Origin of the sequence: Flavobacterium luteum (assembly GCF_008806775.1) — a bacterium.
Lineage (GTDB): Bacteria > Bacteroidota > Bacteroidia > Flavobacteriales > Flavobacteriaceae > Flavobacterium > Flavobacterium luteum.
The window spans coordinates 230,686-344,638 of the sequence record NZ_WAEM01000001.1; the positions used below are offsets into that span (position 1 = coordinate 230,686).

The window sequence follows — 113,953 nt, forward strand, 5'->3', positions numbered from 1 at the left end:
CGTGAGTGTTTCATAATTTTCTTTCGGAAAAGGAAATCGTTTGTTAAAAAGAAATTCGGTATCCGTTAAAGTCTTTAAAAAAGCAACCAAATCAACACGATCATTATCAGATAAATTCATAGGTTTTGATAGTTGTTTGGATACATTTTTACTGTTTCCCAATGAATTATAATGTTTGATAACTTCTGTCAATGTTTTGAATCTACCATCGTGCATGTATGGAAAAGTAAATTGAACATTTCGTAATGTTGGCACTTTAAATCGTAAATAATCTTCTGGTTTTTTTGTTATTTTCATTCTTCCAATGTCGTTTAAGGTTGTGTCAATTGTTAATCCATTATTTTCAAATTTTTCGCTTGTGAAAAGCGGTTCGTTATGACAGGAAGAACAATTGTTTTTAAATAAATGATACCCTTTTTGTTCTTGTTCTGTAAACTTTTCTTCATTTCTAATCACTTTGTCATATTTTGAATTGGAAGAAACCAATAACAATTCAAATTGAGATAAGGCTTTTAAAAGTCTTTGCCCTGTAATTTTTGTAGTGCCAAATGCTTTTTTAAATAGGATTTGATATTTTTCACTTTTTTGAAGTTTTTCCACAACATTTTCTAAGGTTTCATCCATTTCTACTTCGCTTGTAATAGGAGCAATGGGCTGCACATCTAAATGATTGACACCTCCATCCCACATAAAACTTTTAGACCACGCTAAATTCATTAGAGTCATGGAATTTCTTGTGCCTATTTTACCATCAATTCCATGACTTAAAGCATGGTCCACGTGAGTAAAACCAGTAGTTTGCAAATGACAACTCGCACATGAAATTGTGTTGTCACGAGATAAAATGGGATCGTAAAATAAGTTTCTGCCTAATAGAAAGCCTTCTTCAGTTAAAGGATTGTCTTTAAAATTATAATGAGGTTTTGGCCAACTTTTAGGTACTTCAAAATAGAGCGGTTCTGTTAATTTCTTAACAAAAGACAATGAAATAAATACTAGCAATCCGATGAATAATGTATTTCTTAAATTGAATCTCATTCTGTTTTAAACATTTTTATACTATAATCGGCCAGTTCCATGGCTTCTTTACCTGGAATCATGATGGAATTTATTTTGGAAAGTTTTATTGCTGAAAAGAATTCAGAAACATCAATACTTACATCTATTTCTTGATTTTTTGCTTCTAATTGAACCTTTCTTATGGCGTAACTAGGTTTCATATAACCACCAATATGAAACTGAAATTCATTCTTTCTTGTTTTACAACTGGAACTTTTGCCTTCAATCTTCATATTAATATAACCACTTTGCCAAGCCCAATACATTCCTTTTGTAGGATCTAAATCACCCTCTAAAGCTCCAGAAACACTTGCCGTACTGTCAATGCCAATATTAAAAAAAACATTTTTAATGGCTAAATTATTTTTATAGCCAATAGGAATTCGCAAGGAATTTGAGTTTTCAATATCAATCAAATGATAACTATTTGTTGGGTTGTATACTTTTTTATCTGAATATTGAATTTCAATATTCGATATGTAAAATTTAAATACATCAATCTGTAAAGTATCTTTTTTTGTGGAAACGTATTTTTTTCCGAGTTCTAAATCGTCTTTTCCAAATTTTAAATGAAGCTTTAGTATTAAAGAATCGGCTGCTTTTTGGGCAAATGAGGCTTGAAAGAAAAAGAAGTTAAAAACGAAACCAATCAGTAGTGTTTTATACATTGTTATCTTGGTGGTTTCCGTGGATGAGAAAATATTTTAGACAGATCTTCTGTTAAATAAGTGAAGTCTGCTAATTGTTCTTTTCGACATATTTTTTTAATATCCTGAAAATGTTTGAAATGAGTAGACTCTATTTGTTTTTGATAGTTTGCCAAAGCATTTATTAAACTATCTTTAGTTGTATTAGAAATGGTATCTTTATTTAGCTGCAAACACAATTCGTTTTTAGTACTCCTGATTTCATCCTCAATTCGTCTAATTTCACTTCGGTGCCAATCAATACGTTTTTCATATTCAGTAACTTGTACAGCATCAAAATTTAATTTGTGGATAATGATTTCTTTTGGTTCAGGTTTTTCTTGTGGTCCACTTAAATTAAATAATTGCCGTTCTTTAGAACCATTAAAAAATAAAAACCCTAATGTTCCTAAATTCAATAGCAACAAAGCAAGTATTGCAATCGTTAATAGTTTTGTTTTATCCATAATTAGTATTAATATAATTGATTACTTTTATCTAAAGTAATTGATAATGAGTATTCTATTTTGTTTTCCGTTTTCGATTGACTTTTTACAATAGCACTAATATTTAAAGCTAATAAAATAGCAATTGATGCAGCGACTAACCAAAGAGTTTTACTTGAAACGCTGTTTTTAAGTTGCATTCTATTTTGAATTTTAGAAAACAACGAGTCATTAGGCTCAACTTTCATCATTCCGTTCGTGCTGTTTAAAACTTCGTTTATCCAATTTTCAGTTTCCATATTTATTTAGACGATATTAATTATTTTTTCTTGCGGTATTCTATAAATTTTTGTGCTAATTTTTCTTTTAAGGTTGTTTTTGCTCTAAAAATTAATGATTCTATTGATGAAATGCTTAGTTGCATAATCTCAGAAATTTCAGGATTACTCAAACCGTCCATTTTAGATAAAATAAAAGCCGTTTTTTGATTTCCTATCAACTCATTAATAATACTAAACAAAATTTCAGATTTTTCCTTATTTTCCATCAAAACTCCTGGATGTTCAAAAGAAGAGATGTTTAGAATTTCAAAATCAGATTTCGACTTTTTTCCAAAGATAAAAAAGCGTTTCTGACTGTTTTTATGCTTGATATAATCCAAACATTTATTGATGGTTATTCTGTAAATCCATGTCTTTATAGAAGATTTCTCATTGAATCTATCCAATGATTCGTATAGTTGAATAAAAACATCTTGAGTGATTTCTTCAGCATCTTCTATATTTTGCAAATAATTAAGTGATACGTTATAGACCAATACTTTGTACTGTTCGTATAGTTGTATAAAATCACTTTGGTTATTTTTCATTTGGGAAAAGTAGCAAACTTTTTGGACTTAATAATTTTTTAAAGGTTTAATTGAACTTCTCATTTTTTTTAAATCCGTATTTATTATATATTTGACAGGTGTAAATTAGCCCTGATAGAAGTGGAAATCCTTTTATGTTTTTACTGCCAAAAACATAAAAGATTGTAACGGATAGCAGGAAACAGCTCCAAATAAAAATTAAATTAATTATAGTATATGAAATTACTGGAAGGAAAAGTAGCCATTATTACTGGCGCAAGTCGTGGAATTGGGAAAGGAATTGCCGAAGTTTTTGCAAAACATGGTGCAAATGTTGCTTTTACATATAGTTCCTCTGTAGAATCGGCAATGGCTCTTGAAAATGAGTTGAACGCAATGGGAATTAAAGCCAAAGGATACCAAAGCAATGCTGCCGATTTTAATGAAGCACAAACTTTTGTAGATGCTGTTTTAGCTGAGTTTGGAACGGTTGATATTTTAATTAACAATGCCGGAATTACTAAAGACAACTTACTGATGCGTATGTCTGAAGAAGATTTCGATAACGTAATTGATGTAAATTTGAAATCGGTTTTTAATATGACTAAAGCCATTCAGAAAACATTTTTAAAGAAACGTTCAGGATCTATCATAAATATGAGCTCAGTAGTAGGAGTGAAGGGAAATGCTGGGCAAACCAATTATGCGGCTTCTAAAGCTGGCGTTATTGGGTTTTCAAAATCGGTAGCTCTTGAATTGGGTTCAAGAAATATTCGTTGTAATGTTATTGCTCCTGGTTTTATAGAAACCGAAATGACGGCTAAATTAAGTGATGAAGTGGTGCAAGGATGGAGAGACGGAATTCCTTTAAAACGAGGCGGAACAACAGAGGATGTTGCTAACGCTTGTTTGTTTTTTGCTTCAGATATGAGCGGGTACATTTCAGGTCAGGTTTTAAATGTTTGTGGTGGAATGTTAACATAAATTAAAAAATTTATGAATTTAAGAATTTAAGGATTTTTATAATAATTACAATTTATAATTTTTTAATAATTAAATCTTTTAATCTTTAAATTAAAAAAATGACAACAACCACCATTCTATTGCTATTACTATCGCTAATTATAGCTGGTGGTCTGTCGTTTTATAATTATTTGTATAAAGTCAAAAGCAGGTCTAATGTAACTTTGCTTTTGGCTTTATTGCGTTTTATGACCATTTTTGGTATTTTATTATTACTAATTAACCCAATAATTTCCAGAAAAACTTTCGAAATCTTAAAATCTCCATTGCCCATTGTTGTAGATAATTCAGGGTCAATATTGGATTTAAAAGCTAATGAAGTTTCACTAGAATTGTATAAAAAACTTTCAGAAAATAAAGCGTTACAAGATAAATTTGATGTGCAATCGTATGGTTTTGATTCTGAGTTTGAAAACAAAACGCTATTTGATTTTAAAGGAACTCAAACCAATCTTGATGAAGTGGCGCAGAATTTAAAAAGTATTCATAAAAACGCCAGTTATCCAACGATTTTAATTACTGATGGGAACCAAACTTCTGGAAACGATTATGTGTACAGTTTTGATTCAAATAATAAAGTATTTTCAATAGTAGTTGGTGATACCACCAATTTTTTAGATTTAAAAGTGAATCAACTCAATGTCAATAAATATGCTTTTCACAAGAATAAGTTTCCAGTAGAAGTATTTTTGAATTATTCTGGAAACAAAATGTTGAACGCTGATTTTAGTATATCTCAAGGAAATTCAATACTACATAAACAAACTATTTCTTTCTCGGCATCAAAAAAATCGGCAATTATAAATGTATTGCTTCCAGCAGATAAAATTGGATTAAAAATTTTTAAAGCAACTATTTCTTCTAAAGAGCAAGAAAAAAATAGCTATAACAACACTAAAAATTTCGCTGTTGAAGTTATTGATCAAAAATCTAACATTGCTATAATTTCTGCAATAAGCCATCCTGATATAGGTGCGCTAAAAAGGGCTATTGTAACTAATGTACAACGAAAAGTAACTATAGTTAAGCCAAAGGATATTAAATCATTACAAGATTATAATATTTTAATATTATACCAACCAACTCCTGACTTTAAGTCGGTTTTCGAAACCAATAAATTAGCAGGATTAAACACTTTTATTATCACTGGAATTAATACCGATTATGCTTTTTTGAACCAACAACAGAACAGTTTGGTTTTTAAAATGAGCAACCAAAAAGAAGATTATTTGGCCAATTTTAATGAACAATTTAATCTTTTTGCATTAGATGATATAGGTTTTGAACAGTTTCCGCCGTTACAAAGTGCCTTTGGAACTGTTACTTCAAACAATAATGTTTCGGTTTTACTTTCTTCAAAAATTAGAAATATCTCAACAAATGCCCCATTGTTAGCATATTCAGAGAATGAAGGTAAACGTTCGGCTTTTTTATTGGGAGAAGATATTTGGAAATGGCGTTTACAAACTCATTTAGACACTAAATCATTTGAGAAATTCGATTTGTTTATAGATAAAACTATTCAATATTTAGCCTCTACTAATTCTAAAAAATCATTGGTAGTGAATCATGAAAGTTTTTATAATTCAGGTGATGCCATAGAAATTACGGCTCAATATTTTAATAAAAATTATGAGTTTGATGAAAAGGCACGTTTAACTATTTCGGTTACGAATAAGATTACAAAGCAAATAAAAAGATACGATTTACTTAAAACCAATACGTCTTTTAAAGTTAATTTAGATGGACTCGCTGCTGGTCAATACACATTTTCTGTAAAGGAACTTAAATCAAATACCACTTACAATGGCTACTTTGAGATAATTGACTTTGATATTGAGAAACAATTTGTAAATCCAGATGTTTCAAAGCTAACTCAATTGGCAGAACGAACTCAAGGAAAAGTATATTATCCTGAGCAAGTAGGGGAACTTATAAAATTACTTCTAGACGATGAGAATTATAAAGCCATTCAAAAAGTAATTATAAAGAAAACCCCTTTAATTGATTGGATTTGGTTGCTAATTCTAATTACAATTACACTTTCTTCAGAATGGTTTATTAGGAAATATAATGGGATGTTATAAAAACAGAAAATTAATTTTGATACTGTTTCTTTTTCAAAATATCTGAAGCAGTTTGATAATAGGAAATGGTTTCATTTATTAAATCTTTGCGTTCTTTTTGTAAGGGCTTTTCTTCGTAAAATAACTGAAAATTAGAGCCTAGTTTAGGGTTTTGTAAAACCGTTAACTGCAATTGTTTTACCTTTTGCTTAGGTGAGAGGATTGTTAAAACATTATCTTTTATCAAACCTAAATTTTGATAGGTCGCAATTAAAGCTCTTGGTTTATAGTCTTCTTTTAAAACATCTTGTCCAAAAAATTTACTTTGATAATTGAAATTCAATAAACCAAACAACGTAGGCATTAAATCTATTTGTGACATAAGTTGATTCACTTGTTTAGGGGGAATAAAACTTTGGCTGTAAATCATGGCTGGAATGCGATATTTATCCAACGGTAATTCTGTTTTTCCGGCACTCGAAGCACAATGATCTGCCACAATAACAAAAACAGTGTTGTTGAACCAGGACTGCTTACTTGCATTTTTAAAGAATTCTTTCATTGCAAAATCAGTATATTTTACGCCACCTTCACGTGATTTTGCACTTCCGGAAATATCAATTTTATGGTCAGGAAAAGTAAATGGGCGATGGTTACTAACGGTCATAATATGATTAAAAAAAGGCTTATTTTGTTTGGCTTCATAGTTCATTACTTTAATGGCTTTGTTATACATGTCTTCGTCACAAACTCCCCAAATATTTTGAAAAGTAATTTCGTTAGGTTGGAATGTTTTTTTATCTACAATATTATATCCGTTTCCAGTAAAAAAATCTTGCATATTATCAAAAAATGCATCACCACCATACATATATTTTACATTATATCCTTTCTGTTTAAAGACACTTCCCGTAGAAAATTTGTTTTTATTGTCTTCTCTTTTCACTACGCTTTCTCCAGCCGTTGGAGGTAGAGAAAGGGTTACAGCTTCTAAACCACGAACAGTTCTATTTCCTACAGCATATAAATTTGTAAACAATAAACTTTTTGTGGCTAAACTATCTAAAAAAGGAGTAAGGTTTTGGTCATTTCCATACATTTTTAAAAACTCGGCACTATAACTCTCAATTGTTATTAAAACTACATTTTTATGGTTTTCGGCAGCAACACTTTTTATATTTCGTAGAGTAGACTGCCCAAAAATATTTGGTATTTGATTGCTTAATAAATTGTAAGCCTGCTTTTCTGGCAAGGTTTTATAAAATTTGAAATAGTCTAATTCGCTATTTATGAATGCCAAATAAAATTTATAAATTCCATTAGCTTGCAACTCATTAGCAAAAATATTCTGAGAATTTTCTTTGATTGATAAAAACGGAATTGAAACTAATGAAACTCCTAATAATCCTAAATAAATCCCTGATAATTGTAGTTTTTCATTAAAAGTAGGAATATTTTCAATATAGTTTTTAGATTTTTTAACAATCAAATATGTTATTAATCCAGCCACAATAAAAAGTCCTGTAAATATGGGTACAACAGGATAGGATTGCATAATGTTTCCTATTACTTCATTGGTATAAACCAAATAATCAACGGCAATGAAATTATATTTTACTCCAAATTCATTCCAAAAAAAGTATTCGCTAATTGCATTTTGAAGAAATAGCACCACAAATAAGAAGATAACAAAGCTAAAAAGCCAAAATCTAATCGTACTTCTATATTTTGGCAAAAAAAGCAATAATCCAAATAAAACGGTTTTTATAGTAATGAAACTAATACCGATTTCAGGTAAAGCACCACCGTATTCATTAAGAATTGTATTAAAAAAAGTAACGTATCCTAATAAAGTAATTAATAACCCAAAAATTATATAACCGTAAGGTTTTAAGTACTTTGTATTAGATATAAAAATCAAATAAAGCCATAAAAAACAGCTTACAACAATGAAAATAAAAAAGTCTGATAACAAACCGAAAGTAAAAATTTTAAAAATATCTGTTGCAACAAAAGTCGATTGAGTTATAGGATGAAAAAGTAAAAATATTCTTAAAACTAAACTTATAGAAAGATATAAAATGGCAAGATTATAGAAAGGAGAAAATTTTTTAAGTAGTGTCATTTAATTTTTTTTGCAAAAATAAGGAATTTAAGATGAAAAATAGATATTAGCCCTTGAATCTAATTCTTAATTTTCTCCTAAATGTTTAAATTTCATCAATATAAATATTTTCACATAGTTATTGATTAAGTTGCTTATATGTCTCATTATCATGTGGTATAAAAATACTTAGTATTGTATATTATGTATATCAAATAAATTAAAGAAAGTATATTTAAATCTACTCCCAAGACGGATAGGATATTTAATAAACCAAATGTTTAATAGCCAATTTAAATCACCAAATATAAATTATCTAATCTAATACTCAATAGTAATGAAGAGAAGCTAAAGTTGTTAAATGAATGGTATGACTTCTACGTAATTATAAAAAAGAAACTATTTTTTTCTATTTTTTAAAATTCAATGTTCTTTAACAATTATTCTGTGATAATTTTTGAAATATTATAAAAAACCATCACAACTTTATAATTAAATAATTATTTTTTGAAAACTATCACAGTTTCATAAGAAAAAAATATCCATTAACAAAAAGCTAATGGATATTAAAATAAGTTTACCAATTTAAACCTCAATGGGTTTCTCTGCATTAAAAACAAAATACAAACCAACCAATATAAAAGGAATACTCAACCATTGTCCAGTGGAGAGTAATCCCAATGCTTCCTCAAAGCCTCCCTGACTTTCTTTTACATATTCCACCACAAAACGAACGGACCATAACAAAACTAAAAACATTCCAAAAAGAAATCCTGATTTTTCTTTAACGTTGGTTTTCCAATACAAGAAAAACAAGATAGCAAACACAAAAATATAGCAAAACGATTCATATAATTGTGCAGGATGTTTGGCAGGAACTTGATCTAAAAGTGCCGAAAATTGAGGGTCAGTTGCTATGGCATGAAAAGCTTCTTTTGGATTGGAAAGTTGTGTTTGGGCAACCGCATCTCTAGCACTAAAATGATCTCTAACAAATTTAATCCCGAAAGCCGATTTAGTTTCATGACCAACAATTTCTGAATTGAAAAAATTCCCGATTCGAACAAAAATAGCACCACTAGCAACAGGTATAACTACTCGGTCTAAAACCCATAATAAGGATCTTTTCATGATATTTTTACTAAAAAAATACATGGCAACAATAATGGCAATGGCAGCACCATGACTAGCCAATCCCTGAAAACCAGTAAATTCGAAAGCAGGGTCAAAACGAAACGGCAATAGGATTTCTGATAAGTGATTGCTATAATATTCCCAATCGTAAAAGAAAACATGGCCTAAGCGTGCGCCTAGTAATGTAGATAGAACTGTCCAAATAAATAAAGAATCTAATTTTTCTAAAGATTCATTTTCGTTTTCGAATATTTTTTTCATGATGTACCAGCCTAGTCCAAAAGCTATTACAAACATTAAGCTGTAATATCTAATTACAAAAAAGCCTAAATCTATTCCCTCAGAAGGATTCCATACTATGCTTAAAGGTGGTGTCATTTATTTTTTGTTTTAATTAGTTGGTGTAAAAATAAAGATTTAAAATAAATTTAAACCTAAAATTTACTAATGTTTATGATTACAGTTCATTTTACTCCTTCTCTTTTGGGGTACAGGGTCATAACCGCTTTTCCCCCAAGGATGGCAACTTAAAATCCTTTTTACGGCTAAATAACCTCCGTAAAATAAGCCATGAGTTTTTAAAGCTTCGATTGTATAATTGGAACAAGTGGGTTCAAATCGGCAGGTTGCAGGTGTAAACGGAGATATAGCAACTTGATAGAATCGTACTAAATAGAGAAAGGGCAATATGAGTACTCTTTTAACAGTCAATTTATAAAGTAAAAGTGGTACCGTCTTTTCCGTCTTTCAATTGAATTCCTAATGCAATTAATTGATCGCGAATATGATCTGATAGTGCAAAATCTTTATTGGCTCTGGCATCATTACGCATTCTTATTAGCATTTCTATTACTCCTTCTAATCTGGCATTTGAATCACTAGAAGATTTTCCGTCTTCTAAAGCCAATACATCAAATACAAAGGCTTGCATCGTTTTTGTAAAAATGCCTAAATCTTCAGAAGTTAAAGTAGCTGAATTGTCTTTTAGTATATTTACAAAACGTACCCCTTCAAATAGTTGAGCAATAAGAATAGGAGAATTAAAGTCGTCATTCATTGCTTCATAACACTCTTTTTTCCAAGTAGGAATGTCTATTGTAGAACTATTTTTTGGCACAATTTCTTTTAGGTTTTGCATGGCTTCCATCAATCGGTTGTAGCCTTTCTCGGCAGCAACAATGGCATCATCAGAAAAATCAAGAATACTTCTGTAATGGGCTTGCATCATAAAAAACCGAGTAACACTCGGGGAAAAGGCTTTACTAAGAAATTCACTTCCGCCAGTTAAGATTTCTCTAGGAAGGATATTATTTCCAGTAGATTTTGCCATTTTCTTGCCATTTAGCGTAAGCATATTGGCATGCATCCAGTAATTAACAGGAGTTTGTCCTGTACAGGCTTCATTTTGAGCTATTTCACATTCGTGATGCGGAAACTTTAAATCCATTCCACCTCCGTGAATGTCAAAATGGTTGCCTAAATATTTGGTGCTCATTGCGGTACATTCTAAATGCCAGCCCGGAAATCCATCGCTCCAAGGTGAAGGCCATCGCATGATGTGTTGCGGTTCTGCTTTTTTCCAAAGAGCAAAATCCTGCGGATTTCTCTTGTCGGATTGTCCGTCAAGGTCTCTTGTATTGGCTAACATATCTTCGATGTTTCTGCCGCTTAGTTTTCCGTAATGATTGGTTTCATTGAATTTGACAACATCAAAATATACAGAACCATTGGCTTCATACCCAATTCCGTTCGCAATAATTTTTTTGATAATTTCTATTTGCTCAATGATATGCCCTGTTGCAGTGGGTTCTATACTTGGAGGCAGAAAATTAAACTCCTTTAAAATTTCATGAAAATCTACTGTATAGCGCTGCACCACTTCCATTGGTTCTAATTGTTCCAATCGTGCTTTTTTAGCAATTTTATCTTCGCCTTCATCTACATCATCAACAATATGCCCAACATCAGTAATATTTCGTACATAACGCACTTTATAACCTAAATGCAATAAATACCTGAAAATCATATCAAAAGACATAAAAGTCCTTACATTTCCTAAATGTACATTGCTGTAAACAGTTGGTCCACATACATACATGCCCACATTTCCTTCATGGATAGGAACAAAGGTTTCTTTTTCTCCAGAAAGAGAATTGTATATTTTAAGTATATTGGTTTTGTGTAAAGGCATTATTTCGGTAGTTTTCAGCTCCCTCTCCTTTGGAGAGGGTCGGGGTGAGAATTAAAACTTAGTTTCCAACTTAATATAATCAAGAAATTCTCTTCGTGTTTGTTCTTCTTTGAATTTTCCTCCAAACTCAGAAGTTACAGTACTGCTTTCTATATCGCAAATTCCTCTTGAATTTACACACAAATGTTTGGCATCGATTACACAAGCAACGTCTTGCGTATTCAATGCTTTTTGTAATTCCTGGACGATTTGCATAGTCAGTCGTTCCTGAACCTGTGGTCTTTTTGCATAATAATCGACGATGCGATTCATTTTAGATAAACCAATGACTCTACCGCTAGAAATGTAAGCAACATGCGCTCTACCCACAATAGGTAAAAGGTGATGCTCACAAGTAGAATAAAGTGTGATGTTTTTTTCGACCAACATCTCTCCGTATTTGTAATTGTTTTCAAATGTAGAAGAGTTTGGTTTTTTGGATGGATTTAGCCCACCAAAGATTTCTTTAACAAACATTTTAGCCACACGATTTGGAGTTCCTTTTAAACTATCATCAGTCAAATCCATTCCTAATGTTTTTAGAATGTTTTCGACGTCTTTTTTTATTGATTCAATTTTTTGATCATCTGCCATGTCAAAAGCATCATTTCTCAAGGGATTTGTTGCAGTTGTTGCTATATGGTTGTCTCCAATTTCGTCCTGAAAATCTTCGTTGTTAGTCATTAATAGTTATTATTTTTTGTAGTAATTTATTTAATGAGCCAAAGATAATTAATTAAAATTAAAGTATTTCTATAGACGTTTAATTTTGATATTTTTAACTACTTCGTATAAGTAATAATTTAAAAAAATAGAGGTTTCTCCTTATGAAAAACCTCTATTTTTTTGAAATTAATAGGTAACTATTTAGAATTATAAACTGTAATCGCTTCTTTTAAAATTTGTACAGAACGAATCAAGTCTGCTTTATTCAAAACATAGGCAATTCGAACTTGATTTAACCCAACGCTAGGAGTAGAATAAAATCCTCCAGCAGGAGCAACCATTACGGTTTCATTGTTGGAATGGTAACTTTCAAGAAGCCATTGTGCAAAATCATCAGTGTTTTCAACGGGTAATTGAGCAATGCAATAAAAAGCAGCTTTTGGAGTAGTTACTACAACTCCTTCTATTTTATTTAATTCTGATATTAAAGTGTCTCTACGTTCCTTATATTCTGAAATAACTTCGTCAAAATAACTTTGTGGAGTTTCTATTGCTGCCTCGCAAGCAATTTGTTCGATTGTTGGCGGACATAAACGCGCTTGCGCAAATTTCATTGCAGCAGCAATAACTTCTCTGTTTTTAGTTACCATACAGCCAATACGTGCGCCACACATACTGTATCTTTTAGAAACAGAATCAATCATTATAACGTTTTGTTCAATTCCTTTTAAGTTCATTACTGAAAAGTGTTGGTCTTTTTCGTCATAAATAAATTCACGGTACACTTCGTCTGCAATTAAAAATAAATCGTGTTTTTTTACCAATTCTCCCAATTGATTGATTTCTGATTCAGAGTATAAATATCCTGTAGGATTATTTGGATTACAAATTAAAATGGCTTTGGTTTTGGGTGTAATGGCTTTTTCAAATTCTGCTATGGTTGGAAGTGTAAATCCACTTTCGATATTCGAAATTACAGGAACAACTTTAGCACTTGATTCTTCCGCAAAGGCACTATAATTGGCATAAAAAGGTTCAGGAATGATAACTTCATCACCCGGATCCATAATACTGCCAAGGGCAAATAGTAGCGCTTCAGAACCTCCGGTAGTAATCATGATGTCTTCAAAAGCAACTTTTACATCCTGATTGGTATAAAATTGAGCCAGCTTTCTTCGGTAACTTTCATAACCGGCTGATGGACCATATTCAATAATATCTAAGTCGATGTTTTTTATCGCTTTTATCGCAATTTCAGGGCTTTTTATATCAGGCTGTCCAATGTTTAAATGATAAACTTTTAAACCCTTTTTTTTAGCCCTTTCTGCATAAGGAGCCAATTTCCGAATGGGTGATTCTGGCATTCTTCGTCCTCTAATTGAAATTTCAGGCATTTTTGTAAAATTTGATGCAAATTTGCAATTTTTTTTCGAATCTTATGAAGTAATTCCTCTTAATTTGTAATCAATAGGTTATTATTAGCAACTATTTTGCTAACTTTATACAAACAATTCTTATGAGAAAAGCAATCGTTTTGTGTTTCATGTTAGTATATATATTACCCACTTTTAGCCAAGAAGGGTTTCAATTAGATGCTAATAAAAAGAAAGTTATAATTCCTTTTAAACTTATTAATAATTTAATTTTTATCCCTATAAACATAAATGGTATCGACTTAAATTTTTTATTAGATACAGGTGTCGAAGAGACTATTTTATTAAGTCTGGAAGATAAAAATGAACTCAATTTAAATAATGTTGAAAAGGTTAATCTCAAAGGTTTAGGCAAAGAAGAGTCTATAGAAGGCTTAAAGTCAAAGAACAATACTTTGTCAGTAAACGGCTATTCCGACACTAGTCATAGCTTGTATATTGTTTTAGATCAGAGTTTTAATTTTTCTACACATATAGGAATTCCTGTAAATGGAATAATTGGGTATTCTTTTTTTAAAAATAATTTGGTTAAACTAGATTATGATAAACGAAAAATTACAATTTATAGAGATAGTAAGACTATTCGAAAAAAAATTGATAAAAGATTCACTTCAATACCCATTTCTATTGAGCGAAGTAAGCCTTATGTTCAAGCTCATGTAACTATGGCTAAAGAAGAAATCCCAGCTAAATTACTTTTAGATATAGGAAACAGTGATGCTGTTTGGATATTTCAAGACATTAATAAGTATTTTCAAGTACCAGCTATAAATTTCGAGGATTTTTTAGGAAAAGGATTTAGTGGTGATGTTTTAGGTAAAAGAACTCGCATAGCAAAATTTCGCTTAGATAAGTTTGAGTTTTCTAATCCTATTATTGCAATGCCTGATTCAAGTTCCATAAAAAATGTAATGATGGTCGAAGATAGAGTAGGGTCTATTGGTGGAGATATATTTAAAAGATTTACGGTTGTTTTTGATTATAAAAACTATAAAATGTATTTAAGTAAAAACAGTCATTTTGAAGCTCCATTTCAATACAATATGAGTGGTATCGAATTGCAAAATGAAGGAATGCAGTGGGTTCAAGAAACGGTTCAACTACAAACCGTTAATATCAATGCTGCAGAATTTGATAAAAATGGAGAACGAGTAAATTCTAATTTTAAGTATAAATTTTCTTTAAAACCAATTTATTCAATCGCTACTATCAGAAAAAATTCTCCAGCGGAATTATGTGGTTTAAAAAAGGGAGATATAATAATTTCTATTAATGGTGTTTTAGGATATAAATATTCATTACAAGAAATAAATGAAATTTTAAAATCGGAAGACGGAAAATGGCTAAATTTTGAAATTGAAAGAGATAGCAAAATACTAAAATTTAAGTTTCAACTTAAAAGTATTTTATAAAAACATTATGTTTGATTCTTTTTTAATTTTCAAAACCAGGCAATGCTTTCTTTTTTTCCATGTAGTTTATAATTTCTTTTTCATAAACTTCGCCTTTTATTTTTAGAGCAATTCTTCCGTCTTCATAATTAGTAGCATTCGATTCAACTGTAATCGTTTTTCTAATAGGACCAATACTCATGTTGTATTTTACTTCAATTTTACCTGTTTTTCCTGGCATAATTGGTTCTTTAGGTTTAGTAGGAATTGTACAACCACAAGTAGATTGAACCTCAGTAATAATTAGAGGAGCATCTCCAGTATTAGTAAATTCAAAGGCACGAATGCCATTATCGCTATTCTTTTCAATCCTACCATAATCAATAGTATTATCTTCGGCTTTAAATTCAATCTTTGCACCTTGAGCAAAAGTAGAACTATTAAAGACTACGATAAGTAATAAAACGATTAGCTTTTTCATGGTATTGAAATTTGGTTTAGTTTTTGTAAAAATACTTTCTTTTATTTAAAGTGCAAATTATTAATTCTTAATTTTTTATACTGTACTATTTCTTTACTTTTGCAAGGATTACAAAAAACATACCAAACTTTATGCATCTTTTTTCTGATAGTATTTCAACAATTAGGAGCAAAGTGTTTGGGTGTTTTTAGAATTGCAATACCTGCTGTACGTTATAAGTCCCGATAAAAAATCGGGAGTTTTCCACTTCCATCAGGGCTAGATAATGAATCATTTGAAGACACATTTATTTTCAAACAATCAAACCAATAAATTAAAGAATCAATAATAAAATGACAATTCCTGCACAATTCGACGCCAAAAACATAGAAGACAAATGGTATGACTACTGGATGAAAAACAATTATTTTCATTCCACACCAGACCATAGAACTCCTTATACCATTGTAATTCCTCCTCCAAATGTAACAGGAGTGCTGCACATGGGGCATATGCTTAACAATACCATTCAGGATGTTTTAATTCGTCGTGCCCGATTAAAAGGATTTAATGCTTGTTGGGTTCCAGGAACCGATCATGCATCTATAGCGACCGAAGCAAAAGTAGTTGCCAAATTAAAAGCTGAAGGAATCAACAAAAACGATTTAACTCGCGAAGAATTTTTAGCTCACGCTTGGGAATGGACCGATAAATATGGTGGTGTCATTCTAGATCAACTTAAAAAGCTTGGAGCTTCCTGTGACTGGGAAAGAACAAAATTTACTATGGATCCTGACATGTCAGCATCGGTAATTCGTTCTTTTGTCGATTTATACAACAAAGGATTGATTTATAGAGGATATCGTATGGTAAACTGGGATCCAGAAGCCAAAACCACTCTATCTGACGAAGAAGTAATTTATGAGGAGCAACAAGGAAAATTGTATTTTCTTAATTATAAAATTCAAGGAAGTGAAGACTTCTTAACTGTTGCAACAACACGTCCTGAAACTATTTTTGGAGATACTGCTATTTGTATCAATCCAAACGATGAACGTTTTTCTCATTTAAAAGGAAAAAAAGCGATTGTTCCGATATGCGGAAGAGTTATCCCAATTATTGAAGACGATTATGTAGATATTGAGTTTGGTACAGGCTGTCTAAAAGTGACTCCTGCACACGATATGAATGACAAAGCACTAGGAGAGAAGCACAATCTGGAAATTATTGATGTTTTTAATGATGACGCAACTTTAAATAGTTTTGGATTACACTATCAAGGTAAAGATCGTTTTGTGGTTCGAGAAGCTATTGCAAAAGAATTAGAATCAACAGGCGCATTAGCCAAAACGGAAATTCATTTAAATAAGGTCGGGACTTCAGAGAGAACTAAGGCTGTAATAGAACCCCGTTTGTCTGATCAATGGTTTCTTAAAATGGAAGACTTGGTAAAACCTGCAATAAAAGCTGTTTTAGAAGATGGCGAAATTAAATTGTATCCTAAAAAATTCGAAAATACCTACAGACATTGGTTAGAAAACATTCGTGATTGGAATATTTCACGTCAATTATGGTGGGGACAACAAATTCCGGCTTATTTCTACGGAGATGGCAAAGAAGATTTCGTAGTGGCCGAAAACATTGAAGATGCTTTGGCGTTAGCTAAAGAAAAAACTTCTAACTTCTCTCTTCTAACCTCTGACCTTAAACAAGATGCCGATGCTTTAGATACCTGGTTTTCTTCATGGCTTTGGCCAATGGCCGTTTTTGGTGGTATTATGAATCCTGAAAGTGAAGATTTTAAATATTATTACCCAACAAATGATTTAGTTACGGGGCCTGATATTTTGTTTTTTTGGGTAGCAAGAATGATAATCGCAGGTTATGAATATACTGGTAAAAAACCATTCACAAATGTCTATTTAACGGGATTGGTTCGTGACAAACAAAGACGCAAGATGTCTAAATCATTAGGAAATTCTCCAGATCCATTAGATTTGATAGATAAGTTCGGAGCAGATGGAGTTCGGGTAGGATTACTTTTAAGTGCTTCTGCTGGAAATGATATTATGTTTGATGAAGAGTTATGCAACCAAGGAAAAGCGTTTTCAAATAAAATTTGGAATGCCTTTAAGTTAATAAAAGGTTGGGAGGTTTCTGATTCTATAACTCAGCCAGAATCCTCTAAAGTGGCCATCGAATGGTATGAAGCCAAGTTGCAACAAACCCTTTTAGAAATTGAAGATAATTTCGAAAAATACAGAATTTCAGATGCTTTAATGGCTATTTATAAACTTGTTTGGGATGATTTCTGTTCGTGGTTTTTAGAAATGATAAAACCAGCATACCAACAGCCTATTGATAGCGTTACTTTTGCGAAAGCAATAGAAATGTTAGAAAGTAATTTGAAGTTGTTGCACCCGTTTATGCCATTCTTGACCGAAGAAATTTGGCAAATAATTGAGGAAAGAAATACTGAGCAAGCATTAATTGTTTCGACTTGGCCAGAAATGAAACCATTCAATGCGCAATTGATTGTAGATTTTGATACTACGATTGAAGTGGTCTCTGGAATAAGAACCATAAGAAAAGATAAGAATATTCCGTTTAAAGAGGCAATTGAATTAAAGGTTTTGAATAATGATAAAGTTTCTACTTATTTTGATTCAGTGGTAACTAAATTAGGAAATATCACTTCATTAGAATATGTTTTAAATACTGTGGATGCCGCTTTATCATTCCGAATTAAATCGAATGAATACTTTATACCAATTTCAGGTTCCATAAATATTGAAGAAGAAATTGCTAAACTTACAGAAGAATTAAAATACACTCAAGGATTTCTAAAATCTGTGGAAGCAAAACTCTCTAACGAAAAATTCGTGGCTGGAGCACCTGAAAAAGTTCTCATTATTGAAAAACAGAAACAAACTGATGCATTAGCTAAAATAGCAACTATAGAGAAAAGTTTGGCAGGTTTAATGTAACTCTTGCGGATATGCATTAATAAAAATCATAAGTGATTTTTATTAATGATAATTTAGTCAAAAATAGTTTAAAAATTTAGTGGTTATAATTATTGCTTTTTTCTATCATAAATTAAACTATTTCTTTATTCCTATAGAAATTTATTTTCATCAAAAATGATTTTATTAATTTTTAATTTTAAAATATGTTATATTATTGATTATGAGTGTAAAATTAACGGTTATATGATGTCTCAATTTAACGTAGTAAATGATTTATTACTACTATAGGAAGTGCCAACTTCATTGGTTGCAAAAGCTCTGACATAGTAGGTTGTGTTTGAATTCAGATTAGTAGGAATGGAGGTGAATTCTCCTATTCCCGCACCTACATTAGATACATTATTTGAAAGGTTAGGATTAATTGCAGTTCCCCAACATGCTCCAGTTCCAGTAACTGTACCGCCACCTTCGTCTGTCACTTTTGTTTTAATTTTTGCACTGCTTGAAGTGATGTCTGTAATACTAACGATTGCAACTGTAGGCAAAAATTTATCTTTTTCTTTTGTACACGCCATTAGGGAGAAAAGAATTAGTGAAATAAATTCTATTAGTCTTATGACTTGAAAGAAACGATTTGAAAAGATTTTTTTAAACGTTGTCATACTTTTTTAAGTAATTAACTATAAGTTTTATTTTTTTAGAATTTCAAAATGAATACCATAAAAAATATCAAATTTCAATATTGTAAGATATAAAGAATTTTATGCATCAAAAATCATCAATGGGAGTTTCATAATAATCATTTTCGTTGTTAAATCCTTCATCTTCAAAATCACTAATATCTGTAGGGAGTTCAAAATCTTCTTCTAAAAGATCCCTGTCTAAATTAGTTTCCTTCGATTTATTCAGTTTACTTATTTTAATCAATGTTTTATCACTAGAGCCATTTTCAGATTTCTTCTGTAGCGGATTAGAAATATCTTTACTAGTCGGTTGTAAAACTGATTTTACCTCTTTCTTTTTAGCAACTTTTTTTGGATTTTGTTTTACTATTTTTGGAGTGTTTGACTTTTTCATTTGGTTGTAATTTATTTAGTATCATTAATCTAAGTTACCAATATCACCCAATAAAAAAATTATATAACTTTTGATTATAATTATATAATTTACAGGATTTGGTACAATTCTTTTATTTTTTCAAGAAATATTCTATTTTTCGGATTCAATTACATGAAATAGTTTTCTTAAATTTGTGTAAAGCTATTGCTATGGAAATTAAAATAGAAGCCATTCAAATTGCCGAATCGTTCAACCTAAAAAAGTTTAGGTCCGAATTTAGAACTGAAATGCATTCAGGCTCAACTACAGAGGTGTTTTATTCATTAAAAGAACCCGACAGATACCTTTATGTTTTTGATTATGGGGTTGTTGTTTTTGCTAATTATGATGCTGCCGCCAAACAGGAGTTTATTAACGTTATAAAAAACTTTGCAAATAATCTGGTGGATTTAGATCTCATGGAAGAATATTTTATTATAACAAATAGCGAACTTCTAAAACCAGTAGTTAAAAATAATTTTGTTAGTGTACACCATATAGACTCCTTCTTGTTGCGCATCATAATGTTAAACATTGGGCAAAGTGTTGCATTGGACTATTATGAAACACTAACAGACGAATTAATCACTTCATCAAAGCATTATATTGAACAATTAGAAACTCTTGGAAAAATCCGTATTTCAAAAACTAATTTACTGAAATACATCGGTAAAGTTTTAAATGTAAAGAACAGTATTGTTGATAATTTATATGTTCTTGATGATCCAAATCTTGTTTGGGAAAACGAAGAGCTTAACCTACTTAATCGCAATTTGAAGATTAATTTTGACATAAATACTAGATTTAAAGATATAGATTACCGACTGCAAATTGTTGAGAATAATTTAAGATTATTCACAGATGTTTTGAACGTAAGAGAGAGCTCTAGACTAGAATGGGTAATTATTATTCTTATCCTTTGTGAGATTTTAATTAGTTTATTTAATCACAACACCTAAATTTAAACTGTCTCTATCTTCTTCTTGAGTTTTCATTTCTTCTTGTACTACTTGGTGGCGTTGTTCTCGTGTTTGGAACATTTGATTTGGAATGTCGTGTTGAAGGAATATTAGATCTTTGCGAACGTGTTGTTGGAACTGTAGTTCTTGTTGATGGGGATACATTTCTATTTATAGGTACTTCATTTTGAGTTCTTGTTCTTGGCGTTTCTGGATTTCTATATACTCTTCCTTCATAGGTTCCGTTAAAAACACCGCTAATTCTATTTTGATTTACAGTTTGGGAGGTTCTTCTTTTGGAATTGTAATAATAATTGTTGAAAAATCTTCTGTCAGGCAATCTGCGATAATAATGATTTGAATAATAATGATGGTGATACCCCCAATAATTGTAATAGTAAACAGGTGCCCATGGAGACCAATACGAAGGATAAAATCCCCAGTACCACGGAGAAAAATAAGCTGTATATAATGGTGAAAATAGATGAACAACAATGGGCCAGTCATTTGCATAATATACTTCATTTTCAACTTCAATATATCCTGGATTTGGGGTTCCAATGACTTCTTTGTGAATGGTTGGTTCGACTATATAATTTTTACCATATAAATCCTCATCTCCAATTATTTGAATCATTATTTTATCTTTCTTATCCTTATGAATTTCAATTAAGGCAACATCTTGATTTTCTTTAGCGTTAATGGCTACTTGTAGTACAATAGAATGGTCATTCCCCTCTTTATAATCAATTACTTTTATGTAATCCACCAGCTTGTCATTATTTAAATCAAGATTATTAACATTAGTATTTTTATTGTTAATTGATTTTTCAAATTCCTCTAAAGTTGGCGATTTTTGAAATATATCCAATACCGCATAAAGATTTAAATTATCGCCCGGTAAACCAAGTGCAACTAAATCTTTTTCATCTTGAGAAAATACGGTAGAACTTATTAAACCGATTGAAATAAATACAAATGATAAAAACTTATTTTTCATAATGCTGTTATTTAGTTTTATTATTTTGGGCTCTATTTAAATAAATGTTAATTGGATTCCTTTATAATATTTCCTAAGATTTGTTCTTTGGTTAGTAATCCAGATTGTCGCCACAGTTGCTTCCCATTTTTGAATAGTATCATTGTAGGAACACCACGGACATTGTATTTAGAGGCTAACTCCTGATTTTTATCGGTATCAATTTTTATTATGGTAATCCGTTCACCCAAGTTATCTTTAACTTGTTTTAAAACAGGTGAAAGCATCTGACAAGGACCACACCAAGTAGCATAGAAATCAACCAAAACAGGTTTGTTGTCATTAATAAGGGTAAAAAACTTATTTTCCATGGGACTACTATTTATTTTTTAAAAATTTCAGAACCGATGCAATTATATTTTTAATTGGATTATTGCTCGGATTGGATCGTATTCTATTGCTTAAGAAATTTGTAGCCAATGCAATTCCAATGTTCATTATATTTTTTTTGGGATTTGTTGTTGCTATTCTTTCTAAAAAGGAGTTTTTCAATAGGTTTATTGGCTGCAAACTTTGCTTTGTATTTTGATATTGCCATTTAATTAATTCCATTTCATAGTTTTTCTTTTTTCTATAAAAAGCAATTTTTTCCAATAGAAGTTCCATTCTACTATTCGATTTCGTGTGAGTCATTGTGATCAGTATTTAAAGTGGCACTAATGATAAAATTACAAACAGGAGTTTTGATTAAAGCATCCTTAAATACCAAAAACAGGAGTGCTATTAGTATATAAAAACCAGCTACAATGAAAAAGCCATAATAAATTTTGTGGAGATATTCACCTAGATAGATGGCAATTCCAATATTTAAAAAAAAGAAGAAAAACAGGAATAGTAAAGCCAAAACAAATTTTACTGAAAGCGAAGAAAGAATGTTTGCAGATTTATAAACGGTAGTATACTTATACAATTTAATTGATGTTTTACTGTAGCTTTCAATTAACGTAAAAAGTTTTTCCAATTCATTCGTATAATTTTTCATCTTTCTGTATTTAATATTAATAAGGAAAAACCCTAATTAAAACAACCAATAAAAAAGCGAGTTTAGTTTAAAAGATTAGAATCCATTAAACCAAAGGTTATAACAAACAGAACAATTATAGGATTTCATTTCATTTAATGATACAAAATCCTATAATGATTCATCCCTATTTAGTTACAAATTCTTTAGCGTCTTCCAATAAGTTCTCATATTTAGTAGACATATCTTCGTACAAATCATCAAGTTTTTCTTTTAAATTTTCAGTATATTCTTTACCGGCATTCAAAATTTTTCTTCTTGTTTTTGAACCTTTATCAGGTGCAAACAAAACTCCTAATGCTGCTCCAACGGCCATTCCGCTTACTACTCCTAATACAACTTTACCTAATTCCATAACGTGTTATTTTAAAGATTAATATTATAATTTATAGTACAAATTTCTCCTCTATTCATTATAATTTATTTATATAATTTTCATTTTTTTTTATATCATTTACATATTATTAAAAGAATTGTTTCTTTCTCTTTAGGTTGTGTTTTTTTTAAAAACGAGCATAGGTATTTTGGTATAAAATGCCATTTCAACGGATATGCTAGATAAAAGCAATCGATTAAACCAGTTTTGATTTTGTCTAGTAAACATAACCACTAAGGAAGGTTTCATTTTTTCGATATCTGCCTGCAAATGTTTTCTTAGAGGTAAAACTGGATTAAGTTTTCTGATATAAAAAGTAACAGCATCTGATTCATGTTCTGCGATAAGTTTATTTATTTTGTTTTTGTTCGCTTTTAAATGCACTTCATAATTATAATGAAACACATTTAATTTTGTCTTTAAAGCATTATTTAGGGACACTACTTTTTTAAACTCTTCATTGAAACTTTTAAAATCAGATTCTATTGCAATAGTTTTAATTGGCTTGCTTCTATAATTTTTAGGAATTACAAATAAAGGTGTTGGAGAAAATGCAATTAATTCAGATGCTACAGTTCCGAGGAGTTGTGTTAATTTGCCTGCACCTATAGTACTGACACAAATATAATTGACATTCAATTCTTTTGCATATTCAATAATTTGATTGCTAACATTCATTCCAACCTGACAGACACATTTATATTTTGATTCTTTATGTTTGCTGTATTGATAAAGTTTATGGACAAAAAGTTCAAGTTCGTCTTGTTTCTTTTTTAATTCACTGGCTTCATATTTATTATAATAGATAACTTCCCAAATAGAAGGTTTAAATATTTCTACTACATTATAAAAAACCAATTCACAATCTATTTGAGAGGCCAATTGAATTGCAAAGAGCATTCCTTTTTTGGAGTTAGCTGAAAAATCAGTAGTAACCAATATTCTTTTCATAGTAACAACTTTTAAGTTAACATATACTTTTAAGGTTAAATTTCGGATACTTTAATCTGATATATCATATAAAATTTTTATGATAATTTATATAATTACTTGTTTTTTATTAGTTATGAGCCAGATAATTAATCCATTGAATATAAAAGGTGTTTTTTAAAAACTCCATCGTCCTCTAATATAAAATTGAGTAATCAAATTACAATAGCCACTAGTTTGTTCTGCAAAATAAGACTGTGCAGTGCCATCTAAATCAAAATTGGTAGCGACATTCCATGTATAAGTAGGAATAAGAATAAGTGTATTTTTTTCGGGTGAATAAATTGTTGAAAAATTGAAGGAAGCTATTGGAGAAATGGTTTTCATCACAGTTGCATGCAAATTATAGCGGTAAGGAAATAGCGATTTTGCAGAGAGTGTTGTACCTGAAAGAACACCATTCAAATTGAATAAATTGGTAGGATTGCTATTGTACAAACCTGATAGGGCTATGTACCAATCATTTTTGAAGGTCTGATCGGCCATCAACGAAAGGCTATAATTTTTTGAGGAATTTAAAGTGCTACTTCTGGGAATAAAATAACTCATTTCTCCTTTGAAACCTGCGTCTTTGATATTGCCAGCCCAACCTCCACCAAAAATATAATCGGTTTTGTATAAGCCACCCAATAGTTGAAAATCATATTTCCATTTATTGAGTTTATAAAGAAATGCCATCACATTTCCGTCCTTTTTTTCGGAAGGTTTATAAGCTAATTCTATCCCAGATGTGTTTTTGAAACTATGTTGTATTCTGATCGCATCACTGCCCGGACGCTCTTCATAATCAAAATCCAAAAAATCATACGCATTGAAAATATCATTAGGATTCCAAATGTTATTAATACCCCAATTAATGCGTTGCCTTCCAATAGTTATATCCCATTTCTTATCGGAATACTGCATTGAAATTCTATCAATAACGGAATGCGCGACAAATGATTTTTCGTCTATCCAAAGACGGGAAAGATGCATTATACCCTCATATTGGTTTATGGTTTTGCCAAAGTTTGGCGTTAATTTAATTTGCTCTCCATAAAAAATGCGATTCCTAATTTCCAAACGGCCTGACCACTTTGAACCGCTATTCAATTTGAAATTCAATCGATTATGTATCAAATTTGCCGATGCGTTGGAATCAATTTTTTGAATAAAATAAGTATTTTGAACCTCTTTAACATAACCGCTAAATGATACTAATGGTCTTTTTAATTCATTAACTTGAGCAATAGTTAACGTGCTGTAAAAACTTAAAAAACAAGCAAGTATGTAATTTTTAAATTTCAAAATAATAAAATTATTTCTCGTAAAGTAAATGCTCAATTTTTGTTGGTGCCGTGTCGGCGACTATTTTTCCATCTTCCAATGTAATGACTCTTCGCGCACGATTAATAACTCTTTGATCGTGGGTTGAGAAAACGAAAGTAATGTTTTCTTCCTTGTTGAGTTTCAACATCACATCCAATAGATTTTCTGCAGCTATTGAATCAAGATTTGCCGTGGGTTCATCTGCAAGAATAAATTGAGGCTTTGGTGCCAAGGCTCGGGCAACTGCTACACGTTGCTGTTGTCCTCCTGAAAGTTCAACTGGTCTTTTATCAACTTTGTCTTCCATACCAATTTGTTTTAGCAATTCAGCCACCCGTTTTTCCCTTTCTTCTTTCGGACGATTTTGCAAAAGCATTATGAATTCGATGTTTTCTTTTGCCGTAAGAACTGGAATTAGATTATAAGATTGGAACACGAACCCAATATTATTCAATCTAAAATCAATCAATCTATTGCCTTTTAGTGCGGTGATGTTGGTGTCATTAATCTCTACAAAACCTCCTGAAGGGTTGTCTAATCCGCCAATCATATTTAACAATGTGGTTTTTCCGGAACCCGAAGGGCCTTTAATTGCCGTGAATTCGCCACGCTGAATATGCAGATGGACGTTGTTCAGTGCATAAACCGGAATGGTTTTTTCATCATATATTTTCGATAAATTATGGGCATCGATTACTGTTTCTTTCATGACTTTTATTTTTTTAAGGATTCAGCCGGATTTATTTTTAAAGCCCGAATAGCTGGGAATATTGCCGAAAAAAGGGCCGTGAACACGACTAATAACATAATAATACCAAATTGTCCCATTGTCAAACTTGGATAAATAACCGATTTATATCCAAAACTGGAATACACTTCAGTATACTTGCTAAAGTCAATACCTCTGTGATTTGTGACCACAATCGTAGTTAAGGCTAATAAAAGGCCTAATGGACATCCAATGAGAATAAGAAAAATAGTTTCCAATACAATCATTACGAATATTTTGAATTTATTCATGCCCAAAGCCAGTAACATTCCGATTTCCCAGGTTCTTTCCAGTACCGACATCATCATAGTATTGATAATTCCGAAAGCTAAGGCCAAAAGAATAATCCCCATTAAAATATAAGCCATTTGGTTGCCTACTGATACAGTTAGACCTAGTTCGGGTGCAATTTCTTTCCAGTTTTTAATCTCAATATTTGGGAAATTTTGTTGTAATTTTTTTTGGTTATTGTCAAGAGTGCTGTTCGATTGCAGTAAAATCGCTATTTCATTCAAGGAATTCGGGATTCCAGCCAGTGAGTCGATAGCGTTTATTTTTACAAATACATTAGCATCGTCATATGGTCCGTTAATCGTTTTATAAATTCCGCAAACTCTAAAAGCAATGGATGCCAAATTGCCTTCCTTGTCCTGAAAAGTGACGATAGCTTTTTTATTCAGATTGATTTTTAGCTTTTTAGAAATCTTCTTGCTGATTAATATTTCATTTGTTTGATGGTTATCAAAATATTTCCCTTCAATTATTTTATCAGGAAGTTTAGTCAATAAGTGCTCCTCTTTTGGCATTACGCCGTTAATGGTAATACCGTTACTTCCTGAAGCAGAAGCAATCATCCCTTTTATGATAATGCGACCCGCTGAGGCTTTAATATCAGGGTCGTTGCTAATCATTTCGAGCATTTTTTTTCCTTCTGGCAGTTCATATTTAATTTCATATTCCTTTCTAAACATCGCATGATGCAATTGGATATGAGATAATTCACTGGTAATGGCGCTATTTATTCGTTGCTCAATCATACCATTGTAAAAAGCAATCATGAAAATGCCAGCCCACAAACCAATGCTCACTGCAATCATGATGATGAGGCTTCGCTTTTTACTTCTCCAAATATTTCTTCTGGCAATTTTTGTTAATACACTCATCTGTTTATATTATTTGTTTTTTATAGGAAGATGGAACGCCTATAATCATTTTCTTGTTTCTCAATAACCACTGTTATGTACGTTTCATTTGATTGTTATTTTTTCATTGCTTTTATTGGATTCAAATTACTCACATGCCAAAGCGGATACATGCCTATAAACATTGCTATTATTAAAACGATAAGAGATTGATTTATGAAAATAGCAGAATCGACCGTTGTTGGAAAAATAGCTTCAAATCCAAATTGCTCGTAGGTTTTTGCAATTTCACCAGTTAATTTCACTGGTTTTTGGTTCAGATAAATTACCAAAGGAAGGCTTAACACAATACCAAATAGAATACCCAAAAAGGTTATCATTATGGTTTCTCCCAAGAGAATGGTAGCCAATTTGCTTTTTTTCATTCCAATGGCAAGGAGCATTCCAAATTCATATTTTCGCTCCGTTGTCATCATTAACAGGGTACCGAAAAGTCCAAAACCAATGATGAGGTAAAGGATTCCTGAGAATACATAAAAGGAATATCCATCAGCTTTGATGTGGTTGGCAATCTCGGGCATCATTTTTTGCCAACTCATAATTTCATAATCTTCACCCATTTTTTTTCTCATGTTTTTTACGATGACATCCATGTTTTTTGGATTATCAATTCCTAGGGAAATAGAAGTCAATTGGTTTTCGGCACTCAGAAATGATTGTGTTGCTTTCAACGGTAAATAGACAAAAGAGTTATTCATAGCAGGTGAAGCCAAACTCAAAATGCCTTTTATTCTGTATTTTCCTGCCGCCATGATGCCATGATAACCTTGCCCAAATAATACAATAGTATCTGATACATTTAAATTCAATCGACTAGATAACCCTTCGGCAACAAGTACTTCATTATCCTTATTTTGAAAATAATTTCCGCTTTTCAACTTGCTTTTTAAATGAGTTAGTTCGTTTTCTTTTTCGGTGTCAGTGCCTACTAGCAGACATCCTTTGGTCGTATTTCCTTTGGAAGCCAGCACGAAAGTCTCCAATCTGGGTATCGCGTTTTTGATTTGAGGATTTTGTTTTATAACATTGCTTAGGGCAGTATTATTGGTGAAACTATTATCCAATACCTGTTCTTCCCAATATCCTTTTTGATGAATTTGGACATATCCAGTGTAATAGCCCACCACATTTTTTATTAAATTATTGAAGACTCCGTCTTGGAATGATTTCATCAAAATGGCAAATAAAACCGCAAAAGCAATAGAAGCCATGGTTATTAGCGTTCGGCGACTATTACGCCAAAGATTTCTCCATATTAATTTTGCAATCATTTTACTTTGGTTATATTTTGTGTCGTGAAAAAGGAATCGTCTATAGGATTGTCAAATAGGAGGGAATTGTATACTAAAACGGTTTTATATCCTTTTTTATCGGCGGGTATCATTTCCATTCTTGCCGGTAATAATCGTCCGCCGAGCAGTTTTATATCTGAACTATGCATTGTATTGATAAGAGTTCCATCTTCATCAAAATAGTCGGCATGAAGCATTAAAAAATCTTTTTTGTCAATACTCATAATTACTTTTCCCCAAACAACTGCCGCTTTTGGTTTGGGAAGTAATTGTATTCTGTAACAATTTCTCTCATCTATGGTAACATCGTTCAAGAAAGTATGATTATAGTCCTCCAGAATCGACGCTTCTTTTACCAAATCGTCATTGGTGAAATCAGTTCCCATCCAGCTTTGGCTCATCATTGAAGGCGGCATTTTAATATTTCTTTCAATAGCAGGAATCCAATTCCAGACTTCTTTATCCCGTTTCAGGTAGACCACTCCTTTTTCCTTTGCTGGCGATAGTACCAAAATTAAGGTAAGAGTGTTACCTTTCGTCCAAGCTTTGACAGTCATTTCTCGCGACCATTTGGGTCTAATGGTTTCAATAGTAATATTAGCAAATGAGGTTTTTCCTTTTGCTTTTTCATCGGCTTTTCGCACTATATCTTTTGCTTCTTGGGAAAAAGTAGCAGTTGAAAATACGAAAAAGCAAAATAATAGATGAATCTTTTTCATACTGAGATAGTATTCTTATAATTAGTAATAATAGAAAAAATTAATACTCGTATACTGTCAATTTTCTCCTGATTTCATTGCAAAATGAGACTGATATTCAATACTGGCTGATGCTATCATAGCTATTCTATATAGAAAACATTATCCTTATTTCTTTTGTGTACTTCTGGTTTTTCATCACCATATCCAATACTAATGGCAAGTTGCACCTTATCTGTAGAAGGTATATTTAGTTTAGAATAACTTTTTGTTTTTGCTACAAATTTTCCAAAACCAATAGGGCAAGTGTCTAATCCTAAAGATCTGGCAGCGAGCATTATGTTTTGTGAGCACATGCCAATATCGAGTGCTGCCCATTCATTTTCTTTTGGTGCCGTTATAAATATCACTAATGGAGCTCCATGAAAAACGGGATCTTTAGAAGTAAGAAAATCAATGCCATGGGAGAGGTGGGTTATCCCAGAAATAACCGTTTTTACCGCTTCTTTTAATCCTATTTTTGGAATAGTTTTTAAGCCTACTTTAGTTATTTCCTTAGAAAATAATATAATATCTTCTTTTGAAGTGACAACATAGAATTTCCAAGGTTGCCTGTTCATAGCAGAGGGAGCCATTCTTCCGGCATCCAATAATTGCTCGATGATTTCCTTGCTAACGGCTTTCTCTTTATATTTTCGTACGGCTCTTCTTTTGAAAATTGTTTCTAGTGTATCATTCATGATTCTTAGATTTTTAGTTTTGCATTACTTTTTTCTACTAAATACTTGGTTAATGAATTTAGTGTTGTAATTTTTCCATAATCACTTTCTGGGATTTCTATTCCCAGTGTATCATTTATTGCGACTATAAATTGCAGTGTATCATAGGAATCAATATTGAGGGTTTCTCTAATATTTTCATCAGGTTTCAACTCTGACGGTTCCATATCAGGAGCAATATGTTTCAATAACTGAAAAAGTGTTTGTATAATTTCGACTTCTGTCATAATAGTTCTGGATTTTGTAATTGGTAGTTTAGTGCGACTAAAAACCTACTACCTGTTAGACCATCTGTCGCACGATGATCACCTGCCAATGTTACGGTTACACACGATTTAATTCCAATCATTCCGTTTTCGGCAATAGGTTGTTCTGTGATGCTTCCAAAGCCAACAATAGCTACTTGTGGTGGATAGATAATTCCAAAAACAGCATCGGCTCCATTATCTCCAATGTTTGTAAGGGTTATTGTGGAGTCGCTTAATTCCGAACTTCTTAATTTTAAGGCTCTCGCTCTCGGAATCAAATCGTTGAGTGTTTCCATGATTTCATCGATGCTTTTTAAATTGACCTGATGTATGGCGGGAACAACAATTCCACCTTTTTTAAGGGAAACCACGAGTCCGATATTGATTTCCTTTTTTTGGATAATGCCATTTTCCCAAACTGCATTTAAATCCGGAAACTCAACAAGTGCTTTAGCCGTGGCTTTTATAAATAAAACTATAGGGAGTAAACGGTTTTTGACTGGTTTATGGCTGTTAATTTCTTTTAACCAATTTAAAGCCTTGCTGATATCGATATTTTTTATCAAATAATAATGCGGAATTTCTTTGTTTGATTTTGACATTGCTGCAGCAACAGCTGAACGAATGGAATCTGAAGGAGAAATTGCTTTTTCTGTTGGTTGCTGATTGGCTATTGCCAATTCCACATCTTCTTTAGAAACAGCGCCTTCGGGTCCAGTTCCTTTTAGGGTAGTAATATCAATTTTGTTTTCTTCGGCAATTCTTCGTGCCAGAGGAGATGCTTTTTGTTTAATTTTCTCTTTTTTTACTATTATTTTTTCTTCGATAGGTTGAATTTCAATGGGTTTACTCTCGGGAGTTTTTTCTTCTTTTGCCTCTAAAGTAACTTCACTTGGATTTATTATTGCCATTACTGTTCCTACGGGAATTTTTGTACCTTCTTTAATTAATAACTCTTGAATCGTTCCTTCATCAAAAACTTCAATTTCGATTAATCCTTTTTGGGTTTCCACCTCGGCAATAATATCCCCACGTTTTACTTTATCGCCTGGTTTTTTTTTCCATTCGACCAAAGTCCCGTCTTCCATATCTGCGCCCAAACTAGGCATTTGAAATTCAATCATGTTGCATCATTTTTTTAATGGCATTTACAATGTCTTTTTTTTGAGGAACACTCGCTTCTTCTAAGTGAGCAGGGTAGGGAATAGGCACTTCAACACCACATAGCCGTTGAACGGGTGCATCCAAATCGTAAAATATTTTTTCCATAATTCGGGAACTTATTTCAGAAGAGATACTTACTGATTTCCAAGCATCTTCGACAATTATCGCACGGTGTGTTTTAGACACCGATTTGAGAAAGGTACTTTCATCCAAAGGACGTAAAACTCGTAAGTCAATAACCTCGGCATCGATTCCCATTGTGGCTAATTCGGAAGCAGCTTCTAGGCTTTTGTATACTCCAGTACCATAAGTAATAATGGAAATATCATTTCCTTCTTTGAGTATTTTAGCTTTGGTGATATCTACTGTATTTGGATGTTCTAAAACCTCTTTTTCCATATTGAGCATAGAAGTATATTCAAAAATAATAATAGGATTGGGGCTTTTCAGCGCTTCGTTTAACATCCCTCTTGCATCTTCATGTGTGCCAACAGACAAGACAATCAGTCCTGGAATGTGTGCATAAAAAGGTTCCCAGCTATGCGAATGTTGCGCCGCTAATTGTCGACCAATACCACAACCCAATCGAATTACAATAGGAACATTTATTTGTCCGCCTGACATATGGAGTAATGTTGCCGCATTGTTTACGATTTGATCCATGGCAAGCAAACTGAAATTGACCGTCATCACTTCGATTATAGGTTTCATTCCAGCAATTGCAGCACCAATACCAGCACCTACAAAACCAGATTCGGAAAGCGGAACATCCATGATACGCTCTTCACCAAATTCCTGTAATAATCCTTTACTGACTGCAAATGCACCACCATATCGCCCCACATCTTCTCCCATTAGAAATACATTTTTGTCATTTTGTAACGCTTCACGAAGGCTTTGTTTTAAAGCCTCTCTATAGGTAATTAATAGTGTAGGGTTTTGATTTTGCATGATAAATCAATAAGAGGATTATTAACTTTTCCAACGTTTTAGTGCCGGTAAAATGTTTATGGCTTTTTGAATTTCGTATTCATGATGTTCTAATCTTTTCATTTGATTTTTGACTTTATTTTGCATTTCCTTCAAAATCATTTTCGGGTCTGTGAATGCTCCGTTTTCATAGCAATATTTGCAATATTCGTTATTTTTGGAACCGTTTTTTTCCGTTCCTTTAACTTCTTCGCTGTCCAGTGGCATACCGCAACTTTGACACAATGTTTTATTTTCCATGATTATATAATTTAGGTTACTGTTTCACTGTATACAAATTTTGTTAATTCAGTCGAAGATTCCCAAGTTCCAGCTTCTGCAAAATCGACTGCTTTTTGAATTTTAGTTTCTATTTTTTTTTCAAAAGCATCAATCTCTGCTTTTGTAATAATTTTTTCTTGCAATAAATAATCTTTATACTGAGGAATCGGGTCCTTTTTTTTCCATTCTTCTACTTCCTTTTTATCACGATACAATTCGGCATCAAACATCGAATGTGCTCTGAAGCGGTAGGTATTGCAAACCAATAAATAAGGTTCTCCTCTTTTCCGTACCTTTTCTATTGCCGTATTGGCGGCTTTTATTATTTCTAACAAATTCATTCCATTTACGGCAGTAGATTCTATGCCATACGCCGCTCCTTTTTTTTCAAGTTCTGTGACTGAATGGGTATATTTTATGGCTGTTCCCATAGCATATAAATTATTTTCGCAGACAAATAATACGGGAACTTTCCAAAGTGACGCCAGATTCATTGCTTCGTGAAATTCCCCTTCGGCAGCAGCACCTTCTCCAAAAAAGCAACAGGTAATATTATTTGTATTCATTTTTTTTGAGGCAAGAGCCATTCCGACTGCTATTGGAAGATGAGAGGCAACAATGGCATTTCCGCCATAGAATTTTTTTGACACATCAAATAAATGCATAGAACCACCACGACCACGACTGCAACCTTCTTGTTTGCCATACATTTCGGCCATGATAAAATCGGCATCAATACCTCTTGCTAATGCTTGGCCATGTTCGCGATAGGTACATAAGATAGTGTCATCGTCATTTAAAGCCTGAATTATCCCTACGGCCACAGCTTCTTCACCAATATATAAATGTAGAAAGCCTCTAATTTTAGCTTTGGTATATTGTTCGGCAGCTTTTTCTTCAAAGCGTCTTATAAGCATCATTTGGTACAAAAAAAGTAATTCTTTTTTGGTGTCAATTTTATCATGTATGGTGGTAGATTGTTCCATTTTAATTTACTTTCCAAAGGCATAATAATAATAAGTATTGTCTCCTGCATATTTCCCCTGAAGCATGATGCCTCCTTTTTGATTTTCTATAGCATCCATGAAATCTTTTATTGAAAAAATGGCTTTATTATTAACCGATGTAATTACAAATCCTTCTCTGATATCAGTAAACTTTTTTAGTTTTCCGTTGTAAAGTTTTGTGACTTTTACTCCGTTTTTTACTTTATATTTTTTTTGATCCTCTTTATCAATTACAACAATTTCTATCCCTAAATCCTTTAATAGAGTTTTACTTCCCATTTGTATTAATTTAGAAGTTTCATCTGGTTTTTTGAGTGTGGCTATCAGCTCTTTTTGTTCATTTCCATTTCTGAGGATTACAATTTTGACGTTATCACCAGGCCGTTTTCTCATAATGATTTCCTGTAATTTTGAGGTAGTCAGAGTTTCAATATTATCAATGCTGATTATAATATCTTTTGCTTTTATTCCTGCTTCTTTTGCAGCACTTTTTGTAGTCACACTATCTACATAAACGCCATTAGCGCGGTCACTTTTAATTTTTTTTGCAAGTTCACTATCCATGTCCCGAATAACGATTCCCAAGACACCTCTTTGTACCGACCCAAAATTCATAAGATCATTGGCTACCTTCTTTACAATATCTACTGGAATGGCAAAAGCATAGCCAGCATAAACTCCTGTAGGTGTTGCAATTGCTGTATTTATTCCAATTAATTTCCCTTCTAATGTTACCAATGCACCACCGCTATTACCAGGATTTACAGCGGCATCGGTTTGTATAAATGATTCTATAGCACCTTGATCGTTCAAAATATTAATGTTACGAGCTTTGGCACTAACAATTCCCACAGTAACTGTAGAAGCCAAATTAAAAGGATTGCCAACGGCAACAACCCATTCTCCCACTTCAATTTTATCGCTATCTCCAAACATGATAAAGGAAAGTTGCTTTTCATCAATTTTTAGCAAGGCAAGGTCAGTCTGGGGATCATTGCCAATAATTTTAGCAGGGTAGGAGTGACCGTCAAATAAGGTAATCACAATTTCATCAGCATTTTTAACGACATGATTGTTGGTAATTATGTAACCATCAGGTGTTAGAATTACCCCAGAAGCACTACCAATATAAGGTTCAGAATTATATTGCTCAGAATGTGGAAGTTGAAATCTAAATTGTCTAAAGAAAGGATCATCTTTAAAAAATTCCTTTAATGGATCGGGCATATTAAAAAAATCCTTTTGATCGTCTTGATATTCTTTCAAAGGGGTTTTGAAAGTACATTTGATATGTACAACGCCAGGTGTTGCAATTTTTGCAGCATATTTAAAATCTACGTTTCCTGTATAGGAAACTCTTTCGTTAGAGGAAACTGCACTTTTTTGAATGCTTTCAATATCCTTTTCATTTTTTTTATCCTGAGCTTGACATCCCTGTACAAGCATCAATAAAACTAAAAAATAAATTCGGTGAAGTTTGAAGTTTATTTTGCTTACTATTTTCATGACTTTATTTGTTTATAAGCATTTAACAATTATTCTAACGTTGATAAATCACCTTCTGGCAATCCAAGCTCTCTTGCTTTTAATAATCGCCGTAAGATTTTCCCGCTTCTTGTTTTGGGAATAGTAGCTACAAATTCAATTTCTTTTGGTGCCACCGCTGGTCCCATTTCTCTTCGGGCAAAAGCCATAATATCCATCTTTGTTTCCTCGTTGGGATTAATGTTAGCTTTCAAGACCAAAAAGGCTTTTACCAATTCTCCAATTGTAGGTTCTGGTTTTCCAATTACTGCCGCTTCAGAAACGGAAGGATGTTTCATTAAAGTGCTTTCCACTTCAAAAGGCCCTACCATATGTCCCGAAGTTTTGATAATATCATCGGCACGACCGACAAACCAAAAATAGCCAGCGGAATCCATTTTAGCCAAATCGCCACTTAAATACCAGTCACCAATAAAACATTTTTTAAACCGTTCTTCATCGTGTAAATACCCTCGAAAAAGAGAGGGAAAACCCTTTTTTAAAACCAAATGACCTTGAGTATTGGGCTCGGTAATTAGTTTTATTTGATTGTCTGTAATCTCAGCAATGGCGACTTCAATTCCAGGCAATGGTTTTCCCATAGATCCGGGTTGTATATTCATAGATGGATAATTGGCAATCATAATACCTCCAGTTTCGGTTTGCCACCAATTGTCAAGTATTGGTATGCCAAAATTTTCCAGACCCCAAATAACTGCTCCCGCATGAAGCGGTTCCCCAACACTAAGAATTAACCTAAGTTTTTCTAGATTGTAAATTTCTATGGGTTTTATGTTCATTCTCATTAATCGTCTAATGGCAGTGGGGGCTGTGTACCAAATTGTTACTTTTTGTTTTTCAAGATTAGAATACCATCTGGTTGCATCAAATTCTTCTTCATCAATTATGGAAGTAATGCCGTGAACTAATGGCGCAATGATACCGTATGAAGTTCCTGTAACCCATCCTGGATCTGCGGTGCACCAAAAGACATCTCCTTGGTGAAAATCGAGTACATATTTGCCCGTAATATAATGGGTATAAACTGCTTTATGAACATGTAAAACACCTTTAGGCATACCTGTAGTTCCGCTGGTAAAATGTAGTAAAGCGGGGTCTTCTGGATTGGTTTCTGGAATTTTAAATTCATCTTTGGCTTTTTCCATAAGTTGGGTAAAAGACAATATTTTGTCAGAGACATGCTCGTTGCTATCAGTGAGAATTATATATCGAAGAGAGGGAAGTCGTTCTAGTAGAGGTTTCACTTTTTTTTCAAATAAAGCTGTAGTAGTTACTAAAACCACCGCATCTCCTTTACTGAGCCTTTGAAAAATAGGTTCGGGTCCAAAAACAGAATACAAGGGACAAAAAACAGCGGTATATTTTAAAGTACCTAAGGCGGTAATGTATAATTCGGGAATTCTTCCTGCCAAAGAAAAAACACATTCCCCTTTTTGAATCCCTAAATTTTGAAGCACGTTGGCAAATTTTGAGGTCTGTACTTTTAATTCGGAATACGTAAAATCCCGAAAATTAGTATCTTTTTTAATAAAGCGAAGGGCTATGGTATTTTTTTGGCTTGTTAGAGCATGTTTGTCAATTGCTTCATGTGCTATGTTTAGCCCTCTTCCTTCAGGCAGACCACTTAATTCCTTAGCAACATTCTCCCATGAAAAGGATGTTTTTATTTTCTCATAATTGGAAAGGTGGTGCTCTATTTTATCTTTAGTTGAAACCATATTTTTTAATATTAGAAATCAATTAAAACTCTAAATCAGCAATTTCAAATAAAATTTAGTATGAATTGCTTACAGGAATTATGTTCTGCTCTACGATTATTTCGGGTTCCAATACTATTTTTACTTTCACCGCATTTGAAATCATACATGCTTTTTTACTCATTTCAATAATTCGTTTTGCTCTGTCTGGTTTTTCAGAATAAGGGATTACAATCTTTGGTTTTAGTATAACTTCAGTTATAAAATAAATGGTTTCTAAATGGTCAACATTACAAATTGCTTTACAATCAAAACTTGTAAAATGTAGTTTGGAATTTCCGGCAATCGTTAAAAAAGTAGTCATCAAACAACTGTTTAAGGAGGCTACAAATAAGTGTTCGGGCGACCATACTCCAACAACTCCTCTTGGAAATTCTGGAGGGATAGCAACCTCAATACCATTTTGCAAATCGGGAGAACTCAATAATCCTTTCGATTTGCTTGTCCATTTTAAATCTACTTCATAGGTGTGCATAAGATTAGGTTTTAAGTTTGAATTAATATTATTTATTTAGCAACAAAACCACCATCAACGGCCATAGCATGACCTGTTACATAAGAAGCTTCATCAGAACACATCCATATAACGGCATTAGCTATTTCTTCGGGAAGTCCGAATCGGCCAACAGGTTCAAGGTCTTTAAATTGCTCTATATTTTCTTTCTCTTTGTGGGTCAAACGATCGATCATAGGAGTTTGTATTACTCCAGGGCAGACTGCATTAACACGAATTCCAAGTTTAGCACATTCCAATGCGGCAGTTTTTGTTAAACCAACAACGCCATGTTTGGATGCTACATAGGCAGGCAATCCAGCAAATCCAATCAGTCCGGCTACTGAAGCACAATTTACGATGACACCTTTACCTTGTTTGATCATTTCGGGTATTTCGTATTTCATACAAAGCCAAATTCCTTTTAAGTCTACATTAATGGTTTTATCCCAATTTTCCTCGGTGCAATCCCATGTATTTGCCTGAATACCTTCTATTCCTGCATTATTGAATGCATAATCTAGTCGGCCAAATTCTATTATTGCTTTTTCTACCATCATTTTAACATCTGACATTTTAGACACATCACATTTGATAAAAATAGCTTCGCTACCTAATTCCTTTATCAGGTTTACGGTTTCATTATTTTCAATCCAATCTACCACGACTACTTTGGCTCCTTTTTTTGCAAAAGCAATGGCTGTCGCTCTGCCAATACCTGATGAACCACCAGTTACAAGTGCCACTTTATTTTTAAATGATATTTCCATGACTCAATAAATTTATAGTGTTAATATGTTTTTCTTTTTTTAAATTTTCTGCTTTCAAAATATTTTCAATTCCTTTCATTAATGCATCGGGATTAAAAGAGATGTTGTTAATTCCTTCTTTAACTAAGAATTGAGTAAATTCAGGAATATCGCTTGGTGCTTGTCCGCACAAACCCACTTTAATTTTATTGCGTTTGGCAGCTATAATGGTTTTAGTTATTAATTGCGTAACAGCAGGATTTTGCTCCGAAAATAAATAACTCACAAGAGTGGAATCTCTATCAAGGCCCAATGTTAATTGAGTTAAATCGTTGGAACCAATGGAAAAACCATCAAAGAGTTTGGCAAATTCATCGGCTAATAATACATTGCTTGGAATCTCAACCATCACATATATTTCTAAGTCATTCTCCATTTGAATTAATCCATTAATGGCCATTTCTGCAATTACTTTTTCACCTTCTTCCACAGTTCTACAAAAAGGAATCATCAGTTTAACGTTAGTCATTCCCATTTCATTTCTCACTTTTTTCATGGCTTCACATTCCAGCGCAAAACCTTTTCGATAAAAATCACTGTAATAGCGAGAAGCTCCGCGAAAGCCAATCATTGGATTCTCCTCGCTGGGTTCAAAATATTTTCCGCCAATGAGATTAGCGTATTCATTACTTTTAAAATCACTCATACGCACTATAACATCTTTTGGATAAAAAGCGGCGGCAACCATAGACACAGCTTCTGCCAGTTTATCTACAAAATATTTTTTGCCATCATGATACCCTTTTGTTAGTGCTTCTATTTCGTAGAATATATTTTTATCAATCACTTTTTCAGATTCAATCAAGGCGAGTGGATGAATTTTTATTGTATTTGAAATTGCAAATTCTATACGCATTAAACCAACGCCTTGGTTTGGATATTGGCTTAACTCAAATGCTCTATCCGGATCAGCAAGAATGAGCATTGGATTTGTTCGGGGCATTTTTAACAGACTAAAATCCTGTTCTTTTATCTCCCACTTTAACAATCCTTCATAAACATTACCTTCTTTACCTTCTGCACAGGAAACAGTTATTTCCTGACCTGTTTTTATTATCTCGGTAGCGTTGCAAGTTCCAACTATAGCAATTGTACCTAATTCACGAGCCACAATGGCAGCGTGACTTGTTCGTCCTCCTTTATTGGTAATGATTGCCGATGCTTTTTTCATTATGGGATCCCAATCAGGATTGGTAAAATCAGTAACGAGAATTTCTCCTTGTTGCAATTGATACCCATCTTTTGGATTATTAATTATTCGGGCTTTTCCGGAAGCAATTTGATCTCCTAAAGCGATTCCTTTAGCAAGTAATTTCCCTTTTTCTTTAAGTGTAAAAACTTTTTTTACCTGTTTTTTCTCTTTTCCATGAACCGTTTCCGGTCTGGCTTGAACGATATACAATTGATTATTGAATCCGTCTTTTGCCCATTCAATATCCATAGCTTTGCCATAATGCTGTTCAATTTTGTAACACCATTTTGCCAGTTGAATAACTTCATCATTGCTTAGAGAAAATTCATTTTGTTTTTTATGATAGGTTTCAATATTTATGGTTGTTTTTTTAGCCGATGAACTTTTGGAATTTTCAGCATACAGCATTGTATATTCTTTTCTTCCGCACTGTTTTTTTAAAATGGGGTTTATATTGGTATCGAATAAAGTAGGTTTGAAAACTACCCATTCATCGGGCGTAATACTCCCTTTTACAATATTTTCTCCCAATCCCCAACAGCTGTTTATTATAATGGCGTTATTAAAGCCAGTGTCGGGATCAATCGTAAACACTATTCCTGCAGATGCTTTATCACTTCGTACCATTTGCTGTATACCAACCGAAATTGCAATATCTTTCTCTTCAAACCCCATATCATAACGGTATTTTATTGCGCGGTCGGTAAATAAAGAAGCGAAACATCTTTTTATGGCGTCTAATACTTGTTTTTTTCCATTAATGTTTAAAAATGATTCCATCTGACCCGCAAAACTTGCTGAAGGTAAGTCTTCAGAGGTAGCACTGCTTCTAACAGCCACATTTATTTTATCAATACCACAATCGTTAGAAAGTTGCTCGTATGCCTGACTAATTTCTTCAATGATTTCTTTTGGAAATATCCCTTTCATTATTAAATCTCTCACTGCTTTTCCTACCTCTGCAAGGTTATGATAATGGGTAGTGTCTAATGAATTCAATAAATCATTGATCGGTTTTCCAAGATTATTTGTTTGTCGAAATAATCGATAGGAGTCAGCGGTTACTGCAAAACCGTTGGGAATGTTTATTCCTAGAGGATTAAATTGGTTGTACATTTCTCCAATCGAGGCATTTTTTCCACCCACTTTTGAAATATCGTTTTTACTAATTTGGTTAAAAAATAAAATGTGTTTTAAATTTTTCATTTCTTTTAATTTTTGTAAATAATCAATAGTAATTTAGGGACTCTTTAAACAAGATTTAAAGGAGTAGCCTATGTTTTCTATAACGTCTGTGATGAGCATACTTTCCATGCTTTGTTTTTTCAGGGTGTAATCAGCGGCAAACCCATGAAGATAAACCCCAAGTTTTGCACTTTCAAAAGGAGTATAATTTGAAGCTAAAAACGCGGTAATCATTCCAGTAAGAGCGTCACCGGAGCCTCCCTTTGCTAATCCTGCATTTCCCGTGGTGTTTTGAAAAGTTTCGGTTCCGTTAGTAATTACCGTTTTATGTCCTTTTAAAACAATGATGCAATTCAGTTCTTTAGCTTTTTTTACAGCCGATTTTATTCGTTCTTCTGTAGCAATATGATCTCCAAAAAGCCTATCAAATTCTTTTGTGTGAGGCGTAAGGATAGTCCCTTTTGGTATTTTTTTAAGTAGTTTTTTATTTGAAGAAATTATATTCAAAGCATCTGCATCTATAACTAATGGTTGCTTATATTCTTCTAATAATTGAATCAATATGTCCTGTGTGTTTTTTGTTATACCTATTCCAGAGCCAATTCCAATGGCTGAAAAAAAGGTAAAATCAATTTCTTTATTTTTTCGGTCAATTACCATAGCTTCTGGAATTGAAATTTGAACTATTGCTCGTTCTTTTGAAGGAACATCTAAAGTTAATAATCCTACCCCTGAACGTAGGCATGCTTTGGCTGAAATTACTGCGGCTCCCATCTTTCCTTTACTTCCAACAATTAATAAAGCGTGTCCGAAGGTTCCTTTGTTAGAATCGGAGTTCCGTATCTTTAAAATCGATTTTATTTTAGATTGGACAAGTTTTTGTATCATTTTTCAGTTAAAAAAATTGAAACATTGTTCTACTGTTTTTGTTTTGGATTATAAAATTCCTTTACCTTAGCTACAATCTGATTTGTGGTCAAAGCAGCTGCTGTTTCTGTTAATTTTAATTTTGGTGCAAGCTTTTTGTCTTTTTGAATGGACTGTCTAAGTTTTGTTTTTATCGATGCTGGACCAAAAACATAAATTTCATCATCGTTTTTGATTTTATCTATAACGTTATTCAAAAAACTGGCTGTCTGATGTTTCTTCTTTTCATCAAACTTACTTTCATTGTCGCTAATTCGAATTCCAGAAAAAGTGCCAGTCTCTCCCATATTTTTGTGATAAACACTATTTTCAATATCCGATTTAACTTCAATTATATCTTCTTGTTTGTTTTCCAATTTTACAATTATTGCTTTTGAAGTATCTATCCAAACTCCGGTTTGTTTTTTCATGGTTATTTTATGTTTATTTTAAATAAAAAAAGCAGCTGTTGATTTATGATTGTCTGGTATTACAAAAAGGGGAACATGTGTATAAAAAGCTAACTTCTTGCTGACACTTTTATGAAATAGATTTTCAAATATGTTGTATTTGTGAGGAATGATAGCAACTATATCGGCTTTTTGATCGGCTACAAATTCATTAATTTCCTCAATAAGGTTTTCGTTATTGTGGAAAAAATAGTCATGTTCAATATCAGTTAAAGATTTCTCCAATTTTTTGCTGGAAAACATTTCTTCTGCTGTTTCTAATGGTTTATTCTCTGTTACATTTAAAATAGCTATTTTAGAATCAAATTTTTTAGCAAATCCTTTTAGGGTATTAAAGGCATTTGTATTTTTTTGATACTCAAAATCACAGGCGAAAACAATTTTTCTTGGTTTTTTATATTTTGACTTTTCTGGGATAACAAATACAGGAATTTTAGATTCTCGCAAAACCGATGTAGTAATGCTTCCCATCAAAACAGTGCTTAAATTAGTGGTTCCTTGCATTCCCATTACAATAAAATCAGCTTTTTCATTCAGTATACCCCCAACAGCAAAATTCATTTTCACCGAATAACGTACATTAATTCTATTTTTATTCTGTAGGGCTGTGGCTTCCTTTTTTAAGGCATCTTCTTTCTTTTTTTGAATGTCTTCAGCAGTATCAAAAGTAACCGGAATATCCAATGGTGGTGTTATGGGTACATGATAGAGATGCAATAAAAGTAAATCCATATTGAACTCTTTAGCAAGTTTTATTGCATAATCTGTTGCGTTTTTTGCTGATTCAGAGAAATCTGTTGGTACAAGAATTGTTTTCATAACGTTAAAATATTAAAGCTTTTTGTGTTCCAGTATCCTTTTTGAATTATGATTATAATCGGAATAAGATTAATAAAAATTAAAGATTATCTACTTTTCCCATCATGCAACTGGCATAACTTTTCAATTTCAGAAGCAAACCATTTTCCTCCGTTGCTTCTGGATATCCAAGAGAATGGAGTTTATTTGTGATTTTTACTTTATCAAGACTGTCATCATAAGTAACTGTAACCGTATCTTTGTCATTATCAATCTTAACGCTTGAAACGCCTTCAATTTTTAGCAATCCTTTCTTAATAGTTGTTTCACAACCGCCACATTTTAAATTCGCAATCTTAAATTCTTCTATTTTCATCTTGATTCAATTAAAATGTTTTAAAATCTTCTAACGATTTGATTTATCAGTCTCTGTTATCGATTTCAATTTTTTTCGTCGAAACTCCAAAAATTGAATATAAAGAGCAAAAACCAATAAAACTTGTGACAAGAATACGCCAGCAACAATTAATAATAATATTCCTGTCGTTCCTGAAATTTCTTTCATGCCATAGGCTATTCCAATAAATAGTGCTAAGAAAAACCATATTACTTTATCAATAATTTTCATATCAGTGTTCATAATTTTTTATGTTAAATTTCAAGTTTTCTATAACAAATTTTGCTTTTATTACTAATATTATTGTTACATAAATTCTCTAAAAACTTATATAATTTCCACATTCAGCTACTTTTTTCGGTTATAGTTCTTTTAGTACTAGAAATTGAACATCAATTACTCGAATGTTGTTTTCCTGTTGGAGAGGCCAATCAAAATGCTTTCTATCAACTTGTCGAAAAACGATGTAGAATTAAAGTTTAAATCAAAAAGACATTTTTTGATTGCCTCTTAGCAACTGTTTTCAAAATTGATTGGTTTGTAAAGTGTCACAATAAATTCTGAACAACAATTCAACTCTTAAAATGTCAAATTTCCTTGACTATTTATTGTGGCTATTTTAAGTATGGGTCATAAGCCAATTTAATTACTAAACAGGAGTAGTACTTCCTAATAATCGTGATTTTGCGTCCATGAGTTTGTCTGTCACCTCAAATTCTTTGACCAATACAGAAAAATAGTTGTGGAAGTTACAATATGTTTTCTCCCTAAAAAGCTATAATTTTGCGGTGCATAATGCAACTAGCTTCTTAAAAACCTACTATGAATAATCCGTTTTCTGACAGCAGCCAAATAGGATTGGTATCCAGTTTTTCTGAATTAGTGAATATGAATTTTAAGGGAGAAATAAATGCCCTATGCTGGCACCGAAATTTGGAAGGCGATTTTGCAGCCATTGTAAACCAACTGCAACTCAAAGAAAATGTAACGGAAGTTTCTCCTAAAGCCCTATTGGCGCTCCAATTATCAGAGAACGGGTGTAGCGCCAGGGAAATCATCTTAAAGGATATGCAATTATTAACTGATTTTGGAGCTTCACCCTCGCTTAATCTATTAAAATGCTACGAACGAGATGATGAATTTGATTTCATAAAGACAGATGTGTATTCCTACCATGTAGACCGTTCTCCCGTAGCAACAGATACTTTTTTATGCACCTATCACGGAGCCACAAGTGACATTCTTCCCAATGCGCTAGCAAAGCAAAAAGTACTGATTCCTGAAATTCGAGAACAATTGAAAGCGCTCCATAACGGCCCCTGTGAGGATTTTGAAGACTTTTTGAAGGAAAATTATTTCGATTTGCATTACCAGGCACAATCCCAAGCTCAACCTATTCCTTTAGGCGTAGGTCATCTTTGGCGCCTTGCAGTCGATCATCCGCAACAACAAGTGCTCCCTTGCATTCACCGAGCCCCCATTGAAAAGGAAGGCGAATACCGTTTGTTGCTAATTTGCTAAAACAACCCAACCCTCGCAGGGTTCCAATCCCTACGAGGGTTGATACTCAATTAAACATCCAAAATTTCATTAGTATTCTGTTCCTGACCATGATAATAGATAAAATCTTCTTTAGTACCATACAAATCGAACACTTCGTTTCTTTTAAGCATTGTTGGTTTTTCTGAAACAACCGATTCGTAGGAAGACCACGGATACAAACTCATTTGCTTTACAAAACCGTGATGAACAGGATTATTATGGATATAAAAAATGAGTTTTTGAAAATAGCTTTCGGTTGCAACATATTTTCGTTGAAAGTTTTTTTCAAACAAACTTCTTGTGCGATAATGTCGTTTGTTGATGATTGAGTATAAGCATTAAACAAATGCGAAAACTGTCTTGACGGCTCAATTATCTTTGGTTTTTCGGTGGTATTATACGTCAAATTACTTTCATTACTTTCAGATTCACCTTTATTCTCAACAAAATATAAAAATGATTTTTTAACAGGAGGTATAGTGGTTACTGCATCTCTACCGTTATTTTATACTACAGTCACGCAAAAGATTCTCGGGGGAAGAAGAGCAAATGGTAAAAGGCACTATAGCAGTTACTCATACTTAATGATACGTATACTCCCAACAAAATCAATTACCACTGAATTTTGAAAACTTTAGTGATAATTGTATAATTCATTTAGAGGAATAGGTTCTAGTTTTGTTCATACAGTAATCCACTAAATTTCAACCTTATGAAAACAGCCTTTTTAGTTATACTCCTTTTTTTAGGAATAACAATGGCCACAGCGCAAGTAGAAAAGCTAGACGACCATCAAGAAATTATTTTAGATAAAATAGATCAAGAACCACAGCAACCCTCACAAATTTCTGTAGAACGTGCCTCCAGGATTGAAGCAAAAAGAACACAAGACGAGAAAAAGGCTGAAAAAAGAGCTAAGAAAATAGCACGAAAACAAGCCAGAGACAAAGCAAAACAACCACCAGTACAATAGGAGCAGAGGCTTCAAGATAACCCCAACCCTCGCAGGGTTCCAAACTCCAACAACCCAACCCTTGCAGGGTTCCAATCCCTGCAAGGGTTAATACTCAATTAAAACATCCATAATTTCATTTGTATTTTGTTCCTGACCATGATAATAGATAAAATCTTCTTTAGTACCATACAAATCGAACACTTCGTTTCTTTTAAGCATTGTTGGTTTTTCTGAAACAACCGATTCATAGGAAGACCACGGATACAAACTCATTTGCTTTACAAAACCGTGATGAACAGGATTGTTATGGATATAAAAAATGAGTTTTCGAAAATAGCTTTCGTTTGCAACATGTTTTCGTTGAAAGTTTTTTTCAAACAAACTTCCTGTGCGATGATGTCGTTTATTGATGGCTTGAGTATAGGCATTAAACAAATGCGAAAACTGCCTTGACGGTTCAATAACCTTGGGTTTTTCGGTGGTATTATACGTCAAATCACTTTCATTAATTTCAGCTTTATCTTTAATTCTCACCAAAATATGAAATCGCCACTAAAGACAAGTTTGTTGCAAACAAACACCAATGATTATAAAGGCGATACCATATGTTACCACTAAAAAATAAAATTTAAACATATGAAAATGATTTTTTAAAAGGCACCACGCATAAGTATCAGCGATAGGCTCAATATATTTGGCATACAAACGAAGAAAGTGATAGTAATTTTCAGTTTCCAAAAAAACGTCAATTCCATTATTGCCTCTGTTGTAAATATGGTAGTAATTACCGTGAAGAAGTGCTACTTTTTGTTCCATTAGTTATAGGCGTAAAATAAATTAGGTAGGCAACCCTTTATGGGTTTATAATGGTAAGGCGTCAAAAAAAAGTAAATTTAATACATTTTAGGATATCCAACAACCTTTCATACCCTCGCAGGGTTTCAAACTCAATAGCCTTAATACCCTCGCAGGGTTTGAAACCCTGCGAGGGTTGACTATTATCCTGTCATGCTGAACTCGTTTCAGCATCTTTCCTCTCCACTCTCCATCGAGAGTTTGACTAATAGTAAATTACAATACTCTGAATTCGAATTTCATAACCTTTTAGTTTACAATAATAATACAAATCAATTTTCAAGCATGTAACTCCACTTTCCTAGGTTTCCCAATCCAACAAAATTACATTATTTTAATCTTCATCTTCACTAGGAGGAATCGCTCCAAGCGGATTAAACAATCCCCAATCATCCCAAATGTGATTGTTGGTGTCAAAACTGTCCACCCATTCCATAAATAAAACTCTAAATTCGTTAATCTCTTTACGAATTAGTTGAATGTACTGAATGTTTTTATAAGCATCATGAAACCGCAATGCACCTACCTGAACATACAAGTGCATGGCATGTTCTCTAATGATGGCAGCATTTTGCATTCTAATGCTGTACAAGTCACCGGCTTCGGCACCAGCAATTTTAGCGGGAAGAATCATAGCATCCTCCAGCATCAGATGTTTAGTGCTTTGAATGTACTCATCCTCCTCGGGTAAGGAAGCTACGATACTCTCTACCAATTGGTACAGTAGTTCAGCTTTTTTATAAATAGGCAATTGGCGGGACTGTTCTAGGCGTGACATAGTTAGAGATTTAGTTTTCTTTCACCACAATTTCAGTAGGACTATTTATAATAATTTCAGGTTTGTCATTGTAAAGAATTTTACCACTCACACGTATTCTAAAGTCACATTTTGAGCCCGCAGGCCATAGCAAGTAAACACAACAAGACAGAACGTAACAATCGTTTTTATTAAGCGCATCACGGTGGTATTTAGGAATGTAAAAGTAAAGATAGTAATTTTATTTGGTATGATTATTTTCAAAAGCAAACACAAACGCTAATCTACCTCCGACCACAATACTATCAATTAGATTTCGTTAACGAGTTGAATACCCCAGCTAAATGATTTTAATACTCTAAATTTAAGTTAAGACAGAAAGCAATGTACTGTGTTTTTTAGATATTTAAAGTTGATAATTTTAATCATACTTGCGTTAACCCTTTTTTTTATTTAATTTTACCATTATTAAAAACTTTACCAAAATGACAAAAGTTACAGCAAAGTTTACAGGTGAGAACAAGGACTTAGAAATGTTTTTAAATTGCGGTGTTACGGATTACAGTTCTAAATTTTTAGGCATTAATAATTTACATATCCAATGGAATATTGATGAAGATAATCAACAAAAAGCTATTGAAACATGTATGCTATTGGTAAACACATATCAAATGGAATTATGGAACGTAGAATTTAAAGACTTTACTTCTAACTAATTTTAAACTCCAAATCTGGATAATATTCCTCTTTCGGCTCTAGTGCCAAAAACAAACTCATCTCTTTCTTATTGTTGAATCCATTAATCTTTTGTCTGTAATTTTCGGCAATAGTTGGATTTTCTATTTCTAGTTTTCTATTCTTACTGATTTCTAAAAACTCACTTTCCATATCAATCCCTAAATAGCGTCGATTAGCTAAATTGGCTGCAATTCCTGTTGTGGAACTTCCTGCAAATGGGTCTAATATCCATGCGCCAGGTTTGGTTGATGCTAAAATAATACGAGTTAAAACTGACAAAGGTTTTTGAGTTGGGTGTTTGCCACATGACTTTTCCCATTTGGCAATCGCTGGCAATTTCCAAACATCTTTCATTTGTTTATCGCCGTTGAGTTGTTTCATTAACTCATAATTATAGTAATGCGGAACCTTTTCTTTTTTGCGCGCCCAAATGATTAACTCAGCAGAATGAGTAAAGAAGCGACAAGAAAAATTAGGTGGTGGATTGTTCTTTTCCCAAGTGATGACATTTAAGATTTTGAAATCTAATTCTTGTAATAATTGACCAACAGAAAAAATATTGTGATAGGTGCCACTTATCCAAATGGTGCCGTTGTCTTTTAGTTTGTCTCGAACAAGTTTGAGCCAATTACGGTTAAAATCATTTATAAAATCAAATCCTTCTGATTTGTCCCATTTACCTTTGTTGACGGAAACGATTTGACCACTTTGAATGGATAAACCATTATTAGAAAGGAAATAAGGAGGATCTGCAAAGACCATATCAAACTTATGTTCAAATTGTGGCAAGATCTCCATCGTGTCACCTTGTAACAAGTAGAAGTTTTTGTCTTTGGATTTAAAATAAGGTTTTATCATTCTTCTAACATATCAGCTAAAAAGTATAACAATTTACCTAAATTGTGGTCTCCTTTGGCAAAGCCATATTTTTCACAATCATCTGGAATTAAAACTGTTTTGTCTTTTAGATGTTTATCTACTGCAATAATACGCAAAGTATCAACTAAAGCTTGCATTTTTTCATGTTTCTTAATTTTAGTATTTATAATTTCTCCTTTCTTGTTAGATTTAGAAGATACAATTTTAATTTTTTTGATTTTGATAATTGGTTCCATATTGTGTCTTTTTAACTGATCAAATATAAAGAAAATAATTAAATATCACACTTATTGTGTGTGGTTTATTTGGATTTAATAGATCAAATTTGGTAAATGAAAGAAGAAGTATTAATAAAGTTTGGAAATAAGATTCGAGAACTACGAACCAACCAAAATTTATCTCAAGAAGCACTTGCTGAAAAAAGCGGTTTACATCGAAACTACATTGGGATGGTGGAGCGAGGTGAAAGGAATCCTGCTTTAATTAATATTGATAAAATGGCTTTAGCTTTAAATGTAGAATTATTTGAATTACTAAACTTTAAATAATGGCAAAGAAACCCAATACAGTAGGTGGCGGAGCAAAAACTAATCACAATGGATTGCATTTTGAAGGTAGAACAGATCTTTTAAAAGCTTTAAATGTTCATCCAGATTTTACTGTAATGGGAAATCAAGTTTTTAGAGATGGTACAATTGTAGCCTATTATTTTGAAAAACATAATTTGTATAATGGGTTTTTGAAACCAGCTGGGGTCGATTATAAAAAAATACTTTCAAAGAAATTGTTACCTGACGGAGCTCTTTTAGTTGGTAATACAATATATATAATTGAAAAAAAATATCAAGCTGGTTCTGGCTCTGTTGATGAGAAACTACAAACTTGTGACTTCAAAAGAAAACAATATATAAAACTATTTGCATCTCTTGATATTAAAGTTGAGTATTATTATGTGCTAAATGATTGGTTTAACAAACTAGAGTATGATGATGTATTTGAATATATTCAAAGTGTCGGATGTAAATATTTTATTGAAGAATTACCGTTTAACGAAATAGGATTGTAGATGAAGACTTTTTTTTCTAGAATTTATAGTTCATTTGTAACCTGTGATTGGTATCAATCAATTAAAAAAAACAAATGGTTTTTTGTTACTTGGTTTGCCCTAACACTGATACTAGGACTAATTGGAGTTTGGTTACCCATTATTAATGATTTGTCAAATGAGAATCAAGTAATTATTGGTAAAATATTGATAAATGGTAGTTTATCTACATATTCAATTGTGATTTTAATAGATGGAGTAATTAATGTTATTTCTACTCCAAAATTTAAAAAAAGTAATTTTCTAATCGCTTTGATTGTAATAACTTTTCTAATATTGATTTTTAATATATTTTTTTATACAAAAATAATAGATAAGGTTGAGACTCGATTTATAAAATACATGACATTTTGTCTAGGATTAATCTCAACATTTATTGCAATTTATATGTACAAGTATAAAAAAATTGATCCTGAAGAAGGTGCAGATGCTGTTATTGATTATGATAATGAAAGAGTTATAGAAAGTTCTAAAAATGAAACTGAAAATCCAATTTTATGATTATGATGAAGAAATATAAATATAGTTATGTTGAATTTGAACAACCAATAGGTTCATTCTTTCTAACAACAGTAGCAGCTAAAGATCTGTTGAAATTTTATGAAATAACTAGAAGACAGTATATTGATGACCAAGCAGATGGAACACAAAGAAATTATGGATCTAGAATTAAAGACATTGCAAATTACTGTAAAACTTTAGATGCTGCATTCCCAACTTCAATAATCTTGGCATTAAAAAAAGATGGTTATGTTTTAGATAAAGAAAATTCCATTATTGAAATATCTGATAAAGCAGAGATAATAGATGGTCAACATAGAATTCTAGGGTTAGAGTTAGCAAAAGAAAAGTTTGGGGATTTAATTGAAGAGAAATTTACTTTTCCATGTGTATTTCTTTTGGAACCAACTGATCCACAAAAAGCCTTTGTTTTTGCAACTATAAATGGTAAACAAACAAAAGTGAATAAATCCTTAGTGTATGATTTATTTGGAACTTCAGAAAGAAAAGATCCGTATAACATTCTCCATATATTAGCTAGAACTTTGAATTTCACAAGTGATTCTCCTTTTTATCAGAAATTAAAAATGCTTGGGAAGAAATCTGACGATTTAAAAACTGAAAGCCTTACACAAGGTACCTTTGTTGATACTTTAGTGAGTAAAATTTCTAAAGATCCACTCACTGATAGAGATTTTATTAAAAGAGGTCAAATGGAAATGATTTCTAAAAACAAAGACCTCGTTTTTCAAGATTATATGTTACAGAGCAAAGGAGAGCTATTAGTTCCATTATTTAAAAACATTTTTAATGCAGTTAAAAACGTTTGGCCTAATGAATGGGAAATTCATGATACATATATTTTATCCAAAACAACAGGATATATAGGAATTATGAAAGGAATAGACCAATTTATCAAATATGGTAGAACAAATGGTGTCTTAACCGAAAAATATTTTGAATTTATTTTTTCAAAATTAAAAACAATAATGGTTGATAAAAAATTGAAATTTATAAGTGATGATTTTCCTCCAGGAGGAAAGGGAGAAAATAAATTAAGAGATTTAATGATTGAAGTGTATAATGATAACTTTCCAATTGAACAATTAAAGTTAGATGAATTGAAAATAGTTAAAACTAAAAATGTTTAATTAAGCAATTGACAAAGCTTGTTCATAGGCATAATTAGTGATTAATAATTCAGTTAGTTTGCCTCTTTTATCGCCGTTTGCATTAATGCTTCTTCTGGCATATACTCGGTTTATATTAAATTCTTCATAGATATCATCAAAGAAAGTATCGTTCATATCTTTTCCTTTTACATCAGAGTTACTTAGCATCCAATAATGACCTAACGTGTCCAATGTTTTACAAAAGTCACGTAATTCAATTTGTTCATTATCACCAAAATTGTCTTTGGTATAAGTATTAAAACTTGAAGTTTGACTTAAAGGTTTATAAGGTGGGTCAAAATAGAACAAAGCAGGATGTTCGGCATGTTGTAACGTCTCTCTATAATCTCCTGTTAGGATTTCAACCCGTTGCAGCACCTTGCTAACTGCCATTATATTTTCGACATCACAAATAGTTTGCTTAGTGGAATCTCCCATTGGTACATTAAAGCCATTGCTTTTATTCACTCGAAACAATCCATTAAAACAAGTCTTGTTTAAAAAAATAACCAAAGCCGCTTGTGTTACAACATCTTTAGAACGTGTGTTAAAAAGAGCTCTTTGTTCATTATAATAAACTCTTCTTCCTTCAGCATCATTTTCAAAAGAATGAAACTTTTTTTGGAACTTCTGTAAAACCGTAATAAGTTTTTTGGGTTGCTCTGCAATAACTTTATAAGTATTAGTTAAGTCTGCATTAATATCATTTATAATAGCCTTTTCCAAATTAGGAAAGTTTTCCAAAATCCAAAACAAAACGGCTCCACCACCAACAAAAGGTTCAACATAAGTAAACTTTTGTGAAGTAAATTCTCTTGGTAACGCTTTTTCAATGTCATTAATCAACTGGGTTTTACCACCAGCCCATTTCAAAAAAGGTTTTGCTTGCATATACTTGATTGGTTTTTTCAAAAATACTGTTTTATTACTTAAATTTTTATTGTTTTTATTTCTTTTAATTAACATTTCCTCAAATTAAAATTTCTAGTGGTAATAAGTTGGTTTTTTATAAAATATCAAAGAAACACAATAGCCCCCGAAAACTTCGAGGGCCATAGCACAGTAGGAACTAATAGTAGTAGGGGCAAAGCTAGGTCACCTCTACCACATGCAGCACATTGAAAGCGCCGTTTTTTAGCAAATAGTTCACCCCATTTACCCGCTGAAAAAATTCAATTGCAAGCAAATGAATCGCGGTGCCACTTCCTGTAGGCACAGCATCAGGAGTTAGAGTAGGAGCCACTAGCACCGGTTCAATGGCAATAATTTCAACAGGACTGTAAGCAATGTCAGAATCACCACTCGCAAAATCCAATTTCAAAAAGGCACTTTGCAAACTAAAATGGGTCGCCCCATCAGGGTAACGCACTTGGTCTGTCGGTAAAAATTCCGAGATAGCAATACTTCCCGTAGCGGCATCAAGACTCAATGATGACAGCAACACGCTTTGCAAAGGAGCATTACTGTTAAAATCAAATCCTTTTAAGATTAGTTTTCCATCGGGTTCCGCAATACCAAAAGCCACTTGCCGGGCGCCACGAACATTTACAGAGTCTAAGTTCTTCAACTTAGCCATCACTGCCAAAAGCCTACTCGACATTCTTCTGTCTTTCGCTTTAAATACCATTCCGCCCAAAGCCATGCGCAACAGTTTCCCAGACTGGGCACTGTGGGCAAATTCAGCTCCGTTTTCACGAGTCCTGATAAACGCAGGATCGTTCATTATGCGTTGTTTGCTAACACCTCCTCGGGTGCGCACTAAGAGGCCATCGGCGCTCTTGTAAAACGTTAGATTCTCTAACGTACCTTGTATCTTTAAGATACCATCTTGTTTTGCCATGATAAATGGGTTTTTAATTAAACAATACCCCAAAAGTACAGGGTAATTTACTAGCCCAAAGTCGTTTATCCCCTTTAGGAAGTTTATTTCTAATTTAGCATCACAATATCCTTTAAGCCTCTTTTAAACCCAATATTCCCCAAAAATCCCATATAGATACAAACAGAAACGTCAGGACACTTTTAGTCACTTTAGCCCTTTTTAGTCACAAAAGGACACTTTCTACCACTTCAAAAAAAAGAAACATCCCCAACCAAAGAAACAAGAAACCCAGAACCACAAACGGTAGCTCAACTCACGTCATCACACCGTCAGTTCGAGTGATTCAAAAAACCGCTTCTTGCTGTTTTTTGAATTGTATCGAGAACATAAGTTCGTAATGATGCTAGTTTAACTGAAAACAAATCCCAAGAATACCTTAAGCATACCAAAGGCATACCAAAGGCATAGATAGTGTATGTGGAGTGTATGTAAAAGGCATTAGCGATTAAATGAAAAGTAAAAAAAAGAAATTAACAATTTATAAAGCTATTTTACTGAACCTCTTGATAGTAAAGTTTTCAAATAAGCATTCAAGTAGTTTAATTTAAAGTATTGATTAATAGTTATTTAATATTTAAAATATTATTTTTTTATGTCTTTTTGATAAAATAAATGAGAAGTAGAGGAAAACTCACAGTTTTTATTTTTACGAAAATGTAGTTTTTTGTTAATAAGTTCGTTTGCAAGCAAATACAATACATTATAAATTTGTACTGTAATCCTCAAATTTACAAAAACATGAAAACAAGAGAAAGAAGCCTAAACTATTTATTAAATAATGCTAATGGGAAATTTTCCACGAAGACTATGCATAAGGTCTAAAGATATATGCAACATTACAGGCTATTCCATGAAAAAAGCTCGTGAAATAATTAATGATATTAAAGTCTTTCATAAGAAAGAAAAACATCAAATTGTTACCGTTCACGAATTTTCAAAATACATGGGAATACCAGTAGAACAAATTGAGCCCTTCATCAATTAATGCTGTACAACACAGCAAGCAGTCTATAATAAACCTACATTCACTATCGGATGATAATTCTTGGCTCTAGTAGTTTCTCAATAGAATAATTAGAAAGCAGTCATTTTTCCCTCCAAAAAGAAGCAACTGCCATCAGTGCTACTCTTGATCCATAGCAGTTTCCAAACAAATACTTCTCACAAGAGTTCCAGGCTAATATACAGTCTTAGTCAAATCGATAATCCAAAACAGTCCATCTCTAAAATCACTGCGCTACTTCCTCAAGGAAAACCAGTACCTCATAAGCAAATAGGAGCAGTGTCCTTTCATTCTAGTAATAAAAAACCAACTAGTTGCCTAATCGGTTTTCTTTTGCTGAGCAACACGAAAGACTTGTAAGCTATAATTCTAAATGAAAGCAACGTTTAAAACAAAATTAGCTAAAAATAAGGTCATGCAAAGCCGTATAAAGCCGTTTTTTGTGAAAAGCTTGAAAGATATGTGGAATGGAGTTTGTAAGCTAAAAATAGCTTATTCGTAGTATGCTATTGTAAATAAATCTCAAGGCAATGTAGTAAGAGTGTGGGCTAAATGTGGGGATATTGATTAAACAACAAACCCTAACTAATTGAAAATCAATCGTTAGGGTTTTAATTTCGCGGAGAAAGAGGGATTTGTTTTCCATTTCTAACCGATTGATATATAGATTTTTAATGTCTATTTGAAAACTAGGGTCTCTATTATGCACCTGCTTTTTGCATTGCAAAACTTCGATTAACTTATAGTACAAATGTAGTTATATTTTAGGACTTAACGAAGCAATTATAAAGAAAACATTATCAAAAAATGAACTGGTTAATAGTCTGGTTAGCAAATTTCTAAAGTTTAATTTTTAGTAATGTTATGTTTCATTTCTAACCAATTATCAAAGGTTCTACTTGCTCATATTTTAAACTGGTGTAAACACAAAACTCTTCGATTGATACAAACTCATTTTCAAGCTTGTTAAGCTCGGTTCTTATCTTTTGCAATAATCTAATGCTTTGTCGATAACTCTTTCCAGTAATGCGCTGTATATCCTTTGGGTAGATACATAATCTCTTATTTTCTGTTTTCATACACTATCTATGCCTTTGACTAGGCTTTGACTTACTTTAAAACCCTACAATCCAAATTTTTGTATTGTGCAAAATTAGAAAAAAAATCCTTTGTCTAATAAACTGCAATTTAAGACTATTTGGGAGGCTCATATATTGCCATTTATGGTCATTTCTGCCATTTATGTCACAAAGTGTCATATTGGATAGGCACGACTTTTTTATTCTGTTTAATTGGCTAAAATTTGTTTAGAAATCATTCAAGATTTAGTTGCAACGAGTAATCGGAATGAAGGAGAAAAGAAGTGATTTAATAACTTAAATTTTAGGAATTATGGCAAGACAGAAAGGCATAATTAAATTGAAAGGTACTATCGGAGATATTACTTTTTACAAAACCCAAGACGGACATTTGGCTCGTGAAAAAGGAGGCATTGATGCCAGCAGAATAAAAAGTGATCCTGCGTTTCAAAGAACTCGTGAGAATGGTTCGGAGTTTGGGAGAGCCGGAAAGGCTGGAAAAGTGCTGAGAACGGCTTTGAGAGCCTTGCTTTTGAATTCTGCTGATGGTAGAATGGTAAGTCGTTTAACGCAGCAAATGGTTAAAGTTATCCAAGCAGATTTGGTGAGCGAACGAGGTTTGCGTAATGTAATTGATGGTGAAGTTGATTTGCTTGTTGGATTTGAATTCAACATTCGTGGAAAACTTGGCACTAGCTTGTTTGCTCCATTTGTTGGAACTATTGACAGAGTTGCTGGAGAAATCAAAGTTGACTTGGCATCGTTTATTCCATTGAATATGATTGCTGCACCTGGAGGAACTACTCATTTTAAAATCATTTCGGCTGGTGCTGAAATTGATTTTGAGGCTGAAACGTTTATTGAAACTCATTCTGAAACTGGAATTTTACCTTGGGATGCGACTGCAACCGCAGCTATAAACCAAGTAAATGCGGTTACACCAGCGAGCACAAAACCATTGTTTTTGGCTTTGGGTGTTGAGTTTTATCAAGAGGTAAATGGCGCAATGTACCCATTAAAAAATGGTGCTTTTAACCCATTAGCGGTTGTGAAAGTTGATGGTGGAGTTTAATGGAAATCCATTTAACTAGAACTTATTTCCCTGAAGGAACGAATGGTAAACTCGAATGCGATGGCAAATTGATTTGCAACACAATTGAATTGCCTTGGAAGATGAACGAAACGAAGGTTTCCTGCATTCCGGAAGGGAAGTATTTTATAAAAAAGCGATACGGTAAGAAATTTCAATGGCATTTGGAGGTTTTGGATGTAAAAAACAGAAGTTTAATTCTGTTTCACCCTGCCAATAATGCCTTGCAAGAATTGAATGGCTGTATTGCTCCAGTAACAAAACTTTCTGGACCTGGTTTGGGTCTAATGTCTCGAAAAGCTTTTACCAAATTAAAAGACTTGGTTTATAAAAATTTGGACAGTAAAGAAAGTGTAGAATTGATTGTTCAATCTTAATTTTAGATTATGAAAAAAATTATAAATAGAGCTAAAGCTCCAACTCCTAAATTTTTTAAAGTGCTTCGAAATATTGGTTTGGCATTGGCTGCCGTTGGTGGAACGATTTTAGCAGCTCCAATAGCTTTGCCAGTTGTGGTAACTTCTATCGGAGGTTATTTAGCTGTTGCAGGTGGTGTCGTTTCGGCAGTTAGTCAATTGACTACCACAACGGAAAAAGCTGATGCAACACAGTAATTCAACTGTAATTGGTACCGCTGGCGGTACATTTTTGAGTGTATTGCCGAATTTGCATTCGGAAGATGTGTTAAAAACTGTTATATTAGCTTCTGTTGGTGCGGTTGTCAGTTTTTCAATATCTTTGGTACTCAAATTTTTAATTAAGAAGCACAAAAAATAGTCTAATTCTAGTTGTGGTGACCTTTGGATTAGACATTAATGAAGCCCAAACCGCAAGGAATGGGCTTTTTTAGTTTTAAATTTCTTCAAACGCATTAAGTGTAACTTCTAAAACTACAACTTCCGAAATACAATTGAAAAGTTGTTGCCATTTTGCGCTGTCAATGGCTTTATTTCTAGTGTCAAATACTCCAAAACATACTCTTGATGCTTTGCTTTTCCAAACATCGGTTTGGCACAAAATAAATAGCTTCATTTTCGTTGATTTAAGTTAATAATTACTATTTTCTGCAATACCTGTATAAAATGGCTCTGCGAAGGTCATTTATAAGCATCATATCCTCTTTGTATTGCTTTTCTTTTTTCTCCAAAAGTTTGAGAGCTGCAACATTTTTCTGGTGCTGCTCGTGTTCCACCATCATCAATCTAGATTGTGGATTGAATTCTTTTTTGAAGTCTGGAAGGCGTAAAAACGGAATTACAGAACCAACTAAATGCTGGTGCCAAAATTTTGTTTGCCATAAACTATAAGCAATGAAAAAAAGGCTTTCGCAGTCTTCCTCGTTTTGAAAAATGATAACAAAACTGTTAGTAAATGGCTCTTTTTGTGGCTTTCCGCTGTTCATCCCTTTGTTAAGCACAAATAAATGCGGTTTTGAATAAATTGTCCCAACACGATGGGTTTTGATGATGAAATTGGTCATAACATTCGGCTTAAAAAACTGATTAGATTTTCAATTTTTTCGCGGATTTTCTCTTGAAATGCAGGTGTGCCTCGCTACGCTCGACCTATAAAATTTTTCAAAAGAAAAAAAAGAAAAAAAGAAAGCCGTCTGTTGAAGTGGAAGGTTTCAGATAAAAAAGTTTTTTAAAAAAAATACTACCCAATACATCATCGGAAGTGTGGGCGTGAAATCGGAATTGAGTGTTGATGCGAACCGTTATGGGTGGAGATTTTTTTTTAAACCCGTAGGGCTTGAACTTTTTTTTCTGAATACCTGGAACTTATCTTTGCTCTCTTTTTTTTTATTTTTTGTTTTGAATATCCAATCGGAATGTTCTTGTTTAATCGGATTTAATCGGAAGTAATAAGAGTTGAAGTGGAAGATGGTCGTCTTCGGAAAGGGTATCAAATTCTTTGGATGGATGAAAAAACCAAATCAAAAAATAAAAATGCTTTTCATCCGGCCAAAGAATTTGATACTCTTTCTTGGATTTGATTTTTGAGGATGCCTAAGCGTAATTATGAATGGAGAATTATGAATTATGAATTAGGATGTTCAGAAAAATGGGAAGCATCTTCAAAAAACAATGAAAACACTTACCTAGTGCGTCGGCAGAAGCTCAGAGCAAGGGTATCATTTTTTATTTGCTTATTGGGATTTTCTGATTGCTTTTGTGGAAAAGTTGATGCCATAGACTTGAATGAAAGATAATGCTTAAAGCTTGTAATACTTATTATTAGCAACGGTATGGCATCAGCTTTTCCGCTGAAGCAATTACGTCTTATTTTCTGGCAAATAAAAAAATGATACTCTTGCTGGCTTCTCTTGGTTTTGTGGGTGTTTTAAATTGCTTATTTCTATATCGTGAATGTTAGAAATGGAGTTGATAAGCGATTTACAACACTTACAAAAGCAATGCAAATACTTACCGATTTAAACATCAAGTTGCTAAAAGCAGTTAACGTGAACGTTCTTGAAAGCAATTATAACCGTAAATTTCCTATGAAATAGTGAACGTTGTTCAAGACAGTGGCGAAGGACAGCTTTTTTTATTGCCGGCTGGTGCGAGGAAGCAATTAAAAAAGTTGTCCTAGAGCCACTGGCAAGCGCGCAATGTCATTAAGTTAGGAATTTATATAGCTTAAAATCAAGCAAATAGCTTAGTTATAATTTTTTAATTTGTAGTAATTTTAGTATATTTATACTGTATAATTTATAGTATTATGTGTATAAAAAAAAACTCTTTTTTTGTTTTGGAGACATTAAGAGAGGTAATATTTAGTGATGAAATAATTTTGGAATATAGAATGAACAAAACAGATTTTAGTCGAAGACGGAAACAACCTTTTGGTGGTATGTTGCTTTTTATGGTCAATTTTCTAAAAAAAAGTTTGGTTATTGAAATTGATTCATTTGTAAATTTTTTAAATTCTAAATCAAATTTGACTTCGGTTAAAAAATTTACCAAAAGTGCTTTTGTTCAAAAAAGAATGAAAATAAATCCAGCAGTTTTCAAATATCTTTCTCAAGTTATTATTAAAAATACCTACATAGAAAGCAATACTACAATTAAGCTATTTTATGGTTTTAGAATACTCAGCGTTGATGGTTCAAAATTAACATTGCCAAATACCGAAGAACTAAAAAAAGAATTTGGGGAATCAAAAAATCAAACAGATACAGGAGTTGTTCAAGCAAGAATTTCTGTTTTATATGACGTTTTAAATTCACTTGTGTTAGATTCGGAAATGGATAAGTTAAAAACATGCGAAAGAACTTTGGCACTAAGACATTCCATTCAATGGAAAAAAAATGACTTAATAATTTATGACAGAGGGTATCCTTCCTATGATTTTAAATATGAACACATTAATGCAGGAATAGATTATTTAATTCGAGTTAAAACCTCACATAGCAAAATAGTACAGTGTTTTGTTGATAGTGGCGAAAAGGCAATAGTAACAGAAATATTTCCTCAAGAAAAGCATTCGTTTATAGGTAAGAATTACAACAAAAATAGCCCGCTAAAAGTCAGACTAGTCAGGGTTGATTTACCAAGTGGAGAAGTTGAAGTTTTAATGACATCATTATTAGATAGTGAAAAATATCCAACTAAAATATTCAAAGAATTATATTTTATGAGATGGGGAATTGAGACTTTTTATGATGAATTAAAAAACAAACTAAAAGTAGGATGTTTTACAGGATATTCAAAAATAAGTATTCTTCAAGACTTCTTCTGCGCTATATTTATAAGTAATTTGCAGTCAATAATTGTAAATGATTTACAAGAAGAATTGAACATTAAAAATCATAACACAAAACTAAATTATAAAATAAATAGCAATTTGTCCTATGGTTTTTTAAAAAATCGCATTTTGGAATTACTTACTAAAGAAGCTTCTTTAGAAAATATTTTCAATGAATTACAAAATTTGTTTATTCAAAATACAATACCAATTAGACCAAATCGCAACAATAAAAGGAATGTTGGTAGATATAGAAATAGAATCAAGCCTCTAGTGCTTAAAAATCAGAAAGATGCATTATAGTAATTTCTTAACTTAATGACATTGGGCAAGCGCGTTGGCTGTGGCGGCTGTTTTACATAAATGATATTATAGCTTCATTGCAAAAACCAAAAAAACAATAAACTCGCTTTGTGATGAACTATAATACTCAATTATGTAACACAGCTTGGGGAAAAAAATTACTGGCGCAAGTTGCGAAGCGTACGTGTTTTTTCTAAAAACTGTGCCAGTAATTTTTTTTGGAGCGTGGGCAAAGGAGTGACTTATGAAATGTAAAACGTTATTTTTACCACCGAACGAAAAGGATTATTCTCGTAATTAGAAACGTAATTAGCCCTTCGACTGCGCTCAGGACAAGCTATGAAGCAAACGGCAGCCTTGAATTTAGGAATACTTGGACTAAATGAAAGTTTTGTACAGATGAATGAGATAATGGATTGTTTCAGTGATTTGTTTTTTTTTATATTTATTATAATAATTATTACAGAAAATAGTAGTTAAATACGTTTTTTGATAGAAAATTTGTTTTTTGGTTTTACATAGCGTATATTTGCAAAGTCATTTCCCTAGGGAAAAGGACCTGGTTCGCCACAACACCGTAGTTGTGGCATTTTTATTTTACCCTCTTTGTATATTTGTCTTCATAATATTTTTGGTTTCTTGCATCATCAATATGAAAACAAGAAATTATCATATAGTCTGGAGTGATTTTTTCCATTATAACTATAAAATTTCCTTCTTTGAACCAAAAATAATCTCTGATTTTACCATCTGCTTCTAAAAATTGAAAACAAGTTACGTCTTCAGTATCTTTATTTTCGAGTATTGGTTTTATCCAATGAATTTTGTTGGCTCTTTTTTTGTCAAAACATCTTTTGCCTTTATCGCCTCTTGTAATGATTTTTACAAAAGTGTGTGGATAGGTTTCAAATCCTTCTTCTTTTGAATTTGCTATATCTATTTTTACACTGCATCCCTCAAAATAGAAAATGGTATCAATAAAATCGGCTTTGAATAATTGAAATAGTTCTTCTAAATGTGCAGCTGATGGGTCAATTCCTAAATTAGGTATGTGATCATCCAAGTCTAATAAATCCATTATAGCTTTATTTTAGGTTGGTGATCAAAAATATTGAACTTTGTTTCCCAAGGTTCTGTTCCTTCTTCGAGATTAAAACCCGATTTAGTTTCTAAATATTGAATAAAATCCATTCTGTTTGGAGTTGGATTTACAATATTATTCATTACTACTCTTGTTTTATAAGTAATGGCACCAATAAAAAAATCGGCTAATTGAAAGAAATTGTTATCGTGAGAATGTAAATGCTGGAATTGTTTGAATGGACTTTTGCCTTTATATTCATTATCAAAAACTTCATTAATTTTTTTTAGTTTCTCTCTACCACGAGTATTTTGAATATCAATAAAAACTCTGTATTCATCGCCATTACTATTATTTGGATGCAACAAATAATAGGTCATTTTATAATAGAAATTGTCGTGCGAACCTTGATTGAAATCTTTATGATTTAGGCGCTCTTTGTATTTGACTAAAACACAACGAAATTGTAATGATGACCGAAAGAAATAATCTACCAATTCTTTGTATAATGCTGTTCTTGCATTTGAAAATTTATTCCATTTCAACTCTGACTTTTGATTGTGCTTTGCAAGTATTTGATTGAATTCTTTTTGTAATTCAACATAATCCGTCATAGGTACTTTGATGTAACCGATGCACATAACTGGAATTTTATCATTTTCTAAATGACAACTTTCGTCGATATAAAAATCATATTTATTAGTCATAGATTTTGGAAATTAATAAAGATTTCAATCAATTAAATACTTTTAAGAGTTTGGATTTTATAAAGCGGAAATTTACAAAATTAATAATTATTTAAGATACTTGTATTTTGAGGTCATTATATCTTTTAATAATATCAATAATCTGTCTTTATTTTTAAAAGATATTGGACATAAAATATTATATGTAGCTACCATTAACATTTTAAATAATAATTGACGCTTTTTTTAGACCAAAAGAATAAACCTTTTCGATTTTTAAATTTATATAAAAATCCCTGAAAATATAAAATCCCATCTTTATATTTAAACACACTAAAAATATTGCAATCTATGTTTTGAATTTCATCAGGATGTAACAAATCAATTTCGGCTATTAATTCCTTTAATGTGAGGTTTTTATTTGATTTTAGTTCCCTACCATTTCTTTTGATATTATAAATATCTTTAGAATAATTTATGTTTTCAAGTTGTATTAACCAACAATTATTTTTCTTTAGTTTTCCAATATTGATTTTATTTTTTAATATAATTTCTTCTGCTAGATATTCTTGAACCATTTCTAGTTTTTGTAAAAATCTAAAAAATTTGAAAGATGATATTTCAAAAAAATTATAATATGGGTCGTCTGATTCTGTTTGTATTACTGTTTCATCTTTTTTATGAAAATCAAAAACCTTCTTTTTTGCTACATATATTAGTGTAAAATGTTCATTACCATTACCAAGCTTAAAAGTATATTTTTCAATGCCTGGTTTATCTTGAGTATAAAAAAAGAAATTTGGAAGAGAAATCATAATGTTTAAATTTTAAAAAAGAAACAAGAGAAAACCTATTTTATTGAAAATTACTATCAAAAAATTCATCCTCTTCGGAATCAAAGCGTACCATATCATTTCCGATGCAATCAAGAAAATCTATTCTTTCTTCAATATTCTCAATATTTTCATCCAATAGTTCCATTTCTCCGTCAAGATTTAATGTTTCTAATTTTTTGAACATACATTTCGCATAATAGTTTTCATCATGACTCTCAAATTCAAGCGGTTTTAATTCTTTTGCAAAAGCAATTAATGATGAGTTTTTATCATCTGATAAAAATTTTAAGAATAGTTCTTTTTGGACTCTATTTTCAAATTCAAAATTGAATTGATGTAAAATAAAGATTTTATAAGCTTTTGAATATCTTCTTATATCATCAATGTAAATATTTAATCTAGCTGCTTCTTTTGTGATTATTTCATATTGCTCAACAGTAATTGATTTTATAACTTCTCCAATAAATTGTTTAGTTATTCTATCATTTTGGGAAACTGATAAAAATTCATTGCTGATTTTTATTTTTAAATACTTCTCAAGAAATTTTATAAATGATTTTTTTTCCTTGTCATTATTCAGAGGATCTTTATTAGTGTAACGATCGTAACGCATTTCATTATAAAAATTATTCAGTAACTGAATAAAAGCATTTTTTGACTTACTAGCTTTTAAATTGTATTTGTCAGATATAGATTTTAATAATTTTTGATGATTGTGATTTCTAATACTTTCAAAGAAAACATCTTGATTTATTTCATTAGTATGTTCAATGAGGATTACGCTAATTTTTAGAAGCCTTTCAATACCAACTGAAATATTATATAGAAATTCAAAAATTTCTTCTTCGTGATAAAAAGATTCCATTTCATCAAAAACTAATAATCCGTTATAAATAAAACTACCAGATATTTGAAGTTCTGTTCCTAAATTGAAATTTTTCCAGAAAGTAGTTGAATCCATATTAATATCTAATGTGTTGTTTGCTTTTTATCTTTTATTATGATATTTATTGTGTCGGTTTCAACTGAAATTTTCTCTTTACTATCAATAGAATTTGAATTAAAAATTTGATATCCTGAATAAATTGTAAATGATATAAGTAAGAATGCTAAAACACATTTTAAGGTAGAAACTAGATTTTCAAGTTTTATTATTTTAGTCCAAATTTTTGTGAAATCGTCTTTGAAATCCTCAAATATTTTGCCATAACTTGCTTTTATTTCGTCTTCTTCTTTTTTAACATCTAATCTTAAACATTGAATATTATAAGATGCCATTGATAGTACTTTGAATGCAATTATCGTATAAAGAAGATATGCTAAAACTATTAACCCTAATATCCAAGGTTTATCTTTTACTTGATAACTTGCAAATGCAGTAGCTCCAAATGTCAAAGGAAATGAAACTATTTGCTTACTTACAATATCAATGTTTTTTTCTAAACTCTCAAAATATTTGTTTCTTTCTTCCTTAAATTTTGATTTAATCTTATCAAATGCAAAATCTAAAACAAAATTTTCATAATCTCTTTCCGTGAGGTTAAGTAATAATTTAAGGCTTTTTACTATTTCAAAAAACCTATCTTTTATATCTTTTTGATGAATGCCACTAATAATTACTTCTTTGAAAAATTGAATGTATTCTTTGTTAGCAAATCCTTTTTTTAATTCATTAAAAAGCGGCTTTAAATCTTCAATAGATGACAATCTAATATCTTGCAAACTATAGCCAATGTGAAAAGCACCATTTTCCTTACTGATAATTACAAATTGCTTATTAATTTCATTATGATACGGTGTAAATTCATTTTTAGAAATTAAAAAATTGATTAACTCACGAAATTGAATAAAATTAAAAAGCGCAGCTTTGGGTTGAGAAAATAATTCGTTTTTCTCCTTAAAAAGAATCGTTTCGTTATTTTTTAAAATTACAATATTTGAATTTTTAAAATCAGTTGAATAGTCATCATACTTTCGAAAATAATCTTCTATGTCAAAATAAAAAAAGGTATTTTCTAAAATGCAACTTGATAATTTTATTTCTATTTTATTTTGAAGTAGTGTATTGACTTCACTAAAAACTTGTTTTAATAAAACAGTGTTTGAACTGCAATTAGTTTGACAAATAAAAGTTAATAAACTACCATTATATCCAAATGAATTGACATCAATATCAGTTGAGAATAATTTAATTAAATTATCAATAACAGTTTTAGAATTAGCGTTCTCCATATTGTTTGTTGATTTGGTCAACTAGTTTTTTAGATTTAATTATTACAGTTTCACCAATAGCCGAAAATTCTAAAGAATTAATTTTATCATAATCAACAATAATTTCAATCCCCGGAATGTGAGCTTTAATTGTTGTTAAACCTCTCCATCTTTTACTATCTCGTCTGAATTCGGGATCTAAAATTAATTTATTTTCAGTTCCATAATTCATAAACTTATTTCCATTTTCTTGTCCATAGAATTGCATACTTAAATCTTTCAAATTAACAGTTTTGTCTTTTCTCAAATTTACACTGTCAAAGACTGCTTTTTGAAATAGATTTCTAGTAAACATATCATTACCTTCGTCATCTTTTGGAATATCAATTGATTTGATAATTGCAACAAAATTAGCTGTGTTTTTATCGTTTTTAATTAATCCTCCTGCTGAAACCCAATCTCTGAAGTAACCTGAAACATCTCCATCACTTTGTGTAGAAATAATTGCTAAATAATTACGGTTAGGATCGTTTTCTAAATAAATTTCATAATTTAATCTAAATGCCATAGCGACTTTATCAATATTGATATTTTCAGAACTATCGACTTTGAATACATTCCCTACTTTTACAATATTAATACCACTTTTTTTCCTTAAAAGAACAACTGAAATAAACCTTTTATTTATAATTTTATAATCTACAAAAAGATAATAACCCCCAGTTGCAAATGGCTCTTTTTCAATTCTAGTTTTTAAATCTTCTAAACTTTTTGAAAAAGTAAAAAAATCTTCCTCGTTTGAAGAAGAAAGATAACCATTAAACGAATTTGTAAATATGTTAGTTTCATTATCTCTAAACCTAGTGTTTTTTAAAGACGGACTATCAGTAATCGATTTATGAATTTCGGCAACTAATTTAACTGAAAATTCATCTATGGCTAGGAGTTGATTAGAATATTCAATTACTGCTGGTATCGTTTTTTTAGTTTCTTTTTCAATATAGTGAATAGTATAATTCGTTATTGTGATGTCCATTTTTAGTAATTTTTATTTTAAATATTTAGGTTACTAAAATATGTATTAAAATTCAAAATGAATGGTTTTAATCTAATTTATTGAATATTAAATTCTTTTATCCTCAACATCATTATCAAAAGCAATCAAATTTAGTATTAACTCACGTTTTTTTTGGTGTTCGTGATTATGCCATTCAATTTCGTTTATCCAATGAATTATCACCAAAAGCAATCAAATTCAACATTTCACGAAGTCGAGAACGCACCCGATTCCCATAAGCCGTTTCTATTTCGGTGGCGGAAAGGTTACTGGTTATATGTGTTATAACTTGTTTTGAAATGAAAATGTCATATCTGGAGAGTATAATTTCTGCCATAACATTACATTCGTTTCCGTAGTATTTTAGATTGGTTTCTACGCCTAAATCATCAAAACAATAATTTCTATATTCGCTATGTGAATTGTTTCCGTTGCTGTATTTTTGAATGGTTTGGTAGCCTTCTTTGATGAATTCAAAACTGATGTCTCGACAAGTTTTCATTATGAATTTGTAGTTTGGTTGTGCAACGTGTCGCATCAAGGTCATCAAGGTTGTTTTGCCACATCCAACTGGTCCAGAAAGTAGAATTCCTTTGGATAGATCTAAATTAAAATTGACAGCCATTACCTCATCTTTTAGAAAATAGCAAATCAGTTTTTGAATATTGACTATATCCGCTTCTCTGAAATGAAACTTTTCGCCAAACTGTAGTTTTCCTTTGTTTTCTAGCCAAGCCATCATTTCAGGATAATTGTATTGTGAATTCATCGTTTTGAAATTTTGATTTTTTATTTGTCAAAACGTAGATTACTTCGTTCCTCGCAATGACAAATCGGATTACAATGGCTCTGCATAATTTTTGTCAATGGTTGCGTTGAGGTTGTAGGATCGTGGTTGCGGATTTACTTTTTGGGCAGATGGATTCGGTAAATTGATTGAAAATTTCGGAGTATTCAACATCCAATTTCGTGCAGCTGCTTGCCAATCTTTCATTTTGGTTTTTCCACCAATGAGCCAACCGATGCTGGAGTAATAATTGAAAAAACGTTCTGCTTCAAATTCTGTGAAATTCTGAAACTTGAAATATTCTTTGACTAAATCAATTGATGGCGATATAAAATTTTCTTCTTTTTTGGCGGAACTTTTTTCTTCTTTTTCTGTTTCAGAGATTGCTTCGTTCCTCGCAATGACATTATCAAAATTTTGAAAATTGGTGTCTCTATCTATGTTTTTATTGTTTTTTAATGTTTGTTTATTATTATATATATAGGGTGGTTCAATAACCTGTTCAGCAACATTACTATTAACGTGTTCATTTTTTGGCTCGGTTGGTTCAAAAATTGGTGTAGTTTGTTCATTATTTGAACTGGTTGTATCTGAACTATTTTGACTAAAATTATTTCCTTCCGAAAAATTTATCATAAAAACTTCTGTTCCAGAATACGGATTATAGGATGGAAAATAATCTAAAAACTTCAAACGTTGCAATTCCTTTATACACTTGTGATAGGTTGCTTTTGATGCAATTTTACTTCCTTTCATCATTTCGTCTCTGGAAATTATGATTGGATTTTTGAACCGATTGACATTCCAACATTGAAAAAGTGCTAAATACAAACTTATGTGTGTTGGATTAAGTGATTTTTCAAGCGCAATTCGATTAAAAAAACCTGTGAGGTGTTTAATATAGTTCATCTTACTAGCCATTTAGGATTGAATAAATTAGGTGAAGCTTCTACCTTGTTTTCTTCTAAAACTTTGAGTAAATCTGCATAAGCATAGAAAATTATACCGCCAACTTTGGTATAAGATAATACTCCATTGATGCGTAGATTTTGTAAAGTACCTGGAGAAATGTTTAGCAACTTTCTGACTTCGGTAGATTTGAGCCATTGTTTTTGCTGTTGCGGTTTTGAATGAAACATTGCGTTTAAATCAGAGAGAAGAAGTGTACGGAATTCGTTTAAATCTTCGCGAGTAATAACTTCGATTGCCATAATATTGTGTTTTTAAATATTTTGGACAAAGAGAAATAATAAAGTAATACCAAAACAGTTACTGGGGTTGCGCAACCCCCAACAAAGTATAGCAAAATCAACCATTCAGCAGAAAAAAGTTTTTATTTTTAGTATTGCAATGGTTTATTTTATTCATTTATAACTAGATTTGCGTATTGAATACAAAATAGAGGTTTTACCTCTTTACATATATAGCGAAAGTTATTTAGGGCATCAGAAAACGACCAAATTCTTATATGCAGCCTATGAATAAACTGTTCGCCTACGCAATGCGTGGGCTCGGTTTATCGTGGCTGTAGGTGCTTGGTCGTACCTCTGATGCTGATTTATCGATGTCCCACGCAGGTTGTTTATATCAACTCCAAAAGGTACATTTTTAGCTATATCTTCTAAAATTATTATTTTATGAAAGTAGAGAATAAAATTAATCCCGAATTACAACGCTTTATGGATGCACAAAAAATACCAAGTGTTGCAGAATTGTTATTAATTAACGATGAAACTTTACTTGGAATGGCTGGTTTTGGCTGGCGAATGTTGAAGGAAGTTTTAAAACTTCGTAAGATTTAAAAGTTCAATTATTTTTTCACGAATAGCAATTTTCGTTGTAGTTTCAACATTATAGTATTTTGTTTTTATACTATCTGTTGAAATTTTAGCCGTGTTTTCAGTTTTGAAATTTTCTGAAATAAAACGAAATATGTCTGCTTGATTTTTGTGTTTTATTATTCCGGTTTCGATTAGTAATGCAAAAAAATAACTCAATTGTGCCACTGATAATCCAGTAAGGAATTTGATTTTATCTTCGTTGTTAGCAACATTTGTAAATTGATTGGCATCTAGTTTCATTTTTTTTGATAAATATTCTATCTCTTCTTCAATCCAACTGATGATTTGCTCTTTTATAGAAGGTAAGTTTTCATTGTATTTAATGAAATTTCGGGTTTGTTTTTGGTTGTAATTTTTGAGTAATCTGTATAGAATATCAATTTTTTGAATGTTGTTTTCCAGTTTGGATAGTTCAATTAAAATACCATCCGTCAAGTTGTCAAAAAATTGTGTAGAATTAAAGTTTAAATCAAAAAGGCATTCTTTGATGGCTTCTTCAGAACTATTTTCGAAAGTGATTTGTTTGTAAAGTGTCAAAATAAATTCCGTACAATAATTGAATTCATAATAGGTCAATTTTTCTTGAATATTTATTGTGGCTATTTTAAGTAAGGGTTCATAAGCCAATTTCAATAATTGATCATTGATGTTACTCCCTAATAATCTTGATTTTACTTCTTTGAGTTTGTCTGTTATCTCAAATTCTTTGACTAAAATGGAACGATATGGAATTTGAATGTTTACGTTGAGGTAGTTTCGATACTCTTTTTCGATAAAACGTAATAATTTTTCTAAATATATGTAGGTAATTTTCAGACAATCAATCTTATCATAATTATTGGAAAATTGATAAATATCTGATGAATTTACAGGGTTAATTTCTTTGATTAATCGATGGGCTAAATTTTCGAGAGCATATTGCTTTTTATGAATGTATTGCTCAATTCGCTCTTTAGATTTGAATTTGAAAACTTTTTCTTTATTGATTTTCTTGATTTTATCGTTTTCATTTTTTAGTGAATGATAGCAATATAAAAAGAAACGTTTTTCTTGAGATAAATCCTCAATCTCACATTCTTGTAAAATGTATAAAGTGTTACTTTCATTTTTGGAACTCCAACGCAAACTGGTTTCATATTTTGAAATATTTAATTCGTTTAGAATTGTTGGGAAAAATTCATCGAATTCTGAATTATTTTCAACCTCCTCTAAATTTAGTTCGCATACTTTTGGATGTAGATTATGAATTGGTTTTTTTATAATATACTTTGTATTTCCATTTTGTTTAATGAAATCTACTTGATGGATAAGGTAACTTTCGGAAGCGCAATTTTCTAGGAATGGATTTAAATCGGTACTGAAAATAATCTTTGGATTTTTAATTTCTTTTAATATCGTATCGTAATTTTCTAGAATGTATTTTTGCTTCATATAGTAGAGTAGAAGTGACGTTTTTATTAAAAAAAGAACTTTTATTTATGATCTGTTTTTATTGATTTTATAATATCACTTTCTAAGATTTAATTTGATAATCAGTAAAATATAGCTGTTCGTTAAGGATTTAAAGTTGATAGCTAATTTTAGAATTACATTTACCTAAAGTTATTGTTACTGATTTTGAGAGACCTTAAACCCTCTCAATTCATTTTTACTTTGTAAATGTAGTTAGGATAAAGGTTTAATTTCATTGACTTATGTTAAGAAAAAACTGAAATTTATTTTCAAGCATTTCTATTTTGTATTGGTAATGATTTAATGAATTATAAACTTTTGAAGATATTCATTTCTTAACATAAGTCAATGAAATAGAAAAATAACACTACTAAGTTTGCAACTTAAATTTTTTTAATAAAAACAATTATATGTACTCAATGTGGTAGGTAGCCCAGAAGCTCTTGAATTCAAGGGTGCTGAAAAACCCATTCCAAAGCAAAATGAAATTCTAATTAGAATTAAAGCTACTGCCGTTAATTCTAGTGATATACGACTTCGAAAAGCACATCCTTTTGCAGTGCGATTTTTTTTGGGCTTTTTAAACCCAAAAAAGAGATACTTGGAAGTGTTTTTTCAAGTGAAATTCAAAGTATAGGTTTGGAAGTAAAAGGTTTTAAAATTGGATAAATAACTATTTTTTTCATAAGTGTGTATTAAAAAAATAACATTAAAATTGTTACAAATATGGATTGTCTTTGAAAGTAAAGTAGTAGATTGGGTTTATAATGAAATAATTTTTTCAATAATTGTATGCTTCTTTATATCCGAGAAATTTCCCAAATGGAGCAATTAGTTTGAAAATTATTTTTTGAATAATCCAGTTGGGTTTTGTTAGCCGAAATTCTTTTTCATGTTTCAACATTATTAATGATAGTCTAAAAATATTGGGAGCCCCTTTTTCATTAAGTTTGCCCTCACGGGCTAAAGCAAAAAAAGTTTCAAATAAGCTATCAATTTTTAAAGCAGGGCAAAACTCTTGGATATAATGTGCTTCATTAGGGCCTGGATTTCTAAAGTAATGTGGAACATTTTTTGGAATAGATACTATATTGCCTTTAATGGCTCTTTGTTCTTTCCTATTGATATAAAAAATAAGTTCTCCAGAAATAATCTGAAACCTATTCTCCTGAAAGGGATGAATATGCTCTGAATCTTTGGCAGATGTTACTGGACTAAAACATTCAATTTGCAATTGTTCCCCTTTGGTTTCTATACCTGTTTTTAAGAATATCATTCTTTGTCTCGTTCGCTGGTTTTCAATTACATTACCTAATTGTATCATAGTTTTAAGCTATTTGTGTTTGCTAATTGTCCAATAATTTATACTTTCCAATGTATGGTAAATTATCACCACCCATATATAAGAACCCGTTTAGTTCCTTTACTGATCCAGCTTCAGGCATTGTGTTTCCTATGGGATCAAAATAGGTATTCAATATTTTTCCGTTTTCAGAAAGATGCATCACCATTCCAAACTTGTCTTCCTTAGGTTGTAACCATTGTGGTAAGCCATAAACAATTTTTTTTATACTTGGTTTAGTATGTATTTTATCAAGTGCATCATTTCGTTTAGTTGTAAAGCCAAGCCAAAAAGTGCCATCTTCACGAACTGAAATGCCATTTGGAAATCCGTGTAAATTGTCCATAAAAACTTCTATTTTACCTGCTTTTTCACCTATAATCCAATATTTTAATATGCGATATTTTGTAGTTTCCACCATTAATAAAAAGGATTCATCTTTCGAAATCACTACCCCGTTACCAAAATAAGTGCCATCAATTAATGTTTTAACTTCTTTAGTGGCTGGGTTGTATTTGTATAAACCGCCATTGGGCTTCATTTCCAAAATTAATTTTCTGCCATATTTTAATGTATAAGGGCTTTCAGAAGAAGTATTGGTGAAATACATATTTTGTTTACTGTCAATATCCAAACCATTCGGAATTAGAAAGTTCCTGCCTTTATCATCTTTATTAGCCAGTAAGGTAACTTTCTTATCAGTACTAATACTAATAAGTCCTTGTTTGTGGCTTAATGCAATTAAATTATTTTGATTGTCAAAATGTAAACCAGCTACCCAAGAACCAGCATCGTAAAATATTTCGATTTTTCCTTCGAGGTTAATTTTTAATATTTTCCCATCTGAAAAATCATTCTTTGCCTTATGAACTCCACAATAAAGATTGCCTTTACTGTCAAAAACTATATCCTCTGCACCAACCCAACCTCCTAAATCTATTTTCTCTATTGTTGTTAGTTCATTGTTGAGTTTTGTTACTCCTTCAAATAAAGGTTTTTTTTGAGGTTTCCAAGCTAGAGGCTTGATAGCACAGGACTGAATTAAAAACATTGGAATTGCAATGCTCATTACTGAAAAAACGGATTTGATGTTGCTCATTTTCATTTTGTTAAATTATTTTGCAAATGTATGAGCTGGATTTATCAACTTTCTTTACATATGTAAAGAAATGAAATCAAGTTTTTTCCGCCCTAATTCGAGACAGCTGGGTAGCTGAAACTCCCAAAAATGAGGCAATATGGTATTGTGGGATTTGTTGCTCGAGTGTTGGATATTGTTGTTGAAATATCTTGTAATATTCTTTTGCTTCTAGCATTAGCAAATTGACTTCACGCATTTCCTTTTCTACAAAATAATGTTCTGCTATAAGCCTTCCTAATCTTTCAAGGTCAGGACAAATGTCATATAGTTGCTTTATTACAGCATAATCTGTTTCCCAAATTGTGCAATTCGTCAATACTTGTTGAGCTAATTTATTGGGTGTTTGCGTAATTAGGGAAGAATATGCTCCAATAAAAGCGGGTGATACAAAAAAGTTTTTGTTAAATTCTTGTCCTTCTCTACTGGTGTAAAAAGAACGGACAATTCCCTCTTGCAAAAACGCAATTTTAGTAGCTACTTTATCAACATTGCAAAAATAGTCGAATTTTTTTAATTCTTTTTTAATAAAAATGTCTTTCATCAAAGCCCAAGTTTTATCCGAAATAGGTGTTATCTGATTTAAGTATTTATAAAGTTCTTCCATTGGTAAAATTATACTTTTATAATTATGGCTTTACTAAACCTATTCTTTCTTGAATGATACTAGAAAAACAATTTATCCAGTATAATTAAATATTAGATAAATCGTACAAATTAAACTAAATAATTTGTAATTACAAAGAATCCCTTTTAACTTGATTTCACTTTTTGAGTAAAGGAACTAAACTTAATTTTATTATTTTGATATTCTCTCTCCCTTTTTATCGAGAACCTTTTCATACCTCTGCGTGATTTGTTAGTTTTTGTATCTAACATTTTGGTTACTAAATCAATAGGAACCTATTAATAAGCGTTACAGTAGTTGCAAAAGTGAGTCGGGCAGTGTGGAAAGTTAATTTTTTTTCTTAACATAAGTCAATGAAAATGAAAAAGTACAAGACTAATTTTGCAACTTAAATTTTTTTAATGAAAGCTATTATTAATACAAAATACGGTACTCCAGAAGTACTTGAATTAAAGGATGTTGAAAAACCAATACCAAAGCAAAATGAAATTCTGATTAGAATTAAAGCAACAGCAGTAAATTCTGGTGATGTACGACTACGAAAAGCAGATCCTTTTGCGGTGCGATTATTTTTTGGGCTTTTTAAACCAAAAACAACTATTCTTGGAAGTGTTTTTTCTGGTGAAATCGAAGCTATTGGTTCAGGCGTAAAACAATTTAAAATTGGTGATGAAGTTTTTGGTCATACCGATATGAGTTTTGGTACATATGCTGAATATAAATGTTTTCCGGAAAATGGTTCTATTGCATTAAAACCTACCACTATTTTACATCAAGATGCAGCAGTCATACCATTTGGAGGAGTTACAGCATTGCATTTTCTAAAAAAAGCTTCCATTCAACCTGGACAAGAAGTGCTTATTTTTGGTGCTTCTGGAGCCGTTGGTTCAGCTGCTGTTCAATTGGCAAAACATTTTGGTGCGATTGTTACAGGGGTATGTAGCACTGCTAATGTTGCATTAGTGAAATCATTAGGAGCTGATAAAGTGATTGATTATACCAAAGAAGATTTTACTAAAAACGGAGAAATGTATGATTTGATTTTCGATTCGGTAAATAAAATGTCGGTTTCAGATAGTTTGGACTCTCTGAAAATTTATGGAACCTTGATTTTAAGTGCTGCAGGATTATTCGAAACTTTACAAGGCACTTGGATATCAATGACTAACAGCAAAAAGATAAAAGTTATGACTGGTATAATTAACCATAAGGCAGATGATATCCATTTTCTTAAAACACTAACTGAGTCAGGTGAGCTGAAACCAGTAATTGATAAAACCTATTCATTGGAGCAAATGGTTGAAGCGCATACTTATGTAGAAAAAGGGCATAAAAAAGGGAATGTGGCAATAGAGATTAATTAATGTCAATAAATAAACTAACTGTAATTGATACTAAAAATAGATAACGACTTAAGAATAGAATTGATAAATGAAAATCATATTTCTTCCATTTTTGATATGGTAGATATGAACAGAACTCATTTGAGACAATGGTTACCATTTGTTGACAGTATGCAAACTATCGCCTTTGCAGATAATTTCGTTAAAGGAACAATGAAAAGGAATATTGAGAGAAGTGAATATGCATTTGTTATCATTGAAAATGAAATAACAATTGGTAGAATAGGGGTTTATAAAATTGATACTCAAAATAAAATTGGAGAAATTGGTTATTGGATTGTTGAAGATGCTCAAGGAAAAGGAATAGTTTCAAAATCTTGCAAAGCAGTAATTGATTTTTGTTTTTCTGTTTTAGAGTTAAACAGGATTGAAATAAAATGTGGAATTGAAAACTTAAAAAGCAGAACAATTCCAGAAAGACTAAACTTCAAGCATGAAGGAATTATAAGACAAGGTGAACTATTATATGGAAATTTTATCGACCTAAATTTATATTCTCTTTTAAAAGCGGATATAATGTAATTCAATTTGTATTCTGTAACTATTAATAACCCGTTGGGTGTAATTATTTAAAGTAAAATAAATTGAATAAATATTGGTCAAGATACTGAATTTCAGTATCTTGAAGTCGCCAAACAAACCAATATTCATGTCAAATATAGTAAAAAATTATTTAAGAGTTTTAGAAGTCATAAGTTCTTTGAATTGTGAATTAGAATATAAATCAGGCGTAGGTAGAAATCAAAAAATGTCTGATTTAGAGGTAGTTGCACTTAGTTTAACAGCTGAATTTATGTCAATTGATAGTGAGAATTCATTGTTTAAATCAATTGATGTTGGTCAAATTCCAAATTTAATTGAGCGAAGTCAGTTCAATAAAAGAAGAAGGAAATTGTTTTTATTTTCAGAAGAAGTTAGAATAAAATTAGCGTCTCGTTTTTTGGAATTTGAAGATTATTTTATTGTTGATAGCATGCCTTTAGAGATTTGTAAATTTGCTCGTCACCGAAGAATTAAAATCTGTAAAAAAGAGTTTGAAACAGCTCCATCAAAAGGATATTGTGCTTCACAAAACACTTGGTTTTATGGTTATAAACTTCATGGAGTTTGTTCTGTTTCGGGTGTTTTTCATTCTTTAGATATTACCAAAGCAGAAGTTCACGATGTTCATTTTTTGAAGAATATAAAACAACAAATGTCTGATTGTGTGTTGCTTGGCGATAGAGGATATTTATCACAAACGATTCAATTGGATCTATTTCAAACAGTAAATATTAAAATTGAAACACCTAAAAGGAAAAATCAAAAAGACTATAAACCACAAGCTTATATCTTTAGAAAATCAAGAAAAAGAATTGAAACATTATTCTCCCAATTGTGTGACCAATTCAAAATTAGAAACAATTATGCTAAATCTTTTGAAGGTTTTAAAACACGAGTTTTAGCAAAAATAACAGCATTAACATTGGTTCAATTCATCAATAAATTTGTATTTGACAGACCAATAAACAATATTAAAAATCAAATAATTTAATTACACCCAACGGGTTATTAATAATAAATACTATTTAAAATTATGACTCCCCAAAATTCAAACTTTAGACTAATCGAAAAACCTAAAAAAGAGGAATATCCAGAATATTCAGAAATGTATATGAAGCTTTTAAAAGACGATGGGATGGTGCTTCAAAATATGAAAGACAGCTTTATTAAAATTAAAAATTTTATTTACGAATTGCCTGAAGAAAAACTACATTACAGATACGACGAAGGAAAGTGGACCATTAAGGAAATTTTAGTTCATATCATTGACGATGAACGAATATTTGCTTACAGAGCTTTGCGATATGGTAGAAATGACAATACCCCACTACATGGTTTTGAAGAAAATAATTATGCAAAATATTCGTATGCCAATGATAGAAGTTTGAAAAGTATTTTTGAAGAATATGAATCTGTTAGAAACGCCACACTGTCTTTATTCCAGAACCTACCCGAGGATGCGTTTATTAGAAGTGGTGGAGGTATAGATGATGATGGCAGTATTATCAATGTTAGAACGGTTAGAGCATTAGCCTATCATCTTGCAGGTCACGAGTTAAGTCATATTAAAGTTATCAAAGAGCGCTATTTAAATTTATCAACCAAGGAAAGTATCCTTTAAAAACAAAATCAATCAATTTCAAATAAATTTAAACTCGTTACCCTCAAAAAAATACTGAAAACAATGAGAAAAACAGATAGATACAAGGCTGGTTGGGGAAAATTAATAGAAATTGACGGAGAAGCTGGAGAAAAAGTTATAAATGAATTAAAAGATATTGCACCTGATTTAGGAACGTATATAATTGAATACGTATTTGGCGACATTTATACCAGAGATGGTTTAGATTTAAAATCAAAAGAGATTGCAGTTGTTGCCGCATTGACAGCAATTGGAACGGCTCAACCACAACTTAAAGTTCATATCAATGGTGCATTAAACACGGGTAGTACTGTCAACGAAGTGAAGGAAGTTATTCTGCAAATGGCTGTTTATGGCGGCTTTCCTTGCTGTATCAATGGCATGAACCTTTTAAAAGAAGTGCTAAATGAAAGACAATCCAATGGATTTATTGATAGAATTGGAACTACAGCAACAAAAATAGGTCAAATTGATAGGCTTATTTTAGGGGAGCAAGAATTAATGAAATTGGACAGTTTACAAGTTGATAAACTGAAAGATACCTACAATGATTTTTCACCTGAATTGGTAAAACTTATTCTTGAATTTGGTTATGCTGACATTTTTTCAAGAGATAATTTGAATATAAAATATAGACAAATTGCAACAATTTCAGCTTTAACAGCATTAGGTACTGCTCCGTTGCAATTAAAATTTCACATAAACGCAGGTCTAAACATTGGACTTACAAAGACTGAAATTAAGGAAATAATGTTATTGATGAGCGTTTATGCAGGTTTTCCAGCGGCAATAAATGGTATAACTATTTTGAAAGAAGTTGTTAATGAATTACCAAAAATGACTACTTCGAATTTTAATAATTAGTATCACAAAATACTTGCTTATTTCTAATGATATCTAATATGCATCATAAAATTCTTTAAAAAAAGGTTGCTTTTTAAAATACCTCTAACTAATTGAAAAATAATAATTTATACAAATAACTATACAAATGAAACCAATACTTATTCTTTTATTATTTATATCTTTTACAACTAATTGCTTGTTTGCTCAAAAAGAACAACTTGAAATTAAGTTGATAAAACAAGATACTTTTGAGATTCACACAAAAAAACAATTACTTAAATTATTGTCAATTTATGATATTAAAAAATGGGTATTTACAAAGAACATAAACATTGAAAGTGGCTATAATGTGATTCCGCATAGCATGCCTATTCTTACACTCAATACACGCCACATTAAAGACGATGACCTTTTATTAGCAACATTTATTCATGAGCAACTCCATTGGTATATAAGCTATCACAAATCTAAAAATGAACTTTTAGCTCAATTAAAATTAATGTATCCTAACCCTAAAATCAATTTTCCTGAAGGAAGTGGTGGAGAAATTGACACCTATTTCCATATTCTTATTTGTCACTTGGAATACAATGCTTTAAAAGAACTTTTAGGAGAGTTGAAAGCCTCTCAGATAATGATTTTTTGGTCACAAGATCATTATAAATGGGTATATAAAACAGTACTTGATGATCATGATAAACTTAATAATTTAGCAAGAAAATACAATTTGAATCTTTAAAAATATCTAAAAATAATTGATATCAATACAAACTATAATTTACTAAATTATGTTGAATTATGGAAAGCAGATACCACTAAAATTGTGAACTTATTAAAGGCATCCCTAATGAAAGTAAGACAAGCGATAATAGATGACCTCAATGAATTAGCACAACTTTTTGCTGATTATAGAGTTTTTTATGGACAAGACTTCGAGCTGGAGAAAACCAGAAGTTTTATACAACAAAGACTAGAAAGTAAAGACAGTATTATCTTCATTGCTATTCAATCGGATACAATTTTAGGATTCTCACAACTATATCCATCATTTACTACAATAGGAGTTCAGGAAATTTGGATTTTAAACGACTTATTTATTAAACCTAAATTCAGACAAAATGGTGTAGCAAAAATGTTGATTGAATATATCCTAGATTACTGCAAAGATACTAACAGAAAAAAAGTGATTTTATCTACTGCATATAATAATGACAAAGCGCAGCGACTTTATGAAAAATTAGGTTTTACAAAAACAAAATTTTACAATTACGAAAAGTATAACTTATAACTATGAAACAAAGAATCAATATAAAACAATTAGAACCAGAAGCATATAAAGTAATGTATGCAATGGAAAAATATTTATTAACGACAGATTTAACAGCTCAACTGAGAGAACTCATAAAAATACGAGTTTCACAAATAAATAAATGTGCTTACTGTATTGAAATACATACAAAAGACGCAAGAAAAATAGGTGAAACAGAACAAAGAATTTATGCCTTATCAGCATGGGAGGAATGTCCTCTTTTTTCAGAGGAAGAAAAAGCAGTTCTGGCTTTGACCGATTCTATAACAAAAATAGCAAATCATGGAGTTAATGATTTTATCTTTAAAAATGTTCAGTCGTATTTTACAGAAAACCAAATTGCTCAAATGATAATAGCTATAAATCAAATGAACTTTTGGAACAGAATTGCTATTTCAACAAAAATGTTCCATCCGTTAAATTGACAAAAGAAATATTAAATTAATATATATTATTTTAAAAAGAGCAAATAGAATAGTTTTTAAATAATAAAATTGAAAAATATTGTACTACCAAATAAATACACAAATGATTAAAATAGGTCAAACTAAGACAGTTTCTAGCGAAGTAACCGATAATGATACAGCTAAATCACTTTTAATTGGTTTTGGAGAAACATTGCCAACTGACAATTATGCTGATGTTTTTGCCACAACAAAAATGATAGGGCTAATGGAATTGGCAGCAGGAAGACTTCTTTATGCAATACAAAATAGTAATCAGTTATCCGTTGGAGTTGATGTAAGTATTAAACATTTAAATGCAACTCCAGTTGGTCAACAAGTTACTGCAACTGCAACATTTATAGGGCAAGAAGGATTGCTCTATAAATTTAAAGTTGATGCATTTGATAATGGAGGTAAAATTGGAGAAGGATTTCATACAAGAGCTATTATTGAAATTGACAGACTTGTTTCAGGCGCTGAACGAAGAATTTTAAATAATAAATAATAGGGAATAAATATAAAATATTTAAATCAATAAAAATAAAGATAGTAAGTTATTGAAATTAAAATAATATTTGTTTCTTAAATGAACTTATCGAATAGTATTAAAATAATAAATTTAAAAATATGGCTGCACCTAATAAAAATACAGTTTTTCCTTTAGGAAATTATGAAAGACTATGCTTTCTAAAGAATATCATTAAGAATCCCAATATCATTGTTGGTGATTATACTTATTATGATGATTTTGAAAACGTTCACAATTTTGAAAAAAACGTAAAGTATCATTTTGACTTTATTGGCGATCGACTCATTATTGGAAAATTTTGTATGATAGCTTCCAATGTTACATTTATAATGAATGGAGCCAATCATTTAACCCAATCAATTAGTTCCTATCCTTTTGCTGTTTTTGGAGAAGATTGGAAAACTGCAATGGAGGGTAAAAACTATCCCACTAAAGGTGATACAATAATTGGGAATGATGTTTGGATTGGCTTTAACGCCACAATTATGCCTGGAGTAACTATTGGAGATGGAGCTATTATAGCTTCTAACACAACAGTGACAAAAAATGTTGCACCTTATACAATTGTTGGAGGAAATCCTGCAAAAGAAATTAAGAAACGATTTTCTAATGAGCAAATCGAAACGCTTTTAAAGCAACAATGGTGGAATTGGCCTATAGAAAAAATAACACAAAATGTTCAGAATTTAACTGGGGATAACTTTACCATATTTGAAAAATGAAAAAAAAAATAATTTTACTTCTTGTACTTTTTGGAATTGTCTTTACTACCCAATCACAAGAAAAAAACCAAAAAATAGATAGTCTTTTAATTTCTTATTCTAAAATATACAGATTTAATGGTACAGCTTTGGTTTATAGAAAAGGTAAAGTGATTTTAGAAAAAGGATACGGTTATCAGGATATTAATAATAACGTTCCCAATACCTCAAGTACTATTTTCCAAGTCGGATCAATAACAAAACAATTTACAGCAACAGTTATTTTAAAATTAGTTGAGGATAACAAACTAACACTTCAAGATCGATTGACAAAATATTTTCCTGATTATCCAAGAGGAAATGAGATAACAATTGCTCATTTACTTAGTCATACATCAGGCATATATGAATATTTTAGAAATCCTGAATATCATATAACAAAAAGTGAAAAACCATTGACAAAAGAAGAGAGAATAGCTCTTTTTAAAGACAAAGCAATGGATTTCAATCCTGGTACTGCGTTTTCCTATTGCAATTCGGGTTATGAACTTTTAGGTTTAATCATAGAAAAAATTACTCATAAGCCCTACGAACAAGTAGTTAGAGAAATGATTTTAAAACCCCTTAAAATGAAGAATAGCGGTTTTGATTTTATTGGTTTAAAGAGCAATTTAAAAGCAAAACCTTACACTATGTATTCAAAAAATAAAATAATAGAATCGATACCATGGGATTCGACAGCTACTTATTCGGCAGGATCTATGTACAGTAATGCTAAAGATTTGTATTTGTGGAATGAGGGTTTATTAAAAAATAAAATAATTAAAAAATCTACATTAGAAAATGCCTATACTCCAGTATTGAATGATTATGGGTATGCGTGGTGGATAGAAACATTGTATGATAAACGAGTAGTTTCTCATGGCGGTAATGTCGATGGATTTACAAGTCATTTCATAAGAGTTCCTGAAGACGATATTTGTATTGTGTTACTAAACAATACTTACAATCATGAAATTGAAACTATTGGCAATTTCATTTTAGCAATATTGTATAACAAGCCCTATAAAGAACTAAACGAAATTAAAATACCTAATGAAGATTTAAAGAAATATGTGGGTAAGTATGAAGTGAATTCTGAGTATAGTATTCTAATTTCGTGTAATAATAATCAGTTGGTTGCTCAGATAAATGGTGAACCTAAATTTGAGATATTTGCCCAAAATTTAGAATCTTTCTTTTCCAAAGAGGAAGATTTAAGAATGAAATTCAAATCCGACAACAGTACAACATATAATAAAATAAGCATTTTTAGAGGGCTTAATACCAAGCGAGGTGTAAAAGTAGAATGATATATTTTAGGTAATTGATTTATTTTTCTATCCACTCACGAAAAGCTGCAGTATTGCTTTGGCTCGTTTTCAGGTGGCTTGCGAAACCTTTCATTTTGACAGCTAAAATGTTTTTTGTGTAGCGATCCACCTTTTCTATGTGTTGTTTGCTGATGAGTTCACTTCGGTTTATCCTAAAGAAATCCGAACAATCTACTTGCTCTTCAATTTCTTTTAAAGTTGCTTCGTTTAATAAATGTTTTTTACCCGTAATGTCAAAAGCAAAAATAACACCTTCATTGGCACCAAAAAATGTAATATTTTCTATATCTACAAAAAAGAATCCTCTATTTGTATGTATCGTAAAACGTTTTTTGTAAGACTGTTTTGTGAAGTTTTCTTCAATGAGTTTTGAAAGTTTGTTTAGCTGTATATTTTCTTCAGATGATGAATTTTTGAAAAGCAAAAATTTGTCCCAGGCTTGCTGAAAACGCTCCTTCGAAAAAGGTTTCAACAAATAAGCAATTCCGTTAGTTTCAAAAGCATTCATCCAAAACTGGTCGTAAGCCGTTGTAAAAATAATGGGACAGGAAATTGAGACTTCTTTGTAAATTTCAAAAGCATTACCGTCCAGCAATTCAATGTCTGAGAAAATTAAATCTACCGATGTGTTTTTCAAAAAAGTAACTGCCGAAACTACATTATCAATTTCGTCAACAACTTTGGTAGCACTATCCAGCTCTTCAAGAAATCTTTTCAGCTTTTTTCTTGCTGGTATTTCGTCTTCTATAATAAGTATTTTTATCATTTTGGTCGAATTATTGGAATGATTAGAGAAAACTCATTGTCTGATTTTTGAATTACAATTGGGTCGTGTGTCAGTAATTTATATTGCTCTTTGATGTTTTGCAATGCGCGTCCAGAAGTAGTTTTTGAACTCCGTTTAGGTATAAAATTATTCGATATACAAATAGTATCTGTTGCTTCAATTTTTATACAGATAGGATTGTCTGTTGATCCAAAGTTATGCTGAATTGCATTTTCAATTAGTAGTTGAAGCGTTAAGGGCACAATATAGCCACTTCCTATACTTTCAATTTTAAGTTGATACGCTTTACCATATTTGTGTTGTATCAATTTAAAGTATTGCATAGCAAAAGCCAATTCTTCGTGTATTGGAACAAGATTTTTATCTGTTGCTTGTAAAACATAACGGTAAATATTTGCAAACTCATTCAAAAATTCTGAAGCTTTGTGTTTGTCTTCTTCAATCAATTGGTCTAAAACATTCAGATTGTTGAACAAAAAATGTGGATTAAGTTGTGTTTTAAGTTGATTGATTCTGCTTTCGGATAGGGCGTGATTGTATGTTGCTACTAGTTCCTGATGTTTTTTATTTTTGAGATAATTGTAATACGCAAAAATAAAACTGCCATAAATAAATCCGTCTATAAGAGATGTTAGTGATGAAAGGCAGATGGTATTCCAATTAAAATTCCTTTCGATATTACCAAATATAAAAGAAATCAGCAATGATATTGATTGTATGATAAGCAGATATACTATTAGTGATGCACTAAATATTTTAATCATCTTTTTTGTAGAGAACACCTTTGATTCCTGCCAGTATTTAATAAAAAAATAAAACACAAAAAATAAGATTCCAACTTCAATTAGTTTAGCAATAGCAGCCTCAGGTGTGAAGATGTAAATGTTCAATTCTCTTCTAATTAGAATTCGAGAATAAATGGATTGCAGATAGGCAAACAACAAGATAAACAGGAAAAAGTATTGGTTTTGTCTTAATTTAAGGAATGTTTTTTTCATTGAAAAAGGGTTGTGAAATGTTACAAAAATAGCCCTATTTTCAATAAGGCTATTTGGTTAAGTTTATATTTCAGAAAAAATTATTTTATTTTCTCCGGAAACGAAGCAATTGTATTGCCTTTGTCATCAAAAAAGTCAAGTTTGGCATTATTTTGCTTGTCTACGTAAAACATAGCTCTTGGCATTCCTTTATTATCAAAAAGAAACAAACCGTTATTTTCACTTCGTGATTTTCCTAACATCACACGAGGAGCTCCTCCGACCAATCCTTGCGCTTCATACATTTTGTATTTTTCATCCGCAGCTTTAGGATCTTTTTTACTAAGCTCCTCCAGCTCTTTCATGATTTTTGCTGTTTTGCCTATTGACTCGTTTGAGGGTCTATCGTTAAACATCAAACCGCTGCTTACGAATCTATTACCTCCTTCTTTTTCATCTTGAGTAAGTAACTGCATTACTTGATCACCATCATACTGGTCAAAGGTTAGTGAAAGTCCAGAGTTGTGACCGTTTGCTTTTTTTTGTCCATCATATATGAAACCACCACATTCTATACCGTCTTCATTGAAAAATAACATACCAGAGCGTTTTTTTCTGTCCTCATTAGTTGGTTTTCCGTTAATTATAGCTTTCCCATTTGGAAATTTATCAATGTTTGTGATGATCATTTTTACGGTACCATCTTTTTCTACGATATTGATTCTTTCTACATCAATCTCGCTAAATTTTTGATTGCCATTCTTTTTAAAAGCCGAAGAGGCAACAAACACAATGCCAATAGCAGTAGCAACTGCAAAAGTTCTTAAAAACACTAATTCTTTGTTCATTTCTTAAATTATTTTAGTTAAACATAGCGCAAAACTATTCTAAGTGTTTTTGCTATTCTAACATAAAACAACGAGTTAAGGAATAAATCATTTAAACAAAGGAAATTTTGGATTGAACTTAATAATAAAATTTTTAATTGATTTTAGATATTTACACTATTTCTTAACCAAAGTCAATGAATCAAGAATGCAATATATTGCTCCTTTGCAGAATTAATTCACTATAAAATAAATAAAAGGTATGAAAAGTAGATTGTATATATTTATAATTACAAATTTAGTTCTAATAATGAATTCTTTTGCCCAAACAACAGAGTGGAAAACAGAATCAGTTGACAAAGGAAAAATTACTGTTAAAAGTAAAATTTCTAAAAGAACCAATGATGAAACTACACTACCCTTAATTGAATATATAGTTACCACAACCGAAAGTGTTAGTTTTCAAAAATGTATTCTTACTATGAAAGATGTTTCAAAACACAATCAGTTTTTAGATTTAAAGAGTTCTTTTATTGTAAATAAAAACAATGATAAAGAATATGTTGTTTATTATTGCTTTAATGCCCCTTGGCCATTTTCGCCAACAGATTGTGTAGCCAAAATGACTTTTGACGACTACAAAGTAAGTAAGATTGCTGTATTTACATTAAAAGAAGCACCTTTGTTATATAAAGCAACAGATTATAAACGATTCAATTTTTATAATGTAGTTTATACATTTAAAGATTTAGGAAACGGAAAAGTGGAAATTACACTTACTGCGAAAATGTCTCCTCCTGTAAGTGTTCCGTTATGGTTAATTAGGAATGGATTTCCTGAAATTGGGTCAGATATCGTTCGAAAGTTTGTAAAGTTGGTCAAATAATTAAATTAAACAGCAATGAATAATAGGATAATCAAGAAAAGTATTTTTGCAAAATTGACTGGGTATTCACTTATAATAATGGCTATTTCAGCAGGGTTTTCACTAGGCTTTGTTTTTCCAAAAATATTTAATGAAAGACAACTGTATATTGCCCAAATTAATATCGCTAAAAATGAATTCCTTTACAAATGGATGCTAATAGGACTTGTAGTAGTTTTATTACTAGATATTTTGGTTTCCTATTCACTCTATAAATACTTTAAAAGCGACAACAAAAAATTGGCATTATTGTCAGGTATATTACGAATGTTGTATTCTTTGCTATTTGGTATTGCAATTTTATATCTGTCAAAAAATATTACACAATATAATAATACCATAGTTATTGAAAATTATTATTTGTTTCAAAAGATATGGTCAATAGGACTGATTGTTTTTGGCATTCATCTACTTTTAATCAGTGTATTAATGAAGCTACATAAAGTAATACCTAGAATTTTGTGGTATTTGATGATTATTGCCGGGATGTCATACATTTTGATTCACTTATTAAAAACTGTTTTTCCACATTTACCTGAATTAGGCAATCTACTAAACTTAATTTTAGGCTTACCAATGGCTTTAGCAGAATTGTGCCTTGCAATTTGGTTGATTGTTAAAGGAGGAAAAGGAGATAGAAAAATATAAAAAGAAATTAGTGTTTTTTGATAATTCGCTTTCTAATTCTGCTCAAAGATTCTGGTTTAACACCTATGTAACTCGCTATTTGGTATTGAGGTATTTTTTGTAATAATTCAGGTCTTGAATTTAAGAGTTTTACATAGCGTTGTTCGGGAGTGTCTGTGGTGTAAGTTGCCATTAGTTCCTGCTGTTCTGCAAAAACTTTTTCCATTACTCTTCTTGAAACAGTTTCTAGTTTTGGAAAACGATTGTATAAATCTTCTTCTTTCTCTCTGTTTCCAACTACTAGAAAACAGTCTGTAGCACAAGCCATAAAATGATTTGATGGAAGGTTGTTACTAAAACTATTTAAAGAAATTACCCATTGTTCTTCAGTGAAAAAATTAGCTGTTTTTTCTTCACCATCAACAATAAAGTATTGTCTAACACAGCCTTCTAAAACAAAATAAGCCTCTGTTGAAATTTGTCCCTCTTTAAGTAATATAGTCCCTTTTTCAAAGTTTTTAATAATCATGGTTGCTGCAATTGCATCAGCTTCTTCTTTAGTGATAGGCATTATTTTTGAAAAATAATCTAATAATTTTTGCTCCATTTTAAGTTTATTTACCAATGTATATTGCCACATTGCAAAATTAAACTGCAAAATTAAAACAAAATCAACTATTTTATTGTCTCATAACTACAATCTTTAAATATTAGTTATTACTATTTTTATTTTAAAATGTGACCAAATAATTATTAATCTTCTTTTTTGTAGATTTTGAATAACATTATTTTTTCTTTTCTATGTGAAACCTTAATATAATCTTCAAATTCAAGCCCTATTTTTTTTAAAAGATTTTGTGAAGCTATATTTTTTACTAGTGTAATTCCTTTAATTTCCTTTAATTTAAAATCATTAAATGCAACTTCTTTCAATTTATTGACACTCTCAAAAGCATAACCAAATTTTTCATAGTTTGGCAGCAATGCAAAGCCAATGTCAATTCCATCTATTCCATCTCTATTATAAAGTCCACAAGAACCTATTTTTTTATTATCTGATTTTCTAATAATAGTGAAATTTCCAAATCCAAGTCTTTCAATCTGTGGTAGTAATTTATTGGCTATGTATTCTTCAGCATCTTTTATAGAATAAACACCACGATCACCAATGAACTCAATCCATTTTTTAGTATTTAAAAGTTCAAATATAAATTGAGCATCTTCAATAGATGTTGGCTTAATAATTAATCGTTCAGTTTCTATTATTTTCATTTATTAAATCTTAGTTTTCTTTAATTTTTTGGATAGTACATCATATCAAAATTATTTTTATTTTTTTTTAAATTGATTGATTTAAGTTAAGATTTTAAAAAACTGATTAACTAATATTGTAAGATATTTGTTAACTTGATTTTACTTTTTGATTGAGAAAACTAAACTTATCTTTTAATATTTTCATATCCTCACTTACTTTTTTATCTAAGACCTTTGCATAATGCTGAGTAGTCCGCAAGTTTTTATGACCGAGCATTTTGCTTACGCTTTCTATTGGAACGCCATTTGTAAGCGTTACAGTCGTTGCAAAAGTGTGTCGGGCAATGTGGAAGGTTAATTCTTTTTCAATCTCGCAAACAGCAGCTATTTCTTTTAAATAGGCATTCATTTTTTGATTAGTCAAAATTGGAAGTAGTTTATCTTCGTTGTTGCTTTTTGGATGGTCGGCGTATTTATCAATAATCATTTGTGTTACTGGCAACACAGGTATTTTAGAAGCGGTTTCGGTTTTTTGTCTGTGGGTAAATATCCACATATCACCATCAATCCCGATGCTTATATGCGACTTTGTTAAGTTTTTGACATCAATGTATGCCAAGCCAGTAAAGCAGCTAAAAAGGAAGATATCTCGCACTAGAGACAATCTTTCGGTTTTGAAATCTTTATTGATAATGTTTTGAATTTCTTCTTCAGATAAATAAACACGTTCGACTTCTTTAACTTTCGATTTGTAATTCGCAAACGGATTTTTGTCTAACCAGTCATTGGCCAAACAAAGCTTAATTATCTTGCTAAAATTCTTAATGTATTTAACAGCTGTGTTATTGGCACAATTCCGAACGCTTCGCAACCAAAATTCGTAATCCGTTATAAAAGCGTGATCTATTTTATTTATCTCAATATCTGAAACTTTGTATTTCCATTGCAAGAATTCGATGGTATGGCTTAACGAAGTTTTGTAACGTTCTAAAGTTCCTGGCGCATATTCTTTGCCAACCAATTCTTTGATTTTGTTATTGTGGTCTTGAAAGATTGGAATTAGCATTCGTTGGCGTTGCTCGGTTCCTAATAATTTTTCTTTGAAGTTTTCAATCGTTAAGTTCTCGTTTCGGTGCATTAATTCCATTTGTGCATTAAAAACTTTCGTTTTCATCAAATCAAGGTAACTATTTATTGAACGAGCTTCTTCGGTTGTGCCTTTCATTTTAGATAATTCTGACGACCATTTGGAGGTTTCGACAAACTTCTTGGTGCTGAACTCTAATCGTTTTCCGTCAACGGTTAAGCGCACATAAATTGGGAGAAGTCCAGCTGCATTGGCTTTGGTGCTTTTAGCATAAAAATGCAAAGTGATTTTTGTTTTCATAGTGGTAACCTTTTAATTTGTATTCAATTTAGTTTCAAAATCAATGTCAAACAAGATGTTCAAATAGTAAACTTGTTGATGAACAAGTGATTGAACTGGTTGTTTGAAATTTTTAAGGGAGTTAGCGAGACCCTAATTTTTGAAAATTCTAGGGTCTCGATTTTATCTCTTAAAGAATAAGATTAAATGAATATTTTGGTTAGCACATAAAAGAAAAAACCCCGTAAATCATAAGATTTACGAGGTTTTGATTGCCTTTGTTTTTCAACTGGCGGAGAAAGAGGGATTTAATCCTTATTTCTAATTCGTTATAAACCAGTGATATGTGATTGAATTTAAAATTGGGTAACCGAATTTACCCCCTTTTTTATCGTTTTTGAATTCTGTTAATTTGTGAACTGTAAAAGTACATAATTAAGTAGTTAAAACAAAATATTTCAGGCGGAAACATTATCAAAAAATGAACTGGTTAATAGTCTGGTTAGCATATTTCTAAAGTTCAATTTTTAGTAATCATATGTTGCTATTTCTAACCAATTATCAAAGGTTCTACTTGCTCATATTTTAAACTGGTGTAAATACAAAACTCTTCGATTGATACAAACTCATTTTCAAGCTTATTAAGCTCGGTTCTTATCTTTTTCAACAATCTAATACTTTGTCGATAACTCTTTCCAGTAATACGCTGTATGTCCTTTGGGTAGATGCATAATCTCTTAATTTCTGTTTTCATACACTATCTATGCCTTTGACTAGGCTTTGACTTACTTTATAACCCTCTAATTCAAATTATTATAATATGCAAAATTAGAAAAAAAATCCTTTATCTATTAATCTGCAATTTAAGACTATTTGAGAGGCTCATATATTGCCATTTGCGGTCATTTCTGCCATTTACGTCGTAAAGTGTCATATTGGATAGGCACGCCTTTTTTATTCTGTTTAATTGGCTAAAATTTGTTCCGAAATCAATCGGAAGATGTTGCAACAAAAAGATGATTTAGAGTAAATATTAATCTAAATTTTAGCAATTATGGCAAGACAGAAAGGCATAATTAAATTGAAAGGTACTATCGGAGATATTACTTTTTACAAAACGCAAGACGGACATTTGGCTCGTGAAAAAGGCGGAATCGACGCCAGTCGAATCAAAAACGATCCAGCGTTTCAAAGAACTCGTGAGAATGGTTCGGAGTTTGGTCGAGCAGGCAAAGCAGGAAAGATTTTGAGAACGGCTTTGAGAGCTGTTTTAATCAACTCTGCGGACGGTAGAATGGTAAGCCGTTTAACTCAAAGAATGGTGCAAGTTATTCAGGCTGATTTAATCAGCATCAGAGGTTTACGAAACGTAATTGATGGCGAAGCCGAACTTTTAGCAGGTTTTGAATTCAATATTCGTGGGAAACTGGGCACCAGTTTATTTGCTCCTTTTGTGGCAACAATTGACCGTGCGGCTGGCGATATTGTGGTTGATTTGGCTTCATTTATTCCATCGAATATGATTGCTGCACCAAGTGGAACCACGCATTATAAAATTATTTCTGCTGGGGCAGAAATTGATTTTGAAGCTGAAACTTTTATTGTTTCCAATTCAGAATCTGATATTTTGCCGTGGGATATTACACCATCAGATCCAATAAACCATTCTAATCCAGTAACGCCTGCGAGTACAAAACCGCTGTTTTTGGCTCTTGGAATTGAGTTTTACCAACAAGTAAATGGTCAAATGTACCCGTTGAAAAACGGAGCATTTAATCCATTGGCATTGGTTCAAGTGAGCGGATTGTAAAATGGTTTTAATACTATCAAGAACTTATTTCCCAGACGGAACGAACGGTAAACTCGAATGCGAAGGTAAATTGATTTGTAAAACCATTGAATTGCCTTGGAAGAATAACGAAACGAAGGTTTCCTGCATTCCGGAAGGGAAATATTTTATAAAAAAGCGGTACAGCAAGAAATTTCAATGGCATTTGGAAATAATTAATGTAAAAAATAGAAGTTTAATTTTGTTTCATTCAGCCAATAATGCCTTGCAAGAATTGAATGGTTGTATTGCTCCAGTAACAAAACTTTCTGGACCTGGTTTGGGTCTAATGTCTCGAAAAGCTTTCGCCAAATTAAAAGAGTTGGTTTATAAAGCTTTGGACGGTAAAGAAAGTGTTGAATTGATTGTTCAATCTTAATTTTAGATTATGAAAAAAATTATAAACAGAGCGAAAGCTCCCACTCCCAAATTTTTTAAGGTGCTTCGAAATATTGGTTTGGCATTGGCTGCCGTTGGTGGAACAATTTTGGCAGCGCCTGTTGCTTTGCCAGTTGTAATTACTACAATTGGCGGTTATGTAGCCGTTGCAGGTGGTGTTATTTCGGCAGTTAGCCAATTGACAACCACAACCGAAAAAGCCGATGCAACACAGTAACTCGACTGCAATCGGTACCGCTGGCGGTACATTTTTGAGTGTTTTGCCGAATTTACATTCGGACGATGTGTTGAAAACTATTATACTTGCCACACTTGGAGCAATAGTCAGTTTTTTAATATCTTTACTACTCAAAATGTTAATTAGAAAGCACAAAAAATAGTCTAATTCTAGTTGTGGTAACCTTTGGATTAGATTTCAAAATGCCCTTTCCGACTTTGGATAGGGCATTTTTTTTAGATTTCCTCAAATAGGTTAAGTGTAACTTCTAATACAACAACTTCAGAATTATGATTGTACAATTCTTGCCATTTTGCACTGTCAATGGCTTTGGCTCGTGTGTCGAAAACGCCAAAACATACTCTTGATGCTCTGCTTTTCCAATTGTCGGTCTGATACAAAATAAATAATTTCATAATTTAAAATTTTTGGTTTATAGATGGATTTATCGTTTGCAATAGCGATATAAAATCACTCTACGCAAATCGTTTATGAGGTTGATATTTTCGTGAAATTGTTTCTCTTTTTGCTCCAAAAGTTTGAGTGCAGCTATATTTTCTTGATGTTCTTCGTGTTCCTGCATCATCAAACTTGCTTTTGGATTGAATTCTTTTGAAAAATCGGGAAGACGTAAAAATGGAATTACCGAACCTACTAAATGCGGATGCCAAAATTTAGTTTGCCATAGGCTGTAAGCCACAAAATAAATGCTTTCGCAATCTTTTTCGTTTTGAAAAATGACCACAAAACTGTTTGCAAATGGCTCTTTTTGTGGCTTTCCGCTGTTCATTCCTTTGTTAAGTATAAACAAGTGCGGTTTGGCGTATAACGTGTCTTTTTGGTGGGTTTTGATGATAAAATTGAGCATACTTTCTGATTTTAAAAATTTGAAAAACTTTCTAATTCATTCAGATTTTCCTTGTAAAACCGAATGCTCCTCGCTACGCTCCGCATTCATTAAATTTTTGAAAAGAAAAAAAAAGAAAAAAAAGAAAGTCATCGCTCAAGTGGAGGTTTCAAGAAAAGCAAGTTTTTTCAAAAAAATACTACCTGGCTTTTTAAGATAAAGTTGTTCGGAAATAGAGTTTTGATTCTAATCAAATGTTGAAGCGAAACGAAAATGTAAGGTGGAGATTTTATTGAAAACCGTAGGCTTGAACTTTCTTTTCTTGAAACTGGAACTTACCTTTACTTTCTTTTTATTTTTTTATTTTTCTCGTGACCAATAATGCCCTTATGAAATGGGATCTTAAAAAGTTGATTTGGAAGTTAGAAGTTCTTCAGAAAGGGTATGAGATTTTAAAGCAGAAAAAAGAAATAGCAAATCTATTCCGATTATTTTTCTGCTTTAAAATCTCATACTCTTTCTTGGACTTGATTTTGTGGGTTTAATAAATTGCTTTATCCAAGTCGTGTTTTTTAGGAATGAACTCGAAAAGCAATTTATTACACTTACAAAAACAATGAAAAATAATACCGAGTGCGATGGTGCAGAAGCGCAGGCAAGTGTGTGAATTTTTATTTGCTTACTGGGGTGTTTCTGATTGTTTTTATGATGGCTTGATGCCACAAACTCTCTTGGAATAATTAAATTTTCTGTAACCAAAGAATGTGCTATGAAATTGCTATGGCATCTTGGCCATCGTGAAAACAATTATTTCGATAGTTCTGGCAAATAAAAAATCACACTCTTGCAGGCATTTTTGGTTTTATGGGTAGAAAAATGGCTTTATCAATAGGCAAATCAACTACATATTAAAGCCATTTTTCTACTCATAAAAGCAATGTAAACACTACCGATTTATGCAGTTTGTTGCTAAAACCATTGATACGTTCTTATGAAAAACAAATATCCTTGTTAATAATAAATTTGAATCGAAGCGGTGATTGGGGTTTGTGAAGGACGGTTTTTTGAGCGGCTGGGTGATGCGATGGGAGCTGCTCAAAAAGTTGTCCTGGAGCAAACCCCTTGCGCGTTGGGTGGAGCGGCTGTTTTACATAAATGATATTATAACTTCATTGCAAAAACAAAAAAAAACAATAACAAAGCTTTGTAATGAATTATAATACTCAATTATGTAACACAGCTTGGGGAAAGTTTTTGTTGCCCTACCAGTAAATTTTCTTTTAAACCGTAAACGTTCTAGGGCGTACAAAAACTTTTGGAGCGTTGGCAAAGGAGTGGCAATTGGAATGTAAAACGTCTTTTTTATAACTGGACGAAAAAGAATATTCTCGTTATTACAAATGGAATTAGTGAAATGAAGCAAGCAAAGAATTGATGCTAGGAATACTTGGACTAGGAGCGATTTTTGTGAAGCTGAATGAGATAATGGGTTAAGAAAGGTGGAGTTTTATGCGAAATCTAAATCAAAAAGTAATTTGTTTTCTAATTCAGTTTCGGGATTACAAACGGTTTCAATTTCTGAACCATATAGCATAAAACCATTAATGTTTGGAGGACAAACACATTCTATATCATTGTTATTTATAATAAATTCTGACCGAAGTTGCATTAATAATCTTCCTAGTGCATTTTTACCTTTTAGGGTGTCTTTTGTGTCAGCGATAACTGCCCAGTCTTTGTCTTTATGAGATAATTCTACAATTGGAGTATTGCCAGTTTTACTTAAAACTTTAGAGAATTTATCGAAATTTTGAGATAATTTTACTTTAAGAACCCAATACATTACTGCGTATTTGATTTCTTCCCAATCTTGTCTAGTGTGTGTTGTGTATTTTCGACTAACCATTTTAGCTGTCATTGGGCTGTTCTGATTGATTATTTCTTCTTGAATATGAGGAAACAAAGGAAATCTACACGCTTGGTATAAAGCTTCAGATGAAGGGATAATTACGTCATTTACACGAATAGAATAACCTGGAGCCATATTTGATAAACCTCCAAATTCTTCTTTAGTGCTTTTAAAAGCAATAACTTCTGAACTATTATATGTTCTTTCTGAAATTTTCATAGTGCCAAATTAGTAAAAAAATATTAAATACCTCTGTTTTTGAGACAAAATAATGGTGTCCAGTGATGTCCTGGCACATCCCACCAAAATACTAGTGGGCAAGTGTTGGATATATTACGCCAAGTAAAAAATAAAGTTCCTGTTCCTAAAGTTTTATGACTTCTTACGGTATATCCTAAAGGTCTTTTAGCAAAATCAACTTCATCCGAATTTACTTTTTTTAATAGTTCTAAACCCTTTTCGGTAAATATTTTTTCGAGTTTATTTCTGTTTTCACTGTTTGTAAAAAAGGTTTCGATTAACGGTGTATTGGGTGTTCTAAATGCTTGTACTTTACTACTACTTTCACTAAAATTTGTTAAATAAACCAACACATCTTTTGACTGTTCTTGCAATGGATATGCACAATTTAAGCGTTGATTACTCCATTTTGCTTGATTTTCTATAATATAATTGGCTCTAGTTTGTACGACTTTTTCAATAATATTATTGCTTACTTCAAAGGTGTCAAATAGCTTTTTTAATCCTTCATCTTGCATTAATCCCCATTTCATATTCCCATAACCCAATTGATGAAAACAGAATAAACTTAATGCAAACGTTTTTTTATTTTCAACAACATCTTGAAAATTTTCAGTTAACCAAATGGAAATATCTCGATAAATTGTTCCTCCAGTTGCTAATACATCATCGAAATAAATGTGATGTTTTTTAGGTTCGTTTATTGTTAAATCATAATTAATTGCAAAGTCATTAATGATAATTGCTTTGACTAATTTTAGGATTTCTTTTTGGCTTTTTTCTTCTTTCTGAACATCAATAAAATGCGTGTTTGCAATGAATTCATTCATTGTTTGGTACTTGTAAAGATTTTGGAAGTCTATTAATCTTTGTTTCAGTAACTCGATTGCTTTGCTTTTGGAAATGTAAACTTGTGGCAGAAAATGCAATAATTCTGAAAGCACTAATGCCGCATCATCTCCAAATTGATTTGCCCATTTTGTGATATGCTCGGCTGACATTTCATATTTTGTATTGGAATAATCGCAATGGTAGTCTTTTAATATTTCAAGTATTTGTTCTGCTATTTCTTGCATTGCTTTTGGGGTAATTTTTCAATTATTCAAAATAAATAAATTTTGTGTCTTGTAGAAATATTTTGAATTAACCGATATAATAACCTAAATTAGACATTCTAAAAGACATAGCTTGTTCGCTAACTTTAAAATTTTTAGCTAAATATTTTATTACATCATCAGTACCAATAGGACAATTAGTAATTTCGTTATCTATTAAAATTTTAGGCATCAATAAAGCTGCTGCAAAAGCATTTGCTTCTCTTTCTTTCAAAACTTCTCCAGTAGTAGAAGCAGCGTTTCGGTACATTACTTTAGGCGATTTATCAATAAAAAATGGTTGTTCTTTTGAATGTAAAATATAATGACCTAATTCGTGAGCCATAGTAAATCTAATTCTTTTCGGATCTTCATTTTTATTAAAAGATATTACTGCTTTATTATCAGTCATAACAAATAAGCCAGAAACATCGCCTTCGAAATTTTTACCAATAAGTTCTATATTTAATTTCTTGATTAATTTAGAAACATCAAAACCAGTTTTTAAAAAATTGTTTTCAATCAACAAATTTTCAGTTCTTTCTTCAATATATTTAAATATCATTTTTTATTTCTTTTAAAAAAGTTTCTATTTCCTTTCTTTCCAATTCATTAACATTGAAATCATCAAGATATTTTTCAAAAACATTTGGTTTTTCAGTGTCCATTTTATTCTGAATATCAGAATATGTTGGAAGGATAGTGTGAATGTCAATGTTTAAAGCATTACAGATTTCATAAAGAATGTGTAGTGGTGGTTGTTGCCTTCCTTTTTCTATATTTGAAATTGAAGTACGTCCAATATTTATTTTTTCAGATAAATCATTTTGATTTAAATTTAACTCCTCACGCTTACTTTTTATTCTTTCGCCAAGGATTTCATAAAGAATAGAATTAAATGATTCCATAGTAATATCTTATTAAGCTAATTTAAGCTAATCAAATTTACGGCGAATATATATAAAATAAGACAATAAACAATGTTTTTTTTAAGTAGGTAATAAAAATTAACAATTCTATTTTATATTTCATTTGTTTACAAAATCACAATGTCAATTTAATTGACTAATATTTTTAAATACAATTTAACAAACATTATATTTTTTTATATATCTTTGTGAAATAAATTTAATTTTAAAAAATATGAATAGAGAATTGCAATTAGTAAAACACTTTAATTTAGAACCTGGAGACAGGTTAATTATTCCAAAAAGCCTTTTAGGTCTAGTACAACATCACGCATTATATCTAGGGTATAATAATTTAGGAGCACATCTTATTTGTGAAAACGTATTTGGGGTTGGTGTAAAATTAACTAGAGTAGAAGATTTTTTTCAAGATGTAAAAAGTGTAACTCGTTTGGAAAAATTTCAAGGAAACAATTTTGAACGAAGACAAATAGTTCAGAAGGCATTGACTAAATTAGGAAAACCATATAGTTTGATAAACTATAATTGTGAAAGTTTCTGTAATGATATTCAGCATAATGTAATAAGAAGTCCTCAAGTATCAGCTGGACTACTTATTGGTTTTGTTGGGTTAGTATTTGCTTTATCAAACAGTAATTATGGAAAATAAAACGTTTAAAATTTTATCTATAGATGGTGGTGGAATAAAGGGATTGTATAGTGCGTCAGTATTAGCCCGTATTGAGGAAAAAACAGGTAAAAGAATATCTAATTGTTTTGATATGATTTGTGGGACTTCAACTGGAGGCTTAATTGCTTTGGGGTTAGCCAATGGAATGTCTGCACAGTCATTATCAGATTTATATTTTGAAAAGGGTTCTGAAATTTTTCCTACCTCAAATTATATTTTTATCCGCATTGTCCAATCTAAATGGAATTTTTTCAAACAATTACTTTTTTGCAATAAGCATTCTATAAAACCATTAAAGTTGATTTTAGAAACTATTTTTGGAGACAAAACTATGAATGATGCTGATAATCTTCTATGTATTCCAAGTTTCAATTTGACTACTGGAGAACCTAGAGTTTTTAAAAATTCACATTCAAAAACTGGCTTTTTTACTGATAAAAATATAAAGATGGTTGATGTAGCGCTAGCCACATCATCGGCTCCAACTTATTTTCCAGTACACGAACATAATGAGTTTCTTTATGCAGATGGTGGTGTATGGGCAAATAATCCTAGTATGTGCGGATTACTAGAAGCTTTAGATTACTATGTTGGAGAAGGAAAAGATTATGATACCTATCAATTGTTGTCCGTTTCCAGTATTGCTCAACCATCTGGTTGGTCATCAACTTCAAGAAAATCAAAATCATTTAGAACTTGGGGCAATAAACTTTTTCAAACATCATTGGATGGTCAATCTTTTTTTACACACTTTTTTCTATCAAAAATTGTAAAAAAAATAAATCCAACTGGAGTTTATTTTAGAATACCTCCTCCAGATTTATCATTACCCCAAATGGGATTGATAAGTATGGATAGAGCTGATAAAAAAGCACTTAAAACAATTAGAACATTGGGGAACCACATTGGGAACACTTATGCAATGAAACCCGAAATACTTGAATTTTTTAAAACCGAAAAAACATATAAAAAATAAATTACTATGGCAAACTGTCACAACTTATTTGGAGAATTTAATACCGAAATTTCTCTAACATCAAATAAAAAATCAAAAATGACTACCTCTAAAGACGGTATTAGAGAAAGAATTAGAAAATATTTTAAAGAAAATCATTCTGAATATACTCCAAAATTCTATATACAAGGTTCTTATAAAATGAAAACTGGTATTAGAACCAAAGATGATGTATGTGATTTAGATGATGGTGTTTATTTTTTCAGAACACCAGATGTAACTGCTACAACTTTACAAAACTGGATTTGGGATGCAGTTAATGGTTATACTTCAACCTCTCCAGAACATAGAAAAAAATGTATTAGAAATATCTTTTCAGGTGATTATGAAATTGATATACCAGTTTATTATAAAGTAAGTGGAGAAGAATATCAACTTGCAGTGAAAAATAACGGTTGGGAAGACAGTGATCCAAAAGCACTTATTGATTGGTTTAATAATAATAAAGATACTAATGGAAAAGTGATTAAAGCCATTAAAGAATTAAAAGCGTGGTGCGATTATAAAAGAAATAAAATGCCTAGCGGACTTGCTATGACTATTCTAGCTATTAATGCAAAAGATAAGATTGTTCTTAATGATAGAGATGATATATTATTGACCGACATTTTAAGAGAAATTAAAAAAACTTTAACTCAAAAATTTGAATGTATAGTTCCTGTAACTCCAAAAGATGATTTATTTGCTGATTATGATGAAATTAGAAAGACTAATTTTCTAAATAACTTGGATAGTTTTCTTTCTGATGCAGAATCTGCTTTGAAAGAAAAAAATAATCTTAAAGCTAGCAGATTATGGCAAAAACATTTAGGAAATAGATTTCCAGATGGAGAAGATAAAAATGAACAATCAAATAGTAATTCTGCAACAACAAGCGGAGCTGCTTTATCAAGACCTTGGGGAAAATAAGAAATGAACTATTATAGTGTTTTTGAACAAGAAGCAAAAGAAGTTATTAATAAATACAAGGAGTTATCATTTAAAATTGAAGATGGAATTCCTTGTGTTTTTGGGACTGTTATTTTGGATGATGAATATGGGAACATTGAAGATACTTATCAAATTGAGATTAAGGCTGTAATTGATTATCCATTTAGTTTTCCTTTATTATTTGAAACCGGAGGACGTATTCCTAGAAATATTGATTGGCATATATTTGAAAAAACTGGAAACTGTTGTATTGCTTCTCCTCCAGAGGAATTTATAATTTGTAATAGTGGTATAAATTTAATTTCATTTATTGAAAATCAAGTCAAAAATTATTTTTACAGTCAAATTTTCCGAAATCAAAATGGTTATTTTTTAAAAGAAAGGTCTCACGGAAGCAAAGGTTGGATTGAGTTTTTTGAAGAAACATTTATGACCAATAATATTTTCAATATTGAGTTTGGATTAAATCAAATACTTGAAGGAAAAAAAATAGATAGAGTTTCAGATTGCTTTTGTGGTAGTGGCAAAAAATATAGAAAATGCCACAAAAAAAGTTATGATGTTTTATCTAAATTAACTTTAGATAATGTTCATTTATTTATGAATGCTTTGAGAGATACTAATGAATATAAAATGGCAAAACAAAAGCAATTTTTAGGATAATTGTTTAATTCTTATCTAAATACTTCTTCATAACCCACCCCGTTTGCATTAAATTATCTTTTGGATCAATGTAGCTTACAAATGCCCATTTGTGCTTAATTTGCAAAACAATTACATCAAAATTTTTAGGAAGTGATGTTATAATAATCGTTTTAGTTTTTGGCTTTAACATTACTTTTGAAGCCCGGTTTGTAGTTCTGTACTCTTTTATTTCTTTGAGTTTTAATTCTATGGATTGTTGTATTTTTCTCTCAAACTTCATCAAATCTTCTTTTGTAGCAGGTTCAGCTTTTGTTTTTACAAAATCATAATATTGATGTATGCTCATAAGGTTTACCATTACCGAAATGAATAATAAAGTATTAACTCCAAACTTTTTATTCTTTTGGTAGAATGATACAATTTTTTCAATAAGTTGCTCAAACCTTATACTTTCTTCCTGTGTTAATGCTATATCCGAAGTAAAACTATTGGCTATTTCAAAAGCTTGTTCATTAATATTTTCAAATTCATCTAATAAATTCCATTGGTTGCTTTTAGCAGCAATTGCCGCAATCTGTCCAGATATACCACTCATAGCAAACTGTAAGCTGTTGATTTGTGCTAAATAAGCTTTTTGGCTTTCAAAAATAGAAGAAATCCCTTTTAAATTTCCAAATATGCTTTCCTGCATTTGACTAATTCCTTTAATAGCCTCTAATGTTGGTTCTGGAATTTGAAATAGTTTCGATTGATTTGTAATAGATTTTGAAAGTATATCTAGTCCAATATTCTTTGGAAAATAATTTTGTTGGCGTGCAATACCTTTAAAAATAGCATCGGTCATAGTTATGGAACTCAATTTATTTTGCCATAGCTCTTGTGAATGCATCATTTTCATCATCGAGTTACTAATCCCCAATTGATTATTGAGTTTTTGAGCAAAATTTGTACTTTTTATTATGGCATCTAGCGAGTTCATCATAATTTATAATTTTGTAATAAAATTAATTTTCAATCTGTTTTTCTTCTTTTGTTAGTGGAAAAAAATACATTTGAAACCAACCATTTAATCTTTTTATATTGATTTGACCTATATTAGTTTCCCAAGTTCTACCTGTCCAATCTACTCCGCTGTTAATTTCGTCTAATTCAAAATAAGATTTACCATTTATATCTATACCCAATTTATCAACAAATAATTTTAACATTGTTTCAATTTCTCGTTGGCTAATAATATAACTTTTTGATGGGCTTTCTTTTCCTAAAATAAATAAAGCCTCATTTACTCCAGGATTGGGGATTAATATTTTATTGAAAAAATTAAAAAAATATAGACTTGTGTAATTTATCCAACCAAAAATTTCTCCGTTTTCATACCTCTGTTCTTGAAAGTTTTCAACTCTTTGCATTTCGCCATTTATACTTCTAAAGTGATCATCAAAACTATTTTCATTTAGAAATAAGTTGTAATATTGTATGAATTCATTCGGTTTTAACACAATCGTATAAATGACTAATTTTTGAAATACTGCTTTTGTTTTGTGATAATTTTTATCATCATTAGTAATGTAAAACTCGCATCTAGATGCAAATGCGGAATGAGAAGCATCTTCAGTTGTATTCTTAAATGTATTTTTCTCTTTTTCAGTAACTTTTACTTTGTCTGCTTTAAAGCCGTGCATATCTAACTTGACATACTCATTTGTAATATCATTAAACCATTCTGGAGCATTTTTAGTTTTATCAAAATATTTATCAACATCAAAACTTTCTACACCCGTTTTCTTGTAAGCATTATCAATTACCTCAAAAGGATTTTTATTTTCGTTGAAGTGTCCACTATTTACTCCAATTTGTTGCACCATATTTCTTAAATCTTTGTAGTCTTCTGTTTCGTTCATATTGTGAAACATTTTACCAAAACTCTTAAAGAAACCGTTCATTGTTTTATCTTCTTTTAAACCTGGAAACATTTTGTCTAACATTGCAGCACTTTCAGTATTTTCAAAAGCTTCTTTAAAAGCGAAATCTAAAGGCATTGAAGCAATCATATTTTTCACGGAACTAACTAATCCAAACATTGGATTATCTTCCTCAATTGAGCTAAATAAATTATCAAGACTAAAATCTTGAAAAAGTGGTGCTTCTCGAATTCTATCATCTAATAACTCTCCCGGCTGGTATCTACTTAAAGTAACTTCTTTTGAATTATTCACTAAACATAAATCATCTGTTAAATGGGTTATGTAATCTAAATCTTCTCGAACTATTTTTTGCTCTTCCTCGCTATGATTTTTAATACTAGCGAAAATATCTCCAATGTGTGAGGTAGAATATAATAATAGAAATTTATCCCTGTTTAAAATTATATCATTTAGTTCTTGGAATTGATTGTTTTTCATTCCTGACATAACATTCCAATCTAAATAGACTTTAATCATAATTCTATGTTTTAGAACTTACCAAAATATAAAACTTTATTCAACAATTTGTTTTAAACGAATTTGACTTATTAACCTACTTATCAAACTCTTTTATCTATCGAATTATCATCAAAAGCAATCAAATTAAGCATTTCACGAAGTCTTGAGCGCACTCGATTACCATAAGCCGCTTCTATTTCGGTGGCGGAAAGATTACTGGTTATGTGCGTTATGACTTGTTTTGAAATGAAAATATCATATCTGGAGAGTATAATTTCTGCCATTACGTTACATTCGTTTCCGTAGTATTTTAGGTTTGTTTCTACGCCTAAATCATCGAAGCAATAGTTTCTGTATTCGGTGTGCGAATTGTTTCCGTGGCAGTATTTCTGAATGGTTTGATAGCCTTCTTTTATGAATTCAAAACTTATATCTCGGCAGGTTTTCATTATGAATTTATAGTTTGGTTGTGCAACGTATCGCATTAAAGTCATCAATGTTGTTTTCCCACAACCGACTGGTCCAGAAAGTAAAATTCCTTTGGATAGATCTAAATTAAAATTGGCAGCCATAACCTCATCTTTTAGAAAATAACATATCAGTTTTTGAATATTAATTATATCAGCTTCTCTGAAATGGAACTTTTCGCCAAACTGTAGTTTTCCCTTTTGTTCTAACCAAGTCATCATTTCGGGATAATTGTATTTTGAATTCATAGATTGTGATTTTCATTTTACAATGGCTCTGCATAATTTTTGTCAATGGTTGTGTTGAGGTTGTAGGCTCTTGGTTGCGGATTTGCTTTTTGTGTTGATGGATTTGGTAAATTGACCGAAAATTTCGGAGTATTCAACATCCAGTTTCGTGCTGCTGCTTGCCAATCTTTCATTTTGGTTTTTCCACCAATCAGCCAACCGATGCTGGAGTAATAATTGAAAAATCGTTCTGCTTCAAATTCGGTGAAATTCTGAAACTTGAAATATTCTTTGACTAAATCAATTGCTGGAGATATAAATTTTTCTTCTTTTTTTGCGGAACTCTTTTCTTCTTTTTTATTTTCGTTTTTTAAAAACAGATTATCATCAAAATTTTGAAAATTAGTGTCTATATCTATGTTTTTAATGTTTTTAAGTGTTTGTTTATTATTATATATATAAGGCGGTTCATTAACCTGTTCAGCAACCTGACCATTAACGTGTTCATTTTTTGGCTCGGTTTGTTCAAAAATTGGTGTGGTTTGTTCATTATTTGAACTGGTTGTATCTGAACTATTTGGACTAAAATTATTTCCTTCTGAAAAATTTATCATAAAAACTTCTGTTCCGGAATACGGATTATATGATGGGAAATAATCTAAAAACTTTAACCGTTGCAATTCTTTAATGCACTTGTGATAGGTCGCTTTTGATGCAATTTTGCTTCCTTTCATCATTTCGTCTCTCGAAATTGTGATTGGATTTTTGAATCGATTGACATTCCAACATTGAAATAGCGTTAAATACAAACTTATGTGTGTTGGATTTAGTGATTCTTCATTAGATATTCGATTGAAAAATCCTGTTAGGTGTTTGATATAATTCATCGTACCAACCATTTAGGATTGAACAAATTGGGAGTTGCTTCGACTTTGTTGGTTTCTAAAACTTTTTGCAAATCGGCATAAGCATAGAAAATTATTCCGCCGACTTTGGTGTATGATAACACGCCATTGATGCGTAAATTTTGCAAAGTACCTGGAGAAATGTTTAACAGCTTTCTGACTTCGGTAGATTTGAGCCATTGTTTTTGTTGCTGTGGTTTTGAATTAAACATTGCGTTTAAATCTGAAAGGAGAAGTGTACGGAATTCGTTCAAATCTTCGCGAGTGATAACTTCGATTGCCATAATGTGCCGTTTTAAATTGTTATGGCACAAAATTGTGGGTTTTGATTGGTTTTAAATCACAAGTCAATCACAAGTTGTGATAGATTTTTATGTAAAGTACTTTAAATACTAACCTAAAGTAGTTCGTCAGTGTTTTCCATTCGTTTTATTAACTTTTCTTTAAGGCTATTTAGAAATTTGGTAGGCTCCGCTTTTCTTACCCTAATTTCAAGGAAAGCCCTGTGATACTGCCCCAAATCTATGTCAAACACACTCTCGAAGTATTCGGCAATTTCCTTTAAATCTGATGCTCCATTATTGAACACACCCTCTGAATGTAAGGCGTATAAAAGCTCTATTAATGCGACTTTAGATCCAGTCCAAACTTGCTTTACCTTGTGATTGACTTGTGATTTTTCTTTTTGATCTCTATTATTCATATTCAAAAGTTTGTCTTCCAAGTATAATTCGATTAAATCATTGGCAATAATTCTAGCTACAATATAATCGTGAGAAGTTGAAAAAGTTCTGTCGGTCTCGATATAATAGCTATCTAAAACCATTTTGATATCAATTTTTCCACGAAGAAAATAATTAACATCAAGATACATACTTCCTGTTCTGTAATACTTGTAAAATTCTAAATTATTATCAAAAAACCGTTTGAGTTTTATTAATTCGGTTTGATAATATTTTTTAACAATTCTGTCTCCACCATAAGGTTTTCTGGTTTCAATCTTGTAAACTGAATTATAATAAATAAATTTTGAAAGGAATTGGGGTTTAATTTCTTTAAAAAAATGAATTTCCTCCTCATTCGATTTAAAACCTAATTTTAGCATCAATTTTTTTAAATTATCGAATGCTTTTATACTGATTTCAATTGCTTTTTCACATTTTTTTATAGGATTATCTATTTCTAAATCTATAAAATTAAGTTGTTCATTGAGGTCAGAAAGTAGGTTGTTTATTTTTGGGTTCAATTTTATATTAGTAGGTAAATTATAGAATCTATTTTACTAAAAAAACAAAACCCAATAATGGGTTTCATTTTATTTTTATTTGAAAATTATTTTTCCAACATCGCCCAAACAAAATTTGGATGATGTCCATCTCTTCTGGCGATTTTTACCCAGAGTAAAGTCATGTGTTCTAAATGTAATGCTTGATCGAGATTACCAGTATCTAATGTATCAAAACCCATGTCTGAATTAATCTTTTGTACTAATGATTTAGCTTCTATATTATTTCCTGCTATCAACATTATTGGTTTAACGTTATAATTAGGATAATTACTGTCTATAAAATTTTCAAAACCATATATGGTAAATGCTTTTACTACATTTGCTTCAGGTGCCCATTCTTGTACTTTTTCACTTCCAGAGATTTCACTTTTTAAACCATGAGAAATTCCCATTCCCACAGGATTTGTACAATCAACTAGTATTTTGTCATTGAAATTTACTGATTTTAATATAGATTCGTTTGCTTGAAATGGAGTCGCTAAAAAAACAATTTCTGCCTCATCAATAGCACTTTGAATATTCATTACCAAAAAATTACTGTTTTCCTTTAATGCTTTTTGAACGCTTTGAGAGTTTTCGCTATTAGAAGCAACTATAATATCATGACCTTTTTTTTGTAGATTATTTGCTATAGCAAATCCTACATTTCCTATTCCTATAAATGCTAGTTTCATTTCTATACTAATTTTGGATTAATAAATAATTTCATTTTCTTGATTTTCATTATTTTGATTGTATAATTTCCAATATTGTTCTGCTATTGCTTTTGGACTATACTTTTCATCGTTGGGATTCACAAAACCACAAACGGTCAATTGAGCAATATGAACATTAGTTCCAGTTGCTTTTTTCTGAAATGCTTGAACTAAATTTCTTAAAGCTGCTTTTCCAACACTCAATGATGTTAATTGATCGTCTCCACTCAAAGCGAAACCTCCATTGGTAACAAAAAGTTTACCTTTATTTTCTTTGATACAGAAAGGCAAAACCATTTTCATTAGATTAAAATAACCACCCACATTAATGTCCATTTGTTCTCTAATAGTTTCCCATTTTTGGTCTAAAATATCCATTCCAGAAAATGCTGCGGCATTGTATAAAATAACTTCTGCATGACCTTCTTTTTCTTTGATGGATAGTAGTGCACTTTTCAAGCTATCTTGATTAGCTACATCTGCAACAGCATAAGTAGCATCTATTCCATTTTTAGCCAATTCCATAACTTGCTCTTGTAATTTGCTTTCTGTTCTCGAAATGAGTACAATCTTGAAATTTTCTTTACCAAACTTTTCAGCAACACCTTGACTTATTCCAGGTCCTGCTCCTATAATTGTAATTAGTTTTTTCATTTTATTTTTTTTTAATCTTTAATTTATTCTTGACTTTTAAATGTGAAACGTGAAATAATAATACCAACTAATGCCACTAAATAGAATTGCCCAATGATAGTAAAAAACATAGTAATTAATCTTGATGTATCTGTTAGTGGTGCGATGTCTCCATAACCAACAGTTGTAATACTTGTCATACTAAAATATGAAAGTTGATTATAGATTGATGGAATGCCAAATTTTTGCAACCCTGAAAATGAATTTGGATAATTAAATTCAATTAATAAAAATGAAAATTGAGCAATTACTATTAAAAGAAGGTAGCCAGATACTGACCCAAAAATAACGCTTATACTAGACTCACTTTTCTCGAAAATTTGCCTCAAAATTTCGATAAAAATAAAGCAATAATATATTATATATATCCAAAATGATAATTGCGTTAACATTGAAGATTGAACTATAAATTCAAAAATAAGTGGTATAATAATACTAAATAAGAACAAAATATTTTTTGCTATTTTAATGATTTCAACTCTTTCATTAAAAATTCCAAAAGATGTAATTCCTAAAATAATCATATTGAATGGCCAAACTACTTTAGTGAAAAACTGATGATTTGGTATGAAAGCTTTATCAAATAACAAAAGTGTTAATGCAATTAACAATAATTCAAATCGATATGTATGAAGTTTTGAATTCATTTGTATTAAAATTATAAGTATTTATTCAAGTATGTTTTACTTAAATCCCATACCAAATCAGCTAGATTATCATCTTGAGCAATCGCAGTAATATTTGGATCAATTTGTTCCTGATAAATGTATAAATTTGAATGTGTTACAATTTTTGTGTCGGTTGCTGCAAATATTGCACTTCTAGCACCTTGAAAAGCGTCAGGTATATTATCCCAATTTCGATCCTGCATATTATTGAATAACTTTGTCTTTACATATCCTGGGTGAACGGTATTTACTAAAATATTTGTATTTGAAACCTCTTTAGATAATCGACGTGTGAATAATATATTGCAAAGTTTGGATTGAGAATAGGTTGCAATACCATCATAATCTTTCTTTCTCCATTCAATATCATCTAAATCAATTATATTTCTTCTGTGTGCACCAGATGAAGTATTAATTATTCTACCAGTTAATGGATTTAAAATTGGTGAAATTTTTAAAGTAAAAAGCATTGTTGCAAGATGATTTACCCCAAAATTCACTTCTATACCGTTTGAAGTTTCTTTAAATTCCATTTCCCAAACTCCTGCATTGTTAATTAAAATATCAATTGATTTAAATTGACTTTTAATTTGCTTAATGGAATTATCAATACTTTCAAATGAAGCAAAATCAGTCTGAAAAAAAGTAAGTTTATAGTTTGAAAGATTACTTATTATACTATTTGCAACTTCTATATTTCTTCCTGTAAAAATTACTTCATAGTTATTAATAGCAAAATATTTAACTAATTCTAGTCCGATACCTGAAGTTCCTCCTGTTATAATTATAGTCTTCATTCAAAAATTATTTTATTTCTTAAAATTTCTTGATTAAATAAACTCCTGTGCACAATAATAGTATGCCTATAAGACGTTGCCAGTTAATTGTGTGGATTGGTGCTCCAAATAAGCCAAATTGATCTATAATCATTGCTGCTAAAACTTGCCCAAGAAGTACTAGGACAGTAACATTGCCAATGCCTAGCTTGGGAGCCAACAAAACTATAAGCAAAATGTAAGTGCCTCCTAAAATTCCTCCTAAATAACTCCATTTTGGCGCAGATGTAAACTGAATATATGAAGGTATAGTTTGCTTTGTAATAATTATATAAATTACAAGCCCCAGAAACGCTATAAGAAAAACCGATAAAGCTGAAAAATATGGACTTTGGAGGTTTTTACCTAATGCAGTATTCATAGCGCTTTGAAAAGGTATCATTGCACCAGCAGAAATTGCTAGAATTATAAATAGTATTGCGTTATTCATTTTCATTTGTTTTTACTTGTTGATTTAAAGTTATAGGCAAAACCAAAAGTTAGGATTTTGTCGTCTTTTTTAATTTTTATGGGTGTCACATTTTCGTGACTGATGGTGTAAAGCGTATTAAATGACAATCCTTTCCACAACGGAAAATCAAACCCCATATCAGCTTGAGTTCTATAATTATTATTGTTGTTGAAAGCGGGTTGGTAAAAAGCATCATAGTAAACTCTAATCTTTTTTTCTAATATGTAATTCCATCCTCCTAAATACACTGTCCCTCTCCATAAACTAATACGATCATTATCATTATACTCTTCAAAGTTATAAGATGTTGTTTTGTATTGCGTATTTTCATAAATCGTACTAGCTGAAAATTTCAAAACGTTTTTATTATTATTTATGATTTGATACGTTAGACCTGCTCCTATAAAATATCTACTATCTATTTTTCTACGAAAATTGCCAGATAAATAACTGATAATAAACGGATATAGTTTTTTGTTGGGTTTGAAATACAAATAATTTCTGCTAAAAATATCATTGTCAGCTTTATTTTCTGAAAATTCTTGATATAATCCTGAATTTTGAGATTTAAAAACCCAGTTTTTTACCGGAACTAATGTAAATTCTAATTTGCTTTTTAAAGTTAATATCTCAACGTTTCCCTTCTGAAAATTACCAGTAAAACTTGTTCGGATTTGAAATTTTTCAGTATCGCTTTCGTTAATTTGGGCTTTAACCAAGAAAACTGATAATAAAAAAAATATAGTTATTAATTTTCTCATTTTATTTAACTTTTAATGGGTAATCCTAATTTAATAGGTCAGTTTTCTTTATCACAAATATATTTTAACATTATGTTATTTTAATTAAGACAGAGTTTGATTATCAAGCTCTGTCTTAATTGTTTTGATTATTTAATACTTGTTAGTATATCTACAAATTCCGCTGGTTTAACCACAAAAGGTAAATGCGAAGTATTCATTTCAAAAACTTTTTTTACGGTTCCATTGTCCTTAATCATTTGTTGTTGCAATAGGTAAGGAACTGCGTAATCATTTTTTGTAGAAATATAATATTTAGGAATTCCTGCAAATTTTATTGTTAGTTTTACATTATCATTTAATCCTTTTGTTGGTTCGGCTCTATGATATTTTACTAACACATCTTTCATATAATCTGGGCAATCTGCACAAACTACAGTAGCAATTGCATCTTTTTTAATGCTTACTAATGAATAGTCTTTATTAAATTCAAAAACCTCAATTGGTTTGTTGTTCAGAAATTTATTTGTAATACCAGATACATTTTCACCATTTTTTGGAAGATAAGCTGATACATATATTAGCTTGTCAATTTTATTTGGAATGTTTTCAGCTACTTGTGATATGACAACGCCTGCCATACTGTGACCAACTAAAATTACCTTTCCTTTTTGAGCATTAATTACATTTGTAACTGTTTTTACATAATCATTTAAACCAACTCCAACTCCATAAGTATTATCTGCTCCGTGTGCAGGAAGATTTACTACAACTACATTTGCTTTTTTTGCTAAATTGTTTCTAACAAAACCCCATGCACTTTCATCAGCCCACGCACCATGTACTAGAACATAAGTAGGGTAACGAGATTTATCTTTTTCTAATTGTTCAATAATTAATTTTGCTGCCTCTGAACCCGAATTTTGTTGTTGACCAGTAATTAAATTTCCGTCTTGAACTGCATGAGCCTCAAACATAGGAGCAACTTCAAATTTGTTATTTGGCATTTTTGAAGCCTCATCTTGTATTCTAAATGGTTGTATTTTTTGTCCTACATATGCATCTGCATAATTTTCTTCTGTATTAGCAAAACCAGTCCATTTTTTACCTTCTACTAAATATTTGTCATTTGGTAGTTTTGTTTTTAATAGTATGCAAGTCCCGTGGCAAATTGCTCCAGTTGGTTTTCCAGTTTGGTAAAAATCTGCAAAGAATTTATGTAATTCCTTATTATCTATAAAGGTGTACATTGGTCCTTGACCTCCACAAACTAAAACCGCTTTATAATCGTTTGGGTTAACCGCAGATAATTTTATTGTATTTTTAAGCAATGCTGATTTTGAAGCATCTTTCAAGAATCCTAATGATAGGTAATCCCATGCAGCATATTTACTTGCATCTTCAGGATCACTAAATCCATCAATTTTAATTTCTCCACCATCAGGACTTGCAATATCAATAGAGTATCCTGCTGTCATAAATTCCCAGTATGGATGAATTACTTCAGCCGCCCAAACACCAATAGGCCATCCAGTTTGTTTATTGGTAGATGGGTTTGAAGCAATTAGTAATATTTTGCCATTATTTCCAGCATTGTGCTGTGCAAATAATTTACTTGATGTTAATGCAGTAGATACTGCAAAAATAAAGATCAATATTTTTTTCATTTTTTTTATTTTTAAATTATTTTGATGATTTTAAAAGTTCAACAACTAATTCTGCTGCTGCTGCTCCAGAATTTTGTTGTTGTCCGGTTATTAAATTACCATCTGCAATAGCGTAAGAACTAAATGGAGCTGCTACTTTGAAACTTGTTCCTTCTATTTTTTTAGCTTCTTCTTCAATTCTGTATGGCTGAATTTTCATTCCTACTGCTTGATCTGCAAAATCTTCTTCTGCATTAGCAAAACCTGTCCAAGTTTTTCCTTTTACCAATAATTCGCCATTTGATTTCTTTGCATCTAGTAATAAAGTAGTAGAATGACAAACTGCAGCACTAGGTTTACCTGCATCATAAAAAGCTCCAAATAATTTTTCTAAATCTTTGTTGCCTTTGAATGTGTACATTGGACCTTGTCCACCTACCAAGAAAATAGCATCATAATTTTTAGCATCAACTTCCGTTAATTTCTTTGTGTTAGCCAACATATCGTCAAACGATTTTTGTTGCATATACCCTAAAGATATTACATCGTTAGCCGAGTAACCACTTGCATCGGTTGGGTTCGAATACCCGTCCATTATTAATTTTCCACCTTCGGTAGAAACCAATTCTACTTCATAACCAGCTTCTTGAAAAACTCTTAAAGGATGTGTTAATTCAGCAGCCCAAAAGCCAATAGGCCAACCTGTTTGTTTTGATACACTTGGTGAACTTGCCACCATTAAAATTTTACCTTTTAAAGGAGCACCATGAAAATGCACATAATTGTTGATTTCTTTTACTTTTTCCATTTTTGTGATTTTATTAATGTTATTTTTATTTGTTGAGCATTTCCAATTAGAGGAATAGCCATAAATTGTGACAATCGTCTTGTCATTTTTTAAATTTCTTACACAAAGTTATTTCAGTAATTGTTTATTTACAACAACTGCGTATCTTTGTAAGTAACTAACAAAAATGTAAGTATGCCAGATTTCGTAAAGGACAACCATCAATTTCATAATCCAGTTGAATTTGCTATAAGCAAAATAGGAGGCACCTATAAAATGCCTATTTTATGGAGATTAAAGGATAAAAAATGGCGTTTTAGTGAATTGCAAAGAAGCATTTCACACGCATCGGATAGGATGTTGTCAAAGGCTTTAAAGGAATTAATAGAAGATGGTTTTATAACCAAAGAAATATTTCCAGAAGTACCTCCTAGAGTTGAATATAATATTACAGAAAGAGGAATAAAATCAATAGCAATAATTGATGCTTTAAGAAATTATGGTTTAGATCTGATGAAAGATTTTGGAATCGAAAATCATTAATTAAATTGCTTTGGCAGTATTAAAAACTAATCGATCTCTTAAAATTTTCATATCCTCACTTACTTTTTTATCGAGAACCTTTGCGTAATGTTGGGTAGTTCTCAAATTTTTGTGACCTAGCATTTTGCTAACACTTTCTATTGGAACGCCATTTGTAAGTGTTACGGTCGTTGCAAAAGTGTGTCGGGCTATATGAAAGGTTAATTCTTTTTCGATCTCGCAAACGCCAGCTATTTCTTTGAGATAGGCATTCATTTTTTGATTTGTCAATATTGGAAGTAGTCTGTCTTCATTATTACTTTTAGGATGGTTAGCGTATTTATCAATAATCATTTGCGTTACGGGAAGGATTGGAATTTTAGAAGCCGTTTCGGTTTTCTGTCTGTGAGTAAAAATCCATTTCTCGCCATCAATTCCGATGCTTATATGCGACTTTGTTAGGTTTTTGACATCAATATATGCCAAACCAGTAAAGCAGCTAAAAAGGAATATATCGCGAACTAATGATAACCGTTCTGTTTTGAAATCTTTGTTGATGATGTTTTGAATTTCTTCTTCAGATAAATAAACTCGTTCGACTTCTTTAACTTTCGATTTATAATTTGCAAACGGATTTTTTTCAAGCCAGTCATTGGCCAGACAAAGTTTAATTATTTTGCTGAAGTTCTTGATATATTTAACGGCTGTGTTATTGGCACAGTTACGAACGCTTCTTAACCAAAATTCATAATCGGTTACAAAAGCGTGATCTATTTTGTTTATCTCAATATCGGAAACTTTGTATTTCCATTGCAAGAACTCTACCGTATGGCTCAACGAAGTTTTGTACCGCTCTAATGTTCCAGGTGCATATTCTTTGCCAACCAATTCTTTAATTTTGTTATTATGGTCTTGGAAGATTGGGATTAGCATTCTTGCTTTTTCATCAACTCCTAGTATTTTACTTTTGAGAGTTTCGGCTGTTATTGGAATTTTCTTGTGCACTAATTCCATTTGCATATCTATAATTTGAATTCTCAACATATCAAGATGGCTATTTATTGAACGAGCTTCTTCTGAATTGCCTTTCATTTTGCCTGCTTCTATCGACCATTTAGACATTTCTACAAATCGGTTGGAACTCAATTCAATTCTTTTTCCATTGATAGTAATTCGGGTGTAAATAGGGACTAAACCGTTTACACTGGCTTTGGCTCTCTTTGCGTAAAAGAGAATAGATACTTTTGTTTTCATCGTGGTAACCTTTTAGTTATTATTAAATTTAATTCTAAAAAGACTATATCACAAGATGTTCAGATAGTGAACCACTTCTTGAACTGGTTAATGAACTGGTTCGGAAGCCTTGTAAATACTAGCCAAGAGATAAAA

Annotated in this window: 130 protein-coding genes (1 of these 130 cut by a window edge); 39 read left to right on the forward strand and 91 right to left on the reverse strand. The window is 31.3% G+C overall.

The genetic code is table 11. From position 1 onward, the window contains the following. The 5 genes in view from F6464_RS01050 to F6464_RS01070 are tightly spaced (at most 20 nt apart) and all read right to left on the reverse strand, a layout consistent with a single transcriptional unit that may run on beyond the window. Positions 1 to 1,038 carry the 5' portion of a cytochrome-c peroxidase gene (locus F6464_RS01050; protein ID WP_151105894.1) on the reverse strand. The gene continues 9 nt to the left of window position 1, outside the view, so the window shows 1,038 of its 1,047 coding nt (coding positions 1-1,038); it begins with the start codon at positions 1,036 to 1,038; the stop codon falls past the left edge of the window. After that, positions 1,035 to 1,727, reverse strand: coding sequence for an MbnP family protein (locus tag F6464_RS01055; RefSeq protein ID WP_151105895.1), 693 nt, complete (start codon positions 1,725 to 1,727; stop codon positions 1,035 to 1,037). The genes F6464_RS01050 and F6464_RS01055 overlap by 4 nt, the downstream gene beginning before the upstream one ends. A gap of 2 nt (positions 1,728 to 1,729) precedes the next feature. After that, complete coding sequence (locus F6464_RS01060; protein WP_151105896.1) at positions 1,730 to 2,212, reverse strand: hypothetical protein; 483 nt, start codon at positions 2,210 to 2,212, stop codon at positions 1,730 to 1,732. 8 nt (positions 2,213 to 2,220) lie between these two features. Continuing rightward, positions 2,221 to 2,490, reverse strand: coding sequence for a hypothetical protein (locus F6464_RS01065; RefSeq protein WP_151105897.1), 270 nt, complete (start codon positions 2,488 to 2,490; stop codon positions 2,221 to 2,223). Positions 2,491 to 2,510: 20 nt separating this feature from the next. Further along, a complete protein-coding gene (locus tag F6464_RS01070; RefSeq protein ID WP_151105898.1) occupies positions 2,511 to 3,059 on the reverse strand; it encodes an RNA polymerase sigma factor in 549 nt (182 codons plus the stop codon). Positions 3,060 to 3,275: 216 nt separating this feature from the next. On the opposite strand from F6464_RS01070, the gene fabG reads away from it, so the two are divergent. After that, positions 3,276 to 4,022, forward strand: coding sequence for a 3-oxoacyl-[acyl-carrier-protein] reductase (gene fabG / locus F6464_RS01075; RefSeq protein WP_151105899.1), 747 nt, complete (start codon positions 3,276 to 3,278; stop codon positions 4,020 to 4,022). Positions 4,023 to 4,120: 98 nt separating this feature from the next. Beyond that, entirely contained in the window at positions 4,121 to 6,148 is a 2,028-nt protein-coding gene (locus F6464_RS01080) for a hypothetical protein (protein ID WP_151105900.1), read from the forward strand. 10 nt (positions 6,149 to 6,158) lie between these two features. On the opposite strand, the gene F6464_RS01085 is transcribed toward F6464_RS01080, so the two are convergent. From F6464_RS01085 to F6464_RS01110, 6 genes are all read right to left on the reverse strand, one after another. After that, positions 6,159 to 8,252 (reverse strand): LTA synthase family protein, encoded by a 2,094-nt coding sequence (locus tag F6464_RS01085; RefSeq protein WP_151105901.1) that lies wholly within the window; start codon positions 8,250 to 8,252, stop codon positions 6,159 to 6,161. A gap of 564 nt (positions 8,253 to 8,816) precedes the next feature. After that, entirely contained in the window at positions 8,817 to 9,743 is a 927-nt protein-coding gene (gene lgt / locus F6464_RS01090) for a prolipoprotein diacylglyceryl transferase (RefSeq protein WP_151105902.1), read from the reverse strand. A 66-nt stretch (positions 9,744 to 9,809) separates the two neighbouring features. Next, positions 9,810 to 10,076, reverse strand: a complete 267-nt coding sequence (gene yidD, locus F6464_RS01095; protein ID WP_151105903.1) for a membrane protein insertion efficiency factor YidD — start codon at positions 10,074 to 10,076, stop codon at positions 9,810 to 9,812. Position 10,077: 1 nt separating this feature from the next. Further along, positions 10,078 to 11,556: a cysteine--tRNA ligase gene (gene cysS / locus F6464_RS01100; RefSeq protein WP_151105904.1), complete on the reverse strand. Its 1,479-nt coding sequence runs from the start codon at positions 11,554 to 11,556 to the stop codon at positions 10,078 to 10,080. Between the two features lie 51 nt (positions 11,557 to 11,607). After that, positions 11,608 to 12,279, reverse strand: coding sequence for a GTP cyclohydrolase I FolE (folE, locus tag F6464_RS01105; RefSeq protein ID WP_151105905.1), 672 nt, complete (start codon positions 12,277 to 12,279; stop codon positions 11,608 to 11,610). A 179-nt stretch (positions 12,280 to 12,458) separates the two neighbouring features. Next, positions 12,459 to 13,655: a pyridoxal phosphate-dependent aminotransferase gene (locus tag F6464_RS01110; RefSeq protein WP_151105906.1), complete on the reverse strand. Its 1,197-nt coding sequence runs from the start codon at positions 13,653 to 13,655 to the stop codon at positions 12,459 to 12,461. Positions 13,656 to 13,777: 122 nt separating this feature from the next. Between F6464_RS01110 and F6464_RS01115 the strand changes: the two genes are divergently transcribed. Beyond that, positions 13,778 to 15,106, forward strand: a complete 1,329-nt coding sequence (locus tag F6464_RS01115) for an aspartyl protease family protein (protein ID WP_151105907.1) — start codon at positions 13,778 to 13,780, stop codon at positions 15,104 to 15,106. Between the two features lie 22 nt (positions 15,107 to 15,128). On the opposite strand, the gene F6464_RS01120 is transcribed toward F6464_RS01115, so the two are convergent. Beyond that, complete coding sequence (locus F6464_RS01120; RefSeq protein ID WP_151105908.1) at positions 15,129 to 15,566, reverse strand: DUF1573 domain-containing protein; 438 nt, start codon at positions 15,564 to 15,566, stop codon at positions 15,129 to 15,131. A 332-nt stretch (positions 15,567 to 15,898) separates the two neighbouring features. Between F6464_RS01120 and F6464_RS01125 the strand changes: the two genes are divergently transcribed. Continuing rightward, the gene (locus F6464_RS01125; RefSeq protein WP_151105909.1) at positions 15,899 to 18,532 is read left to right on the forward strand and encodes a valine--tRNA ligase; all 2,634 of its coding nucleotides are present in this window, start codon (positions 15,899 to 15,901) and stop codon (positions 18,530 to 18,532) included. A gap of 233 nt (positions 18,533 to 18,765) precedes the next feature. Here F6464_RS01125 and F6464_RS01130 read toward each other — a convergent pair whose 3' ends face one another. Beyond that, positions 18,766 to 19,176 carry a hypothetical protein gene (locus F6464_RS01130; RefSeq protein ID WP_151105910.1) on the reverse strand — a complete coding sequence of 137 codons (411 nt, stop codon included), beginning with the start codon at positions 19,174 to 19,176 and terminating at the stop codon, positions 18,766 to 18,768. Between the two features lie 106 nt (positions 19,177 to 19,282). Further along, complete coding sequence (locus F6464_RS01135) at positions 19,283 to 19,591, reverse strand: hypothetical protein (protein ID WP_151105911.1); 309 nt, start codon at positions 19,589 to 19,591, stop codon at positions 19,283 to 19,285. Between the two features lie 191 nt (positions 19,592 to 19,782). On the opposite strand from F6464_RS01135, the gene F6464_RS01140 reads away from it, so the two are divergent. Next, entirely contained in the window at positions 19,783 to 20,571 is a 789-nt protein-coding gene (locus F6464_RS01140; protein ID WP_225318010.1) for an RMD1 family protein, read from the forward strand. A gap of 13 nt (positions 20,572 to 20,584) precedes the next feature. Here the strand turns inward: F6464_RS01140 and F6464_RS01145 are convergent, their stop codons facing one another. From F6464_RS01145 to F6464_RS01275, 27 genes are all read right to left on the reverse strand, one after another. Then, entirely contained in the window at positions 20,585 to 21,571 is a 987-nt protein-coding gene (locus F6464_RS01145) for a hypothetical protein (RefSeq protein ID WP_151105912.1), read from the reverse strand. A gap of 47 nt (positions 21,572 to 21,618) precedes the next feature. Continuing rightward, a complete protein-coding gene (trxA, locus tag F6464_RS01150) occupies positions 21,619 to 21,921 on the reverse strand; it encodes a thioredoxin (protein WP_151105913.1) in 303 nt (100 codons plus the stop codon). A 7-nt stretch (positions 21,922 to 21,928) separates the two neighbouring features. Next, complete coding sequence (locus F6464_RS01155; RefSeq protein ID WP_151105914.1) at positions 21,929 to 22,243, reverse strand: hypothetical protein; 315 nt, start codon at positions 22,241 to 22,243, stop codon at positions 21,929 to 21,931. Beyond that, positions 22,221 to 22,592: a hypothetical protein gene (locus tag F6464_RS01160; protein WP_151105915.1), complete on the reverse strand. Its 372-nt coding sequence runs from the start codon at positions 22,590 to 22,592 to the stop codon at positions 22,221 to 22,223. Before F6464_RS01160 ends, F6464_RS01155 begins: the two co-directional genes overlap by 23 nt. Before the next feature lie 166 nt (positions 22,593 to 22,758). Continuing rightward, entirely contained in the window at positions 22,759 to 22,986 is a 228-nt protein-coding gene (locus tag F6464_RS01165) for a YtxH domain-containing protein (protein WP_151105916.1), read from the reverse strand. Between the two features lie 132 nt (positions 22,987 to 23,118). Beyond that, positions 23,119 to 23,958, reverse strand: coding sequence for a universal stress protein (locus F6464_RS01170; RefSeq protein WP_151105917.1), 840 nt, complete (start codon positions 23,956 to 23,958; stop codon positions 23,119 to 23,121). Positions 23,959 to 24,114: 156 nt separating this feature from the next. After that, positions 24,115 to 25,284, reverse strand: a complete 1,170-nt coding sequence (locus F6464_RS01175; RefSeq protein ID WP_151105918.1) for a hypothetical protein — start codon at positions 25,282 to 25,284, stop codon at positions 24,115 to 24,117. A gap of 10 nt (positions 25,285 to 25,294) precedes the next feature. Continuing rightward, positions 25,295 to 26,014 carry an ABC transporter ATP-binding protein gene (locus tag F6464_RS01180; protein ID WP_151105919.1) on the reverse strand — a complete coding sequence of 240 codons (720 nt, stop codon included), beginning with the start codon at positions 26,012 to 26,014 and terminating at the stop codon, positions 25,295 to 25,297. A gap of 5 nt (positions 26,015 to 26,019) precedes the next feature. Continuing rightward, a complete protein-coding gene (locus F6464_RS01185; protein ID WP_151105920.1) occupies positions 26,020 to 27,237 on the reverse strand; it encodes an ABC transporter permease in 1,218 nt (405 codons plus the stop codon). 95 nt (positions 27,238 to 27,332) lie between these two features. After that, positions 27,333 to 28,547 (reverse strand): ABC transporter permease, encoded by a 1,215-nt coding sequence (locus tag F6464_RS01190; protein ID WP_151105921.1) that lies wholly within the window; start codon positions 28,545 to 28,547, stop codon positions 27,333 to 27,335. Next, positions 28,544 to 29,287, reverse strand: a complete 744-nt coding sequence (locus F6464_RS01195; protein WP_151105922.1) for an outer membrane lipoprotein-sorting protein — start codon at positions 29,285 to 29,287, stop codon at positions 28,544 to 28,546. The genes F6464_RS01190 and F6464_RS01195 overlap by 4 nt, the downstream gene beginning before the upstream one ends. Before the next feature lie 122 nt (positions 29,288 to 29,409). Beyond that, on the reverse strand, positions 29,410 to 30,006 hold the full coding sequence (locus F6464_RS01200) for a nitroreductase (protein WP_151105923.1): 597 nt from the start codon (positions 30,004 to 30,006) through the stop codon (positions 29,410 to 29,412). Between the two features lie 5 nt (positions 30,007 to 30,011). Next, a complete protein-coding gene (locus F6464_RS01205) occupies positions 30,012 to 30,272 on the reverse strand; it encodes an acyl carrier protein (protein ID WP_151105924.1) in 261 nt (86 codons plus the stop codon). Continuing rightward, positions 30,269 to 31,417: a dihydrolipoamide acetyltransferase family protein gene (locus F6464_RS01210; protein WP_151105925.1), complete on the reverse strand. Its 1,149-nt coding sequence runs from the start codon at positions 31,415 to 31,417 to the stop codon at positions 30,269 to 30,271. Before F6464_RS01210 ends, F6464_RS01205 begins: the two co-directional genes overlap by 4 nt. Next, positions 31,410 to 32,408, reverse strand: coding sequence for an alpha-ketoacid dehydrogenase subunit beta (locus tag F6464_RS01215; RefSeq protein ID WP_151105926.1), 999 nt, complete (start codon positions 32,406 to 32,408; stop codon positions 31,410 to 31,412). Before F6464_RS01215 ends, F6464_RS01210 begins: the two co-directional genes overlap by 8 nt. A gap of 21 nt (positions 32,409 to 32,429) precedes the next feature. Next, on the reverse strand, positions 32,430 to 32,687 hold the full coding sequence (locus F6464_RS01220) for a zinc ribbon domain-containing protein (RefSeq protein ID WP_151105927.1): 258 nt from the start codon (positions 32,685 to 32,687) through the stop codon (positions 32,430 to 32,432). Positions 32,688 to 32,698: 11 nt separating this feature from the next. Then, positions 32,699 to 33,694, reverse strand: coding sequence for a pyruvate dehydrogenase (acetyl-transferring) E1 component subunit alpha (gene pdhA / locus F6464_RS01225; protein ID WP_151105928.1), 996 nt, complete (start codon positions 33,692 to 33,694; stop codon positions 32,699 to 32,701). Between the two features lie 6 nt (positions 33,695 to 33,700). After that, a complete protein-coding gene (locus F6464_RS01230) occupies positions 33,701 to 35,221 on the reverse strand; it encodes a trypsin-like peptidase domain-containing protein (RefSeq protein WP_151105929.1) in 1,521 nt (506 codons plus the stop codon). Positions 35,222 to 35,250: 29 nt separating this feature from the next. Next, complete coding sequence (gene acsA, locus F6464_RS01235) at positions 35,251 to 36,978, reverse strand: acetate--CoA ligase (protein ID WP_151105930.1); 1,728 nt, start codon at positions 36,976 to 36,978, stop codon at positions 35,251 to 35,253. Between the two features lie 55 nt (positions 36,979 to 37,033). After that, entirely contained in the window at positions 37,034 to 37,492 is a 459-nt protein-coding gene (locus tag F6464_RS01240; RefSeq protein ID WP_151105931.1) for an OsmC family protein, read from the reverse strand. Between the two features lie 32 nt (positions 37,493 to 37,524). Continuing rightward, complete coding sequence (locus tag F6464_RS01245) at positions 37,525 to 38,280, reverse strand: SDR family oxidoreductase (RefSeq protein ID WP_151105932.1); 756 nt, start codon at positions 38,278 to 38,280, stop codon at positions 37,525 to 37,527. After that, positions 38,264 to 40,717, reverse strand: coding sequence for a phosphoenolpyruvate synthase (gene ppsA / locus F6464_RS01250; RefSeq protein WP_151105933.1), 2,454 nt, complete (start codon positions 40,715 to 40,717; stop codon positions 38,264 to 38,266). Before ppsA ends, F6464_RS01245 begins: the two co-directional genes overlap by 17 nt. Positions 40,718 to 40,750: 33 nt before the next feature. Beyond that, positions 40,751 to 41,584 carry an NAD(P)H-hydrate dehydratase gene (locus tag F6464_RS01255; protein ID WP_151105934.1) on the reverse strand — a complete coding sequence of 278 codons (834 nt, stop codon included), beginning with the start codon at positions 41,582 to 41,584 and terminating at the stop codon, positions 40,751 to 40,753. Positions 41,585 to 41,613: 29 nt separating this feature from the next. Further along, positions 41,614 to 42,033 (reverse strand): hypothetical protein, encoded by a 420-nt coding sequence (locus F6464_RS01260; RefSeq protein ID WP_151105935.1) that lies wholly within the window; start codon positions 42,031 to 42,033, stop codon positions 41,614 to 41,616. 18 nt (positions 42,034 to 42,051) lie between these two features. Then, a complete protein-coding gene (locus F6464_RS01265) occupies positions 42,052 to 42,891 on the reverse strand; it encodes a universal stress protein (RefSeq protein WP_151105936.1) in 840 nt (279 codons plus the stop codon). 79 nt (positions 42,892 to 42,970) lie between these two features. Continuing rightward, positions 42,971 to 43,246, reverse strand: coding sequence for a heavy-metal-associated domain-containing protein (locus tag F6464_RS01270; RefSeq protein ID WP_151105937.1), 276 nt, complete (start codon positions 43,244 to 43,246; stop codon positions 42,971 to 42,973). A gap of 30 nt (positions 43,247 to 43,276) precedes the next feature. Then, the gene (locus tag F6464_RS01275) at positions 43,277 to 43,510 is read right to left on the reverse strand and encodes a DUF2892 domain-containing protein (protein ID WP_225318011.1); all 234 of its coding nucleotides are present in this window, start codon (positions 43,508 to 43,510) and stop codon (positions 43,277 to 43,279) included. Positions 43,511 to 44,089: 579 nt separating this feature from the next. Between F6464_RS01275 and F6464_RS01280 the strand changes: the two genes are divergently transcribed. Beyond that, positions 44,090 to 44,788: a DUF1826 domain-containing protein gene (locus F6464_RS01280; RefSeq protein WP_151105938.1), complete on the forward strand. Its 699-nt coding sequence runs from the start codon at positions 44,090 to 44,092 to the stop codon at positions 44,786 to 44,788. 50 nt (positions 44,789 to 44,838) lie between these two features. On the opposite strand, the gene F6464_RS01285 is transcribed toward F6464_RS01280, so the two are convergent. Beyond that, complete coding sequence (locus F6464_RS01285) at positions 44,839 to 45,102, reverse strand: hypothetical protein (RefSeq protein WP_151105939.1); 264 nt, start codon at positions 45,100 to 45,102, stop codon at positions 44,839 to 44,841. 419 nt (positions 45,103 to 45,521) lie between these two features. Here F6464_RS01285 and F6464_RS01290 point away from each other — a divergent pair, with 419 nt between their 5' ends. After that, positions 45,522 to 45,782 carry a hypothetical protein gene (locus F6464_RS01290; protein ID WP_151105940.1) on the forward strand — a complete coding sequence of 87 codons (261 nt, stop codon included), beginning with the start codon at positions 45,522 to 45,524 and terminating at the stop codon, positions 45,780 to 45,782. A gap of 87 nt (positions 45,783 to 45,869) precedes the next feature. Here the strand turns inward: F6464_RS01290 and F6464_RS14580 are convergent, their stop codons facing one another. From F6464_RS14580 to F6464_RS01300, 3 genes are all read right to left on the reverse strand, one after another. Then, positions 45,870 to 46,301, reverse strand: coding sequence for a hypothetical protein (locus tag F6464_RS14580; RefSeq protein WP_225318012.1), 432 nt, complete (start codon positions 46,299 to 46,301; stop codon positions 45,870 to 45,872). Positions 46,302 to 46,316: 15 nt separating this feature from the next. Further along, a complete protein-coding gene (locus F6464_RS14585) occupies positions 46,317 to 46,580 on the reverse strand; it encodes a hypothetical protein (protein WP_225318013.1) in 264 nt (87 codons plus the stop codon). Between the two features lie 373 nt (positions 46,581 to 46,953). Further along, positions 46,954 to 47,397 carry a hypothetical protein gene (locus F6464_RS01300; protein WP_151105941.1) on the reverse strand — a complete coding sequence of 148 codons (444 nt, stop codon included), beginning with the start codon at positions 47,395 to 47,397 and terminating at the stop codon, positions 46,954 to 46,956. A gap of 464 nt (positions 47,398 to 47,861) precedes the next feature. Between F6464_RS01300 and F6464_RS01305 the strand changes: the two genes are divergently transcribed. Further along, positions 47,862 to 48,092 (forward strand): hypothetical protein, encoded by a 231-nt coding sequence (locus F6464_RS01305; RefSeq protein WP_151105942.1) that lies wholly within the window; start codon positions 47,862 to 47,864, stop codon positions 48,090 to 48,092. On the opposite strand, the gene F6464_RS01310 is transcribed toward F6464_RS01305, so the two are convergent. Together F6464_RS01310 and F6464_RS01315 are read right to left on the reverse strand one after the other, a co-directional pair. Beyond that, positions 48,085 to 48,972: a DNA-methyltransferase gene (locus tag F6464_RS01310; RefSeq protein ID WP_151105943.1), complete on the reverse strand. Its 888-nt coding sequence runs from the start codon at positions 48,970 to 48,972 to the stop codon at positions 48,085 to 48,087. The two genes, F6464_RS01305 and F6464_RS01310, sit on opposite strands and share 8 nt — an antisense overlap. After that, positions 48,969 to 49,229 carry a hypothetical protein gene (locus F6464_RS01315; protein ID WP_151105944.1) on the reverse strand — a complete coding sequence of 87 codons (261 nt, stop codon included), beginning with the start codon at positions 49,227 to 49,229 and terminating at the stop codon, positions 48,969 to 48,971. The genes F6464_RS01310 and F6464_RS01315 overlap by 4 nt, the downstream gene beginning before the upstream one ends. 96 nt (positions 49,230 to 49,325) lie before the next feature. Between F6464_RS01315 and F6464_RS01320 the strand changes: the two genes are divergently transcribed. From F6464_RS01320 to F6464_RS01335, 4 genes are read left to right on the forward strand one after another with little or no spacing between them, the layout of a single operon-like run. Further along, positions 49,326 to 49,541 (forward strand): helix-turn-helix domain-containing protein, encoded by a 216-nt coding sequence (locus F6464_RS01320; protein ID WP_151105945.1) that lies wholly within the window; start codon positions 49,326 to 49,328, stop codon positions 49,539 to 49,541. Continuing rightward, positions 49,541 to 50,059, forward strand: a complete 519-nt coding sequence (locus F6464_RS01325) for a hypothetical protein (protein WP_151105946.1) — start codon at positions 49,541 to 49,543, stop codon at positions 50,057 to 50,059. Before F6464_RS01320 ends, F6464_RS01325 begins: the two co-directional genes overlap by 1 nt. Continuing rightward, positions 50,060 to 50,599, forward strand: coding sequence for a hypothetical protein (locus F6464_RS01330; protein WP_151105947.1), 540 nt, complete (start codon positions 50,060 to 50,062; stop codon positions 50,597 to 50,599). Positions 50,600 to 50,601: 2 nt separating this feature from the next. Further along, on the forward strand, positions 50,602 to 51,750 hold the full coding sequence (locus tag F6464_RS01335) for a DGQHR domain-containing protein (protein ID WP_191963303.1): 1,149 nt from the start codon (positions 50,602 to 50,604) through the stop codon (positions 51,748 to 51,750). On the opposite strand, the gene F6464_RS01340 is transcribed toward F6464_RS01335, so the two are convergent. Next, positions 51,751 to 52,683 (reverse strand): DNA adenine methylase, encoded by a 933-nt coding sequence (locus tag F6464_RS01340; RefSeq protein WP_225318014.1) that lies wholly within the window; start codon positions 52,681 to 52,683, stop codon positions 51,751 to 51,753. 178 nt (positions 52,684 to 52,861) lie between these two features. Further along, a complete protein-coding gene (locus F6464_RS01345) occupies positions 52,862 to 53,611 on the reverse strand; it encodes a hypothetical protein (protein ID WP_151105950.1) in 750 nt (249 codons plus the stop codon). Positions 53,612 to 54,437: 826 nt separating this feature from the next. Here F6464_RS01345 and F6464_RS01350 point away from each other — a divergent pair. The 4 genes from F6464_RS01350 to F6464_RS01370 all read left to right on the forward strand — a co-directional run bounded on the left by F6464_RS01350 (position 54,438) and on the right by F6464_RS01370 (position 57,439). Beyond that, positions 54,438 to 54,638, forward strand: coding sequence for a hypothetical protein (locus tag F6464_RS01350; protein ID WP_151105951.1), 201 nt, complete (start codon positions 54,438 to 54,440; stop codon positions 54,636 to 54,638). A gap of 1,410 nt (positions 54,639 to 56,048) precedes the next feature. Then, on the forward strand, positions 56,049 to 56,807 hold the full coding sequence (locus F6464_RS01360; RefSeq protein WP_151105953.1) for a hypothetical protein: 759 nt from the start codon (positions 56,049 to 56,051) through the stop codon (positions 56,805 to 56,807). Next, positions 56,807 to 57,202: a DUF5675 family protein gene (locus F6464_RS01365; RefSeq protein WP_151105954.1), complete on the forward strand. Its 396-nt coding sequence runs from the start codon at positions 56,807 to 56,809 to the stop codon at positions 57,200 to 57,202. The genes F6464_RS01360 and F6464_RS01365 overlap by 1 nt, the downstream gene beginning before the upstream one ends. Before the next feature lie 9 nt (positions 57,203 to 57,211). Further along, positions 57,212 to 57,439, forward strand: coding sequence for a hypothetical protein (locus tag F6464_RS01370; protein ID WP_151105955.1), 228 nt, complete (start codon positions 57,212 to 57,214; stop codon positions 57,437 to 57,439). 238 nt (positions 57,440 to 57,677) lie between these two features. On the opposite strand, the gene F6464_RS01380 is transcribed toward F6464_RS01370, so the two are convergent. After that, positions 57,678 to 57,857 carry a hypothetical protein gene (locus tag F6464_RS01380; RefSeq protein ID WP_151105956.1) on the reverse strand — a complete coding sequence of 60 codons (180 nt, stop codon included), beginning with the start codon at positions 57,855 to 57,857 and terminating at the stop codon, positions 57,678 to 57,680. Between the two features lie 25 nt (positions 57,858 to 57,882). Further along, on the reverse strand, positions 57,883 to 58,305 hold the full coding sequence (locus F6464_RS01385; RefSeq protein ID WP_151105957.1) for a DUF6943 family protein: 423 nt from the start codon (positions 58,303 to 58,305) through the stop codon (positions 57,883 to 57,885). 1,328 nt (positions 58,306 to 59,633) lie between these two features. On the opposite strand from F6464_RS01385, the gene F6464_RS01390 reads away from it, so the two are divergent. After that, a complete protein-coding gene (locus F6464_RS01390; protein ID WP_191963304.1) occupies positions 59,634 to 60,878 on the forward strand; it encodes an IS4 family transposase in 1,245 nt (414 codons plus the stop codon). A gap of 592 nt (positions 60,879 to 61,470) precedes the next feature. Here the strand turns inward: F6464_RS01390 and F6464_RS01395 are convergent. From F6464_RS01395 to F6464_RS01435, 9 genes are all read right to left on the reverse strand, one after another. Beyond that, positions 61,471 to 61,956 carry a hypothetical protein gene (locus F6464_RS01395; protein WP_151105959.1) on the reverse strand — a complete coding sequence of 162 codons (486 nt, stop codon included), beginning with the start codon at positions 61,954 to 61,956 and terminating at the stop codon, positions 61,471 to 61,473. Next, positions 61,956 to 62,666: a DUF3800 domain-containing protein gene (locus F6464_RS01400; RefSeq protein WP_151105960.1), complete on the reverse strand. Its 711-nt coding sequence runs from the start codon at positions 62,664 to 62,666 to the stop codon at positions 61,956 to 61,958. Before F6464_RS01400 ends, F6464_RS01395 begins: the two co-directional genes overlap by 1 nt. A gap of 194 nt (positions 62,667 to 62,860) precedes the next feature. Beyond that, positions 62,861 to 63,460 (reverse strand): hypothetical protein, encoded by a 600-nt coding sequence (locus F6464_RS01405; RefSeq protein WP_151105961.1) that lies wholly within the window; start codon positions 63,458 to 63,460, stop codon positions 62,861 to 62,863. Positions 63,461 to 63,500: 40 nt separating this feature from the next. Then, positions 63,501 to 64,442, reverse strand: coding sequence for a hypothetical protein (locus F6464_RS01410; RefSeq protein WP_151105962.1), 942 nt, complete (start codon positions 64,440 to 64,442; stop codon positions 63,501 to 63,503). Positions 64,443 to 64,450: 8 nt separating this feature from the next. Further along, positions 64,451 to 65,713 (reverse strand): hypothetical protein, encoded by a 1,263-nt coding sequence (locus F6464_RS01415; protein WP_151105963.1) that lies wholly within the window; start codon positions 65,711 to 65,713, stop codon positions 64,451 to 64,453. Continuing rightward, complete coding sequence (locus F6464_RS01420) at positions 65,700 to 66,728, reverse strand: nucleoid-associated protein (protein ID WP_151105964.1); 1,029 nt, start codon at positions 66,726 to 66,728, stop codon at positions 65,700 to 65,702. Before F6464_RS01420 ends, F6464_RS01415 begins: the two co-directional genes overlap by 14 nt. A 175-nt stretch (positions 66,729 to 66,903) precedes the next feature. After that, on the reverse strand, positions 66,904 to 67,518 hold the full coding sequence (locus F6464_RS01425) for an ATP-binding protein (protein WP_151105965.1): 615 nt from the start codon (positions 67,516 to 67,518) through the stop codon (positions 66,904 to 66,906). A gap of 69 nt (positions 67,519 to 67,587) precedes the next feature. Further along, positions 67,588 to 68,445: a transcriptional regulator gene (locus F6464_RS01430; protein ID WP_151105966.1), complete on the reverse strand. Its 858-nt coding sequence runs from the start codon at positions 68,443 to 68,445 to the stop codon at positions 67,588 to 67,590. Beyond that, complete coding sequence (locus tag F6464_RS01435; protein ID WP_151105967.1) at positions 68,442 to 68,747, reverse strand: helix-turn-helix domain-containing protein; 306 nt, start codon at positions 68,745 to 68,747, stop codon at positions 68,442 to 68,444. The genes F6464_RS01430 and F6464_RS01435 overlap by 4 nt, the downstream gene beginning before the upstream one ends. Positions 68,748 to 69,173: 426 nt before the next feature. On the opposite strand from F6464_RS01435, the gene F6464_RS14450 reads away from it, so the two are divergent. Beyond that, on the forward strand, positions 69,174 to 69,338 hold the full coding sequence (locus F6464_RS14450) for a hypothetical protein (RefSeq protein ID WP_191963305.1): 165 nt from the start codon (positions 69,174 to 69,176) through the stop codon (positions 69,336 to 69,338). On the opposite strand, the gene F6464_RS01440 is transcribed toward F6464_RS14450, so the two are convergent. The 4 genes from F6464_RS01440 to F6464_RS01460 form a co-directional block, all read right to left on the reverse strand. Then, a complete protein-coding gene (locus F6464_RS01440) occupies positions 69,318 to 70,808 on the reverse strand; it encodes a hypothetical protein (RefSeq protein ID WP_151105968.1) in 1,491 nt (496 codons plus the stop codon). The genes F6464_RS14450 and F6464_RS01440 overlap by 21 nt on opposite strands. Positions 70,809 to 71,610: 802 nt before the next feature. Further along, complete coding sequence (locus F6464_RS01450; protein ID WP_151105969.1) at positions 71,611 to 72,153, reverse strand: cupin domain-containing protein; 543 nt, start codon at positions 72,151 to 72,153, stop codon at positions 71,611 to 71,613. 22 nt (positions 72,154 to 72,175) lie between these two features. Then, positions 72,176 to 73,270 (reverse strand): SMP-30/gluconolactonase/LRE family protein, encoded by a 1,095-nt coding sequence (locus F6464_RS01455; protein WP_191963306.1) that lies wholly within the window; start codon positions 73,268 to 73,270, stop codon positions 72,176 to 72,178. Positions 73,271 to 73,346: 76 nt separating this feature from the next. Further along, a complete protein-coding gene (locus F6464_RS01460; RefSeq protein ID WP_151105971.1) occupies positions 73,347 to 73,916 on the reverse strand; it encodes a Crp/Fnr family transcriptional regulator in 570 nt (189 codons plus the stop codon). 422 nt (positions 73,917 to 74,338) lie between these two features. Between F6464_RS01460 and F6464_RS01465 the strand changes: the two genes are divergently transcribed. The 11 genes from F6464_RS01465 to F6464_RS01515 all read left to right on the forward strand — a co-directional run bounded on the left by F6464_RS01465 (position 74,339) and on the right by F6464_RS01515 (position 82,708). Further along, on the forward strand, positions 74,339 to 75,301 hold the full coding sequence (locus F6464_RS01465; RefSeq protein WP_151105972.1) for an NAD(P)-dependent alcohol dehydrogenase: 963 nt from the start codon (positions 74,339 to 74,341) through the stop codon (positions 75,299 to 75,301). A gap of 24 nt (positions 75,302 to 75,325) precedes the next feature. Next, a complete protein-coding gene (locus F6464_RS01470; RefSeq protein WP_151105973.1) occupies positions 75,326 to 75,862 on the forward strand; it encodes a GNAT family N-acetyltransferase in 537 nt (178 codons plus the stop codon). A 127-nt stretch (positions 75,863 to 75,989) separates the two neighbouring features. Beyond that, complete coding sequence (locus tag F6464_RS01475) at positions 75,990 to 76,874, forward strand: IS982 family transposase (protein WP_151105974.1); 885 nt, start codon at positions 75,990 to 75,992, stop codon at positions 76,872 to 76,874. A gap of 42 nt (positions 76,875 to 76,916) precedes the next feature. Beyond that, complete coding sequence (locus F6464_RS01480; RefSeq protein ID WP_151105975.1) at positions 76,917 to 77,504, forward strand: DinB family protein; 588 nt, start codon at positions 76,917 to 76,919, stop codon at positions 77,502 to 77,504. Positions 77,505 to 77,567: 63 nt separating this feature from the next. After that, on the forward strand, positions 77,568 to 78,389 hold the full coding sequence (locus F6464_RS01485) for a carboxymuconolactone decarboxylase family protein (RefSeq protein WP_151105976.1): 822 nt from the start codon (positions 77,568 to 77,570) through the stop codon (positions 78,387 to 78,389). 127 nt (positions 78,390 to 78,516) lie between these two features. Then, positions 78,517 to 79,110, forward strand: coding sequence for a hypothetical protein (locus tag F6464_RS01490; RefSeq protein WP_151105977.1), 594 nt, complete (start codon positions 78,517 to 78,519; stop codon positions 79,108 to 79,110). 108 nt (positions 79,111 to 79,218) lie between these two features. Beyond that, positions 79,219 to 79,659: a GNAT family N-acetyltransferase gene (locus F6464_RS01495; RefSeq protein WP_151105978.1), complete on the forward strand. Its 441-nt coding sequence runs from the start codon at positions 79,219 to 79,221 to the stop codon at positions 79,657 to 79,659. A gap of 2 nt (positions 79,660 to 79,661) precedes the next feature. Then, positions 79,662 to 80,105, forward strand: a complete 444-nt coding sequence (locus tag F6464_RS01500; RefSeq protein WP_151105979.1) for a carboxymuconolactone decarboxylase family protein — start codon at positions 79,662 to 79,664, stop codon at positions 80,103 to 80,105. 103 nt (positions 80,106 to 80,208) lie between these two features. Next, on the forward strand, positions 80,209 to 80,631 hold the full coding sequence (locus F6464_RS01505; RefSeq protein WP_151105980.1) for a thioesterase family protein: 423 nt from the start codon (positions 80,209 to 80,211) through the stop codon (positions 80,629 to 80,631). A gap of 122 nt (positions 80,632 to 80,753) precedes the next feature. After that, positions 80,754 to 81,377: a CatB-related O-acetyltransferase gene (locus F6464_RS01510; RefSeq protein WP_151105981.1), complete on the forward strand. Its 624-nt coding sequence runs from the start codon at positions 80,754 to 80,756 to the stop codon at positions 81,375 to 81,377. Continuing rightward, positions 81,374 to 82,708, forward strand: coding sequence for a serine hydrolase domain-containing protein (locus tag F6464_RS01515; protein WP_151105982.1), 1,335 nt, complete (start codon positions 81,374 to 81,376; stop codon positions 82,706 to 82,708). Before F6464_RS01510 ends, F6464_RS01515 begins: the two co-directional genes overlap by 4 nt. A 19-nt stretch (positions 82,709 to 82,727) precedes the next feature. Here F6464_RS01515 and F6464_RS01520 read toward each other — a convergent pair whose 3' ends face one another. From F6464_RS01520 to F6464_RS01530, 3 genes are all read right to left on the reverse strand, one after another. Then, positions 82,728 to 83,495 carry a LytR/AlgR family response regulator transcription factor gene (locus F6464_RS01520; RefSeq protein WP_151105983.1) on the reverse strand — a complete coding sequence of 256 codons (768 nt, stop codon included), beginning with the start codon at positions 83,493 to 83,495 and terminating at the stop codon, positions 82,728 to 82,730. After that, positions 83,492 to 84,514, reverse strand: a complete 1,023-nt coding sequence (locus tag F6464_RS01525; protein ID WP_151105984.1) for a sensor histidine kinase — start codon at positions 84,512 to 84,514, stop codon at positions 83,492 to 83,494. The genes F6464_RS01520 and F6464_RS01525 overlap by 4 nt, the downstream gene beginning before the upstream one ends. Positions 84,515 to 84,594: 80 nt before the next feature. Beyond that, positions 84,595 to 85,341, reverse strand: a complete 747-nt coding sequence (locus F6464_RS01530; RefSeq protein ID WP_151105985.1) for a hypothetical protein — start codon at positions 85,339 to 85,341, stop codon at positions 84,595 to 84,597. A gap of 289 nt (positions 85,342 to 85,630) precedes the next feature. Here F6464_RS01530 and F6464_RS01535 point away from each other — a divergent pair, with 289 nt between their 5' ends. Beyond that, a complete protein-coding gene (locus F6464_RS01535) occupies positions 85,631 to 86,206 on the forward strand; it encodes an SRPBCC family protein (RefSeq protein ID WP_151105986.1) in 576 nt (191 codons plus the stop codon). A 15-nt stretch (positions 86,207 to 86,221) separates the two neighbouring features. Further along, entirely contained in the window at positions 86,222 to 86,893 is a 672-nt protein-coding gene (locus F6464_RS01540) for a DUF4386 domain-containing protein (RefSeq protein ID WP_151105987.1), read from the forward strand. A 7-nt stretch (positions 86,894 to 86,900) separates the two neighbouring features. Here the strand turns inward: F6464_RS01540 and F6464_RS01545 are convergent, their stop codons facing one another. The 3 genes from F6464_RS01545 to F6464_RS01555 form a co-directional block, all read right to left on the reverse strand. Further along, positions 86,901 to 87,479 (reverse strand): Crp/Fnr family transcriptional regulator, encoded by a 579-nt coding sequence (locus tag F6464_RS01545; protein ID WP_151105988.1) that lies wholly within the window; start codon positions 87,477 to 87,479, stop codon positions 86,901 to 86,903. Between the two features lie 146 nt (positions 87,480 to 87,625). Continuing rightward, positions 87,626 to 88,144, reverse strand: coding sequence for a GNAT family N-acetyltransferase (locus tag F6464_RS01550; protein ID WP_151105989.1), 519 nt, complete (start codon positions 88,142 to 88,144; stop codon positions 87,626 to 87,628). Between the two features lie 130 nt (positions 88,145 to 88,274). Beyond that, positions 88,275 to 89,513 (reverse strand): site-specific integrase, encoded by a 1,239-nt coding sequence (locus F6464_RS01555; protein ID WP_151105990.1) that lies wholly within the window; start codon positions 89,511 to 89,513, stop codon positions 88,275 to 88,277. A 1,033-nt stretch (positions 89,514 to 90,546) separates the two neighbouring features. On the opposite strand from F6464_RS01555, the gene F6464_RS01565 reads away from it, so the two are divergent. The 3 genes from F6464_RS01565 to F6464_RS01575 are packed head-to-tail and all read left to right on the forward strand — an operon-like array spanning position 90,547 to position 91,936. Then, on the forward strand, positions 90,547 to 91,302 hold the full coding sequence (locus F6464_RS01565; protein ID WP_151105992.1) for a hypothetical protein: 756 nt from the start codon (positions 90,547 to 90,549) through the stop codon (positions 91,300 to 91,302). A gap of 1 nt (position 91,303) precedes the next feature. Next, a complete protein-coding gene (locus F6464_RS01570; protein WP_151105993.1) occupies positions 91,304 to 91,699 on the forward strand; it encodes a DUF5675 family protein in 396 nt (131 codons plus the stop codon). Positions 91,700 to 91,708: 9 nt separating this feature from the next. Continuing rightward, on the forward strand, positions 91,709 to 91,936 hold the full coding sequence (locus F6464_RS01575) for a hypothetical protein (RefSeq protein ID WP_151105994.1): 228 nt from the start codon (positions 91,709 to 91,711) through the stop codon (positions 91,934 to 91,936). Positions 91,937 to 92,172: 236 nt separating this feature from the next. Here the strand turns inward: F6464_RS01575 and F6464_RS01585 are convergent, their stop codons facing one another. The 6 genes from F6464_RS01585 to F6464_RS01610 form a co-directional block, all read right to left on the reverse strand. Continuing rightward, a complete protein-coding gene (locus tag F6464_RS01585; protein ID WP_151105996.1) occupies positions 92,173 to 92,352 on the reverse strand; it encodes a hypothetical protein in 180 nt (59 codons plus the stop codon). 29 nt (positions 92,353 to 92,381) lie between these two features. Then, positions 92,382 to 92,804 carry a DUF6943 family protein gene (locus F6464_RS01590; protein WP_151105997.1) on the reverse strand — a complete coding sequence of 141 codons (423 nt, stop codon included), beginning with the start codon at positions 92,802 to 92,804 and terminating at the stop codon, positions 92,382 to 92,384. Positions 92,805 to 94,290: 1,486 nt separating this feature from the next. Next, on the reverse strand, positions 94,291 to 94,911 hold the full coding sequence (locus F6464_RS01595; protein WP_151105998.1) for an NADAR family protein: 621 nt from the start codon (positions 94,909 to 94,911) through the stop codon (positions 94,291 to 94,293). A gap of 23 nt (positions 94,912 to 94,934) precedes the next feature. Next, positions 94,935 to 96,008, reverse strand: coding sequence for a phosphoribosyltransferase-like protein (locus F6464_RS01600; protein WP_151105999.1), 1,074 nt, complete (start codon positions 96,006 to 96,008; stop codon positions 94,935 to 94,937). Between the two features lie 67 nt (positions 96,009 to 96,075). Then, positions 96,076 to 96,591 (reverse strand): ImmA/IrrE family metallo-endopeptidase, encoded by a 516-nt coding sequence (locus tag F6464_RS01605; RefSeq protein ID WP_151106000.1) that lies wholly within the window; start codon positions 96,589 to 96,591, stop codon positions 96,076 to 96,078. Then, a complete protein-coding gene (locus tag F6464_RS01610; protein ID WP_151106001.1) occupies positions 96,581 to 96,934 on the reverse strand; it encodes a helix-turn-helix domain-containing protein in 354 nt (117 codons plus the stop codon). The genes F6464_RS01605 and F6464_RS01610 overlap by 11 nt, the downstream gene beginning before the upstream one ends. A gap of 235 nt (positions 96,935 to 97,169) precedes the next feature. Here F6464_RS01610 and F6464_RS01615 point away from each other — a divergent pair, with 235 nt between their 5' ends. From F6464_RS01615 to F6464_RS01630, 4 genes are read left to right on the forward strand one after another with little or no spacing between them, the layout of a single operon-like run. Beyond that, a complete protein-coding gene (locus F6464_RS01615) occupies positions 97,170 to 97,604 on the forward strand; it encodes a lecithin retinol acyltransferase family protein (protein ID WP_151106002.1) in 435 nt (144 codons plus the stop codon). Further along, entirely contained in the window at positions 97,594 to 98,601 is a 1,008-nt protein-coding gene (locus F6464_RS01620) for a CBASS cGAMP-activated phospholipase (protein WP_151106003.1), read from the forward strand. Before F6464_RS01615 ends, F6464_RS01620 begins: the two co-directional genes overlap by 11 nt. 6 nt (positions 98,602 to 98,607) lie before the next feature. Continuing rightward, positions 98,608 to 99,549 (forward strand): nucleotidyltransferase domain-containing protein, encoded by a 942-nt coding sequence (locus F6464_RS01625; protein ID WP_151106004.1) that lies wholly within the window; start codon positions 98,608 to 98,610, stop codon positions 99,547 to 99,549. 3 nt (positions 99,550 to 99,552) lie between these two features. Then, on the forward strand, positions 99,553 to 100,233 hold the full coding sequence (locus F6464_RS01630) for a hypothetical protein (RefSeq protein WP_151106005.1): 681 nt from the start codon (positions 99,553 to 99,555) through the stop codon (positions 100,231 to 100,233). Between the two features lie 4 nt (positions 100,234 to 100,237). On the opposite strand, the gene F6464_RS01635 is transcribed toward F6464_RS01630, so the two are convergent. The 14 genes from F6464_RS01635 to F6464_RS01700 all read right to left on the reverse strand — a co-directional run bounded on the left by F6464_RS01635 (position 100,238) and on the right by F6464_RS01700 (position 112,063). Further along, entirely contained in the window at positions 100,238 to 101,197 is a 960-nt protein-coding gene (locus F6464_RS01635; RefSeq protein WP_151106006.1) for a hypothetical protein, read from the reverse strand. Between the two features lie 22 nt (positions 101,198 to 101,219). Continuing rightward, positions 101,220 to 102,656, reverse strand: a complete 1,437-nt coding sequence (locus F6464_RS01640; RefSeq protein WP_151106007.1) for a hypothetical protein — start codon at positions 102,654 to 102,656, stop codon at positions 101,220 to 101,222. Between the two features lie 83 nt (positions 102,657 to 102,739). Further along, on the reverse strand, positions 102,740 to 103,354 hold the full coding sequence (locus F6464_RS01645; protein ID WP_151106008.1) for an ATP-binding protein: 615 nt from the start codon (positions 103,352 to 103,354) through the stop codon (positions 102,740 to 102,742). A gap of 17 nt (positions 103,355 to 103,371) precedes the next feature. After that, a complete protein-coding gene (locus F6464_RS01650; RefSeq protein ID WP_151106009.1) occupies positions 103,372 to 104,220 on the reverse strand; it encodes a transcriptional regulator in 849 nt (282 codons plus the stop codon). Continuing rightward, on the reverse strand, positions 104,217 to 104,522 hold the full coding sequence (locus tag F6464_RS01655; RefSeq protein WP_151106010.1) for a helix-turn-helix domain-containing protein: 306 nt from the start codon (positions 104,520 to 104,522) through the stop codon (positions 104,217 to 104,219). The genes F6464_RS01650 and F6464_RS01655 overlap by 4 nt, the downstream gene beginning before the upstream one ends. A gap of 113 nt (positions 104,523 to 104,635) precedes the next feature. Continuing rightward, entirely contained in the window at positions 104,636 to 105,484 is an 849-nt protein-coding gene (locus F6464_RS01660; RefSeq protein ID WP_151106011.1) for an RteC domain-containing protein, read from the reverse strand. An 86-nt stretch (positions 105,485 to 105,570) separates the two neighbouring features. Beyond that, on the reverse strand, positions 105,571 to 106,200 hold the full coding sequence (locus F6464_RS01665) for an NADPH-dependent F420 reductase (RefSeq protein WP_151106012.1): 630 nt from the start codon (positions 106,198 to 106,200) through the stop codon (positions 105,571 to 105,573). Between the two features lie 18 nt (positions 106,201 to 106,218). After that, complete coding sequence (locus tag F6464_RS01670) at positions 106,219 to 106,875, reverse strand: SDR family NAD(P)-dependent oxidoreductase (protein WP_151106013.1); 657 nt, start codon at positions 106,873 to 106,875, stop codon at positions 106,219 to 106,221. Between the two features lie 23 nt (positions 106,876 to 106,898). Further along, positions 106,899 to 107,561, reverse strand: a complete 663-nt coding sequence (locus F6464_RS01675; protein WP_151106014.1) for a potassium channel family protein — start codon at positions 107,559 to 107,561, stop codon at positions 106,899 to 106,901. A gap of 11 nt (positions 107,562 to 107,572) precedes the next feature. Beyond that, positions 107,573 to 108,379, reverse strand: coding sequence for an SDR family NAD(P)-dependent oxidoreductase (locus F6464_RS01680; protein WP_151106015.1), 807 nt, complete (start codon positions 108,377 to 108,379; stop codon positions 107,573 to 107,575). 19 nt (positions 108,380 to 108,398) lie between these two features. After that, a complete protein-coding gene (locus F6464_RS01685) occupies positions 108,399 to 108,848 on the reverse strand; it encodes a DMT family transporter (RefSeq protein ID WP_191963307.1) in 450 nt (149 codons plus the stop codon). 2 nt (positions 108,849 to 108,850) lie between these two features. After that, on the reverse strand, positions 108,851 to 109,630 hold the full coding sequence (locus tag F6464_RS01690; protein WP_225318015.1) for a DUF481 domain-containing protein: 780 nt from the start codon (positions 109,628 to 109,630) through the stop codon (positions 108,851 to 108,853). Positions 109,631 to 109,758: 128 nt separating this feature from the next. Next, entirely contained in the window at positions 109,759 to 111,276 is a 1,518-nt protein-coding gene (locus tag F6464_RS01695) for an alpha/beta fold hydrolase (RefSeq protein WP_151106017.1), read from the reverse strand. A gap of 16 nt (positions 111,277 to 111,292) precedes the next feature. Then, positions 111,293 to 112,063 (reverse strand): type 1 glutamine amidotransferase domain-containing protein, encoded by a 771-nt coding sequence (locus F6464_RS01700; protein ID WP_151106018.1) that lies wholly within the window; start codon positions 112,061 to 112,063, stop codon positions 111,293 to 111,295. Between the two features lie 174 nt (positions 112,064 to 112,237). Between F6464_RS01700 and F6464_RS01705 the strand changes: the two genes are divergently transcribed. Then, positions 112,238 to 112,585: a winged helix-turn-helix transcriptional regulator gene (locus tag F6464_RS01705; protein WP_151106019.1), complete on the forward strand. Its 348-nt coding sequence runs from the start codon at positions 112,238 to 112,240 to the stop codon at positions 112,583 to 112,585. Here the strand turns inward: F6464_RS01705 and F6464_RS01710 are convergent, their stop codons facing one another. Next, positions 112,586 to 113,818 (reverse strand): site-specific integrase, encoded by a 1,233-nt coding sequence (locus tag F6464_RS01710; protein ID WP_151106020.1) that lies wholly within the window; start codon positions 113,816 to 113,818, stop codon positions 112,586 to 112,588. It lies immediately after the preceding gene. Between the last annotated feature and the right edge of the window lie 135 nt (positions 113,819 to 113,953).

Excerpts from the sequence above, each read along its gene's own strand:
- F6464_RS01055 (WP_151105895.1), bottom strand. The coding sequence starts at position 1,727 with ATGTATAAAACACTACTGATTGGTTTCGTTTTTAACTTCTTTTTCTTT.
- F6464_RS01060 (WP_151105896.1), bottom strand. The coding sequence starts at position 2,212 with ATGGATAAAACAAAACTATTAACGATTGCAATACTTGCTTTGTTGCTA.
- F6464_RS01065 (WP_151105897.1), bottom strand. The coding sequence starts at position 2,490 with ATGGAAACTGAAAATTGGATAAACGAAGTTTTAAACAGCACGAACGGA.
- F6464_RS01070 (WP_151105898.1), bottom strand. The coding sequence starts at position 3,059 with ATGAAAAATAACCAAAGTGATTTTATACAACTATACGAACAGTACAAA.
- fabG (WP_151105899.1), top strand. The coding sequence starts at position 3,276 with ATGAAATTACTGGAAGGAAAAGTAGCCATTATTACTGGCGCAAGTCGT.
- F6464_RS01080 (WP_151105900.1), top strand. The coding sequence starts at position 4,121 with ATGACAACAACCACCATTCTATTGCTATTACTATCGCTAATTATAGCT.
- F6464_RS01085 (WP_151105901.1), bottom strand. The coding sequence starts at position 8,252 with ATGACACTACTTAAAAAATTTTCTCCTTTCTATAATCTTGCCATTTTA.
- lgt (WP_151105902.1), bottom strand. The coding sequence starts at position 9,743 with ATGACACCACCTTTAAGCATAGTATGGAATCCTTCTGAGGGAATAGAT.
- cysS (WP_151105904.1), bottom strand. The coding sequence starts at position 11,556 with ATGCCTTTACACAAAACCAATATACTTAAAATATACAATTCTCTTTCT.
- folE (WP_151105905.1), bottom strand. The coding sequence starts at position 12,279 with ATGACTAACAACGAAGATTTTCAGGACGAAATTGGAGACAACCATATA.
- F6464_RS01110 (WP_151105906.1), bottom strand. The coding sequence starts at position 13,655 with ATGCCTGAAATTTCAATTAGAGGACGAAGAATGCCAGAATCACCCATT.
- F6464_RS01115 (WP_151105907.1), top strand. The coding sequence starts at position 13,778 with ATGAGAAAAGCAATCGTTTTGTGTTTCATGTTAGTATATATATTACCC.
- F6464_RS01120 (WP_151105908.1), bottom strand. The coding sequence starts at position 15,566 with ATGAAAAAGCTAATCGTTTTATTACTTATCGTAGTCTTTAATAGTTCT.
- F6464_RS01125 (WP_151105909.1), top strand. The coding sequence starts at position 15,899 with ATGACAATTCCTGCACAATTCGACGCCAAAAACATAGAAGACAAATGG.
- F6464_RS01130 (WP_151105910.1), bottom strand. The coding sequence starts at position 19,176 with ATGACAACGTTTAAAAAAATCTTTTCAAATCGTTTCTTTCAAGTCATA.
- F6464_RS01135 (WP_151105911.1), bottom strand. The coding sequence starts at position 19,591 with ATGAAAAAGTCAAACACTCCAAAAATAGTAAAACAAAATCCAAAAAAA.
- F6464_RS01140 (WP_225318010.1), top strand. The coding sequence starts at position 19,783 with ATGGAAATTAAAATAGAAGCCATTCAAATTGCCGAATCGTTCAACCTA.
- F6464_RS01145 (WP_151105912.1), bottom strand. The coding sequence starts at position 21,571 with ATGAAAAATAAGTTTTTATCATTTGTATTTATTTCAATCGGTTTAATA.
- trxA (WP_151105913.1), bottom strand. The coding sequence starts at position 21,921 with ATGGAAAATAAGTTTTTTACCCTTATTAATGACAACAAACCTGTTTTG.
- F6464_RS01155 (WP_151105914.1), bottom strand. The coding sequence starts at position 22,243 with ATGACTCACACGAAATCGAATAGTAGAATGGAACTTCTATTGGAAAAA.
- F6464_RS01160 (WP_151105915.1), bottom strand. The coding sequence starts at position 22,592 with ATGAAAAATTATACGAATGAATTGGAAAAACTTTTTACGTTAATTGAA.
- F6464_RS01165 (WP_151105916.1), bottom strand. The coding sequence starts at position 22,986 with ATGGAATTAGGTAAAGTTGTATTAGGAGTAGTAAGCGGAATGGCCGTT.
- F6464_RS01170 (WP_151105917.1), bottom strand. The coding sequence starts at position 23,958 with ATGAAAAGAATATTGGTTACTACTGATTTTTCAGCTAACTCCAAAAAA.
- F6464_RS01180 (WP_151105919.1), bottom strand. The coding sequence starts at position 26,014 with ATGAAAGAAACAGTAATCGATGCCCATAATTTATCGAAAATATATGAT.
- F6464_RS01185 (WP_151105920.1), bottom strand. The coding sequence starts at position 27,237 with ATGAGTGTATTAACAAAAATTGCCAGAAGAAATATTTGGAGAAGTAAA.
- F6464_RS01190 (WP_151105921.1), bottom strand. The coding sequence starts at position 28,547 with ATGATTGCAAAATTAATATGGAGAAATCTTTGGCGTAATAGTCGCCGA.
- F6464_RS01195 (WP_151105922.1), bottom strand. The coding sequence starts at position 29,287 with ATGAAAAAGATTCATCTATTATTTTGCTTTTTCGTATTTTCAACTGCT.
- F6464_RS01200 (WP_151105923.1), bottom strand. The coding sequence starts at position 30,006 with ATGAATGATACACTAGAAACAATTTTCAAAAGAAGAGCCGTACGAAAA.
- F6464_RS01205 (WP_151105924.1), bottom strand. The coding sequence starts at position 30,272 with ATGACAGAAGTCGAAATTATACAAACACTTTTTCAGTTATTGAAACAT.
- F6464_RS01210 (WP_151105925.1), bottom strand. The coding sequence starts at position 31,417 with ATGATTGAATTTCAAATGCCTAGTTTGGGCGCAGATATGGAAGACGGG.
- F6464_RS01215 (WP_151105926.1), bottom strand. The coding sequence starts at position 32,408 with ATGCAAAATCAAAACCCTACACTATTAATTACCTATAGAGAGGCTTTA.
- F6464_RS01220 (WP_151105927.1), bottom strand. The coding sequence starts at position 32,687 with ATGGAAAATAAAACATTGTGTCAAAGTTGCGGTATGCCACTGGACAGC.
- pdhA (WP_151105928.1), bottom strand. The coding sequence starts at position 33,694 with ATGGAACAATCTACCACCATACATGATAAAATTGACACCAAAAAAGAA.
- F6464_RS01230 (WP_151105929.1), bottom strand. The coding sequence starts at position 35,221 with ATGAAAATAGTAAGCAAAATAAACTTCAAACTTCACCGAATTTATTTT.
- acsA (WP_151105930.1), bottom strand. The coding sequence starts at position 36,978 with ATGGTTTCAACTAAAGATAAAATAGAGCACCACCTTTCCAATTATGAG.
- F6464_RS01240 (WP_151105931.1), bottom strand. The coding sequence starts at position 37,492 with ATGCACACCTATGAAGTAGATTTAAAATGGACAAGCAAATCGAAAGGA.
- F6464_RS01245 (WP_151105932.1), bottom strand. The coding sequence starts at position 38,280 with ATGGAAATATCATTTAAAAATAAAGTGGCACTTGTAACTGGTGGTTCA.
- ppsA (WP_151105933.1), bottom strand. The coding sequence starts at position 40,717 with ATGAAAAATTTAAAACACATTTTATTTTTTAACCAAATTAGTAAAAAC.
- F6464_RS01255 (WP_151105934.1), bottom strand. The coding sequence starts at position 41,584 with ATGATACAAAAACTTGTCCAATCTAAAATAAAATCGATTTTAAAGATA.
- F6464_RS01260 (WP_151105935.1), bottom strand. The coding sequence starts at position 42,033 with ATGAAAAAACAAACCGGAGTTTGGATAGATACTTCAAAAGCAATAATT.
- F6464_RS01265 (WP_151105936.1), bottom strand. The coding sequence starts at position 42,891 with ATGAAAACAATTCTTGTACCAACAGATTTCTCTGAATCAGCAAAAAAC.
- F6464_RS01270 (WP_151105937.1), bottom strand. The coding sequence starts at position 43,246 with ATGAAAATAGAAGAATTTAAGATTGCGAATTTAAAATGTGGCGGTTGT.
- F6464_RS01275 (WP_225318011.1), bottom strand. The coding sequence starts at position 43,510 with ATGAACACTGATATGAAAATTATTGATAAAGTAATATGGTTTTTCTTA.
- F6464_RS01280 (WP_151105938.1), top strand. The coding sequence starts at position 44,090 with ATGAATAATCCGTTTTCTGACAGCAGCCAAATAGGATTGGTATCCAGT.
- F6464_RS01290 (WP_151105940.1), top strand. The coding sequence starts at position 45,522 with ATGAAAACAGCCTTTTTAGTTATACTCCTTTTTTTAGGAATAACAATG.
- F6464_RS14585 (WP_225318013.1), bottom strand. The coding sequence starts at position 46,580 with ATGGAACAAAAAGTAGCACTTCTTCACGGTAATTACTACCATATTTAC.
- F6464_RS01300 (WP_151105941.1), bottom strand. The coding sequence starts at position 47,397 with ATGTCACGCCTAGAACAGTCCCGCCAATTGCCTATTTATAAAAAAGCT.
- F6464_RS01305 (WP_151105942.1), top strand. The coding sequence starts at position 47,862 with ATGACAAAAGTTACAGCAAAGTTTACAGGTGAGAACAAGGACTTAGAA.
- F6464_RS01310 (WP_151105943.1), bottom strand. The coding sequence starts at position 48,972 with ATGATAAAACCTTATTTTAAATCCAAAGACAAAAACTTCTACTTGTTA.
- F6464_RS01315 (WP_151105944.1), bottom strand. The coding sequence starts at position 49,229 with ATGGAACCAATTATCAAAATCAAAAAAATTAAAATTGTATCTTCTAAA.
- F6464_RS01320 (WP_151105945.1), top strand. The coding sequence starts at position 49,326 with ATGAAAGAAGAAGTATTAATAAAGTTTGGAAATAAGATTCGAGAACTA.
- F6464_RS01325 (WP_151105946.1), top strand. The coding sequence starts at position 49,541 with ATGGCAAAGAAACCCAATACAGTAGGTGGCGGAGCAAAAACTAATCAC.
- F6464_RS01330 (WP_151105947.1), top strand. The coding sequence starts at position 50,060 with ATGAAGACTTTTTTTTCTAGAATTTATAGTTCATTTGTAACCTGTGAT.
- F6464_RS01335 (WP_191963303.1), top strand. The coding sequence starts at position 50,602 with ATGATGAAGAAATATAAATATAGTTATGTTGAATTTGAACAACCAATA.
- F6464_RS01345 (WP_151105950.1), bottom strand. The coding sequence starts at position 53,611 with ATGGCAAAACAAGATGGTATCTTAAAGATACAAGGTACGTTAGAGAAT.
- F6464_RS01350 (WP_151105951.1), top strand. The coding sequence starts at position 54,438 with ATGGGAAATTTTCCACGAAGACTATGCATAAGGTCTAAAGATATATGC.
- F6464_RS01360 (WP_151105953.1), top strand. The coding sequence starts at position 56,049 with ATGGCAAGACAGAAAGGCATAATTAAATTGAAAGGTACTATCGGAGAT.
- F6464_RS01365 (WP_151105954.1), top strand. The coding sequence starts at position 56,807 with ATGGAAATCCATTTAACTAGAACTTATTTCCCTGAAGGAACGAATGGT.
- F6464_RS01370 (WP_151105955.1), top strand. The coding sequence starts at position 57,212 with ATGAAAAAAATTATAAATAGAGCTAAAGCTCCAACTCCTAAATTTTTT.
- F6464_RS01380 (WP_151105956.1), bottom strand. The coding sequence starts at position 57,857 with ATGAAGCTATTTATTTTGTGCCAAACCGATGTTTGGAAAAGCAAAGCA.
- F6464_RS01385 (WP_151105957.1), bottom strand. The coding sequence starts at position 58,305 with ATGACCAATTTCATCATCAAAACCCATCGTGTTGGGACAATTTATTCA.
- F6464_RS01390 (WP_191963304.1), top strand. The coding sequence starts at position 59,634 with ATGAACAAAACAGATTTTAGTCGAAGACGGAAACAACCTTTTGGTGGT.
- F6464_RS01395 (WP_151105959.1), bottom strand. The coding sequence starts at position 61,956 with ATGGATTTATTAGACTTGGATGATCACATACCTAATTTAGGAATTGAC.
- F6464_RS01400 (WP_151105960.1), bottom strand. The coding sequence starts at position 62,666 with ATGACTAATAAATATGATTTTTATATCGACGAAAGTTGTCATTTAGAA.
- F6464_RS01405 (WP_151105961.1), bottom strand. The coding sequence starts at position 63,460 with ATGATTTCTCTTCCAAATTTCTTTTTTTATACTCAAGATAAACCAGGC.
- F6464_RS01410 (WP_151105962.1), bottom strand. The coding sequence starts at position 64,442 with ATGGATTCAACTACTTTCTGGAAAAATTTCAATTTAGGAACAGAACTT.
- F6464_RS01415 (WP_151105963.1), bottom strand. The coding sequence starts at position 65,713 with ATGGAGAACGCTAATTCTAAAACTGTTATTGATAATTTAATTAAATTA.
- F6464_RS01420 (WP_151105964.1), bottom strand. The coding sequence starts at position 66,728 with ATGGACATCACAATAACGAATTATACTATTCACTATATTGAAAAAGAA.
- F6464_RS01425 (WP_151105965.1), bottom strand. The coding sequence starts at position 67,518 with ATGAATTCACAATACAATTATCCTGAAATGATGGCTTGGCTAGAAAAC.
- F6464_RS01430 (WP_151105966.1), bottom strand. The coding sequence starts at position 68,445 with ATGAACTATATTAAACACCTCACAGGTTTTTTTAATCGAATTGCGCTT.
- F6464_RS01435 (WP_151105967.1), bottom strand. The coding sequence starts at position 68,747 with ATGGCAATCGAAGTTATTACTCGCGAAGATTTAAACGAATTCCGTACA.
- F6464_RS14450 (WP_191963305.1), top strand. The coding sequence starts at position 69,174 with ATGAAAGTAGAGAATAAAATTAATCCCGAATTACAACGCTTTATGGAT.
- F6464_RS01440 (WP_151105968.1), bottom strand. The coding sequence starts at position 70,808 with ATGAAGCAAAAATACATTCTAGAAAATTACGATACGATATTAAAAGAA.
- F6464_RS01450 (WP_151105969.1), bottom strand. The coding sequence starts at position 72,153 with ATGATACAATTAGGTAATGTAATTGAAAACCAGCGAACGAGACAAAGA.
- F6464_RS01455 (WP_191963306.1), bottom strand. The coding sequence starts at position 73,270 with ATGAGCAACATCAAATCCGTTTTTTCAGTAATGAGCATTGCAATTCCA.
- F6464_RS01460 (WP_151105971.1), bottom strand. The coding sequence starts at position 73,916 with ATGGAAGAACTTTATAAATACTTAAATCAGATAACACCTATTTCGGAT.
- F6464_RS01465 (WP_151105972.1), top strand. The coding sequence starts at position 74,339 with ATGAAAGCTATTATTAATACAAAATACGGTACTCCAGAAGTACTTGAA.
- F6464_RS01475 (WP_151105974.1), top strand. The coding sequence starts at position 75,990 with ATGTCAAATATAGTAAAAAATTATTTAAGAGTTTTAGAAGTCATAAGT.
- F6464_RS01480 (WP_151105975.1), top strand. The coding sequence starts at position 76,917 with ATGACTCCCCAAAATTCAAACTTTAGACTAATCGAAAAACCTAAAAAA.
- F6464_RS01485 (WP_151105976.1), top strand. The coding sequence starts at position 77,568 with ATGAGAAAAACAGATAGATACAAGGCTGGTTGGGGAAAATTAATAGAA.
- F6464_RS01490 (WP_151105977.1), top strand. The coding sequence starts at position 78,517 with ATGAAACCAATACTTATTCTTTTATTATTTATATCTTTTACAACTAAT.
- F6464_RS01495 (WP_151105978.1), top strand. The coding sequence starts at position 79,219 with ATGAAAGTAAGACAAGCGATAATAGATGACCTCAATGAATTAGCACAA.
- F6464_RS01500 (WP_151105979.1), top strand. The coding sequence starts at position 79,662 with ATGAAACAAAGAATCAATATAAAACAATTAGAACCAGAAGCATATAAA.
- F6464_RS01505 (WP_151105980.1), top strand. The coding sequence starts at position 80,209 with ATGATTAAAATAGGTCAAACTAAGACAGTTTCTAGCGAAGTAACCGAT.
- F6464_RS01510 (WP_151105981.1), top strand. The coding sequence starts at position 80,754 with ATGGCTGCACCTAATAAAAATACAGTTTTTCCTTTAGGAAATTATGAA.
- F6464_RS01515 (WP_151105982.1), top strand. The coding sequence starts at position 81,374 with ATGAAAAAAAAAATAATTTTACTTCTTGTACTTTTTGGAATTGTCTTT.
- F6464_RS01520 (WP_151105983.1), bottom strand. The coding sequence starts at position 83,495 with ATGATAAAAATACTTATTATAGAAGACGAAATACCAGCAAGAAAAAAG.
- F6464_RS01525 (WP_151105984.1), bottom strand. The coding sequence starts at position 84,514 with ATGAAAAAAACATTCCTTAAATTAAGACAAAACCAATACTTTTTCCTG.
- F6464_RS01530 (WP_151105985.1), bottom strand. The coding sequence starts at position 85,341 with ATGAACAAAGAATTAGTGTTTTTAAGAACTTTTGCAGTTGCTACTGCT.
- F6464_RS01535 (WP_151105986.1), top strand. The coding sequence starts at position 85,631 with ATGAATTCTTTTGCCCAAACAACAGAGTGGAAAACAGAATCAGTTGAC.
- F6464_RS01540 (WP_151105987.1), top strand. The coding sequence starts at position 86,222 with ATGAATAATAGGATAATCAAGAAAAGTATTTTTGCAAAATTGACTGGG.
- F6464_RS01545 (WP_151105988.1), bottom strand. The coding sequence starts at position 87,479 with ATGGAGCAAAAATTATTAGATTATTTTTCAAAAATAATGCCTATCACT.
- F6464_RS01550 (WP_151105989.1), bottom strand. The coding sequence starts at position 88,144 with ATGAAAATAATAGAAACTGAACGATTAATTATTAAGCCAACATCTATT.
- F6464_RS01555 (WP_151105990.1), bottom strand. The coding sequence starts at position 89,513 with ATGAAAACAAAAATCACTTTGCATTTTTATGCTAAAAGCACCAAAGCC.
- F6464_RS01565 (WP_151105992.1), top strand. The coding sequence starts at position 90,547 with ATGGCAAGACAGAAAGGCATAATTAAATTGAAAGGTACTATCGGAGAT.
- F6464_RS01570 (WP_151105993.1), top strand. The coding sequence starts at position 91,304 with ATGGTTTTAATACTATCAAGAACTTATTTCCCAGACGGAACGAACGGT.
- F6464_RS01575 (WP_151105994.1), top strand. The coding sequence starts at position 91,709 with ATGAAAAAAATTATAAACAGAGCGAAAGCTCCCACTCCCAAATTTTTT.
- F6464_RS01585 (WP_151105996.1), bottom strand. The coding sequence starts at position 92,352 with ATGAAATTATTTATTTTGTATCAGACCGACAATTGGAAAAGCAGAGCA.
- F6464_RS01590 (WP_151105997.1), bottom strand. The coding sequence starts at position 92,804 with ATGCTCAATTTTATCATCAAAACCCACCAAAAAGACACGTTATACGCC.
- F6464_RS01595 (WP_151105998.1), bottom strand. The coding sequence starts at position 94,911 with ATGAAAATTTCAGAAAGAACATATAATAGTTCAGAAGTTATTGCTTTT.
- F6464_RS01600 (WP_151105999.1), bottom strand. The coding sequence starts at position 96,008 with ATGCAAGAAATAGCAGAACAAATACTTGAAATATTAAAAGACTACCAT.
- F6464_RS01605 (WP_151106000.1), bottom strand. The coding sequence starts at position 96,591 with ATGATATTTAAATATATTGAAGAAAGAACTGAAAATTTGTTGATTGAA.
- F6464_RS01610 (WP_151106001.1), bottom strand. The coding sequence starts at position 96,934 with ATGGAATCATTTAATTCTATTCTTTATGAAATCCTTGGCGAAAGAATA.
- F6464_RS01615 (WP_151106002.1), top strand. The coding sequence starts at position 97,170 with ATGAATAGAGAATTGCAATTAGTAAAACACTTTAATTTAGAACCTGGA.
- F6464_RS01620 (WP_151106003.1), top strand. The coding sequence starts at position 97,594 with ATGGAAAATAAAACGTTTAAAATTTTATCTATAGATGGTGGTGGAATA.
- F6464_RS01625 (WP_151106004.1), top strand. The coding sequence starts at position 98,608 with ATGGCAAACTGTCACAACTTATTTGGAGAATTTAATACCGAAATTTCT.
- F6464_RS01630 (WP_151106005.1), top strand. The coding sequence starts at position 99,553 with ATGAACTATTATAGTGTTTTTGAACAAGAAGCAAAAGAAGTTATTAAT.
- F6464_RS01635 (WP_151106006.1), bottom strand. The coding sequence starts at position 101,197 with ATGATGAACTCGCTAGATGCCATAATAAAAAGTACAAATTTTGCTCAA.
- F6464_RS01640 (WP_151106007.1), bottom strand. The coding sequence starts at position 102,656 with ATGATTAAAGTCTATTTAGATTGGAATGTTATGTCAGGAATGAAAAAC.
- F6464_RS01645 (WP_151106008.1), bottom strand. The coding sequence starts at position 103,354 with ATGAATTCAAAATACAATTATCCCGAAATGATGACTTGGTTAGAACAA.
- F6464_RS01650 (WP_151106009.1), bottom strand. The coding sequence starts at position 104,220 with ATGAATTATATCAAACACCTAACAGGATTTTTCAATCGAATATCTAAT.
- F6464_RS01655 (WP_151106010.1), bottom strand. The coding sequence starts at position 104,522 with ATGGCAATCGAAGTTATCACTCGCGAAGATTTGAACGAATTCCGTACA.
- F6464_RS01665 (WP_151106012.1), bottom strand. The coding sequence starts at position 106,200 with ATGAAACTAGCATTTATAGGAATAGGAAATGTAGGATTTGCTATAGCA.
- F6464_RS01670 (WP_151106013.1), bottom strand. The coding sequence starts at position 106,875 with ATGAAAAAACTAATTACAATTATAGGAGCAGGACCTGGAATAAGTCAA.
- F6464_RS01675 (WP_151106014.1), bottom strand. The coding sequence starts at position 107,561 with ATGAATTCAAAACTTCATACATATCGATTTGAATTATTGTTAATTGCA.
- F6464_RS01680 (WP_151106015.1), bottom strand. The coding sequence starts at position 108,379 with ATGAAGACTATAATTATAACAGGAGGAACTTCAGGTATCGGACTAGAA.
- F6464_RS01685 (WP_191963307.1), bottom strand. The coding sequence starts at position 108,848 with ATGAATAACGCAATACTATTTATAATTCTAGCAATTTCTGCTGGTGCA.
- F6464_RS01690 (WP_225318015.1), bottom strand. The coding sequence starts at position 109,630 with ATGAGAAAATTAATAACTATATTTTTTTTATTATCAGTTTTCTTGGTT.
- F6464_RS01695 (WP_151106017.1), bottom strand. The coding sequence starts at position 111,276 with ATGAAAAAAATATTGATCTTTATTTTTGCAGTATCTACTGCATTAACA.
- F6464_RS01700 (WP_151106018.1), bottom strand. The coding sequence starts at position 112,063 with ATGGAAAAAGTAAAAGAAATCAACAATTATGTGCATTTTCATGGTGCT.
- F6464_RS01705 (WP_151106019.1), top strand. The coding sequence starts at position 112,238 with ATGCCAGATTTCGTAAAGGACAACCATCAATTTCATAATCCAGTTGAA.
- F6464_RS01710 (WP_151106020.1), bottom strand. The coding sequence starts at position 113,818 with ATGAAAACAAAAGTATCTATTCTCTTTTACGCAAAGAGAGCCAAAGCC.